This window comes from Salinispirillum marinum, assembly GCF_042650105.1.
Lineage (GTDB): Bacteria > Pseudomonadota > Gammaproteobacteria > Pseudomonadales > Natronospirillaceae > Salinispirillum > Salinispirillum marinum.
The window spans coordinates 115,344-224,760 of the sequence record NZ_JBHSAL010000005.1 but is presented as its reverse complement, the minus strand read 5'-3'; the positions used below and the strand labels follow the sequence as shown (position 1 = coordinate 224,760).

General features: G+C 53.6%; 109 protein-coding genes, 1 tRNA gene, 1 pseudogene and 1 riboswitch (1 of these 112 running past the window's edge). Of the genes and pseudogenes, 67 read left to right on the top strand and 44 right to left on the bottom strand.

What is annotated here, in order from left to right:
* The 3 genes and pseudogenes from ACFOSD_RS14515 to ACFOSD_RS14505 form a co-directional block, all read left to right on the top strand.
* The coding region (locus ACFOSD_RS14515; protein ID WP_380697820.1) for an IS3 family transposase at positions 1–581 on the top strand (581 nt) is incomplete at its 5' end.
* Between the two features lie 51 nt (positions 582–632).
* Positions 633–851: pseudogene (locus tag ACFOSD_RS14510) on the top strand (DUF6988 family protein); the annotation flags it as partial.
* Between the two features lie 161 nt (positions 852–1,012).
* A complete protein-coding gene (locus ACFOSD_RS14505) occupies positions 1,013–1,351 on the top strand; it encodes a type II toxin-antitoxin system HicB family antitoxin (protein ID WP_380697818.1) in 339 nt (112 codons plus the stop codon).
* A 27-nt stretch (positions 1,352–1,378) separates the two neighbouring features.
* On the opposite strand, the gene ACFOSD_RS14500 is transcribed toward ACFOSD_RS14505, so the two are convergent.
* The 4 genes from ACFOSD_RS14500 to ACFOSD_RS14485 form a co-directional block, all read right to left on the bottom strand.
* Complete coding sequence (locus ACFOSD_RS14500; RefSeq protein ID WP_380697816.1) at positions 1,379–1,696, bottom strand: CcdB family protein; 318 nt, start codon at positions 1,694–1,696, stop codon at positions 1,379–1,381.
* Positions 1,696–1,941: a type II toxin-antitoxin system CcdA family antitoxin gene (locus tag ACFOSD_RS14495; protein WP_380697814.1), complete on the bottom strand. Its 246-nt coding sequence runs from the start codon at positions 1,939–1,941 to the stop codon at positions 1,696–1,698. Before ACFOSD_RS14495 ends, ACFOSD_RS14500 begins: the two co-directional genes overlap by 1 nt.
* Before the next feature lie 171 nt (positions 1,942–2,112).
* A complete protein-coding gene (locus ACFOSD_RS14490) occupies positions 2,113–2,529 on the bottom strand; it encodes a type II toxin-antitoxin system VapC family toxin (protein ID WP_380697812.1) in 417 nt (138 codons plus the stop codon).
* Positions 2,516–2,749, bottom strand: coding sequence for a FitA-like ribbon-helix-helix domain-containing protein (locus ACFOSD_RS14485; RefSeq protein WP_380697810.1), 234 nt, complete (start codon positions 2,747–2,749; stop codon positions 2,516–2,518). The genes ACFOSD_RS14490 and ACFOSD_RS14485 overlap by 14 nt, the downstream gene beginning before the upstream one ends.
* 135 nt (positions 2,750–2,884) lie before the next feature.
* Here ACFOSD_RS14485 and ACFOSD_RS14480 point away from each other — a divergent pair, with 135 nt between their 5' ends.
* Positions 2,885–3,334, top strand: coding sequence for a GNAT family N-acetyltransferase (locus ACFOSD_RS14480; RefSeq protein ID WP_380697808.1), 450 nt, complete (start codon positions 2,885–2,887; stop codon positions 3,332–3,334).
* 153 nt (positions 3,335–3,487) lie between these two features.
* Here ACFOSD_RS14480 and ACFOSD_RS14475 read toward each other — a convergent pair whose 3' ends face one another.
* Entirely contained in the window at positions 3,488–3,742 is a 255-nt protein-coding gene (locus ACFOSD_RS14475) for a Txe/YoeB family addiction module toxin (RefSeq protein ID WP_380697806.1), read from the bottom strand.
* Positions 3,739–3,990 carry a type II toxin-antitoxin system Phd/YefM family antitoxin gene (locus ACFOSD_RS14470; RefSeq protein WP_380697804.1) on the bottom strand — a complete coding sequence of 84 codons (252 nt, stop codon included), beginning with the start codon at positions 3,988–3,990 and terminating at the stop codon, positions 3,739–3,741. Before ACFOSD_RS14470 ends, ACFOSD_RS14475 begins: the two co-directional genes overlap by 4 nt.
* 112 nt (positions 3,991–4,102) lie before the next feature.
* Between ACFOSD_RS14470 and ACFOSD_RS14465 the strand changes: the two genes are divergently transcribed.
* Complete coding sequence (locus tag ACFOSD_RS14465) at positions 4,103–4,480, top strand: DUF2200 domain-containing protein (RefSeq protein WP_380697802.1); 378 nt, start codon at positions 4,103–4,105, stop codon at positions 4,478–4,480.
* 36 nt (positions 4,481–4,516) lie between these two features.
* Here the strand turns inward: ACFOSD_RS14465 and ACFOSD_RS14460 are convergent, their stop codons facing one another.
* Together ACFOSD_RS14460 and ACFOSD_RS14455 are read right to left on the bottom strand one after the other, a co-directional pair.
* Positions 4,517–4,843: a helix-turn-helix transcriptional regulator gene (locus ACFOSD_RS14460; protein WP_380697800.1), complete on the bottom strand. Its 327-nt coding sequence runs from the start codon at positions 4,841–4,843 to the stop codon at positions 4,517–4,519.
* Positions 4,830–5,168, bottom strand: coding sequence for a type II toxin-antitoxin system RelE/ParE family toxin (locus ACFOSD_RS14455; protein ID WP_380697798.1), 339 nt, complete (start codon positions 5,166–5,168; stop codon positions 4,830–4,832). The genes ACFOSD_RS14460 and ACFOSD_RS14455 overlap by 14 nt, the downstream gene beginning before the upstream one ends.
* A 160-nt stretch (positions 5,169–5,328) precedes the next feature.
* On the opposite strand from ACFOSD_RS14455, the gene yddG reads away from it, so the two are divergent.
* Together yddG and fbp are read left to right on the top strand one after the other, a co-directional pair.
* Complete coding sequence (gene yddG, locus ACFOSD_RS14450; protein WP_380697796.1) at positions 5,329–6,216, top strand: aromatic amino acid exporter YddG; 888 nt, start codon at positions 5,329–5,331, stop codon at positions 6,214–6,216.
* Positions 6,217–6,378: 162 nt separating this feature from the next.
* Positions 6,379–7,404 (top strand): class 1 fructose-bisphosphatase, encoded by a 1,026-nt coding sequence (fbp, locus tag ACFOSD_RS14445; RefSeq protein ID WP_380697794.1) that lies wholly within the window; start codon positions 6,379–6,381, stop codon positions 7,402–7,404.
* A 7-nt stretch (positions 7,405–7,411) separates the two neighbouring features.
* On the opposite strand, the gene ACFOSD_RS14440 is transcribed toward fbp, so the two are convergent.
* The 3 genes from ACFOSD_RS14440 to ACFOSD_RS14430 form a co-directional block, all read right to left on the bottom strand.
* Complete coding sequence (locus tag ACFOSD_RS14440) at positions 7,412–9,637, bottom strand: putative bifunctional diguanylate cyclase/phosphodiesterase (protein WP_380697792.1); 2,226 nt, start codon at positions 9,635–9,637, stop codon at positions 7,412–7,414.
* Positions 9,634–11,355: a sensor histidine kinase gene (locus tag ACFOSD_RS14435; RefSeq protein WP_380697790.1), complete on the bottom strand. Its 1,722-nt coding sequence runs from the start codon at positions 11,353–11,355 to the stop codon at positions 9,634–9,636. Before ACFOSD_RS14435 ends, ACFOSD_RS14440 begins: the two co-directional genes overlap by 4 nt.
* Before the next feature lie 149 nt (positions 11,356–11,504).
* Positions 11,505–13,328, bottom strand: coding sequence for a bifunctional metallophosphatase/5'-nucleotidase (locus ACFOSD_RS14430; protein ID WP_380697788.1), 1,824 nt, complete (start codon positions 13,326–13,328; stop codon positions 11,505–11,507).
* Positions 13,329–13,501: 173 nt separating this feature from the next.
* Here ACFOSD_RS14430 and ACFOSD_RS14425 point away from each other — a divergent pair, with 173 nt between their 5' ends.
* Both ACFOSD_RS14425 and ACFOSD_RS14420 read left to right on the top strand, forming a co-directional pair.
* Positions 13,502–13,918 carry a CBS domain-containing protein gene (locus ACFOSD_RS14425; protein ID WP_380697786.1) on the top strand — a complete coding sequence of 139 codons (417 nt, stop codon included), beginning with the start codon at positions 13,502–13,504 and terminating at the stop codon, positions 13,916–13,918.
* A 161-nt stretch (positions 13,919–14,079) separates the two neighbouring features.
* Positions 14,080–16,527 (top strand): acyl-CoA dehydrogenase, encoded by a 2,448-nt coding sequence (locus ACFOSD_RS14420; protein WP_380697785.1) that lies wholly within the window; start codon positions 14,080–14,082, stop codon positions 16,525–16,527.
* Here ACFOSD_RS14420 and ACFOSD_RS14415 read toward each other — a convergent pair.
* Positions 16,524–17,453 (bottom strand): FAD:protein FMN transferase, encoded by a 930-nt coding sequence (locus ACFOSD_RS14415; protein WP_380697783.1) that lies wholly within the window; start codon positions 17,451–17,453, stop codon positions 16,524–16,526. The two genes, ACFOSD_RS14420 and ACFOSD_RS14415, sit on opposite strands and share 4 nt — an antisense overlap.
* Before the next feature lie 176 nt (positions 17,454–17,629).
* On the opposite strand from ACFOSD_RS14415, the gene ACFOSD_RS14410 reads away from it, so the two are divergent.
* Both ACFOSD_RS14410 and ACFOSD_RS14405 read left to right on the top strand, forming a co-directional pair.
* A complete protein-coding gene (locus ACFOSD_RS14410; protein WP_380697781.1) occupies positions 17,630–19,393 on the top strand; it encodes a hypothetical protein in 1,764 nt (587 codons plus the stop codon).
* Positions 19,393–20,985 carry a DUF1501 domain-containing protein gene (locus ACFOSD_RS14405; protein WP_380697779.1) on the top strand — a complete coding sequence of 531 codons (1,593 nt, stop codon included), beginning with the start codon at positions 19,393–19,395 and terminating at the stop codon, positions 20,983–20,985. The genes ACFOSD_RS14410 and ACFOSD_RS14405 overlap by 1 nt, the downstream gene beginning before the upstream one ends.
* 211 nt (positions 20,986–21,196) lie before the next feature.
* Here ACFOSD_RS14405 and ACFOSD_RS14400 read toward each other — a convergent pair whose 3' ends face one another.
* The 5 genes from ACFOSD_RS14400 to ACFOSD_RS14380 all read right to left on the bottom strand — a co-directional run bounded on the left by ACFOSD_RS14400 (position 21,197) and on the right by ACFOSD_RS14380 (position 26,685).
* Positions 21,197–22,408 (bottom strand): DUF3570 domain-containing protein, encoded by a 1,212-nt coding sequence (locus ACFOSD_RS14400; RefSeq protein WP_380697777.1) that lies wholly within the window; start codon positions 22,406–22,408, stop codon positions 21,197–21,199.
* On the bottom strand, positions 22,395–22,610 hold the full coding sequence (locus ACFOSD_RS14395) for a DUF4266 domain-containing protein (protein WP_380697775.1): 216 nt from the start codon (positions 22,608–22,610) through the stop codon (positions 22,395–22,397). Before ACFOSD_RS14395 ends, ACFOSD_RS14400 begins: the two co-directional genes overlap by 14 nt.
* On the bottom strand, positions 22,610–23,116 hold the full coding sequence (locus ACFOSD_RS14390) for a TlpA family protein disulfide reductase (protein ID WP_380707488.1): 507 nt from the start codon (positions 23,114–23,116) through the stop codon (positions 22,610–22,612). Before ACFOSD_RS14390 ends, ACFOSD_RS14395 begins: the two co-directional genes overlap by 1 nt.
* 96 nt (positions 23,117–23,212) lie before the next feature.
* Entirely contained in the window at positions 23,213–24,679 is a 1,467-nt protein-coding gene (locus ACFOSD_RS14385) for a DUF1501 domain-containing protein (protein ID WP_380697771.1), read from the bottom strand.
* Positions 24,679–26,685 (bottom strand): DUF1800 family protein, encoded by a 2,007-nt coding sequence (locus ACFOSD_RS14380; protein WP_380697769.1) that lies wholly within the window; start codon positions 26,683–26,685, stop codon positions 24,679–24,681. Before ACFOSD_RS14380 ends, ACFOSD_RS14385 begins: the two co-directional genes overlap by 1 nt.
* A 267-nt stretch (positions 26,686–26,952) precedes the next feature.
* Positions 26,953–27,088, top strand: a riboswitch (cobalamin riboswitch).
* Between the two features lie 136 nt (positions 27,089–27,224).
* Between ACFOSD_RS14380 and ACFOSD_RS14375 the strand changes: the two genes are divergently transcribed.
* A complete protein-coding gene (locus tag ACFOSD_RS14375; RefSeq protein WP_380697767.1) occupies positions 27,225–29,123 on the top strand; it encodes a TonB-dependent receptor domain-containing protein in 1,899 nt (632 codons plus the stop codon).
* Positions 29,124–29,185: 62 nt separating this feature from the next.
* Here ACFOSD_RS14375 and ACFOSD_RS14370 read toward each other — a convergent pair whose 3' ends face one another.
* Positions 29,186–29,641, bottom strand: coding sequence for a hypothetical protein (locus tag ACFOSD_RS14370; protein ID WP_380697765.1), 456 nt, complete (start codon positions 29,639–29,641; stop codon positions 29,186–29,188).
* 209 nt (positions 29,642–29,850) lie between these two features.
* On the opposite strand from ACFOSD_RS14370, the gene queA reads away from it, so the two are divergent.
* The 5 genes from queA (at position 29,851) to secF (ending at position 35,355) form a co-directional block, all read left to right on the top strand.
* Entirely contained in the window at positions 29,851–30,891 is a 1,041-nt protein-coding gene (gene queA / locus ACFOSD_RS14365) for a tRNA preQ1(34) S-adenosylmethionine ribosyltransferase-isomerase QueA (RefSeq protein ID WP_380697763.1), read from the top strand.
* 14 nt (positions 30,892–30,905) lie between these two features.
* Positions 30,906–32,021, top strand: coding sequence for a tRNA guanosine(34) transglycosylase Tgt (gene tgt / locus ACFOSD_RS14360; RefSeq protein ID WP_449329105.1), 1,116 nt, complete (start codon positions 30,906–30,908; stop codon positions 32,019–32,021).
* An 84-nt stretch (positions 32,022–32,105) separates the two neighbouring features.
* The gene (gene yajC / locus ACFOSD_RS14355) at positions 32,106–32,462 is read left to right on the top strand and encodes a preprotein translocase subunit YajC (RefSeq protein WP_449329102.1); all 357 of its coding nucleotides are present in this window, start codon (positions 32,106–32,108) and stop codon (positions 32,460–32,462) included.
* Between the two features lie 59 nt (positions 32,463–32,521).
* Positions 32,522–34,408, top strand: coding sequence for a protein translocase subunit SecD (secD, locus tag ACFOSD_RS14350; protein WP_380697759.1), 1,887 nt, complete (start codon positions 32,522–32,524; stop codon positions 34,406–34,408).
* A complete protein-coding gene (gene secF, locus ACFOSD_RS14345) occupies positions 34,396–35,355 on the top strand; it encodes a protein translocase subunit SecF (RefSeq protein WP_380697757.1) in 960 nt (319 codons plus the stop codon). The genes secD and secF overlap by 13 nt, the downstream gene beginning before the upstream one ends.
* A gap of 158 nt (positions 35,356–35,513) precedes the next feature.
* On the opposite strand, the gene ACFOSD_RS14340 is transcribed toward secF, so the two are convergent.
* Both ACFOSD_RS14340 and ACFOSD_RS14335 read right to left on the bottom strand, forming a co-directional pair.
* Complete coding sequence (locus ACFOSD_RS14340) at positions 35,514–36,611, bottom strand: patatin-like phospholipase family protein (protein ID WP_380697755.1); 1,098 nt, start codon at positions 36,609–36,611, stop codon at positions 35,514–35,516.
* A 33-nt stretch (positions 36,612–36,644) separates the two neighbouring features.
* On the bottom strand, positions 36,645–37,418 hold the full coding sequence (locus ACFOSD_RS14335; protein WP_380697753.1) for an inositol monophosphatase family protein: 774 nt from the start codon (positions 37,416–37,418) through the stop codon (positions 36,645–36,647).
* A gap of 90 nt (positions 37,419–37,508) precedes the next feature.
* On the opposite strand from ACFOSD_RS14335, the gene trmJ reads away from it, so the two are divergent.
* From trmJ to trhO, 4 genes are all read left to right on the top strand, one after another.
* Entirely contained in the window at positions 37,509–38,255 is a 747-nt protein-coding gene (gene trmJ / locus ACFOSD_RS14330) for a tRNA (cytosine(32)/uridine(32)-2'-O)-methyltransferase TrmJ (RefSeq protein ID WP_380697751.1), read from the top strand.
* Positions 38,248–39,042, top strand: a complete 795-nt coding sequence (cysE, locus tag ACFOSD_RS14325; protein WP_380697749.1) for a serine O-acetyltransferase — start codon at positions 38,248–38,250, stop codon at positions 39,040–39,042. Before trmJ ends, cysE begins: the two co-directional genes overlap by 8 nt.
* A 113-nt stretch (positions 39,043–39,155) precedes the next feature.
* Positions 39,156–39,368 (top strand): response regulator transcription factor, encoded by a 213-nt coding sequence (locus ACFOSD_RS14320; protein WP_380697747.1) that lies wholly within the window; start codon positions 39,156–39,158, stop codon positions 39,366–39,368.
* A 179-nt stretch (positions 39,369–39,547) separates the two neighbouring features.
* Positions 39,548–40,555, top strand: coding sequence for an oxygen-dependent tRNA uridine(34) hydroxylase TrhO (trhO, locus tag ACFOSD_RS14315; protein WP_380697745.1), 1,008 nt, complete (start codon positions 39,548–39,550; stop codon positions 40,553–40,555).
* 48 nt (positions 40,556–40,603) lie between these two features.
* Here trhO and yhbY read toward each other — a convergent pair whose 3' ends face one another.
* Positions 40,604–40,918 (bottom strand): ribosome assembly RNA-binding protein YhbY, encoded by a 315-nt coding sequence (yhbY, locus tag ACFOSD_RS14310; RefSeq protein WP_380697743.1) that lies wholly within the window; start codon positions 40,916–40,918, stop codon positions 40,604–40,606.
* Positions 40,919–41,233: 315 nt separating this feature from the next.
* Here yhbY and ftsH point away from each other — a divergent pair, with 315 nt between their 5' ends.
* From ftsH to pnp, 13 genes are all read left to right on the top strand, one after another.
* On the top strand, positions 41,234–43,219 hold the full coding sequence (gene ftsH, locus ACFOSD_RS14305; RefSeq protein ID WP_380697741.1) for an ATP-dependent zinc metalloprotease FtsH: 1,986 nt from the start codon (positions 41,234–41,236) through the stop codon (positions 43,217–43,219).
* A gap of 86 nt (positions 43,220–43,305) precedes the next feature.
* The gene (folP, locus tag ACFOSD_RS14300; protein ID WP_380697739.1) at positions 43,306–44,130 is read left to right on the top strand and encodes a dihydropteroate synthase; all 825 of its coding nucleotides are present in this window, start codon (positions 43,306–43,308) and stop codon (positions 44,128–44,130) included.
* Between the two features lie 30 nt (positions 44,131–44,160).
* Positions 44,161–45,504: a phosphoglucosamine mutase gene (gene glmM, locus ACFOSD_RS14295; protein ID WP_380697737.1), complete on the top strand. Its 1,344-nt coding sequence runs from the start codon at positions 44,161–44,163 to the stop codon at positions 45,502–45,504.
* A 64-nt stretch (positions 45,505–45,568) separates the two neighbouring features.
* A complete protein-coding gene (gene tpiA, locus ACFOSD_RS14290) occupies positions 45,569–46,318 on the top strand; it encodes a triose-phosphate isomerase (protein ID WP_380697735.1) in 750 nt (249 codons plus the stop codon).
* Between the two features lie 11 nt (positions 46,319–46,329).
* A complete protein-coding gene (gene secG, locus ACFOSD_RS14285; protein ID WP_380697733.1) occupies positions 46,330–46,668 on the top strand; it encodes a preprotein translocase subunit SecG in 339 nt (112 codons plus the stop codon).
* Between the two features lie 20 nt (positions 46,669–46,688).
* Positions 46,689–46,774 (top strand) — tRNA-Leu (locus tag ACFOSD_RS14280).
* Between the two features lie 307 nt (positions 46,775–47,081).
* Positions 47,082–47,540: a ribosome maturation factor RimP gene (gene rimP, locus ACFOSD_RS14275; RefSeq protein ID WP_380697731.1), complete on the top strand. Its 459-nt coding sequence runs from the start codon at positions 47,082–47,084 to the stop codon at positions 47,538–47,540.
* A 27-nt stretch (positions 47,541–47,567) separates the two neighbouring features.
* A complete protein-coding gene (nusA, locus tag ACFOSD_RS14270) occupies positions 47,568–49,061 on the top strand; it encodes a transcription termination factor NusA (protein ID WP_380697729.1) in 1,494 nt (497 codons plus the stop codon).
* 23 nt (positions 49,062–49,084) lie between these two features.
* Positions 49,085–51,643 carry a translation initiation factor IF-2 gene (gene infB / locus ACFOSD_RS14265; RefSeq protein WP_380697727.1) on the top strand — a complete coding sequence of 853 codons (2,559 nt, stop codon included), beginning with the start codon at positions 49,085–49,087 and terminating at the stop codon, positions 51,641–51,643.
* 1 nt (position 51,644) lies between these two features.
* Positions 51,645–52,058: a 30S ribosome-binding factor RbfA gene (gene rbfA / locus ACFOSD_RS14260; RefSeq protein ID WP_380697725.1), complete on the top strand. Its 414-nt coding sequence runs from the start codon at positions 51,645–51,647 to the stop codon at positions 52,056–52,058.
* Entirely contained in the window at positions 52,039–52,944 is a 906-nt protein-coding gene (gene truB / locus ACFOSD_RS14255; RefSeq protein ID WP_380697723.1) for a tRNA pseudouridine(55) synthase TruB, read from the top strand. The genes rbfA and truB overlap by 20 nt, the downstream gene beginning before the upstream one ends.
* A gap of 76 nt (positions 52,945–53,020) precedes the next feature.
* A complete protein-coding gene (gene rpsO, locus ACFOSD_RS14250; RefSeq protein ID WP_380697721.1) occupies positions 53,021–53,290 on the top strand; it encodes a 30S ribosomal protein S15 in 270 nt (89 codons plus the stop codon).
* A gap of 182 nt (positions 53,291–53,472) precedes the next feature.
* The gene (gene pnp / locus ACFOSD_RS14245) at positions 53,473–55,602 is read left to right on the top strand and encodes a polyribonucleotide nucleotidyltransferase (RefSeq protein ID WP_380697719.1); all 2,130 of its coding nucleotides are present in this window, start codon (positions 53,473–53,475) and stop codon (positions 55,600–55,602) included.
* Positions 55,603–55,757: 155 nt separating this feature from the next.
* Here pnp and ACFOSD_RS14240 read toward each other — a convergent pair whose 3' ends face one another.
* Positions 55,758–56,447, bottom strand: a complete 690-nt coding sequence (locus ACFOSD_RS14240; protein ID WP_380697717.1) for a hypothetical protein — start codon at positions 56,445–56,447, stop codon at positions 55,758–55,760.
* Between the two features lie 14 nt (positions 56,448–56,461).
* Complete coding sequence (locus tag ACFOSD_RS14235) at positions 56,462–57,193, bottom strand: HupE/UreJ family protein (protein ID WP_449329101.1); 732 nt, start codon at positions 57,191–57,193, stop codon at positions 56,462–56,464.
* 160 nt (positions 57,194–57,353) lie between these two features.
* Here ACFOSD_RS14235 and ACFOSD_RS14230 point away from each other — a divergent pair, with 160 nt between their 5' ends.
* The gene (locus ACFOSD_RS14230) at positions 57,354–57,476 is read left to right on the top strand and encodes a hypothetical protein (RefSeq protein WP_380697715.1); all 123 of its coding nucleotides are present in this window, start codon (positions 57,354–57,356) and stop codon (positions 57,474–57,476) included.
* Positions 57,477–57,700: 224 nt separating this feature from the next.
* Positions 57,701–59,014 carry an MFS transporter gene (locus tag ACFOSD_RS14225; protein ID WP_380697713.1) on the top strand — a complete coding sequence of 438 codons (1,314 nt, stop codon included), beginning with the start codon at positions 57,701–57,703 and terminating at the stop codon, positions 59,012–59,014.
* A gap of 20 nt (positions 59,015–59,034) precedes the next feature.
* Here the strand turns inward: ACFOSD_RS14225 and mgrA are convergent, their stop codons facing one another.
* The 3 genes from mgrA to ACFOSD_RS14210 all read right to left on the bottom strand — a co-directional run bounded on the left by mgrA (position 59,035) and on the right by ACFOSD_RS14210 (position 61,742).
* Entirely contained in the window at positions 59,035–60,057 is a 1,023-nt protein-coding gene (gene mgrA, locus ACFOSD_RS14220; RefSeq protein ID WP_380697711.1) for an L-glyceraldehyde 3-phosphate reductase, read from the bottom strand.
* A 103-nt stretch (positions 60,058–60,160) separates the two neighbouring features.
* Entirely contained in the window at positions 60,161–60,823 is a 663-nt protein-coding gene (locus tag ACFOSD_RS14215) for a replication protein P (protein ID WP_380697709.1), read from the bottom strand.
* Between the two features lie 28 nt (positions 60,824–60,851).
* Positions 60,852–61,742 carry a DnaT-like ssDNA-binding domain-containing protein gene (locus tag ACFOSD_RS14210; RefSeq protein ID WP_380697707.1) on the bottom strand — a complete coding sequence of 297 codons (891 nt, stop codon included), beginning with the start codon at positions 61,740–61,742 and terminating at the stop codon, positions 60,852–60,854.
* A gap of 139 nt (positions 61,743–61,881) precedes the next feature.
* On the opposite strand from ACFOSD_RS14210, the gene ACFOSD_RS14205 reads away from it, so the two are divergent.
* The 4 genes from ACFOSD_RS14205 to ACFOSD_RS14190 are packed head-to-tail and all read left to right on the top strand — an operon-like array spanning position 61,882 to position 65,055.
* Complete coding sequence (locus tag ACFOSD_RS14205) at positions 61,882–62,772, top strand: ABC transporter ATP-binding protein (RefSeq protein ID WP_380697705.1); 891 nt, start codon at positions 61,882–61,884, stop codon at positions 62,770–62,772.
* On the top strand, positions 62,772–63,785 hold the full coding sequence (locus ACFOSD_RS14200) for an ABC transporter permease (RefSeq protein WP_380697703.1): 1,014 nt from the start codon (positions 62,772–62,774) through the stop codon (positions 63,783–63,785). Before ACFOSD_RS14205 ends, ACFOSD_RS14200 begins: the two co-directional genes overlap by 1 nt.
* A 24-nt stretch (positions 63,786–63,809) precedes the next feature.
* Positions 63,810–64,727: a transcriptional regulator GcvA gene (gene gcvA / locus ACFOSD_RS14195; protein WP_380697701.1), complete on the top strand. Its 918-nt coding sequence runs from the start codon at positions 63,810–63,812 to the stop codon at positions 64,725–64,727.
* Positions 64,728–64,782: 55 nt separating this feature from the next.
* Positions 64,783–65,055: a TMEM165/GDT1 family protein gene (locus ACFOSD_RS14190; protein WP_380697699.1), complete on the top strand. Its 273-nt coding sequence runs from the start codon at positions 64,783–64,785 to the stop codon at positions 65,053–65,055.
* Between the two features lie 24 nt (positions 65,056–65,079).
* Here ACFOSD_RS14190 and vapC read toward each other — a convergent pair whose 3' ends face one another.
* The 4 genes from vapC to ACFOSD_RS14170 form a co-directional block, all read right to left on the bottom strand.
* Positions 65,080–65,478 carry a type II toxin-antitoxin system tRNA(fMet)-specific endonuclease VapC gene (gene vapC / locus ACFOSD_RS14185; RefSeq protein ID WP_380697697.1) on the bottom strand — a complete coding sequence of 133 codons (399 nt, stop codon included), beginning with the start codon at positions 65,476–65,478 and terminating at the stop codon, positions 65,080–65,082.
* A complete protein-coding gene (vapB, locus tag ACFOSD_RS14180; RefSeq protein ID WP_380707486.1) occupies positions 65,478–65,711 on the bottom strand; it encodes a type II toxin-antitoxin system VapB family antitoxin in 234 nt (77 codons plus the stop codon). Before vapB ends, vapC begins: the two co-directional genes overlap by 1 nt.
* A 65-nt stretch (positions 65,712–65,776) precedes the next feature.
* A complete protein-coding gene (locus ACFOSD_RS14175; RefSeq protein WP_380697693.1) occupies positions 65,777–66,643 on the bottom strand; it encodes a nitrate- and nitrite sensing domain-containing protein in 867 nt (288 codons plus the stop codon).
* Positions 66,640–67,779: a methyl-accepting chemotaxis protein gene (locus tag ACFOSD_RS14170; protein WP_380697691.1), complete on the bottom strand. Its 1,140-nt coding sequence runs from the start codon at positions 67,777–67,779 to the stop codon at positions 66,640–66,642. Before ACFOSD_RS14170 ends, ACFOSD_RS14175 begins: the two co-directional genes overlap by 4 nt.
* Before the next feature lie 210 nt (positions 67,780–67,989).
* Here ACFOSD_RS14170 and ACFOSD_RS14165 point away from each other — a divergent pair, with 210 nt between their 5' ends.
* The 3 genes from ACFOSD_RS14165 to ACFOSD_RS14155 are packed head-to-tail and all read left to right on the top strand — an operon-like array spanning position 67,990 to position 70,338.
* Positions 67,990–69,153 carry an Acg family FMN-binding oxidoreductase gene (locus ACFOSD_RS14165; RefSeq protein ID WP_380697689.1) on the top strand — a complete coding sequence of 388 codons (1,164 nt, stop codon included), beginning with the start codon at positions 67,990–67,992 and terminating at the stop codon, positions 69,151–69,153.
* Positions 69,131–69,607: a MarR family winged helix-turn-helix transcriptional regulator gene (locus ACFOSD_RS14160; RefSeq protein ID WP_380697687.1), complete on the top strand. Its 477-nt coding sequence runs from the start codon at positions 69,131–69,133 to the stop codon at positions 69,605–69,607. The genes ACFOSD_RS14165 and ACFOSD_RS14160 overlap by 23 nt, the downstream gene beginning before the upstream one ends.
* Before the next feature lie 14 nt (positions 69,608–69,621).
* The gene (locus ACFOSD_RS14155; RefSeq protein WP_380697685.1) at positions 69,622–70,338 is read left to right on the top strand and encodes an HAD family hydrolase; all 717 of its coding nucleotides are present in this window, start codon (positions 69,622–69,624) and stop codon (positions 70,336–70,338) included.
* Here the strand turns inward: ACFOSD_RS14155 and ACFOSD_RS14150 are convergent.
* From ACFOSD_RS14150 to queG, 3 genes are read right to left on the bottom strand one after another with little or no spacing between them, the layout of a single operon-like run.
* Positions 70,335–71,543, bottom strand: coding sequence for a cation:proton antiporter domain-containing protein (locus ACFOSD_RS14150; protein ID WP_380697683.1), 1,209 nt, complete (start codon positions 71,541–71,543; stop codon positions 70,335–70,337). The two genes, ACFOSD_RS14155 and ACFOSD_RS14150, sit on opposite strands and share 4 nt — an antisense overlap.
* On the bottom strand, positions 71,540–72,064 hold the full coding sequence (locus tag ACFOSD_RS14145) for a hypothetical protein (protein WP_380697680.1): 525 nt from the start codon (positions 72,062–72,064) through the stop codon (positions 71,540–71,542). The genes ACFOSD_RS14150 and ACFOSD_RS14145 overlap by 4 nt, the downstream gene beginning before the upstream one ends.
* Positions 72,051–73,133 carry a tRNA epoxyqueuosine(34) reductase QueG gene (gene queG / locus ACFOSD_RS14140; protein ID WP_380697678.1) on the bottom strand — a complete coding sequence of 361 codons (1,083 nt, stop codon included), beginning with the start codon at positions 73,131–73,133 and terminating at the stop codon, positions 72,051–72,053. The genes ACFOSD_RS14145 and queG overlap by 14 nt, the downstream gene beginning before the upstream one ends.
* Positions 73,134–73,224: 91 nt before the next feature.
* Here queG and tsaE point away from each other — a divergent pair, with 91 nt between their 5' ends.
* From tsaE to ACFOSD_RS14050, 18 genes are all read left to right on the top strand, one after another.
* Complete coding sequence (gene tsaE / locus ACFOSD_RS14135; protein ID WP_380697675.1) at positions 73,225–73,734, top strand: tRNA (adenosine(37)-N6)-threonylcarbamoyltransferase complex ATPase subunit type 1 TsaE; 510 nt, start codon at positions 73,225–73,227, stop codon at positions 73,732–73,734.
* The gene (locus ACFOSD_RS14130; protein ID WP_380697672.1) at positions 73,731–75,071 is read left to right on the top strand and encodes an N-acetylmuramoyl-L-alanine amidase; all 1,341 of its coding nucleotides are present in this window, start codon (positions 73,731–73,733) and stop codon (positions 75,069–75,071) included. Before tsaE ends, ACFOSD_RS14130 begins: the two co-directional genes overlap by 4 nt.
* On the top strand, positions 75,064–76,956 hold the full coding sequence (gene mutL, locus ACFOSD_RS14125) for a DNA mismatch repair endonuclease MutL (RefSeq protein ID WP_380697669.1): 1,893 nt from the start codon (positions 75,064–75,066) through the stop codon (positions 76,954–76,956). The genes ACFOSD_RS14130 and mutL overlap by 8 nt, the downstream gene beginning before the upstream one ends.
* Before the next feature lie 374 nt (positions 76,957–77,330).
* Positions 77,331–78,293, top strand: coding sequence for a tRNA (adenosine(37)-N6)-dimethylallyltransferase MiaA (miaA, locus tag ACFOSD_RS14120; protein WP_380697666.1), 963 nt, complete (start codon positions 77,331–77,333; stop codon positions 78,291–78,293).
* Between the two features lie 157 nt (positions 78,294–78,450).
* Complete coding sequence (gene hfq / locus ACFOSD_RS14115; protein WP_380697663.1) at positions 78,451–78,696, top strand: RNA chaperone Hfq; 246 nt, start codon at positions 78,451–78,453, stop codon at positions 78,694–78,696.
* Between the two features lie 14 nt (positions 78,697–78,710).
* Entirely contained in the window at positions 78,711–80,021 is a 1,311-nt protein-coding gene (gene hflX / locus ACFOSD_RS14110) for a ribosome rescue GTPase HflX (protein ID WP_380697660.1), read from the top strand.
* 21 nt (positions 80,022–80,042) lie between these two features.
* Positions 80,043–81,203, top strand: coding sequence for an FtsH protease activity modulator HflK (hflK, locus tag ACFOSD_RS14105; protein WP_380697657.1), 1,161 nt, complete (start codon positions 80,043–80,045; stop codon positions 81,201–81,203).
* A 13-nt stretch (positions 81,204–81,216) separates the two neighbouring features.
* On the top strand, positions 81,217–82,092 hold the full coding sequence (gene hflC / locus ACFOSD_RS14100; protein ID WP_380697654.1) for a protease modulator HflC: 876 nt from the start codon (positions 81,217–81,219) through the stop codon (positions 82,090–82,092).
* A gap of 88 nt (positions 82,093–82,180) precedes the next feature.
* The gene (locus ACFOSD_RS14095) at positions 82,181–83,359 is read left to right on the top strand and encodes an ATP phosphoribosyltransferase regulatory subunit (protein ID WP_380697651.1); all 1,179 of its coding nucleotides are present in this window, start codon (positions 82,181–82,183) and stop codon (positions 83,357–83,359) included.
* 56 nt (positions 83,360–83,415) lie between these two features.
* Entirely contained in the window at positions 83,416–84,711 is a 1,296-nt protein-coding gene (locus tag ACFOSD_RS14090; RefSeq protein WP_380697649.1) for an adenylosuccinate synthase, read from the top strand.
* 123 nt (positions 84,712–84,834) lie between these two features.
* The gene (gene rnr / locus ACFOSD_RS14085) at positions 84,835–87,189 is read left to right on the top strand and encodes a ribonuclease R (protein WP_380697646.1); all 2,355 of its coding nucleotides are present in this window, start codon (positions 84,835–84,837) and stop codon (positions 87,187–87,189) included.
* Positions 87,190–87,290: 101 nt separating this feature from the next.
* Positions 87,291–88,034, top strand: coding sequence for a 23S rRNA (guanosine(2251)-2'-O)-methyltransferase RlmB (rlmB, locus tag ACFOSD_RS14080; RefSeq protein WP_380697643.1), 744 nt, complete (start codon positions 87,291–87,293; stop codon positions 88,032–88,034).
* Positions 88,035–88,160: 126 nt separating this feature from the next.
* Positions 88,161–88,604, top strand: coding sequence for a 30S ribosomal protein S6 (gene rpsF / locus ACFOSD_RS14075; RefSeq protein ID WP_380697640.1), 444 nt, complete (start codon positions 88,161–88,163; stop codon positions 88,602–88,604).
* Between the two features lie 26 nt (positions 88,605–88,630).
* Positions 88,631–88,858, top strand: coding sequence for a 30S ribosomal protein S18 (gene rpsR, locus ACFOSD_RS14070; protein ID WP_304994955.1), 228 nt, complete (start codon positions 88,631–88,633; stop codon positions 88,856–88,858).
* Positions 88,859–88,930: 72 nt separating this feature from the next.
* Positions 88,931–89,380 carry a 50S ribosomal protein L9 gene (gene rplI / locus ACFOSD_RS14065; RefSeq protein ID WP_380697636.1) on the top strand — a complete coding sequence of 150 codons (450 nt, stop codon included), beginning with the start codon at positions 88,931–88,933 and terminating at the stop codon, positions 89,378–89,380.
* Between the two features lie 400 nt (positions 89,381–89,780).
* Positions 89,781–91,139: a replicative DNA helicase gene (gene dnaB / locus ACFOSD_RS14060; RefSeq protein ID WP_380697634.1), complete on the top strand. Its 1,359-nt coding sequence runs from the start codon at positions 89,781–89,783 to the stop codon at positions 91,137–91,139.
* Between the two features lie 64 nt (positions 91,140–91,203).
* Entirely contained in the window at positions 91,204–92,364 is a 1,161-nt protein-coding gene (locus ACFOSD_RS14055) for a sensor histidine kinase (protein ID WP_380697631.1), read from the top strand.
* Positions 92,357–92,968, top strand: coding sequence for a response regulator transcription factor (locus ACFOSD_RS14050; protein WP_380697627.1), 612 nt, complete (start codon positions 92,357–92,359; stop codon positions 92,966–92,968). The genes ACFOSD_RS14055 and ACFOSD_RS14050 overlap by 8 nt, the downstream gene beginning before the upstream one ends.
* Positions 92,969–92,975: 7 nt before the next feature.
* Here the strand turns inward: ACFOSD_RS14050 and ACFOSD_RS14045 are convergent, their stop codons facing one another.
* The 3 genes from ACFOSD_RS14045 to mtnA form a co-directional block, all read right to left on the bottom strand.
* A complete protein-coding gene (locus ACFOSD_RS14045) occupies positions 92,976–94,418 on the bottom strand; it encodes a methyl-accepting chemotaxis protein (RefSeq protein ID WP_380697624.1) in 1,443 nt (480 codons plus the stop codon).
* A gap of 148 nt (positions 94,419–94,566) precedes the next feature.
* Positions 94,567–95,364 carry an undecaprenyl-diphosphate phosphatase gene (locus ACFOSD_RS14040; RefSeq protein ID WP_380697621.1) on the bottom strand — a complete coding sequence of 266 codons (798 nt, stop codon included), beginning with the start codon at positions 95,362–95,364 and terminating at the stop codon, positions 94,567–94,569.
* Positions 95,365–95,466: 102 nt separating this feature from the next.
* The gene (gene mtnA, locus ACFOSD_RS14035) at positions 95,467–96,483 is read right to left on the bottom strand and encodes an S-methyl-5-thioribose-1-phosphate isomerase (RefSeq protein WP_380697618.1); all 1,017 of its coding nucleotides are present in this window, start codon (positions 96,481–96,483) and stop codon (positions 95,467–95,469) included.
* 79 nt (positions 96,484–96,562) lie between these two features.
* Here mtnA and mtnB point away from each other — a divergent pair, with 79 nt between their 5' ends.
* The 5 genes from mtnB (at position 96,563) to ACFOSD_RS14010 (ending at position 100,129) form a co-directional block, all read left to right on the top strand.
* Entirely contained in the window at positions 96,563–97,153 is a 591-nt protein-coding gene (gene mtnB / locus ACFOSD_RS14030; RefSeq protein ID WP_380697615.1) for a methylthioribulose 1-phosphate dehydratase, read from the top strand.
* Entirely contained in the window at positions 97,150–97,827 is a 678-nt protein-coding gene (gene mtnC, locus ACFOSD_RS14025; protein WP_380697612.1) for an acireductone synthase, read from the top strand. Before mtnB ends, mtnC begins: the two co-directional genes overlap by 4 nt.
* A 17-nt stretch (positions 97,828–97,844) precedes the next feature.
* The gene (locus ACFOSD_RS14020; protein ID WP_380697610.1) at positions 97,845–98,411 is read left to right on the top strand and encodes a 1,2-dihydroxy-3-keto-5-methylthiopentene dioxygenase; all 567 of its coding nucleotides are present in this window, start codon (positions 97,845–97,847) and stop codon (positions 98,409–98,411) included.
* Positions 98,412–98,421: 10 nt separating this feature from the next.
* Positions 98,422–99,351, top strand: a complete 930-nt coding sequence (rluF, locus tag ACFOSD_RS14015; protein WP_380697607.1) for a 23S rRNA pseudouridine(2604) synthase RluF — start codon at positions 98,422–98,424, stop codon at positions 99,349–99,351.
* An 85-nt stretch (positions 99,352–99,436) separates the two neighbouring features.
* Positions 99,437–100,129 (top strand): aspartate/glutamate racemase family protein, encoded by a 693-nt coding sequence (locus tag ACFOSD_RS14010; RefSeq protein ID WP_380697604.1) that lies wholly within the window; start codon positions 99,437–99,439, stop codon positions 100,127–100,129.
* A 63-nt stretch (positions 100,130–100,192) separates the two neighbouring features.
* Here the strand turns inward: ACFOSD_RS14010 and ACFOSD_RS14005 are convergent, their stop codons facing one another.
* Positions 100,193–101,053, bottom strand: coding sequence for a PA4780 family RIO1-like protein kinase (locus ACFOSD_RS14005; protein ID WP_380697601.1), 861 nt, complete (start codon positions 101,051–101,053; stop codon positions 100,193–100,195).
* 60 nt (positions 101,054–101,113) lie between these two features.
* Between ACFOSD_RS14005 and ACFOSD_RS14000 the strand changes: the two genes are divergently transcribed.
* The gene (locus tag ACFOSD_RS14000) at positions 101,114–101,665 is read left to right on the top strand and encodes a sugar O-acetyltransferase (RefSeq protein WP_380697599.1); all 552 of its coding nucleotides are present in this window, start codon (positions 101,114–101,116) and stop codon (positions 101,663–101,665) included.
* On the opposite strand, the gene ACFOSD_RS13995 is transcribed toward ACFOSD_RS14000, so the two are convergent.
* The 7 genes from ACFOSD_RS13995 to ACFOSD_RS13965 all read right to left on the bottom strand — a co-directional run.
* Complete coding sequence (locus ACFOSD_RS13995; RefSeq protein WP_380697596.1) at positions 101,662–103,482, bottom strand: AMP-dependent synthetase/ligase; 1,821 nt, start codon at positions 103,480–103,482, stop codon at positions 101,662–101,664. The genes ACFOSD_RS14000 and ACFOSD_RS13995 overlap by 4 nt on opposite strands.
* A 28-nt stretch (positions 103,483–103,510) precedes the next feature.
* Complete coding sequence (locus tag ACFOSD_RS13990) at positions 103,511–104,302, bottom strand: ABC transporter ATP-binding protein (protein ID WP_380697594.1); 792 nt, start codon at positions 104,300–104,302, stop codon at positions 103,511–103,513.
* A gap of 6 nt (positions 104,303–104,308) precedes the next feature.
* Positions 104,309–105,505: an ABC transporter substrate-binding protein gene (locus ACFOSD_RS13985; RefSeq protein ID WP_380697590.1), complete on the bottom strand. Its 1,197-nt coding sequence runs from the start codon at positions 105,503–105,505 to the stop codon at positions 104,309–104,311.
* A gap of 28 nt (positions 105,506–105,533) precedes the next feature.
* Positions 105,534–106,586, bottom strand: a complete 1,053-nt coding sequence (locus ACFOSD_RS13980; protein WP_380697587.1) for a branched-chain amino acid ABC transporter permease — start codon at positions 106,584–106,586, stop codon at positions 105,534–105,536.
* On the bottom strand, positions 106,583–107,587 hold the full coding sequence (locus ACFOSD_RS13975) for a branched-chain amino acid ABC transporter permease (RefSeq protein WP_380697584.1): 1,005 nt from the start codon (positions 107,585–107,587) through the stop codon (positions 106,583–106,585). Before ACFOSD_RS13975 ends, ACFOSD_RS13980 begins: the two co-directional genes overlap by 4 nt.
* A gap of 1 nt (position 107,588) precedes the next feature.
* A complete protein-coding gene (locus ACFOSD_RS13970) occupies positions 107,589–108,380 on the bottom strand; it encodes an ABC transporter ATP-binding protein (RefSeq protein ID WP_380697582.1) in 792 nt (263 codons plus the stop codon).
* Positions 108,381–108,547: 167 nt separating this feature from the next.
* Positions 108,548–109,417 carry the 3' portion of a M14 family metallopeptidase gene (locus ACFOSD_RS13965; RefSeq protein WP_380697579.1) on the bottom strand. Its footprint extends 258 nt past the window's final position, so 870 of the gene's 1,128 nt are visible here — the last part of the coding sequence; its start codon lies off the right edge, out of view — the gene reads right to left on this strand; it ends in the stop codon at positions 108,548–108,550.

Below are 109,417 nucleotides of genomic sequence, written 5' to 3'. Positions count from 1 at the left end.
GTATCACCACCATCCCAGACGAACTGGCCGAAAAGCCTCTCGACTTGGTGAATCGACAGTTTGTCGCCGAGCAGCCCAATCAACTCTGGGTGGCCGACATTACCTATGTGGCGACATGGTCAGGCTTTGTGTATGTGGCCTTTGTGGTCGACGTGTTCTCGCGTTACATCGTGGGTTGGCGTGTCCTTAAAAGCTTGCAGACCGACATTGTGCTGGACGCCTTGGAGCAAGCCCTTTGGGCGCGTGGCAAACCTAAAGGGGTAACCCATCACAGCGACCGAGGGAGCCAATACCTGTCGATACGCTATACCGAACGACTGGCTGAGGCGGGCTTTAAAGCGTCAGTAGGCAGTGTTGGCGACTCTTACGACAACGCTCTGGCCGAAACGATCAACGGCCTGTACAAAGCGGAGGTAATCCACAAAAATGGCCCTTGGAAGGGACTGGATGAAGTTGAACAGGCGACGTTAACGTGGGTTGACTGGTTCAACCATCGGCGGCTTCTGTCCTCCATCGGCGACATACCGCCCGCGGAGTATGAGATGCTGTATCATCAACGAGCTGAGTCAGCGGCAGCATGACTCAAATAAAACGCCCTCCGATAAAGTCGGGGTGATTCAAAAGCTCAAACTTGGAAGTCGCTAAATAGCCTTACTCACAGTGGTTATGAGCAGCTTCATCGACGGTTCAATGGGAATATACAGGAGCCGAACTACTCGGAGTTAGATCAGATTGCTATGCTTAACCATGCTAAAGCACACGCCTTTATCAGTGTACATATGATTTCTGTCGTGAGCGGCAACTCAGAGCTACAAAAGGCAATAGACGCAAAGGCCGAGCAAGACCTTTGAATGCTTTAACAATAATCCCTAGGTAGGCAACAATTCAAAAGTCACGACGAAAACGCATAATTCAGTAACTGCGCGTGCTGTCGGCGTTACAAACTATAGACTGCTGAACAGCGTCCAGATTGCCCGTTGACACAAGTATCAATAATGATACTGTTTCTTGCATGGCAAAAAATATTGATCGTTATACATACAGAGTAACTTGGTCTGAAGCAGATCAGGAGCACGTTGGCTTGTGCGTTGAATTCCCTAGCCTCAGTTTGTTGGCAGAAAATCCCGAGCTTGCGCTGAAAGGTATTCGTCAGTTGGTTCATGATTGCGTTGCGGATATGCAGCAAAGTGATGAGCCGGTTCCAGAGCCGTTATCTTCCAAACAATTCAGCGGAAAATTTATGGTGCGCGTGCCACCAGAAACACATCGTCAATTAACCATTGAGGCAGCCGAGTCGGGTGTTAGTTTGAACCGATTGATTTCCAGCAAACTACATCAGCCCCGCACCTAAGCAGTCGCTCTGCCACTTTAAAGTCGCTTATATACCAGCAAGCACGAAATCGATGGCGGCAATAATCTCGGAACGATAGGCGGATAGGTCATAATGTTGGCCGCGCAGTTGGCTGCGCTCAATCCCGGCAATGTCTTGGGTGATTGCGATAAGCGTTTCGCCATTGAGTGTGAAAGACGGGTTTAGTCTCGTTAGGCGCATCGGTGCCGCGATGTGTGCCGGAGAGAGTGGTATGACGACTGTCGTTTTCAGCTCGCTCAGCAAGTCGCTTTGAATATCCAGCAGGTAGGGGTATTGCCGTTGCGACGCGGGATTAGCGTTCTGATAAGCAAAAAATTGTGCCATTAGAACTTCCTTACGCTGTCGCTGAATGTGCCGCTGGTTTCAACATGTTCATTGTAGGCTTTAATGGCGTCGGCGTTCTCACGCAGCCACTGTGCCCGTTGCCCGTTTCGTACCTGTTCAGCTAATGCGTGCTCCAGCGTTGCAGATAGGTTGATGTTAAGCCCTCGAGCCTTTTCAAGTAAGTCGCTGTTTATGCTGACATTCGTCGGCTTTTTAGGGGCTTGGGTGTTGTAGATAGGGTTCATGGTCACACCTTCATACGGGCAATGCGTATATGGTATGCGCATGTAGCGTGATGGGCAAGGTGTATGCTCAACGGCGTTGTCGCCCTTTCAGGGCTTGGAGAATGTCAGGTACGTACCCAAGAATAGCGCATGACATGCCGTAGCCATCGCGCCCTTAGTTACTGACTATGTTCAGGTGAATGGGTTAAGCAGTTTTACTCCGGTGGGAGCGAAATCTTTAACATTCCGTGTAACAACGGTGAGTTCGTACAGCAGTGCGGTAGCGGCAATTTGCTTGTCTAGAGCGTTTTCGTGCTTAGGTACTCTAAGCTTCCCCCATACTTGTGCTTCTTCACGATCAAACGGCAGGATACTTTGTTCGTATTCTGTAAGCAGGGTGGTTAACCAGGTTTCAAGTTGCTGTGCTTGAATGTCATCGCCACGATGCCGCATTAACTCAATGCCCCGGCGCAGTTCACCCACGGTGATGACGCTTAAATAGAGATCGCTGGCATCACGCGTTACCTGTTCGAAAAAAGAGCGGACACCCGCGTTCATTTTAGACTTTTTGCGCAGTTCGCTGACCACGTTGGTGTCAAGCAAATACATCGCTTACCTCACCATCTTGCTTGCGCTCGAAGTCAGAATCTTCACCCACAGAAGGTATGGCTTGTAGGGTGTCAAGCAGGCTTTTTTTCTTGGGGCGCAGAAGTGCTTTTTCTAATATCTTGCGGTGCTCGGCTTCAGCGCTGATGCCATGCAGGCCTGCTCTTGCTTTGAGCGCTTTCACCACCTCGTCGTCAATATTGCGCACGATTAAATTTGCCATTGCAGTTACCCTGAGTCGTTGAAAGTAAAATGATAGCATTGCAATCGTTTTGAAGTCGATGCGCTATACCCTCCTCATTTTTCCATGGGCTATAAAATGATATAAGTGGCTTACATATAGAGGTGTTTTTCCGGTATGAAAATTCGGGCGTTTCAAGACGGTGACATGGAAGCAATAACGGAAATCTACGCGCTGTCGAAGCTGGATGAGCTGCGCTACGAAAGCGGGACGTTTGAGTTGTTGACCTTAGCGCAGGACGAGCCACGCTTGCAGGCGCTGATGGCGTCCAAGATATTTGTGTATGACGATGGCGGTGTTCTAGGCTATGGGGCGGTGTTTGAACATGAAATTCGAGCGTTGTTTGTGCATCCGCAGGCGCGTGGTAAAGGGGTAGGGAAGAGCCTGCTGGAACACTTGATTTCTCATGCTGGAACGCCTGCTGTGCTTTATGTTGCCAAGAGTAACGCGCCAGCCAAAGCGATGTATCAGAAGTATGGCTTTGCGGTCACCAAGGAGTTTGAGACGCTCTACAATGGTAAGCCCGTTTTGGCGAATGAGATGGTGCGGGAAAGTGGCTGTGTATAGAGTGGTCGTTCTGGCTATAGCTTCTCTAAGCGGATACGAGTACGCCTTGCCTCGTCTCGGAAGGCACTCGTGGCGGGTGGCCATGATAGCGTCCTCTAAGTGGTTTGCGGATTGCTTCAGTGGTTATGGCATGGCTAGAGGGCGAGCGTTAATTCAGTAGTGATACCGAAGTTGTGCGATATACAAGGCGTCATCCGTGACTTTGTAAACCATGCGGTGTTCTTCATTGATTCGGCGCGACCAGTAACCGGCAAGGTTATGTTTAAGGGGCTCTGGTTTACCAACACCGGCAAGCGGTTCTCGTTGAGTTTCCTTGATCAGCTTGTTGATTCGGCTAAGGATCTTTTTGTCGGTTTTCTGCCAGTACACATAGTCTTCCCATGCGTGTTCGGAGAAGATGAGTTTCATTCAAGCAGTTCCTTTTCTTCACCGCCGCCTTGTTCCAGCTCGGCAACGGATTCCAGTAAACGACGGGCGTTCGTCGGTGCGCGCAGGAGATAGGCTGTTTCTTGCAGCGCTTCGTAGTCTTCCAGTGAGATCATGACTACGGACGGTGACTTGCTTCGCGTGATAATTACAGGAGAATGGTCTTCACAGACCTGCTCCATGGTTTTTGCTAGGTTAGTTCGCGCGGCTGTATAACTGATGGCATCCATATGACTGCTCCTGTACAGGATGTTGTTCATGTGCAGAATACCGTACAGGTGGTGAATTAACAATCGGGATTAAGTCGTAAATCATTGTAGTGCTTTCAAACCGGAGAAACTGATGACTGACCACAAAATATTCCATATGCCCTTTGCCAAGGTATACCCGATGTACGTGCAAAAGGCGGAGCGCAAAAATCGCACGCAAGCGGAAGTCGATGAGGTCATTTGTTGGCTGACGGGTTACAGCCAGGAAGGTTTGCAAGAGCAGGTTGCGGCGGGGAACGATTTCACGACGTTTTTTGCCCAAGCGCCAAACATGAACCCGAACGTTGCGTTGATCAAGGGCGTGGTGTGTGGGGTGCGGGTGGAGGACATTGAGCACCCGTTGATGCGTAACATCCGTTATATGGACAAGTTGATTGACGAGCTGGCAAAGGGCAAGGCGATGGAGAAGATACTGCGCCAGCGGGTGTTGGCCTTGGCGGGTAGCGACTAAATTATACCGGCACTACGGACAGTGACCAGATGAAGATTATCTGGTTGTTGCGCCGCCAGAAATAGCGGTTGCCAGGTCATTCGGTGTGGCACCGAGGGCAAGTAGTGATTTCATGATCAAGTCTAGAGAAACACTAGGTTCCCCAGCTTCCATTTTTGCCACACGAGATTGACTGGAATGCACAAGCTTGGCGACATCTGCTTGGCTCAGCTTCTTGATTAAGCGTCGTTCACGCAGAGCATGGCTTAGGGCAAGCTTCATTTCTATATATGCTGACTCTTCTGGGGTGAGACCTAAAAATTCATCGGTACTGCCTATGTGCCAGCCAGCAGCTTCCAACTTTGTGCGTTTACTGGACTGCATTGTCGTAGCTCCTAAGTCGGGACTTACACACATCAATAATCGATTTTGGTGTGGTCGTTGTTTTCTTTTGAAACACTTCCGCAATGATAATGGCATCAGTGTCGATGCGATAAATTATGCGCCAAATTTTATCCTTATCTGTGATGCGTAACTCATGGCATTGCGCCCCAATCGTTGGCATTGGCCTTGAATGTGGCATTGAAAGCTTTTCACCACGCTGTAGTAGTCGCAAACAATAGCCCGCCTCTAGGCGGGCAGAGTCTGAAAAGGGTGGTGATTTAATAATTCCATGCAGCCAAACGAGTGGCTTATCCTTAATGTTCATACGGCAAGGCTATGTCAAATAAGACATTACTTCAAGCCTTCTCCATCTGCTCCGCAGCCTGCTTTTCCGCCAACGCTTGGTATCGACCTTGGCGGAGCTTTATCGCTAGAATGCGCAACCGAAATTTTTCGTGCCTCCATAACTACTAGGTATCCCGTTTATGACTGTCATCAATAAGGCAACGTTGATTGGCTCAGTTTCGGTGCTCCTATGGGGCACGCTGGCGTTATTGACCAAGCTAACGGGCGGGGCGATTCCAGAGTTTCAACTGTTGGCGATGACGTTCGGCATTGCGTTCTTGTTGATGGCAGTACGTTGGTGGCGCGCGGGGCACATGGGTCTGCGTTTCGCGCGGCAACCGGTGCTGGCATGGTGTCTCGGTGTTGGTGGCCTGTTTGGTTATCATTTTGTTTATTTCAAAGCGATGACGCTGGCACCGGCGGTGGAAGTAAGCTTACTGGCGTACTTGTGGCCGTTGTTGATCGTTATCTTTTCGTCGTTATTGCCCGGCGAATCTCTGCGGGCGCAGTATTTGGTGGGTGCAGGGCTGGCACTGGTGGGCTGTTGGCTGCTGATCGGCGGTAACGTCGATGGGTTTTCGCGTGAGTTCCTGCCCGGCTACGTTGCGGCGCTGATGTGTGCGCTGATTTGGTCGTCGTATTCGGTGCTCAGTCGCCTTGTGCGTACCGTTCCAACGGATGCTGTGGGCTGGTTTTGCGGGGTTACGGCAGTACTGGCGCTGCTGTGCCATTTGATGCTGGAAGAAACAGTCTGGCCAGCCGGGTGGGCGCAGTGGGTCGGTGTGGTTGGCTTGGGTTTGGGGCCGGTCGGCTTGGCGTTTTTTACGTGGGACCATGGGGTAAAACACGGCAACATTCAGTTGTTGGGCACCTTGGCTTATGGCGCGCCGTTAATTTCTGTTCTGCTGTTGCTTCTGGCGGGCTATGGCTCGGCCACTTTGGCGGTGCTGAGTGCCAGCCTGTTCATCGTCGGTGGCTCGCTGATTGCGGGTCGAGCACGAAAGAAGCCTCTCCCTGTCAATCCTTAATCCACGTTAGCGGCGAATTTGGACCTGTGCGACAAAACCAATTCGGGTTATTGTATATCCGCAGTCGCATTTGGCGTGTTAGCCAGTGCCTAGCGGGCATAAATGACCAGAAAAACATAATTAGAGAGACCCTATCAACTTCACAAGGCAGGATTTATCGGCATGTCCAAACTCATTACGTTGGGTGAGTACGTCATTCATAAGCAGCAGGATTTTCCGCATGCTACGGGTGAACTCAGCCAGATTTTCGGGGCCATTCGGTTGGCATCGAAAATTGTGCATCGGGAAATTAATAAGGCGGGCCTGGTAGACATTATCGGGGCGTCCGGCTCGGACAACGTGCAAGGCGAACAACAGCAAAAGCTGGACGTTTACGCCAACGAAAAATTCAAAGCAGCCATGGAGGCACGCGGGCAAATTTGCGGGATGGCATCGGAAGAAGAGGACAGTTTTATCTCGTTCAATGAAGGGCATTCGAAGGGCAGCAAGTACGTGTTGCTGATCGACCCCTTGGATGGTTCTTCAAACATTGATGTCAACGTGTCGGTCGGCACCATCTTTTCGATTTATCGCCGTATTTCACCGCTTGATGGCCCTGTACAATTGGAAGACTTCTTGCAACCCGGCAACAAACAGGTTGCCGCGGGCTACGTGATTTTCGGTTCGTCCACCATGTTGGTCTATACCACCGGTAATGGCGTACACGGGTTTACCTTTGACCCGTCCATCGGGGTGTTCTATCTGTCGCACGAGAACATGCGCACACCGGAAGACGGGAAAATCTACTCCATCAACGAAGGCAACTACATCAAGTTCCCGCAAGGGGTGAAGCAATATTTGAAGTATTGTCAGGAGATGGACCCGGAAACCAACCGGCCCTACACCTCGCGCTACATCGGTTCGCTGGTGTCGGACTTTCACCGCAATATGATCAAGGGGGGCATTTATATGTACCCTTCCTACGCCAATGCACCGAACGGCAAGTTGCGGTTGCTGTACGAATGTAATCCTTTGGCGTGGATTGCCGAGCAGTCTGGCGGTAAGGCCACCGATGGCAGACGACGCATTCTCGACATAGAACCGACAGAACTGCACCAGCGCGTGCCGTATTATGTTGGGTCAAAAAATATGGTCGAGAAGGCGGAGGAATTTTTGCGTAAGTGCCCGGATTTGAACGGGGCGTCTTAACGGTACGTTAAGGCTTCGGACATTTGGCGAGAAAGGCCATCAGCTCGTCGGCAGGCAGGGGTTTGGCGTACAAAAACCCCTGCGCTTCGGCGCAATTCATGGCACGCATGAGCAGTTCCTGACGTTCGGTTTCAATGCCTTCGGCAATGGTGTGCAATTTCAACCGTTGCCCTAACCGGACGATGGTTTCGGCGATGATGGCACCACTGGGTCGGTCCAAGGCTTGCACAAAGCTACGGTCGACCTTGATGCGGTCGAGCGGCAATTGGCGCAAATAGTTCAACGAAGAAAAGCCGGTGCCAAAGTCATCCAAGGCGATCTGTACACCCAGCGTTTTGAGCTTGCGCAACACATTCACCACGGTGTCCGGTTCATCCATGATCACCGATTCGGTAATCTCCAGTTCAATTTGTTGTGGATTGACGCCGTGATATTTCAAGTGCCGTGCAACCTGTGCGGGAAACTCGGTTTGGCGAAACTGCGGCATAGAAACGTTCACTGCGATGCGCAGGTTGCGGTGTCCGGCATGCTCCAGCCGTTTTAACATCAAGCAGGCTTGATTGAGCACCCATTCCCCTAATTCAATGATGAGGCCGGAGTATTCCGCAACCGGAATGAATACATCCGGGCCAATCATGCTGCCATCGGCTTGCGGCCAACGTAACAGGGCTTCGAGCCCAATGACTTCGCGGTTGGCAAGGTCAATCTGCGGCTGATACCACACACACAGGGCTTCATCGGCGTAGGCTTTGCGCAACGCATGGGTCATTTCTATGCGTTGCTCGGTGGCTCTTTCCATGTTGGGGTCGTAATACACGAAGCGGTGGTCGCTCTGCTTTTTGGCCATGTTCAGGGCAATATTGGTGCGCTTGAGTATGGTTAAACCGTGTTGGCCCAAGGTGCTGAAACGCGCCAACCCCATGGTGATGCCGACCGGTAAGGCTTGTCCTAATACGGTGAATGCCAGCTCGAACAGCGCCAGTAAACGGTCGGGCTGCAAACGCTCGGCGGGCCCTACCAGCCCGAACACATCGGCATCTACCCGCGCCAGCACCACGTCACCCAAGGCACTCTGGAGCCGCTTGGCAACAGCCTGTAAGAGCACGTTTCCGGTTTCTTGGCCCAGGCCGTCGTTGATGTCGGAGAAATGGTCAAGGTCAATCAGGACGGCGACATACGCATCGGTGTTCTCTTGCCGCGCCTGTTCTTCCAGCAACCGAATAAATTCATTGCGGTTGGGGAGGCGGGTTAACGGGTCGATGTATGCGGCATGACGCAGTTGCTGGAACAGGGTGATGTTTTCATAACCGATGGTGATGTTGTGTAAAAACACTTCAATGAGTTGGCGGTCTTGTTCTGCTATTGCGCGTTGGGAGCGAATAAAGACGGCCGCCGCGTGCCGTCCACTGCCCACAAACAAGGTGGTGTCTTGCTCGGCAAATTGGTGCTGCTGCTCTGTTAGGCAGGTTTCTATCTGTTGCACGATGTACGGGTCGGGTAGGGCGCTGAGTTCGCATTGCAGGAATTCGGCGTACTGCCCGGCGGAGCCAATCACATGCACGCGCTCGCCTTCGTGACCGCTGTCGTCGATGCGGGCACAGAGTACCCCTTCGGCGCGCAGGCCCAATAGCGAGGCAATTTGCGTCACTACGCCGTCGGCAAACCCTTGCAGTGAGGTGATTTCCATCAAGCTGATGCCGGCATGAATGATTTTTTGCAGGCCATGTCGGTTTTGGTTGATGGTGCTGATTTGTTGATAAGAACGGATGGCGGCCACCACCGCGGTCACCAGATGTGCACGAGTGAGTTCGCTCTTGGTTTTGTAGTCGTTGATGTCGTAGTCCAGCACCACCCGTTCTTCCGGGGCATAGCCCGGCTGGCCGGTGCGTAAAATGATGCGGATGTCATGATTGTTCAGTTCTTGCCGAATTTGCTCGACCGCGTGTAGCCCGGCATTGTCATGTTCCATGACGACATCCAGCAACACCAGCGCGATGTCCGGGTGTTGACGCAAGATCTTCAAGGTTTCTTCGGCACTGTACGCACTGATGAAATTCAGCGGGCGCCCCAGTATTTCCAAACCGTTCAGAGCCAGCCGGGTCACCTGATGGATTTCCGGGTCGTCGTCGGCGATAAGCACTTGCCAAAAGGTATGGGCGCGCTCACTCGGTTCCAGCCGTTCCGGTTCGGCGGCGAATACGAGTTCGTCTGAGACAGGCTTTGGTGTTGTCATACGGCGGGTTCGGTTTCCACAACAACAGGTGCCTTTAAGGGTAGATGTATTTCAAAGCAGACGCCACTGCCAGACGCCGGAGACATTAGGGTAATCTGTCCACCGAGCAGTCCAACCACAATGTTGTGCACAATGTGCATACCTAACCCGCTGCCGCCTTTACCGAGACGCGTGGTGAAGAACGGGTCAAACACTTTGCCGTGAAACGGGGCCGGAATGCCGACACCGTCGTCACGATAGGTTATCTGAACCTGTTCTGCGTCGGGTGCGGTGGCAACGATATCAATGGTGCCACCGGAGCGGCCTTCAAAGCCGTGCTCCAGAGAATTGATGATCAAGTTGGTCAGCACCTGCCCCAACGGCCCGGGAAAACTGTCCATAATCAGGTTGTCTGGAATGTTCACTCGTACATGGTGACTGGACGTTTTCAGTTTGGGATGCAGTGTTGTTAATACTTCATCGACCATGGTGGATAAGCCGAATTCGCGCCGCCGTTCACTGGTTTGATCGACTGAGACTTTTTTGAAACTGGTGATGAGGTCGGCCGCGCGACGGATATTTTGTTCAATGATTTTGGCGGTATCGGTGTTGCCCACCAGAAACTGCTCCAGATCCGAGCGCTTAAGCGTGCTTTCAGCGAGTTGTTTTACGATGATTTCGCTACGGTCGTTTAACGTCGTTGCGGCCAGCAAGGCGTTGCCAACCGGGGTGTTCAATTCGTGCGCGATGCCAGCCACCAGGCTCCCTAGCGAGGCAAGCTTCTCCTGTTTCATCAGGGTATTTTGGGCGTCGTTCAGGCGCTCAAACAGTTCACGCAACGCGATGGTTTTTTCTTCTACTTTTTGTTGTACCCGATACTGTTGTTGCAGCAGGTTGTATAGCGTGATGGTGAGCAATACCGTGATGATCAGACCAGCGACCCCAACGGCATAGGACAGCCGTTGATCTGGCATCAGACCGCTGTCGGCGTCGAATTCCCATGCCAGCTCCCAGACGTATTCACCCATATCAATCTGCACGCTATGGCTGGCGTCCAGTTGGGTGGGTAGGGGCGCGGTGGTGGAGTGGTTAAAGTCTCCGGACGTGGGGTGTAGTACGCGCAATGTATTGTTGCTGGTTAAGAGGGCAGCGGTCACCTCTTGCATCAATGCGGTGAAGTCCACCACCATCAGGAGAATACCCGCTTGTCCGGCGTTTTGTGTGGTGACGGCCATGCTGCCATAACTGCGCTGCCGTTGTGCGAATAGTGGCCCGATAATGACTTGATTGGGTTGCGCGAGCGCCCTGTTCACCGTGTACAGCAGCGCTGCTTCGTTAATGCTTTGGCCCGACACGGGCAACAGATCAAGGTTGCTTGACGACTGTTGGGTGATCCATTCACCCGCGGCACTTTGGGTCACAAAGGCAATGTTAGGCGAATGCCGTGCTTGTGTGCTTTGTTGAAATAATTGCGTTGCTTCGGTGAGTTCGTTTTGGGTGACCTCTTCCGAACCCGTGTATAAGGTGAGTGCGGCCATGAGTGGTTCACGTTCCCGCCAGACTCGGTAACTCAACTCGGCGCTGACTTGTTCGGCTTCGGCTACGGATTGCTCATACCAGAGCTGCACGCTCGCCTGACGGAGTAAGGTTACGGCCGTACTGGTGATCGCCAACCCTAAAAGCAAAGTGATGCTCAGCGTTAAGGCGCGAGACAGTGGAGTGCGACTGAGGCGTGTCATTGCAGCAACAGCCTTGTGCAGATGGTTAGTCGAAACATAGTCCTTACCGAATTGACGAAACGGTCAAAGTATAGATCGAAGTTGGACTTTGTGCTTTTTTTGTTCAATAAAAAAGGGGCCGAGGCCCCTTAGAACATCCTAAATTTACCTTACTGGCGGAACGACTGCGTGCTGTATTCGCTATACGGCAAGCGGGTCACGGTGCCAACGCTGCGCACATAATCAACGAATGATTGTGCATAGTCGAGGTAGGTGTTGGTGACACGCCCATCGCGATAGATCTCACCGAACGTCAGGTAACCGTCTTGTCCCCGTGCAATGAAATCATTGGTTACGACGGTATAGGTGCGATTCATATTGATGGCAGACCACTGAGTGGCGTCTTTCAGCTTCACTTGCAACTGGCTGACACGCTGCCCTTTCGGCTGGGTGGCGTCTACATGGAAGCGCAGGCCAGAAGCGTAGGGGTATGCGCCGGTTGAACCGCCGGGTTGCAGAGCGAAATCCAGTGCATCTTCCAAGACCGCTTTAATTTCAGCGCCGGTCATTTCCAAGTTGACCAAGGTGTTGGCAAACGGCAGCAGTTGATACGCCAAGCCGACAGTGAGGTCGCCTGCTGGGACGTCAATGCGCACGCCACCGCCGTTTTGAATAGCAATGTCGGATTCCAGACTCATTTCTTTGAACGCCAAAGCGACTAAGTTAGAAATATCTGAACCGTATTGCGCGGTTTCACTCGGCGCACAGATGTTGCTGCGTGATTCGCCAGGAATACGGACCAAGCAGAGGTTGTCTGTACTGCGGCCGATCACATCCTGCTTCAGTACATCAACTTGCGCGGTATAGGTGCTCAAGATATCTGCAGCTTGTGCGTCGGGTGTAACTTGCATTAACACGGGGCTAGCTGATATTTCAGCCAAAATCTGGTTCAAAGTATCTTCACCAACAGGCACACGCTGACCTTCGCTGTTACGACGGAGGAAGGTATCGCCCAGTGGCAGATGTGGATTACCGCCACAGCTCGCCACATTGCCGTTGTCATCCCAGCTCACTTGCAGCTCACCCACAATCAGGGAGTATTCCCAAGCCTGAGCGATACACACGGTGTTGCCGGTAGCGTCACTTACCACGGTAGGGTATGGGCCCGCTGGGCTCAAGCCATACTGCGCGAAGTCATCACCCAATAAGGTGTGCGAATCACCACCGATGATGGCATCGACACCACGCAGTTGGCGTGCCATGGCAATGTCGTTTTCGTACTGGTAGTGCGTTACCAGGACGATTTTATCAATGCCCATGGCGGTCAGTTCATCGATATAGCGCTGCGCCGTTTCGACTTCGTCCAGGAACACGGTGGTGGCATCCGGCTTGGATGAGTTCTTGGTTTTGTTGGCGATATCAATGCCAATAAAGCCGACTTTGGCGCTGCCGAAGGACTTAATGACGTAAGGGTCGAAGGAGTCCCACTGGCTGTTGGGTGTGAGCGGCGAAACACCGACTTCAGGCACCACGTTGGCCGAGATTACGCTGGTGTTGCAGTCGCCTTCGTTCAAATAGCCTAAGAAGTTCGCCAGACCCGCATCGCCGTCGTCAAATTCGTGGTTACCCAGCGTGAAAACGTCAAAGCAGGCTTCGTTCATCATGGCGGCATCGGCTTCGCCTTTGAACAGGGTGTAATACAGGTCGCCGGTAATGGCGTCGCCCGCGTGCACTTTAACGCTGTGTTCCGCCTGCGCTTCGAGTGTTTTGATCAAACTGACGGCGCGCGGAAAACCACCAATTTCAACCCGCGTGCGCTCACCGTCTAACATTAAGTCGGTGCCGCTGTTTGGGAATAAGCGAGAGTGGTGGTCGTTCATGTGAATGATGGTAAGGTCGAGTGCGCCAGAGCCATCGGAGGGTGCCAACATGGCGCAACCGCTCAAGGTTAAGATGGCGGCAGCAGCGCCGGTTAAAAGCCACTGTTTTTGCATGGAAGTGTTCCTTTCATAGAAAGTTAATGGTTGCAGGTTTGACCTTGGCCTAAACCTACTCTTCTCATTGGTTCTTGTTCTGGGCAATATAGAACGCCAATGTGTCAGAGTGACGACATTGACGCAACAAAAATTGACTTCATGGTCAGTTGAGCCGTTTGAGGAGAGTTCACATGGCCGTAGCCGACATTATGACGCGTAAAGTGGTCTCCATAGGGATGGACGACACCCTGGAAGACGTGAAGCATATTTTCGACAACACGCAGTTTCATCACTTGCTGGTGATTCAGAGTGGTAACTTGGTGGGGGTGATTTCTGACCGCGACCTGTTTAAAGCCATTAGCCCGAACTTAGGCACGGCGGCGGAAACATGGAAAGACCTCGCTACCCTGAGTAAAAAAGTGCATCAGGTGATGACGCGAAAATTGGTGGTCATTCGGGAGAATGCGCCCATCTTTGATGCCGTTGAAATGATCAATCAGCATCGGGTGTCCTGTTTACCGGTGGTGGATGAACGGGGTAAGGTCGCCGGTATACTGTCATGGCGGGACATTTTGCGTGAACTGGAGCATGCCCGACGCATCAAGTAGTGCTTGTTTACGCGCAGCAAAAAGCGACCTGTCGTGTTCATCTATTGTTGCCAAAACCGAACAGGTGCTATTTTTTTAACGCATAAGCTGGTAACTCCCTCCGCAACCCGCTAAATTCAAACGTGCGTTTAAATTCGACAACGTTCACTGTTGAGGTTGCCATGAATCATCTGCTCGTTCTACTTGTTGCCATTGTGGTGTTGTTCGCGGTGATGCGCCGTGAGCTGGGTGCTGTGGCCGGTATCATTGCGTTTGCCGGTTTGGCGGTATTGGGGTTTTATTTGCGCAGCCCGTTATTGGCGCTGTTATTCATCATGGGCGGTGGTATTACTGCAGCGGCAGGCTTGCCGATGTTCCGGCGACAGTGGTTAACCCCGCAGATTTTTGCCATTTTCAAGAAAGTAGCCCCGAAAGTATCACCCACGGAGCAGGTAGCATTAGATGCCGGTACGGTGGGTTGGGACGGGCAATTGTTTTCGGGCCGACCAGACTGGCAACAATTGTTGAACCAGCGTTACAGCGGCCTGACCGAGGAAGAACAAGCCTTTTTAGATAACCAATGCAGCAAAGCCGTGAGCATGTGCAATGCATGGGAAATTGCCGTTGAGCGTGCCGACATGCCCAAAGAATTGTGGGACTTCCTGAAGCAAGAGAAGTTCTTCGGCATGATCATTCCGAAAGAATACGGCGGTTTGCATTTCTCGGCGAAAGCCCAGTCAGCGGTGTTACAGAAACTGGCCGCGAATGAAACCTTGATGTCGACCGTTGGGGTGCCGAATTCCTTAGGCCCCGGCGAATTGCTGGTGAAGTACGGCACCGATGAGCAAAAGAACTATTATCTACCGCGCTTGGCGGATGGTCGTGAAATTCCTTGTTTTGGCTTAACCGGCCCGCGCGCCGGCTCGGATGCCACCTCTATTCCTGATACCGGCATCGTGTGCAAAGGCACTTTTGACGGTAAGGAAACACTGGGTATTCGGCTGAATTTTGAAAAACGCTGGATAACCTTAGCGCCCATTGCCACGGTGGTGGGTTTGGCGTTCCGCATGTTCGATCCCGATGGCCTGCTGGGCGATAAGAAAGACATTGGTATCACTTGTGCGTTGATTCCGCGTGGTACAGACGGCATGGAAATCGGGCGGCGGCATCATCCTATTGGCAGTCCGTTCATGAACGGTCCGATCAAGGGTAAGGATGTTTTTATCCCGCTGGATTGGATCATCGGCGGTGTGGATATGGCCGGACAAGGCTGGCGTATGCTGGTGGAATGCTTGTCCGTTGGACGCTGCATTACCTTGCCGTCCGGTGCCAGTGGTTCGGCGCGCTATGCCGTGGGTTGGTCGGGCGGTTTCACGCGCGTACGCCGACAGTTCAATACCTCGGTGGCGAACATGGAAGGTGTACAAGAGCCGTTGGCGCGTATGTCAGCCATGGCCTACATCGCCCGTGCAACGGTATCGCATACCGCGAACATGATTGATAACGGTGAGAAGCCGGCGGTGCCGTCGGCCATTCTTAAAAGCCAACTGACCGAGTTTCAGCGCCAAATCATGATGGATGCCATGGACGTTCATGGCGGCCGTGCGGTGACCTTGGGGCCGCGCAACTATTTGGGTGTGGGCTTTTCGGCGACGCCAGTGGCCATCACGGTGGAAGGCGCGAACATCATGACGCGCTGCTTGATGATCTTCGGGCAGGGCGCGATTCGTTGCCATCCGTGGGTGTTGGCGGAACTGGAAGCGAAGAACAACGACGATATCAAAGCCTTCGATAAAGCCTTCTTTGGCCATGCCGGGCTGATCATGGGTAACGCGGCGCGCGCCTTTAGCGCGGCCTTGGGTGTTCCTACTGGCAACAACCCGTTCGATGCGGCGGCTGCACCCTATGCGAAAGCCGTGAATCGTTTCAGTGCGGTATTGGGCTTGCTGTCCGATGCGGCCATGACCACCTTAGGCGCGACCTTGAAACAACGTGAAATGTTGTCCGGTCGCTTGGGCGATATTTTGTCGAACCTGTACTTGCTGTCGATGGTATTGAAACATTGGCATGAAGGGAAAAAAGTACCGGGTGAAGAAGCGTTAATGCGCTACAGCGCCGAGTTTCTGCTGCATCGTATAGAGAATGCGGTGTCGGGTGTGCTGGACAACCTGCCGCAGCGTTTGGTGGCCATGAAATTGCGTGCCTTGGTGATGCCGTTGGGTCGCCGTTGGCCAATGCCATCCGACCGTTTGGTCGCTGCCATTGCGCAGGATGTGTCCAGCGACAGCCCATTGCGCAGCTATCTGATTGAAGATACCTGGGACACGCAAGAAGACGGCGCGGTGGAAAATCCATTGGCGCGCTACAACGCCTTGCTGCACGACTACGACAAAGCGGAAGGCATTTATCGTACCGTGAGTAAAGCCTACGCCAAAGGTGAATTGCCGATGACGGCGTTGCATCCTGAAGAGCGTATTGCGGCGGCGGCAGAAGCTGGATTGATCTCAACCGACGACGCCACCTTTATGACAGCGTTTGAAGCCGAAGTGCTGGATATGTTAACGGTGGATGATTTTGCCTTTGACGAGCCCGCGCGCCACAAAGACAAAATCGTGCAGCATAACGCTTAAGATTCTTCTCGAAACACCCAATGCGGAACGCCTTGCGCGTTGAGGAAAGCTTCCGCATGCGGGCCATGCAACATGGCCAAGGTCGAAAAGATACCCGCCTCCGTGCAGGTGTCAGCGGCCACAGTAACCGAGCGGGGTGCGCCTACCACAGGCCACCCCGTTTTTGGGTTTAGAATATGCCCGTAACGTTGCCCTTGATGTTCCCACGCCCGCCGGGTGTCGCCGCTGGTGGCCAATGCACCGGCTTGCAGTGTCAGTGCACCTATAGCTTGGTGCACAGACAGCGGATGTTCAATACCCAATACCCATGGCTCACCGTTGGTTCGAGGCCGGTTGCAGCGTAAGTCACCGCCCATGTTGACCACCAGTGGAACGTCCAACGCCTGATCTAACAGCGCACACAAGCGGTCGACCGCGTATTCTTTTCCTATTCCCCCGAAATCGATCTGCATACCCGTCAGCAACGTTAACATAGGCGCATCCCATTGAACCTTGTCCCAGCCGACATGCTGCAAAACCGACTGCACGGCGGCATCTGCGGGTGGTTTGAATGCACCCTGAGCCGTTGCGTCGCTGCCAAAACGCCAAAGTGCACGCAGTGTGCCTGACGTGATATCAAACAAGCCCTGGCTCAAGGCATAACATTGGTCGGCAAAGTTCAATAATTGCGCGGTTTCCGGATCGACCGTCACGGATTTTCCGGCGTTTTGATTGATCTGGGACAGGACGCTGTCGGGACGAAAACGACTGAACTTCCGTTCGATGCGCCAGGCTTCCTCGGCGGCAGCTTCGAGTGCTGACTGAAGGGTGTCAGTCTGCTGCGCGCCAGCGTCTACAAGTATCTCGCACGGGCTGGCCATGGCGGTGAAGGTAGTGCGCCAGAGCTGTCGCTCTTTGTCATGTGTCACCGTTAATGCAGACGTCATAGCGCTTTATGCTTATTTAGGGTTTGCTGAAGGCCAATAAAGAAAAGGGGCCATAGCGCGAACTGAGTCACAGTTTGACGTTCGCGTGCTATCGCTCTCATGGTGCGCTGCCTACAATTCTCAATCATCTATTCTTGGCGCAGTTTGCCGCAGTCTCAACTCTGAGGCCATAGCTCATGTTCAATAAAATCATCGTTCAGACCGTGCGTCGTCTTTTTATTGCCGTCTGGGTGCCGGGTGCGTTCCTGCTGGCCGGTTGTAATCCAGGTACGCCGGATCAAGAGGCGGTGCGCTCGTTTGTCACCACGGGCAACGCGACCGCACTTAGTGCATCCGAGTTCAATGCGTTAACGCCCGAGCAGCAATATGCCGTAGCCAATAAGTTGTATGCCACCTTTTATCGCGGTATTCCCGTCGACGAGTTCTTTGATATTCAAGCCGAAGGCAGTATGACGAATCTGGTGCGTCGGCAGCCCAATTTCCTAGCGGATACGCGTCAGGCATTGAATCGAAATCTAAGCCCAGATGCGCGTTTGTCATTAAAGCAGGAAATTGGCCTCTTTTCGGATGACACGCCAATTTATGGGGATGACGATTTGTTCCAGTTTACAACAAACCGGAATGCCAACACCACGACCTTACCCCGGCAAATCCCCCTCGCGCAAATTGTTGAGTTTCCCATCTCGCGTGATCTCTACATTGAATGGATGACCTATTTCCTCGCCAACACCATTATGTTTTCACCGGCGCTGGAGATGGAGAGTACCGACGCTAAAGATGCGACTTTTGTGTATAACTTTTTGCGTAACAACATCCGCAACGGCGTAACCGTGCAGAATACGGTACGGGCTTTTTTAGGCACCCAGTCGCGCTGGCGAGTTTCACGCTCGGCGGAAAACCACGCACTGGAAGCCTATGAGTTATATCTTGGATTGTTTGATACGGAAGAAGATTCGCGGAAAGGGGGCATTGCCTGTCGGGACTGGAAGCTCACATCGGAATCTGAGCAGTACCAAATGATGCGCTCCGGCGAGCCCAATACAGAGTATCAACGCATTCTTGATAACTATTATGTGCGAGACTGTGCCGACCTCTACAACGTCATCGTTTCACACCCCTTGTTCATTCCTCGCGTGACCGAAGTCATTAGCAATTATTTCTTTGCTGAAATGGATGCTGCAACACGGCAGAACTTTGTGCGTGATGTGGTGGCGGCCAATCCGCAAACGTTCGAAGACATTTTTACAGCCATCCTGTTCTCGCGGGAATACTTGTTGAACAGCGAACGTCCCATGTGGTTTGAGGAAAACTTTTTCGGCACCTTGCATCGTTTGCGTTGGTCCGTTGACCGAAATCAAGGAAACCTGGGAGGACGAGTGCTTCGGGAGTTAACGGAATATTCTTGGTCCCCCTTGTATATGCGCAATATGGGCAATGCCACCATGGAATACAAAATTGGCCGTACGCCAAATGTGCCGATGGATGCCATGAGCTTTTCTTCGCAAACCAAAGCCATGCGGGAGCAGGTGTTGGTGAACAATCAGAATGGCTGGCGTGGCGGTGATTACAGCAACAATACCAAAGGTTTTAGAGGCTTGTTGTACGATACCGCCGCCCGAGAAAATACACCTGGAGAATTGAGTACTGTTCGGCGTCCAGAGGTCGTGCAAATGACGGCGGCGGAGTTTGTCGACTACTTGTTTATGTCTAGTCTGCGTCGCAGAGCCACTGACGATGAACAATCTGCCTTGATCGATCTCATGCGAAATGAAGATGATGGCGATGGTTTAAATTTGTTTTATACAAATGATCTTGGGGTTCTGACGTTGCGCCCGAATAACAATTGGGTCATCAACGACGCGACCCAAGTTGTCTTTGACTATGTTTCCCGATTGCCGGAATTCTACTATCACCGCAGCGTCAGTGCAGGAGGTGTTTGATGAACCGTCGTAGTTTTTTACGTAATCTCGCACTGGCACCGGTTTTACCCAGTGCGTTGAGCTTATCCATGCTCAGTCAACGTGCAGCCGCCGCCGGGTTGAATTATGAAGCGATCAATTTTACTGCACCGGCGGTGATGCCGCAGATCATCAATATTTTCTTATATGGTGGGGCGTCGGAGCTGGCCGGGAACATCACCAATATTGCCGACATCAATACGAATTCTGAAAACAGCTACACCGCAGCCTTTGGTAGCGGAATGCTGGAAAACCGTGACAGCGATACCGATGTCAATAACGGGAATAATCCACAGATCACACCCTACGGTTTTTGGGCCAGAGCTGGCGGTACTTTCATGGAAGATATGATCGCCTCCGGTGATATGAGCGTTTACCGTACCCTGCACCGTCGCAAAAACGGTACGCGCTCACATCGCGAAGCCATCTTTATTAACCAAAAAGGTGCGTTAGATGTCGAGAATGCACCGGGTTTGGGTACACGGTTGGCGTTAATGCTGTACACGAATCGCAATACTTTGGCGTCCAGTAATTGCACCTTGGCGGATGGGCGGCGGATAGGCGATACATCAGAATTTGAACAGGGCTTGCTCAGCTTGCCGTTGCCTTTTGTCTCCTTTGAAGGCCAAACCACAGCATTCGCCCAAGACCCTAGCCTGCAAACACCCTTTGCCCTGCGCGACTTGTCACTCAACACGAATTTCGATAATCCTTATTCACGTAGTAAAAGCTTTAATGATTCCGCTATTGATACGATGGTGAATGATCGCATTGATCAATTGGTGGCGAATTTGTCCGGACAAACGGCGTATGCACAACGCTTCCAAAAAGCCGTGTCGGGCTTTGAAGCACGCGCTACCATGGCCAATTTGGTCGGTGATCTCAGTGATGCGCGGGATGCCGAGTTGCCGCTTGTCGCTGATGTTGGTGATCCCGATCGCAATGCAGATACCGGGCGCTTGGTGTACCCCAATACCAACTTTGCCAGCCAAGTGCGAGCCGCCGTCACCTTGGCGATTCATAACCCGTCCACCCTATATGTTTCTGTCGGTACGCCCGGCTTGGGTGGCTGGGATGACCACAACAACGCGATTGACCGCTATCGTAATCGGATGCGCGATATGATGCATGCGTTGCGGGTAGCAGCCAAACACATACGTCTCATGAACAACAGCACCATTGTATCGGGCAATACCCGCCGCACCGATAATATTATCATTAACGTCTGGGGCGACTTTGGTCGTTTGGTCAATCTGAACAACTCCATGGGCTGGGATCACGCGAACAACCAAAACCTGTACACCATTGGCGGCGCGGGTATTCGTCCTGGGGGCAGTGCCGCTTTGGGTAAAGTGGTAGGAACCACAGAGCGTACCGGACGCACCAAGACCAACAACCAATACACCCAGCCCACCAGTGACAGTTATGAATGCGAACCCATGAGCGTTGCAGCGTCGATGTACCAGTATTTTGGGGCACAGAACCCGCAGGTTATGACGGCAGATTCCGTCTATAATCCGTCCGGCGATGTGCCGATGGATGAGACGGTGGCCGGTATCTCCCCACTTTTCTAGTGGGGAAGAACCTCTTTTTCTCAAGCTGGCGAGGTCTCAATAAAAGGCTCAGAGGCGAAAATCTGGCTAGGCAAAAATAATTGAGGAAGCGGAGTTTACTGTCTGTAAATATTCGCTACGCTCACCCTTCGGGCCGACCATGGTCGTTCTGGCAAGCCAGTGAGCATTTTGAGTCCATTTTTAACAACGCCAGATTGAGAAAAAAGGGTTTCTAACGGTTTTCGAGGCCAACGCTGATGATAATCGCCTGATTCCGCTCATGCGTCGCATCTTGAAACTCTTGATGATAGTAGGAAATACGGGGCAGCAGATTGCCCCAATCGGCGATGGGCACGTTTAAACGCACGCCCGCACTGTAGCTCTGCATTTGCCCCAGCCGGCTGTCGGCACTGGCAAAATCGGGCATGTCGGCCCCAGGTTCAAGGGCATGCAGGTAGAAGTCAGCGGCGGTTTGTGCATGTACACGAGCAAAGGGTTCAAAATAACGCCCGCCACTGCCGCCTAAAAGAATGCGATAGCTGCCGTCCACGGTCAGCGAGTTGACGCCCCAGTCATCCATGTACCATCGAGCACTACCACCGAGGATATTCCCACCCGACTGCCGTTGCCGTAGGCTGCTGTACACCGCCGTCCGCCGTCGTTCATCTGGGCGACCCTCATAATAGCGCTCCTGCTCAACACCCTCGTTGGCTTGGCTAAACACCTTATACGGGTCCGTGTGGTAGCCCAGCGAATGGGTGTAGGTGAGGTTAAGTTGTGCCACCGTGGTGCGATTCACCACCTGAGTAATGCCAACCAAACTGCTGAAGGTGTTCCTTCGTCCGGCGTCATAGAAGATCGCGTCATCCACATTGGAGAGCGGCTCTGGGGTGAAACCATCGCGCTTGGCGTTGGTGTCGGCCTCAAAACCGCCACCCAAGGATACGGTGGTTTGACGGTTGTTGAGGTCTAAGCTGGCTTTTAGGCTACCGCCAAGTGCCGTAAAATCACTTTCGACCGAGGCATACCCGCCATAGGCCACGCGAAAGTTTCGGGTGTAGGTTTGTTCCCAATTGGTGTCTACCGACAGGCGGGTATCACTAAATTGTGCGTAGGCTGTGCCTTGTCCGGAGACATCGAACCCACCGCCGGAGGTGCCGGTGCTGGTTACAACGCTGGAGCCGTCAATTGCGCCGGTCGGTGTTGCTCCGCTCATGGTGTCCAGCGCGACGCCCACCTGAATGATGGCATCATCATTGATTTGCCCACGGATGTTGGCAATGTAGGATTGCACGGTAACGCGATCACGCTCGCGGTAGTCCAAATAGGTGATGTTGGTTTTCCAGTCATTGGCGAAGGTTTGTGCGGTGGCTGCATCACCCAGCAATGACGTGGTGGCCAAAGCCAGCATGGCTTTTATGCTGGCGTGGTCAGTTGCAGCCACAACCGCCTCCGCCCACACCGGAACCACCGGTCGCGGCTTCTTTACTGAAATGAATGTGGTTATCGACGTAGGTTTCAACGGGGTGTCCGTCTATTTCCATGCCGGGTTGTGCCAGCGCGCCGCGCTCCCATACGGGCACCGTTGTACAGCCGGTAGCGACGATAAGCGCGCCGCTTAATAACCAAAGAATGTGCCGACTCATCAGAGTTTTCCTGCTGCGGTTAAGGCTTCTACGATGCGGGCTTCTGTGCCTTCGCGATCGCCCAGACGGAAGCCAATTTTGGTGTAAATGATTTGACCACGATGATCCACCAAATAGGCTGTTGGCATGCCCTCAACCCCAAAGACGGGCGGTAGGGCCGCTGCATGGTCATAAACAATTTGGAAATCGGCCGGTATACGGTCCAAGAATTTTTGCGCATCCGCGAGGGTTTCATCAACGTTCACGGCCAGAATGCGAAAACCCCGATCTTTGTAGCGCGCATGCAATTCGTTCATGAACGGAAATGACTGGCGGCACGGGCCACACCATGAAGCCCAGAAGTCGATGTACAGGACGTCGCCGCGTAACTCGCTGAGCGCCACCCGCTGTCCGCTTTCCTGGTCGATAAAACTGAAATTGGGTACCGGTTGCGCTTGCACCTGGCCGGTAATGCTCAAGAGTACAACGGCTATTAACCCTGCGATGGTGTGTTGGATTCTGCGCATGGTACTTCTTCGCATGGTACTTCCTCGCTTAACGTAATGGCTTGCATGATACCCGACTCGTCGCGTCAAGAAAGTGATGCAGTGCACAAATATGAGTTACAAAAAGAGTTGATCCAGCCCAAGGTCGGATTCCAGTGCCAACCCATCCAGTGACCGGTTCACCACATTGAGCCCCGAATTGCTTTGGGTGGCCCAATCGGCGATGGCCTTGTGCAGATGCTCTATGGTGGTTCGACCGATGATTTCAGGGCTGGGTTCGGTGGCCATACGTTCAATTTCATCGCTCGGGAACATCTCGCCATAAACCCCGGTGCGGACGCCTTGACCAATCACCAGCATGGTATTGCCTCGACCATGGTCGGTGCCGAAATCAAAATTGCTTTTGATTTGCCGCCCGAATTCGCCATTGATGACCAATAACGTGTTCTGCTTGGCGGTGCTGTCTAGTTGATCAAACAGGGTATGCAGGCCTTTGTTGTGGCCAAACAGGTCGATGAAGTTCTTTTCAATCATGGCTTTTTGGCCGTCGTGACTGTCCCAGCCGCCCATGTCAATGGACGCTACGCGCAAGTCCAGCGCCGTGCTGCCGTAATTCAACATGTCATGCAAGGTGCGCATTTGGCGGGCAAAGTCGCCGTTATTGAGCCATGTGTCCGCAGGGGTTTCCAATACGGCTTGACCATTCAGTGCATCGGCCAGGTCTTCACCTACCCGGCGTAATGTCCGTTCATGGTCGATGACGCGTTCTATGCGATGATTCACCGTTGCGCGCTGGCCGAGGCCCTGATAATAACTGCTCATGGCGCGCGACATGTGGGCATTCCAATGGAATTCGTGCTTGCTCTCGCCAGCAGGTATCCAGGTCAGTTCATCTTCACCAATCGCAATGCTGCGGTGATCAAACAAACCTGCTGTCCGGGCATCTAGAATGGTCAACGGGTTGTCGGTGGGAGAGCGTTCATTCGAGCCGGTACTTTCCGGCATGTAGCATAGGTTGCGCGGCGTTCGCGTGAGTGAAATCACCCGACCATTCAACGCATCGGCCAAGCGTCCACCCCAACCGGAACGGCCATATTCATCGGCTAGGGCATCATGCCGACCGTAATCCATCGCTAGCAGCGAATGCACATGGTCACGTGAAGCGGAGCCGACAACGTTGCAGATGACTGCCACGCCAACGCCGGTATTGCTGGAGAGTTGATCGATCAGCCACCCGGCTTCACTGAATACGCGAAATAATTGGCCGTCTACCTCAACGTCGCTATAGCGTGCGCGTAAAGTGCTGTAATTGCCGTTCGGGTCTGCATCACCACGGGCAATATGCGCGCGGTGATTGTGTTGCCAAAACGCGGTTTCGTACGCTGTGTTGTCGGGATGGGGAACAAACAGGTGCCGAAAATCGGGGCCACCGTCCAGTGTGAGTTGAACCACGCTGCGTTGTGCCAATGGGGTAGCGAACGCCCTAGAGGAAAGCAGTGCGCTGGTAGCCCCCAAACTGCCCAGTGCCAGCCGACTACCCAATGCCGAGGAGAAGCTGGTTTTTAAAAAATCGCGGCGGTTCATCAGCGACCCTCCTGATAGAACATATAGGGAGTGGACACGATGAAATTAATGGCATTGCCGACGCGCTGTGCCATGTCCACCAGTTGGTCTTGCTCCGTTGCATTGGGTGACGTGCTGCTGGGCAACAATGGAATGCGGTGCTCTGCCAAGGTTACATAGGCGTCGTGCAAGTAGCCACCGGAGTCCAGGTCGTTGTCGGTGATCACCGTCTCCCATGCGATGCCGGTGTCGCTTTTGCCCGGTAAGTTGGGGTATTCGCGGCGCAGATACCAATGCAGATCACGGTGCTGGTTGCTGGCCAGTAGGGCATACACGTGAGCACGTTCCAACGTGCCGAAATGTTTTAAACCATCACCAATGAAGCGTTGCCACAGCCATTCGCCCAGTTGCTCGGTGGTGTAACCTGCGTTGCTGGCGGGTTCGGGCAGGACTGGCCGCCAGTCTTTGTACCATACGCGGCTACCGTTCACTTCGTATTCGGCACGCGCCCAGCGCCAACTGTTTTCCACCACGAAATTGAAAATGCGCATGAAATAGTCGCTGTTTTTGTAGGCATCCAATCCCGTTTGTCCACCAAAGACATTGTGGTGCGGTTCAAAGACTTGGAAGCCGTGATTCCAAAATTCCCAGTCCAAGTCATACAGGCGGTAGCCATTGGGCGCCGTCCAGATATCGTCGTTGGTGAGTACAATGCTGTTGGCGACGCTGAGGGTGCGGTCGAACACATTAAAGTATTTGATTCGCTCGGGTGAGTGGAAGTCGGTGCTGATGGCGTAGCCACGCAAAAAGGTGATGAGATCATGCTTATCTTGATTAACCAGTGACGCCCAATAAGTACGAATACGATCTTGGGCATCATCCTTGTTGAGAATTTCGTCGTCGGCTAGCCATTGCACAATCATGATGGGCAGATTGCGCAGACTCTGCGGATGTTGGATAGCGAGAGGGCCCAGCTGATGGAGTTTTTCGCTGGCTGTCTGGCCGGAGATGGTGTGTCCAAGAATTTCCAAATCCGCAGTGTGGTGGCTATCTTGGTTGAAAGATAGTGTCCTGCTGGCAGGTTCATTCCAAGCACCGTTTGTGCGCATGCCGGTTAATAGCCGAGCCATATTTTTGATGCTGGTCGTCTCATGGTATTCAGACGTGAAGTTATCCGGCGTTTGTGGATTCGGGCCGCTGGTTAAGATACCGAAATACAGTTGGAAGTATTCGCGCGCAAAGTTTTCGTTACCCCAAAAGTGCCAGACGCCTTGGCCGTCTTGCCAGGCACCATTCCATTGGTGATTGTACTGTACCGCTACGGCGGCACTGCTGGCTGCGATCGTGATCAGTTCATCGAAGGTTTTTCCGGCGGCTACGGCATTCATTAAATCGTCGTAGTACTGTACCGTTTGCCAGTTGTTCACGTTGGCATTGCGGCTGACCGCCATATGGTAGTTCGTTAAATAAAGACCCAGTTTTTGGCGTACGGGATTTAAGCCACGTGCTTGGGTGGCTTGGATCCAGAGGCGAGTCGGCGAGCCCCAAGCATCATTGCCTTCCAGTCGATAACGCGTTTGCACATTGCGCAATGGGTTGGCTGGGTGATTTCCACCCCAATAATCGCTCATTCCCTGCAGGGTTCCGGTAGGTCCAATGTGGCGGTGGTCTTCAATAGGCGATAGCAGAGGATGATGTTCGCCAGCGTACAAGATTTCGGCAATAGCGGCTTTTGGGGACATGTTGGCCCATGTGCGGATTTGGGCGTCGCTGGTGTGCCCGCCACCAAAAGCGAACACCTGCAGTACACGTTTGACGGCATGTTCATCCCACAGCGTATCCGATATGGCTTCGAGGCCAGTCAAGGCAGGCTGGGTGGCGGCAAGCTCTGCCCCATTGAGACTCTGGGAGGCCGGTGCTAAATCCGGATAACTTGTGTCCGTCACTTTAGTGGGCTTTTCCGGCATACAGCCCATCGCCAGCGCGCAGCAGCCTGAGGCCAAAAGTTGATACCAACGCCAAGTCATGTCCTTACCCTTAGAAACAATATGGATTCATTATAGAAGCAATGCAGGGCTAAGAATGTTACGTTTTTAGAATGAAAACATAAAAAAAGATGATATTTTGACGTAATTTTTCGAAAGCTACGCCATATCTTTGTCGCGTCAAGGATTTTGGCCAGAATTCCCGCTGTTCATGTCCTAGTCCTGCCGCTATACTCCCCGCCTATGTCAATGCCTGATTGTTAGGGCGAGTTGCAATCGACGTTTTACAACGACATTGGAACAGCCCAAGGGAAACCAGTGAAAGTCTGGTGCTGCCCCCGCAACGGTAATTGAGGATACAGATATAGTACAGGCCACTGCATGTTAATGTGGGAAGGTTATATCTGGTGAGTGTTGATGCACTCTGCCTCTCAGCCCGGAGACCGAACATTTCAGGTATTTGCCACGAAGCGGTGGGCTATCGTTGGTGAGTGAAATTCTATGCGGAACCTGTTCTGTGTTCTGCCTGCTTTCTCTCGTGCCTGCCTTTAACTCGTATTCTTGAGTTCAAGGAATCTTTCATGCGTTATTTAGTTCTCTCTTCAGGGCTGCTGTGCTCAGCTGTTCTTGCGCAAGATGTTTCAACTTTAAACCCGCTGGTGGTCACCGCCACACGCTTTCCTGTTGTTTGGGAAAGCGCGCCAACCGGTGTAACGGTGCTCGACGGTGAGCGTTTGCGCCAGCAAGGTTATACCTCTGTTGAATCGGCTTTGGCGGGTAGCGGCGCGTTGTACAGCGCCAGTACCGGTGGTGAAGTACAATTCGGTATGCGTGGCGTGGCTCCTGGCAGTAGTAATCTGTTGGTGATGGTGGATGGCCAAAAAATCAATCAAAACGATACATCCGCCATACATTTGTCGGGGTTGTCCTTGCAGAATGTTGAACGAATAGAGGTTATACGTTCCAGCGGCGGTGTGATTTACGGTGATCAAGCGGTCGCGGGTGCCATCAATATCATTACGACATCACCGGATACCATCCGTTTATCGACCTGGCTGCGGGAAGACGGGCAATTGAGTGGCTCTGTACAAGTGCCATTGCAGATTGCTTCTGACGTAGATGTGTCGGTGGGCGCAGAGTACGATCAATACACCGGTTTTCGAGACAACAGTGGACGTGAGAACTTGATGGCTTTCTCCGAGCTAGCATGGAAATCCGATGCGGCAACGCTGCGTTGGCGCAGCGAGTATACGGACAGTACGGTTCGCTATGCGGGTGCGTTGTCATTAGCGCAGGTAGATGATGACCCGTCGCAAGCGACGACGCCGGATGAATGGCAACAGAATAGAACCTGGTCGCACCGTTTGAATACGACGTGGTCGAGCAGTGCGGCACTATCAACCGAACTCGATGTTTTTTATCGTGATAATCAGTATGAGGCCTTCATTTTCTCCTCTGACAGCGAATTCTCCCGGCAAACTCTGGGTGCTAATCCGCGTGTCCGTTGGCAGCCCAGTGCTTTTTCATTCGTAAATGCCACGTTCGGCGCGGATCTGATTCGAGCAGATCTGGAATACAGCTTTAATGATAGAACCATGGAACAGTGGCAATATGCGGGTTACATAGATACTAGCGTAGCGGTAACACCTTCGATCACCATTTCAGGTGGGGCGCGTTATGCGCTTACGGATGAAGAGCTGACGGACTCCGCGATGTACCCGACTGGTGAGTCCTTATCGCAAGAAGCGGTGGCGTTGGCGCTGGGTGCAGAGTGGCAGCGTGGTGAGTTTCTGGCGAGTGTGGATTGGGCGCAAAATTTTCGCTTCGCAAAAGTGGATGAGCAGGCCTATACCGATGTCAGTGTTCTTGGCCTCAAGCCACAAACGGGGCAGTCCATAGAAGCCGCTTTGGCGTGGCGCACTGCCTACCGTGACCTTGAAATTCAGGTCTTTCATTTAACGTTAGAAGACGAAATATTCTTTGACTCAACGGCCAATGGTCCGGGCAGTTTCTCAGGAGCGAATGTCAACGGAGCGGCGTCGACGCGTATCGGTGCGCATGCGCACTGGCAAGAAGAATGGACGCATGCTTTGTGGACAAGGTTGAGTGCGGATTACGTTAGAGCGACATTTTCTGAGGGCGCTAACGACGGCAAAACGATTCCGGGAGTGCCAGAGTGGTTTGCTGCCGCGCAGTTCGGTGTTCGCCCCATCAGTGGATTGTCGTTGGTAACCGATGTTCGCTATCGTGGTGAGCAATTTCTCTCGGGCGACAACGCCAATGCCAGTGCGCCGCTGGACGGCTATGCGTTGGTGGATGCCAGTGTGAATTATCAATTGCCTGTGGCTGCCGACCTTAGTGTGATGGCCAGAGTGAACAACGTACTGGATCAAGCCTACTTTTTGTCAGCCGCCAGTTGGGGCGCCTACTTTCCGGGTGACGGACGGAATGGTTTGATACGGTTAGATTATCGGTTTTAGTCGCTGAACAGCTCGACCAAGCCTCAGATAAGGTGTGCTTGGTCGAGCTAGGGTTTGTGGCCTTAGAACCGCATCCCAACACCCAAATAAGAACTACTGCCCGGGTGCTGACCGCCTTCAACGAACAACACAGTGCGGTTGACGTTAAAGCGATAGCCGATCTCGCCGGATACACCAAAGTCGGAGCCGGGCAAAATTTGCGCGCCCAAGCCGAGGCCGCCATAGAGGTAGTTCGAGCTGTTTAAAAAGAAGGCTAGGTTGAGGCCGATGTCCGCTGCCATGGTGAAGTTGCTGTCGCTAACGCCACCGCCTAATTCACCATCCAAGAGCAAGCCTAAACCACTGCGGCGCAGGCCATCGGCTTGAATCGGGGCGGTATAGCTGAAAATACCACCGATTCCGCCACCATAAGAACCAACCATCACGCCGGTAGAGGCTTGATTGGTGCGAATATTGACCTGCGCGTGGGCTGCCGCGGTGAGGCTCAGAGCGAGCATGGCGATTAATAATTTCTTCATCGAGTGATTCCTGTATTGCTTGGTTGTTCGCAAGTGCGTAATGAGTAGACCCTATGGCGCGTCATGGCGCAATGGGGAATTGCTCGTTGGTGCGACAATTGTGGCACATCGCACTTGATACGTGAACAGCATGACAAGCGGATGAAAGATGCATTGCGTGCGCGCAATGGGTAAACTAGGCGGCCCCTAAAACAGCCGGTAGCCTAGGCATGCGCGTTGCGGATTTTGATTTTGATTTGCCCAATGAACTCATAGCACGTTTTCCCACCCCAGAACGGACTGGCAGCCGATTGTTGCAGCTCGACGGTACGACCGGTGCCATGAAGCACGGACAATTCCGTGAGGTATTGGATATCCTCCAACCGGGTGATTTGTTGGTGCTGAACAATACCCGTGTGATTCCTGCTCGTCTGTTTGGTCAGAAGGTCAGCGGCGGTAAGGTTGAGATACTCATTGAGCGCATGATAGACGACCGATCGGCGTTGGCGCATGTTCGTTCCAGTCGTTCGCCCAAACCTGGCTCGGCATTGTTGTTGGAGCAGGGCGGAGAAGTACAGGTAACAGGGCGGCGTGAAGCCTTGTTTGAGCTGTGCTTGGCGCCGGGATTAAATTGGCTGTCTGTCTTGCACCAACAAGGCCATATCCCTTTGCCGCCATACATTGACCGGGAAGATCAACAGTCCGACCGGGAACGCTACCAGACGGTTTATGCGCAAGTGGAAGGTGCCGTTGCAGCACCCACAGCGGGTTTGCATTTTGATGAGCCGTTATTGCAAGCATTGCGTGACAAGGGCATTGAACAAACCTTTGTGACCTTGCATGTCGGGGCGGGGACTTTCCAACCGGTTAAGGTAGATAAGGTCGAAGACCATGTGATGCACGCCGAATATATTGAGGTCGGGGCAGACACGGTGGCGGCGGTGCGGGCGTGTAAAGCGCGTGGAGGTCGTGTGGTGGCGGTGGGCACCACCTGTGTGCGCAGCTTGGAAAGTGCAGCGCAATCGGGCGAAATACAACCGTTTCAAGGCGATTCCAGTATCTTTATCTACCCTGGTTATCAATATCAGGTGGTGGATGCCTTGATCACCAATTTCCATTTGCCGCAATCGACGCTATTGATGTTGGTCAGCGCCTTGGCCGGTAAAGAACACATCATGGCAGCCTATGCCGCTGCCATTGCCGAACGTTACCGATTTTTCAGTTACGGGGATGCCATGTTCATCACCCGCACGCAGGAGATTACGCCGTGAGCCGCGAATGCTTTATGAATTTCACTCTGCACAAAACCGACGGCAAAGCACGACGCGGCACCTTGGATTTTCCGCGTGGTCAAGTTGAAACCCCATGTTTTATGCCGGTTGGCACCTATGGCACGGTCAAGGGGATGCTGCCGCGTGATATCGTGGAAACCGGCGCCCAGATCATTCTTGGTAATACGTTCCATTTGATGCTGCGGCCGGGAACGGCCGTCATTCAGGAACATGGCGATCTACACGACTTTAACGGCTGGCAAGGACCTATTCTGACCGATAGCGGTGGCTTTCAGGTGTTCAGTTTGGGTGAGATGCGCAAAATCAGCGAAAAAGGTGTGGTGTTTAAGTCACCCGTGGACGGTGCTCGGGTAGAATTGACGCCGGAAAAGGCCATGCAAGTGCAGCGTGAACTGGGCTCCGACATTGTGATGATTTTTGATGAGTGCACGCCCTATCCGGCGACGCAGGATGAAGCACGCAAGTCGATGGAGTTGTCACTGCGCTGGGCCCAACGCAGCAAAGATGCGCATGGCGATAACCCCGCCGCCTTATTTGGCATTATTCAGGGCGGTATGTACACCGAGTTACGCCAACGGTCGCTGGCCGGGCTGACCGGGATTGGCTTTGATGGGTATGCCATTGGTGGCTTGTCAGTGGGTGAACCGAAAGATGAAATGATGCATGTGTTGGATGGCATTACGCATGAGATGCCCGCTGATAAGCCAAGATACTTGATGGGTGTGGGTACACCGGAAGACTTGGTCGAGTCAGTGCTGCGCGGCGTGGATATGTTTGACTGCGTTATGCCCACGCGCAACGCTCGCAACGGCCATTTATTCACCACTGAAGGTGTGGTGAAAATTCGCAACGCCGTGCATCGGCACGACACCGGGCCGTTGGACCCGGAGTGCGACTGCTACACCTGTAAGAATTTTTCGCGCAGTTATCTGCATCATTTGGATAAATGCAAAGAAATGCTTGGCGCGCAGTTGAATACGATTCACAACCTGCGCTACTACCAACGCTTGATGGCGGGTTTGCGTCAGGCAATTGAATCGGGTACTTTGTCGGCCTTTGTCTCTGAGTTCTACGCTAAACGGGGCCAGATACCGCCTACTTTGGGGTAATTGCCCTAGGTAGGGTTTAATTTCCGCGATTTGCCCAAATACAGGTGAATTGCAGGGCAAGACTTAATCATTAGGAGTATATGCATGAAAACGTTATTGACAGTGGTAGCGATGTTGGCCTTAGCAGTACCGGGCACCGCCATGGCCGCAGCGGCAGGTTCACCCAGCCCAATCCCTTCTTTTATTATGCTGGGTCTGTTTGTACTGATTTTTTACTTTTTGCTGTGGCGTCCGCAAGCGAAGAAGCAAAAAGAGCATAAAGCGTTGATGGAAAGCCTGAGCAAAGGCGACGAAATTGTTACCGTGGGCGGCTTGGCCGGTAAGATCACCAAAGTCAGCGACGACTTTGTGGTGGCTGAAGTAGCCGAAGGCGTTGAATTGAAATTCCAACGCAGTGCGGTCGCTGCGACCTTGGTTAAAGGCACCTTAAAGCAACTTTAAGCCCCCGCCTCATACGTGGCCCGGATATCCCGGGCCTTGTTTTTTCATAGGATCGTCCGATGCTCAACCGATACCCACTCTGGAAATATTGCCTCGTCGCCGTCGTGGTGGCGTTGGGGATACTCTACAGTTTGCCTAATCTGTACCGCGCCGATTATGCCGTACAAATCACCGCGTCATCCGCCAATGCCGCCGTTACTACGAGTGTAGAAGAGCGTGCATTGAGAACCCTTGAGGATGCGCAAATTCCCGTGCGCCTAGCCGAGCGCAACGACAGCACGGGTTTATTGATCCGTTTAGCCAATGCCGAAGATCAATTAGTGGCTCGGTCCTTAGTTCAGCAAGCGTTGGGCGATGACTACATTGCCGCCCTCAACCGTGCGGATACAACGCCGGGCTGGCTTAAAGCCATGGGCGCCCGCCCCCTCAGTTTGGGGCTTGACTTGAGCGGCGGCGTACACTTCCTAATGGAAGTCGATATGCCAACCTATATCGCCGACCGCTTGGACGATTATGAAGCCGCGTTGCGTCGCCAGTTCCGTGACGAAAACATCCGTTATGCCGCCGTCAATGTTGACGGTGATAGGGCTGTGGTGGCCAGCTTCCGTACCACCGAAGATCGCACCGCCGGAGAAAATTACATTCGGCAGAATTTTCCCGAATTCGAGCGCAGTACCAGCACCAGTGGTGCGTTGTTCCAGCTGCGTATGACCCTGTCGGATGCGCGGATTATTGAATTCGAAGACTATGCCATTGAGCAAAACCTCACCACGCTGAGCAGCCGTGTCAATGAGTTGGGTGTTGCCGAGCCTTTGGTGCAGCGCCAAGGGCGTGATCGCATTGTCGTAGAGTTGCCGGGCGTGCAAGACACGGCGACCGCAAAACGGGTACTGGGCACGGCGGCAGAGCTGGAGTTCCGTCTTGAAGCTCGGCCCGGTGCTTCGCCATTAGAAGTGCAGCGCTTCCCGACGCGTGACAACGCCGGTGGTGCACCCTTTGCGGATTTGAGCACCGATGTGATTGTAACGGGTACCAACGTGACCAACGCGCGTGCCGACTACGACGAAAACGGATTGCCGCAAGTATCGGTGAGCTTAAACAGCTCCGGTGGTACGAATATGATGCGGGTGACGCGTAACAACGTGGGCCAGCGCATGGGTGCCCTGTTCATCGAATACAAAACTGTGACCAGTTACCGCACCGTTAACGGAGAGCGGATAGCTGAGTATGAAAATGTCGAAGAGCGTAGCGTAATCAGCTTGGCCACCATTCAAAGTGCTTTTGGGCCATCGTTCCGTATTACCGGCATGCGGTCCCCTGCTGAGGCTGCCGAGCTCGCGCTGTTGCTGCGCGCCGGGGCATTGGCCGCACCTATGTACTTCGTTGAAGAACGTACCATTGGGCCGAGCTTGGGCGCCGACAACATACGCTTGGGTGTCACATCCGTTATTATCGGTTTGCTGGGCGTCGTGGTGTTCATGGTGCTGTGGTATCGCACCTTTGGTTTATTGGCGAATCTCGCGCTCAGCGTCAACGTGGTCTTGATTGTGGCCATTATGTCGTTATTGGGTGCAACTCTGACCTTGCCCGGTATTGCCGGTATTGTACTGACCATCGGTATGGCGGTGGATGCCAACGTACTGATTTTCTCGCGGATACGTGAAGAGCTGAACAATGGTGAGTCGCCGCAGTCGGCCATCTCGGCAGGCTTTGATCGTGCCTTTACCACCATTTTTGATGCGAACCTGACCACGTTGATTGTTGCCGTTATTTTATTTGCGGTCGGTACCGGCGCGGTTAAAGGATTTGCCGTCACCCTGTCGGTAGGCATTCTAACGTCTATGTTCACCGCTATTGTGGTAACACGCAGTTTGGTCAATTTGTTCTACGGTGGCCGTACATTGAAATCGGTACCTATTTGGGAGGTCTGGTCATGGCAGAAGTAGCCGAGAAAAATAATGCCATGAAAGTCATTCCTTTCATGTCCAAGCGCATGTTGGCCTTGGCGTTTTCCGGGCTGTTGATGCTGGCTTCCGTCGGTTCCTTGGTTGTCCAAGGGCTGAATTTTGGTCTGGACTTTACCGGTGGTACCTTGGTGGAGTTGGGCTACAGTGAACCGGCAGATTTGAACCAGGTCCGTGAGGTGCTGGCCCGCGAAGGTTTTGAAGAAGCTCGTGTGCAATATTTTGGCACTGAACGCGAAGTGATGATTCGGTTGCGTGTGGACGATAACCCGCAGTTGGGTGATCAAATTCTGGCCTTGATGCAGGCTGAAACCAGCAGCGATGTGTCCTTGCGCCGCAGTGAGTTTGTCGGACCCGCGGTTGGTGAAGAGCTTCGTGACAAAGGTGGCTTGGGGATGATTCTTGCCCTGGCTGTGGTGATGGTCTATGTCGCGTTACGCTTTCAATATAAGTTCGCGGTGGGCGCGGTGGTGGCGTTGATTCACGACGTGATCATTGTGGTCGGTGTGTTTTCGTTCTTTCAGTTGAATTTTGACCTGACGGTACTGGCTGCGGTTCTGGCGGTGGTCGGTTATTCATTGAACGACAGTATCGTGGTGGCGGATCGGATTCGGGAGAATTTCCGCAGTGTCCGGCGCGATGATACGCTGTACATTGTGGACCTGTCCTTGACTCAAACCCTTGGGCGAACCATGGTGACATCGGGTACGACGGCTTTGGTACTGGTTGCCTTACTGGTCTTTGGCGGTGAGCTGATTCGCATGTTCAGCTTGGCGTTGTTGATTGGTATTGTGGTGGGTACGTATTCATCGGTGTATATCTCAGCCGCCGTGCTGGCGCAGATGAATTTGTCGAAAGCCGATATGATGCGACCCGAAAAGAAAGAGGTCGAGACGGAAGAGGATGTGCCGGATTGGCTAAAAGAGTAAAAGGGTTTTAAAGACCCTCTTTCTCAATCTGGGGCGTTGTTAAAAAAGTTCTCAAACTGCTCGATTACTGAAGTAAACTGCGCGTTCTCGAACTTTTTTGCCGCGCCAGCTTTTCGCCTAAGGGGCTTTAAAATCCCTTTTGGCTGGCCCCTTTTTATTTAGCTGGCTTTCTTTTGTATCGATGTGCCAAGGCGTGCATAGTGCTCCGGCTTAAAGGGCATGACAATGGAGCCGGTTGCCCCACGGGCCACCCAGTCATGGAATTCTTCGGCCAAGCGTTCACCGGATGAAACCGCTTTACGCCAATAGGCCATTCGATCTTGATCCGTCATCCGTTGAAAATCCCTTCGATCCGGTAGCTTACCGTGTGGCAATTTCTCAATGAACTCAGGCGATGGCGTAATCAACACAACATCTTGATAGTGCTGTTCATTCACTTTGCGCCAATGCAACGACTTATCGAACCAGCCCGGTTTTAACATCGGGGCAAAGTGGGGATAGAGCACCACACCATCGGGCGTGTTGAAGGGCAGGTCGAAATGGTAGTCCACCATGCCGCCATCGCGGTACACGCCGGCCGAACAACCGGGAATATTTTCCACACCGGCTAAAGCCAACGGGATGGCACCCGATGCCATCAGCGCCGGTAGCACATTACTGTGCGTTAACTTGCTGACGGTGGTGTGGAAGTCACTGAAATGATCAACGGGCAGCGTGCCGGGTTCACTTTGTACAATGTGTCGGTCGAAGTGCCAGCGCAGGGTCTTGCGGGAGGCCAAATTGCCGGTGGCTACCCAGGCGAACGCCAGCGCTTGACGTAAGCGACGTTCGTCAGCGGTGGCGCCTTTGCAGCGCGCCGTGATGATGTTCAGCGGCCGATTGGCTTGCATGCTGTACTCATCACCCAACACCTCAAGCAGCATGGCTTCACACTGGGCGGATACGTGTTGTGGTGATGCGCCCTTGGCAAAGCGCTGCTGCAGATACGCCTCTTCCAGTCGTTTTAGCGCCCCCACCGGGTCGGCGGCCGCATGACATGCCATGCGCCAAGCACCAATGGAAGATCCAACCAATTGAATGTTGCGCGTATTCTGCGGTAGGAAGCTGCGCGCCAACTCACGGTCTAAATGGCTTAAAACAAACCATTTAGGGCCGCCAGAGGCCCCTAAAACGGCGCGTACATCAGTCGCTCGCAAGCCACGCTCGCGAATACGCTGATAGGCGCGTTGACCAGCAACAATTTGCAGTGCATGCATCCGTTCGGCTCCTGTGATGAATGCCTGTTGGGCTTACGCCTGTTGGGCGTTCTCGCGCAGGGCTTGAACGGTGGCTTTAAATAGCCGGGGGTTCGCGCTGACTAAGTGGCCATGGTTACCGGTCAAGGGTGCGCCGGATAAGTTTCCGGTTACTGCGCCCGCTTCGGTCGCCAGCAATTGTGCCGTCGCCATCTCCAACGCCGAGAGTCCATTAAGCACCACCACGTCGAGCTTGCCCGCTGCCATATCCGCGATATCCAACAAAGCACAGCCGCTGATGCGTGTTTCCGCACAGGCAGCAGACAATTGCACGAAGGTTTCCGGTTGCCGCATGTCGCCACCAAAAAAAGCGCGCGCCAAGCGGTCGACTTGTTGGGTACGCACTCGACGGCCATTGACTTGCAAGCCACGGCCACGCGATACCATGATTTCCAAATTCAAAAACGGGAACACTAAACACGCGTGTTCCATACGTTTTTTGTGCCATTGCGTAATCAATACGCCGCAGCCTGGTAGACCTCGGGTGTAATTGGTTTGGCCAAGCAGAACGTCCACATCCCAATGAATATCAGGCTCAGCGTCACGAACCTCAAAGGTTCCCGTTTGCTGGCAGGTCACGGTATGGGTGGGGTGGGCGTTGTGCAATACCGTAAAAGCGCGCTTGGCAGCCCCTACGTGCAGGCCTTGCAGCGTGGCATCGACGCTGCCCGCTTCTTCGGTTAGAGTAGCCCAGTGTTCACGTGTGTAAACCAGTTTTTCAGAAGCAGCATGGGCTGCTCTTAATGCAATATTAAGAGTAGGATGCATGGTAGCTGTTCAGCCCCTGTATAATTGAGAATGTTAAAAAGCACAGAACCGCGAATTCTAACAGAAAACCAACGCTAAGGGAGAGTAACTTTGCTCAGTTCGTCTCATTGGTCACGCGTACGAATGGTGATGGTGGAAACCTCACTGTCCGCCAATTTAGGCGCGGCGGCTCGGGCCATGAAAACGATGGGGCTAACACGGTTGGTGGCGGTAAATCCGCAGCAGGACCCGTTGACAGAAGAAGCGTTAGCACGCGCCTCCGGGGCGGATGACGTGTTGCAACAAATGCACGTGGTTAACACCTTGGACGATGCCTTAGCGGGTTGCTCGTTGGTGGTCGGTACCAGCGCCCGTGATCGCGCTTTGCCGTGGCCCATGTTGACCCCGCGCGAGCTGCCGCAAACCTTGGCCAGTGTGGATGCCGACGACGATGTCGCAATTCTCTTCGGTCGAGAGCGCAGCGGCCTCACGAATGAGGAGTTGGCGCGCTGTCACTATCATGTGCACATTCCCGCCAATCCGGATTACAGCTCACTCAATATTGCGGCGGCGGTGCAGGTGATTGCGTACGAATTGCGCATGGCGACCATGGCTGTCGAGGCGTTAGAGGTAGAGGCGCGGCCGAGGGCTAAAGCGGAGGATCTCGAAGGTTTTTTTCTGCACCTGCAAGCAATGTTGGTTGATATTGACTTTGCCGACCCCAATAACCTACGTCAGCTCATGTTGAAGTTGCGCCGCTTTTATATGCGCGGTCAGCCAGAGCCCACCGAATTGAATATTTTGCGGGGCATTGTCAGTCAAACGCAAAAAACCCTGAAACGAGGCGACCATGTTTAAGACCGTGCGGGAAGACATTGCCAGTGTATTCGACCGCGATCCAGCAGCGCGCAATACCTTTGAAGTTCTGACCACCTATCCGGGCCTGCATGCGGTGATGTTCCATCGTTTGGCGCACAAACTATGGCAACTGAAATTCAAGTGGCTGGCGCGGTTTCTCTCGACCTTTGCCCGTTGGGTCACTGGCATTGAGATTCATCCGGGTGCAACCATCGGGCGGCGATTCTTCATTGATCATGGTATGGGTATTGTAATTGGTGAGACGGCAGAGATCGGTGACGATGTGACCATTTATCAGGGGGTCACCTTGGGTGGCACGTCTTGGCAGAAAGGCAAGCGTCACCCGACGCTGGAAGATGGCGTGGTGGTGGGTGCAGGCGCAAAAGTACTGGGGCCTTTTACGGTCGGAGCCAATGCACGTATCGGGTCGAATTCCGTGGTGACCAAAGCTGTACCTGCCGGAGCCACCGTGGTGGGTGTGCCCGGTCGGGTAATCAAGGGTCCGAGCCATGCAATTGACCCAGAGCACAAACGACAAGCCATCGCCGAAAAAATAGGCTTTGATGCGTACGGGGTTTCCGATATGCCCGACCCTATTGCGCAGGCCATAAGAGCCTTATTAGACCACATGCACGCCGTGGACGAGCGCATGAATGGTATGTGCGGCACGTTGCAGCGTTTGGATAAAAGCTTTAAAAATCAAGAGATACCAGAGTTGGATGATCACGACTTTGAAGTGGTCGCGGAAGCTCAGAAAGCCTGTCCGGATAATTCCCCTAAGTTGTAGTCATACGTCGCATTTCATACTAACATGACGACGTTGAGCTTGGCGTACCGAAGGATCAGTGATGAGTGGTGCGCCATCACAACCTGTTAAATTGGACACAAGGAAGCAAAACAATGCAACTCTCACCTCGACAAGAGCAGGTCCTTATTGCTCTGCAAGGCGGTTACGCCAACGACGACATCGCACAGATGTTGGACATTTCCTCCCATACCGTGAAGTACCACTGTCGCCAACTGTACAGGCGTTATGGCGTCAGTAATCGGTTTGAGCTTATGGCTAAACTGGTCCAGCGGACATCCGCTCTCCGGTTGAAAACTCTGCAATAGCAACATCGAGTTATACGATCTGTGACTTTCAAGACATCACGAGGCGACCCGTGACACTATATGGTCGTCTTCGGGCGACCTTTTTTATGTGCCTTGGGTCAGTTACTATACCGCCCCCGCTTTTACCGACAGTTTGTAGCTCCGGACTTACGCTCCGGTTCGCTAGAGGAATGTATGATATGGCCGAGCAAGATAAGCCGCAGATCGTGGTCTGCGCATTGTATAAATTTGTAACACTAATCGAACACACACAGTATCGTCAGCCGTTGCTGGATTTTATGGAGGCGAACGGTATTCGTGGAACCCTGTTGCTGGCCACGGAAGGCATCAATGGCACCGTAGCCGGTTCGCGTGCAGCCATTGACGCACTGCAAGGTTGGTTTGCCGAGCGCCCGGCGTTTCAGGGGATTGATTACAAAGAATCACTGTCCGACAACCAGCCGTTCTACCGCACCAAAGTTAAATTGAAGAAAGAGATCGTAACTCTGGGCGTTGAGGGTATTGATCCCCAGCGTGTGGTCGGAACCTACGTGCAGCCGAAAGAATGGAACGCGTTGATTTCGGATCCTGAAGTCTTGCTCATTGACACCCGGAATGATTACGAGGTCGGTATCGGTACATTTAAAGGGGCGATCAATCCTAAAACCGAAAGCTTCCGTGAGTTCCCTGACTACGTAAAAACCCATCTGGACCCTCTGAAACACAAGAAAGTCGCCATGTTTTGTACCGGCGGTATTCGCTGTGAGAAGAGTACGGCGTATTTAAAAGAGCAGGGATTTGACGAGGTGTACCATTTACAGGGCGGCATTCTAAAGTATTTGGAAGAGGTGCCGGAGCGGGAGTCGCTTTGGCAAGGCGAGTGTTTTGTGTTTGATAATCGGGTGACCGTGAACCACGCGCTGTTACCCGGTGACTACCAATTATGCGCTGGATGCCGCGCGCCCTTATCGGCCGATGACCGCGCTAGTCCGCATTTTGTGCGTGGGGTAGAATGTCCGCATTGCTATGACAAGCATACTCCGGAGCAGCGGCGGCGTTACGAAGAACGAGAGAAACAGTTGCAGTTGGCGAAGGCGCGAGGCGAGGCTCACTTAGGCGCCGATGCGGTGCGCGCGGCGGCAGAACGTAAGGCGGCAAAGGCTGCCAGAGCGGCAGCTCGGCAAGTTGACGGTTCTGCGTTAAGTTAGGTGTTAGCCCCGCGGCAGCGGGGCTTTTGTTCAGCCTGATTAGGTGCGTTAAACCAATTTATGCCGGGCAATGTTTGACAGTTTCGGGTTGGCTTGTTTATTGGCCTTATAGAGCAAAGTTATTTTACCGATGCGGGTGACTTCTTCACACTGTGTCTGCGCGATCAAGTAATCGACGATGGCTTGTCGATCATCGCGCTCGCCAGCGGCCAATTTTACCTTGATGAGTTCGTGATCGTGCAAAGCGCGGCGCAATTCCTCCAGGACGGTTTCCGTAATGCCGTTTGAACCGATGGTGACAATGGGTTTGAGCGCATGGCCGATGCCGCGAAAGCGCTTTTTTTGGTCGTTCGATAAAGCCATGGAAGTGTATGCCTATGGTGAATTGCAGTGGTAAATGAAATAATCGCCCAGTTTACCGGCAATCGCTGCCAATTCCGAGCGCCAATGGTCTTATTGTGGTTGTTAAAGCGTATACAGTGGATGCCAATGTCAAACTAGCGCAAATGCTTGGCCGAGATACGGCTGCTGGCGCTAAGCTGTGGGCTTGTAAAAAGGCAAAAGGGCCCCACATACCACATTGTTGTGTGTAATGTTGCAAATCAGCGAACACCTTTCGATCGTGGATTCATTTGAGCGGGTGTCTAGAGCACCCATCAGGAGTACGAGTTAAACACTATGGCTAAGAATTTAATTTTGTGGGTCGTCATCGCAGTGGTTTTACTGTCGGTGTTCAATAGCTTTCCTTCTGGGCAGACGAGCCAAGAAATCACGTACTCTCAGTTTATGTCACAAGTGGATAACGGGCGTATTGATCGGGTAACTATTTCAGGCACCAAAATTGAAGGGGTGCGCAGCGACGGCTCAACCTTCCAAGCGACCAGCCCCTACTTGATTGTGCAGCAGGATTTCATCGAGCGGCTGATGGATGCTGGCGTTGATGTCGAGGCCCGGCAGGCAGAGCAGCAAAGTATTTGGTCACAACTCTTGGTGGCCAGCTTCCCGATTCTCCTGATCATTCTGGTGTTCTTCTTTTTCATGCGTCAAATGCAAGGCGGCGCGGGCGGCAAGGGTGGCCCGATGAGCTTTGGTAAATCCAAAGCGCGGTTGCTCAGTGAAGACCAAATAAAGACCACCTTTGCCGATGTGGCCGGTGTAGAAGAAGCGAAGGACGATGTGGCCGAGTTGGTCGAGTTCTTGCGTGATCCCGGCAAATACCAGCGCTTGGGCGGTACTATTCCGCGTGGTGTGTTGTTGGTTGGCCCTCCGGGTACCGGTAAAACACTGTTGGCAAAAGCCATTGCCGGTGAAGCCAAGGTGCCATTCTTTTCTATCTCCGGTTCGGACTTCGTTGAAATGTTCGTCGGTGTCGGTGCGTCGCGGGTACGCGACATGTTTGAGCAGGCGAAGAAACAAGCGCCCTGTATCGTGTTTATTGACGAGATCGACGCCGTGGGTCGCAGCCGTGGTGTCGGCATCGGTGGCGGTAATGACGAGCGTGAGCAAACGTTGAACCAGTTGCTGGTAGAGATGGACGGTTTTGAAGCGAATGACGGCATCATCATTATTGCGGCGACTAACCGTCCGGATGTATTGGACCCCGCCTTGATGCGTCCAGGCCGTTTTGACCGTCAGGTGGTGGTCGGCTTGCCGGACATCCGTGGTCGTGAACAGATTCTGAAAGTGCACATGCGCAAAGTGCCTTTGGGCGACGCGGTTAACCCGAAAATCATTGCCCGTGGCACGCCCGGTTTTTCCGGCGCTGACTTAGCCAACTTGGTCAATGAAGCGGCACTGTTCGCGGCGCGCAGCAACAAGCGTTTGGTGACCATGGAAGAATTTGATCGGGCAAAAGACAAAATCATGATGGGTGCCGAGCGCAAGTCCATGGTGATGTCGGAAAAAGAGAAGATCAACACCGCCTATCACGAATCCGGGCACGCCATTGTGGGTCGCTTGGTGCCCAACCATGACCCGGTGTACAAAGTCAGTATTATTCCGCGTGGTCGTGCGCTGGGTGTGACCATGTTCTTGCCGGAAGAAGATCGTTACAGCCTGAGTCGTGAAGGTTTGGAAAGCCAAATCTGTTCGTTGTATGGCGGGCGATTGGCAGAAGAGTTGATCAATGGCATGGACCAAGTGACGACCGGCGCTTCTAATGATATCGAGCGAGCCACCAAGTTGGCGCGTAACATGGTGACCAAGTGGGGTTTAAGTGACCGCATGGGGCCGCTGATGTATGAAGAAGAACGGCAGGACTACCTGGGTAGCAGCCAGTCTTCAGGTGCTTTTTCAGGTGAAACCGCCAAGGCCATTGATGAAGAAATCAAAGACATCTGTACGCGCTGCTATGAGCGGGCGAAGAAGATATTGGTGGACAACCGTGAAAAACTGGAAATGATGAAAGACGCCTTGATGGAGTATGAAACCATCGATGCCGGTCAGATTGATGACATCATGGAAGGCAAGAAGCCGCGTAAGCCCGCAGACTGGGATACTTCAGCCGTAGCGCAAGCACGCGCCGAGCGCGAGGCGCGGGCAAAGAAGGAGGCGGAAGAAGAGGCTGAGGCTGAACATGAAAGAGAGGTTAAGAGTGCGGCTTCACAGGACGATGCGCCTGATGAGTCGCATGAGGCACCTGATTCAGGGCGGCCGAATTCCTAGCCGCTATCGTTCTCATCAGTTATCTATATAAGCGGCTTTCGGGCCGCTTTTGTGTTTTTCCGGTCAGTTTTATTTGAGAGTGAATTATGGCATTGCGTCACGGGTCCCGTCGTCTTGATTTCCAGCAAACGCGAGTGATGGGGGTATTAAACACCACGCCGGACTCATTCAGCGATGGTGGTCGTTATACTCAACCAGAACGCTTGGCAAAGCGCATCACCGAGATGTTGGTGGCTGGGGTGGATGTCATTGATGTGGGAGGTGAGTCCACGCGACCAGGCGCGCAACCCGTTTCGGTTGACGAAGAATTATCCCGAGTTATACCGGCGATAGAGGCCATACGCCAACAGTCGGATGTTTGGATATCGGTCGACACGAGTACACCGGACGTCATGGCGGCGGCCGTGGCGGCGGGGGCCGACTGGATCAATGATGTCCGGGCCTTGAGTAGGGAAGGTGCCCTTTCTATGGCAGCATCATTGGATGTCCCCGTTTGCCTCATGCACATGCAAGGCCAGCCGGGCACCATGCAGCAGAACCCGGAGTATGATGATGTCGTGGCGCAGGTATCGGGTTATTTAGCCAAGCGTGTAGACATCGCATTGCGTGCTGGTGTTAAGCGTGAGCACATTGTGTTGGATCCCGGGTTTGGCTTTGGTAAATCATTCGCTCATAATGTGGCGCTCTTTCGTGCCTTGCCTCAATTGTTGGCCTTAGGTTTTCCTTTGCTGGTCGGGGTTTCACGCAAGACCATGTTGGGCGATATTACCGGCAAGCCGATAGCGCAGCGTGGCACCGCCAGTGTGGCGGCGGCGTTATTGGCTGCGCAGCACGGTGTGCAGATGGTACGGGTGCATGATGTGGATGAAACAGTGGACGCTTTAAACGTTTGGCGTGCATTAAAAAATTAATGGTTCAGTAGGCGAATAAGGGAACTCAAGATGAACAAGCGGCGCTATTTTGGCACAGACGGCATTCGTGGCGAGGTGGGTACGCCCCCTATTACGGCCGAATTTATGCTCAAGTTGGGTTGGGCAGCCGGCAAGGTGTTTGCGCAGCAGGGCAAAAGCAAAATCATCATCGGTAAGGATACGCGGATTTCGGGCTACATGTTTGAGTCAGCCTTGGAGTCTGGGCTGTCGGCCGCCGGTGTCGACGTGCTGCTGTTGGGGCCTATGCCGACGCCCGCCATTGCGTATTTAACACAAACGTTCAAGTGCGATGCCGGTATCGTGATTTCCGCCTCACACAATCCACATCAGGACAATGGCATCAAGTTTTTCGGCGCGGACGGGCGGAAGCTGTCAGACGAGGTCGAAAATGCCATTGAGGCGGAATTAGAAAAGCCGATGACCACGGCGCCCTCGGCCGAATTGGGTAAAGCCAGACGAATTTCAGATGCGGTGGGGCGCTATGTGGAATTCTGCAAAAGTACCGCTAGCCGACTCGATTTGAAAGGCCAGAAAATAGTGTTGGATTGCGCCAACGGGGCGACCTACGATATCGCGCCCAAGGTATTCAGTGAGTTGGGTGCCGAGGTTATTGCCATCGGTTGCAAGCCCGATGGCTTCAATATCAACCATAAGTGTGGCTCTACCAGTCCCCAAGCTTTGCAGTCTGAAGTGTTGGATCAGGGAGCAAAACTCGGGATTGCGTTTGACGGCGACGGTGATCGGGTGTTGATGGTCGATCATGCCGGACAGATCTTGGACGGCGATGAGCTGCTGTTCATTATTGCCTCTCACTTGCAGTCCCGGGGCAAGCTAAACGGCGGTGTGGTGAGTACCCTCATGGCGAACATGGGCTTAGAGGTGGCGCTGCGCAAGAAAGGAATTGAATTAGTACGTGCCAATGTGGGCGACCGGTACGTTATGGAACAAATGGTGGAGCGCGACTGGTTGCTGGGCGGCGAAAGCTCTGGTCACCTGATATGTGCGCATAAAACCAGCACGGGCGACGGTATTGTTGCGGCGTTGCAGGTTTTGGTGGCGTTGCAAGATATGGAGCTGAACCTGCAAGAAGCGCGCATGGGGATGCGCAAATTTCCGCAAGAAATGATCAATGTGCGGGTAAAAGATAAGGCTAAGGCGTTGAGCGATACGGCTGTTCTCGCAGCAGTTAAAGCAACGGAAAGTCAGCTAGGCGAGACGGGACGGGTCTTGTTGCGACCTTCGGGAACCGAACCCGTGGTGCGGGTGATGATTGAAGGTGAAGATGCCGCACAAGTGCGCAAGCTGTGCCAAGCCCTGGCGGATCAAGTGGCTGAAATCATGCAGCTTCCCTAGGGCGTACTTGTGTCGCTAGGGCAAAATGGTTAACATACGCGCCGCATTAAAAAAGGGTATTCGCATGCGTCAGGCAATCGTAGCAGCAAACTGGAAGATGAACGGCAGTAAGGCTCAGGTGGCTGAACTGTTGAGTGGTTTCAAATCCGGCATTCAAAACAAAGCAGCGCAGGTCGTCGTATTTTCGCCCGCCGTGTTTTTGGCGGATGTGCAAGCACAACTGCAAGGCTCAACGATTGCTTGGGGTGGACAGAATGCGCACACGGCAGACAGTGGTGCGTATACCGGTGAGACCTCGCTGGGCATGTTAAAAGAATTCGGTTGCACCTATGTGTTAGTTGGCCATTCCGAGCGACGTACGTTATTCGGTGAAGACGACGCCCTAGTCGCCGCCAAGGTGAAGGCTGCGTTGGACGCCGGAGTGACGCCGATGTTGTGCATCGGTGAGACGTTGGAACAGCGTGAAGCAGGTGTTACCGGTGACGTGTGCCGACGCCAACTGCAGGCTGTATTGGATGTGGTTGGGGTGGACGGTTTTCGTCAACTTGTGGTGGCTTATGAGCCTGTTTGGGCGATCGGTACCGGTAAAACGGCATCGCCGCAACAAGCGCAGGACGTGCACGCAGAATTGCGTGAATTTCTGGCCAAGGCAGATGCCAATATGGCCGAAAAGATTCAGATTTTGTATGGCGGCAGTGTGAAGGCCGCCAGTGCGGCGGAATTATTTGCAATGCCCGATATCGACGGTGGGTTGGTAGGCGGTGCATCGCTTTTGGTGGAAGAATTTGTTGGCATCTGCAACGCAGCAGCCTAATAGGTGAATTGATGGAAACGTTTCTGACGATTGTACACGTAGTATTGGCCGTTGGTGTTGTTGGCTTCGTGCTGATCCAACGGGGTAAAGGTGCTGACGCAGGTGCTTCTTTTGGCGGCGGCGCATCACAGGGTGTGTTTGGCAGCCAAGGCAGTGCGACCTTTTTGTCGCGCACGACCGCTGTTTTGGCTACCTTGTTTTTTGGTACCAGTCTGGCCTTGGCCGTGGTCGCAAAAAATCGGGCAGATGCCGATCGTTTATTTACGATCGATGACAGCCTGTTCATCGAAGAAGCGCCAGCAGCGCCTGAAGAAGGTGCTGGTACATTGGATTTTCCTGACGTAGAATAAGCGCCCGCGATTTCCGTAGTGCCGACGTGGTGGAATTGGTAGACACGCCATCTTGAGGGGGTGGTGGGCGTAGCCCGTGCTAGTTCGAGTCTAGTCGTCGGCACCAATTATTGTGTGACTTGCCTGTTAAGTCGTTAAATAAGTCAGGCTGTCTTTGCGGCGAGTGCGAGCCTGAACGCTCAGGCTTGTGACGCTGCCACGCCAAGTAAGCTGTCTGAGCTGGTAGTGTCAGAGAGCGCTCAGAAAACCCCTTTATGGGGTTTTTTATTACCCATCTGGCTGATGGCGCTGAGTCGACTGGGTAGTGGCGTGCATTGTTAGGATGGGCCAAGGGCCCATTTTTTATTTCACCGGCACACACCGTGCGGGTTCGGGTGATCATCCTAGGGTGGCACTGATATTGTGAAGAGAATATGGCAAAAGTAGACGAAATTATCACATTGAGCCAGCCGGTGGTTGAAGGCCTCGGCTTTGAGCTCTGGGGCGTAGAATACTCCGCGCAGGGTAAGCACAGCACCTTGCGTATTTATATTGAGCACGAGAACGGCATTAAGGTCGAAGATTGTTCATCGGTAAGCCATCAGTTAGCGGCGGTCTACGATGTCGAAGATCCCATCACCAACGCCTACACACTGGAGGTTTCTTCTCCGGGTATGGACCGGCCATTGTTCACCTTGGCGCAATATCAGCGCTTCGAAGGTCACATGGTAAAAATACGTTTGAAGTTTCCTTTTGAAGGTAAGCGTAAGTACGAAGGCATTATTGCTGGGGTAGAAGACGAGCACATCGTGTTACAGCACGGCGAGTTTGAATATCTTTTACCTTTTGAACAGATAGACAAGGCGAACATCGTGCCTGTTTTTGAAGATTAACCGACGGATAAAGGTCGAGGCTGACACATGAGCAAAGAAATTTTGATGGTCGTAGACGCAGTGGCAAACGAAAAAGGCGTGGATAAAAACGTCATTTTTGAGGCCATTGAACTCGCTCTGGCTACTGCAGCCAAAAAGCGCTTTGACGACGATGGAGAAGCAGACATCCGGGTAGCGATTGATCGTAAGACAGGTGAGTATGAGACGTTTCGCCGTTGGACGGTCGTTTCTAACGAAGGTGTCCCTACGTTGGGCTCGGAGATTAACCTGCAAGAGAGTGCAGAGATTGATGTTGCTCTGAAAGAAGGCGACGTTTTTGAAGAGCAGATCGAAAACGAAGAATTCGGGCGTATCGCGGCTCAAGCAGCCAAGCAGATTATCGTGCAGAAGGTCCGTGAAGCCGAGCGCATGAAGATTGTTGAACAATATCAATCGCGTGTGGGTGAAATTATTCACGGGAATGTCAAAAAAGTTACCCGAGACAATATTATTGTTGACCTCGGTAACAACGCCGAAGCCATTTTGCCCCGTGAACACCTGATCGCGCGTGAAGCCTTTCGCATTGGCGACCGTGTTCGAGCCGTATTGGATGGTGTACGCGAAGATGCGCGCGGCCCACAGTTGGTATTGAGCCGTAACAGTGCCCAAATGTTGATCGAGCTGTTCCGCATTGAAGTGCCGGAAGTGCATGAAGAAGTTATTCAGATCATGGCTTGTGCCCGTGACCCCGGTTCACGCGCTAAAATTGCTGTGAACACGAATGATAAGCGCATTGATCCTGTCGGGGCCTGTGTTGGTATGCGCGGCTCGCGTGTCCAAGCGGTATCCGGAGAGCTGGGCAACGAACGTGTTGATATCGTGTTGTGGGATGATAACCCGGCGCAGTTGGTCATTAACGCCTTGGCGCCCGCAGAAGTGGCGTCGATCGTGATGGACGAAGAAACCAACACCATGGATGTGGCGGTTACCGAAGATAATCTCGCCATCGCCATCGGCCGCAATGGACAGAATGTACGCTTGGCCAGCCAGCTAACCGGTTGGGCCATCAATGTTATGACGGAAGAAGAAGCCAACAGTAAGCATGAGCAAGAACTGGGTTCCTTGCTGGCGTTGTTTACCGAAGGTTTAGGGGTCGACGAGGAATTAGCGACTGTATTAATTGAAGAAGGATTTACCTCTATTGAGGAAGTAGCGTACGTCCCATTGGATGAAATGCTGAACATCGACGGCTTTGACGAAGATATGGTCAACGAGCTGCGTGGTCGGGCAAAAGACGTATTGTTAACCCGTGAATTGGCATCGGAAGAAAAATTGGAGTCCGCTACCCCCTCAGATGAATTATTAGCGATGGACGGCATGACCCGCCCACTGGCCCTCAAACTGGCGGCCAAGGGCATTGTGACGGTTGACGATTTAGCCGAGCAGGCGATCGATGACCTCATTGATATTGACGAGTTGGATGAAGAAAAAGCAGGGTCCATGATTATGGCAGCCCGTGCATCCTGGTTCGACGAAGAGTAAGCGGCTAGGGGAGAGAAAGAATTATGGCAGAAGTAACCGTCAGTCAACTGGCAGAAAGTATTGGTACGCAGGTAGATCGCCTGTTGAAACAGATGACCGAAGCAGGGCTCAAACATAAAACTGAGTCTGATGCGGTGTCTGACGCTGAGAAACAAATGTTGTTGGCTTTTTTAAAGAAAAGCCATGGTGAGCAAACGGATGGCCCACAAAAAATTACCTTGAAGCGTAAGGTAACCACCCAGCTGAAAGCCTCTGGTGGTGGTAAAGGTAAAACCGTAAACATTGAAGTGCGTAAGAAGCGCACGTATGTGAAGCGTGACGAGGTGTCTGACGCACCAACGGAAGACAGTACCGACAAGCGTACGGAAGAACAGCTGCGTCGCGAAGCCGAACAACGGGCCTTGGAAGAAGCACAAGCGCGTGCAGCGGAAGAGAAACGTTTAGCGGAAGAAGCTGCCGCGCAGAAGAAGGTAGCTGAAGAATCAGCGCCAGCGGTTGCGGAAAAGTCTAAGTCAGAGGCCAAGCCGAAGGCTGAGCCGGAAGTTGACCAGGCCATTCCTGACCCCGATGCCGAAAAGAAAAAAGATCGGCATAAAGTCAAGAAAACGCCGGTATTGGATGACGACAGCGATGACGCCAAAGCTAAGGCCAAAAAGGTAAAAGGTGCACCGGCACCACAGAAGCAAGAGCGGCATAAAGGTAACCGCCACCAACAAATCATGGGCCTATTGGACGATGATGGTGAAGGCGGTGCGCGCCGTGCAGGTAAGCGCAAGCGCGATAAGAGCAAGCGCGAACACCAATTTGAAAAACCCACAGCACCTATGGTCCGCGAAGTGCGGATTGGCGAAACGATTGGGGTTCAGGATCTGGCCTCACAAATGTCGGTTAAAGCCGCTGAAGTGGTCAAAATGCTGTTCAAGATGGGCGTTATGGCGACCATCAACCAAGTTTTAGATCAAGACACGGCCATTTTGGTGGTTGAAGAAATGGGTCATAAGTTCGTGACTGTTTCCGACAACCAGATGGAAGAGAGTCTTGATGCGTCAATCAGCTATGATGGCGAAATGGTAGCGCGCGCTCCCGTGGTCACCGTCATGGGTCACGTTGACCATGGTAAAACCTCGTTGCTGGATTACATCCGTCGCACCAAGGTGGCCTCCGGTGAGTCCGGTGGCATTACGCAGCATATCGGGGCCTACCATGTTGAAACGCCGAAAGGTATGGTGAGCTTCCTTGACACGCCTGGACACGAAGCCTTTACCTCCATGCGGGCGCGTGGTGCGCAGTGCACGGACGTCGTTATTCTTGTTGTTGCAGCGGACGACGGCGTGATGCCACAAACCGCCGAAGCCATTCAACATGCCAAGGCCGGTAACGTGCCGATTGTCGTTGCCATCAACAAGATGGACAAAGAAGGCATTGATATCGACCGTGTGATCTCCGAACTGGCGGCCAAAGATGTCGTGCCTGAAGAGTGGGGCGGTGACACGCAATTTGTACGTGTTTCTGCGCACACCGGTATGGGCATAGATGACTTGCTGGATGCCGTTTTGTTACAAGCTGAATTGTTGGAGTTGAAAGCGTACGACAATGGCCCGGCCAAAGGCGTGGTTATCGAATCCAAGTTGGATAAAGGTCGTGGCGCAGTGACCACCTTGCTGGTGCAAAGTGGTCGCCTGAAACAAGGCGATATCGTACTGGCGGGTGATGCATCCGGTCGTGTTCGTGCCTTGTTGGACGAAGCCGGTAACCAAATTACCTCGGCAGGCCCGTCTATCCCGGTTGAGATTCTGGGCTTGGATGGCACGCCAGACGCCGGTGAAGAATTTGTGGTGGTTGAATCGGATAAGAAAGCCCGTGAAGTCGCCGAACACCGCCGTGAGCGTCTGCGTGAAAGCGAGTTGGCCAAACAACAAGCAGCCAAACTGGACAATCTGTTCACCAACATGGGCAAAGGCGAAGTCTCTACCCTTAATGTGGTGTTGAAAACGGACGTTCGTGGCTCTTTGGAAGCGCTGCAAAACTCACTGCTCAAGTTGGGCAATGAAGAAGTACGCGTGAACATCATCGCGGGTGGTGTCGGTGGTATTACCGAATCCGACGCCAATTTGGCTGCTACCTCAGGAGCGGTTATTTTCGGTTTCAACGTCCGTGCGACGGGTCAAGCCAAAGACATCATTGAAAAATACAATCTGGATCTGCGTTATTACAACGTAATCTACGATTTGATCGACGATGTACGGGCCGCCTTGAACGGTATGTTGTCGCCTGAATTGCGGGAAGATATCGTTGGTTTGGCCGAGGTGCGCGATGTGTTTAATTCGCCGAAGTTTGGTCAAATTGCCGGCTGTATGGTCATCGATGGCACGGTCTACCGGAACAAGAAAATCCGTGTATTGCGTGATGATGTCGTGATTTATGAAGGTGAGCTGGAATCCCTACGGCGCTTTAAAGACGACGTACAGGAAGTTCGCCAAGGCATGGAATGTGGTATCGGCGTACGTAATTACCGTGATGTGAAGGCCGGTGACCAGATCGAAGTGTTCGACGTGAAAGAAATTGCGCGGAGTATCGACTGATATGCCGCGTGATTTTAGCCGGACCGATCGGATTGCCGACCAGATTCAGAAGGATCTGGCGGCCCTTATCCAGCGCGAGTTGAAAGACCCGCGCTTGGGTATGGTGACCATCAATGCCGTGAAAGTGTCTAAAGACCTGAGCTACAGTGAAGTCTACTTCACCGCGCTGAGCTCGTTGGACGGGGATGAAACGGAACAACAGAAAGCGGCCGAAGAAGTGCTCACCAACGCGGCCGGGTTCTTACGCATGGAACTGTCGCGTGGTATTCGCTTGCGGGTTATGCCGCAATTGCGCTTTCACTATGACCACAGCGTTGAACGTGGCCAGACGTTGTCGCGGTTGATCGATTCAGCCCGTCAGCGTGATCGCAGCTTGGGTGAACAAGCGGAAGACGATGGCACGGAAACCGAATAACGTTCATGGCGTCTTGTTGCTCGACAAAGACGCTGGCATGACATCGAACCAAGCCCTGCAGCGCGTTAAACGGCTGCTGGGGGCAAACAAAGGTGGCCATACGGGGGCATTAGACCCGTTGGCGACCGGCGTTCTGCCGTTGTGCTTTGGTGATGCAACCAAGTATTCACAGTACCTGTTGGATGCCAACAAAACCTACCAAACGCGCGCTCAATTAGGGGCTCAAACCGATACCGCCGATGCCGATGGTGCGGTGATTGCGCAAGCGCGCATTCCAACCTTGGTTGCCGATGACGTGCAGGCTTTGCTACGTCGCCAGTTTATCGGTGAAATGCAGCAAACCCCGCCAGCGTATTCCGCGTTAAAGCACGAAGGCAAAAAACTTTACGAATTGGCCCGCGAAGGCAAGCCTATCCCGGACAAGCGTCGAACGGTGCGTATTTTCAACAGTCAATTGGATGCTATGGGTGACGATTGGCTGGATATAACGCTGACCTGCAGCAAAGGGACTTACGTCCGTTCGTTCGTAGAAGACGTGGCGGCCGCACTGGGAACGCTGGCGCATGTCGCCCGCTTACGTCGGTTGGAACACGGTAGTTTCGCCATCGCGCAGGCAGTGACTTTGACCGACCTCGAAGCCATGACCGAGGAACAACGCCTCGCGGCCTTGCTGCCGGTGGATGCCTGCATTACCACCCTGCCGATCTATACCTTGGATGACACCCAGTTTGCGGCGGTCAAACATGGTATCAGTGTGTCGGTTGCACCGACCAACGCTGCCGGTGAGGTGCGTATCTACCGTAACGAAAAGTTTATTGGCTTGGGTGAAATAACCCCAGCGCACATGCTGAAATGTCGTCGCCTTGTGCAGACAGATTTGCTATAGTGCGCGCCGGAAGGCGTACTGTAAACATGCACGGTGCTGCCCGATTACTTAACCGCATGTTCTTAGGAGCTTTACAATGGCATTAACTGCTGAAGCAAAAGCGGCGTTGGTAAAAGAATACCAAACAGCCGAAGGTGATACCGGTTCTCCAGAAGTGCAAGTTGCCCTGTTGACGCACAACATCAACGGTCTGCAAAGTCACTTCAAAAGCAACCATAAAGATCACCACAGCCGTCGTGGTCTGATTCGCATGGTAAACCAGCGTCGTAAGTTGCTGGACTACCTGAAGAAGAAAGATCTTAACCGTTACGCAACTCTGATCAAGCGTCTGGGTCTGCGTCGTTAAGATAAAATGGGCCCCGCTGGGGCCCGTTTTGTTTGTGGCGTGCCACAAAGAGCACGTTAATTTTTGTACTGAGGCAGCTCAAGCGTGAGTGCTTCTAACAATTGGCCTTACCCGCGACCCGTGTCGTAGGGCAAGGGGCTAATTCTTAGAAGCGCTCGGTTGCCCGAAACTGAGGAAACACTATGTTAAAAGCGATTACAGAAACCTTTACGTTCGGTAATGACACCGTCACCCTGGAGACAGGCAAGATTGCCCGTCAAGCCGCCGGTGCGGTGGTCTGTACCATTGGTAAAACGTCTGTATTGGCAGCGGTAACCGCGGCCAAGTCACCGTCACCGGGCCAGGATTTCTTCCCTCTGTCGGTGCATTACATCGAGAAATACTACGCGGCCGGTAAAATCCCCGGTGGTTATTTGAAGCGTGAAGGTCGTCCTTCGGAAAAAGAAACCCTGACGTCACGTTTGATTGACCGTCCTATTCGTCCGTTATTCCCGAAAGGCTTCATGAACGAAGTGCAGGTTGTTGTGACCGTGATGTCGGCCGACAACGATGTTGATCCCGATATCTGTGGTTTGATCGCCACTTCTGCGGCATTGGCCGTCAGTGGTGTACCCTTTGCTGGCCCTATCGGCGCGGCGCGTGTTGGTTTCACGGCTGAGCAAGGTTACCTGTTGAACCCGTCCTACAGCACCTTAGAAAATTCTGCGTTGAACATGGTGGTTGCCGGTACCGCAGATGCGGTTTTGATGGTGGAATCCGAAGCCGCTGAGTTGACCGAAGACCAAATGCTGGGTGCTGTGTTGTTTGCTCACGAAGAAATGCAGGTCGCCATCAGTGCCATCAAGGCATTCGCTGCGAAAGCTAATGTGCAGCATTGGGACTGGGCACCTGCCGCTGATAACGTGGCCTTGATTGATCAAGTAACCTCTGCATATTGGGACAAAATCGGCGAAGCCTATCGCATCACCGACAAAATGGAACGCTACAACGCACTGAATACGTTGCGCAGTGCCGCCGTTGAACAATTTGCCACCGACGCGGAAGACGCGCCGTCAAGCAAAGAAGTTGAAGGCGTATTCGCCAAGCTGGAAAAGAAACTGGTTCGTCAGCGTGTGGTGAGCGGTGAGCCGCGCATCGATGGTCGTGATAACAAGACCGTGCGTGGCATTGAAGTTGAAGTTGACGTCCTGGCCGGTGCGCACGGCAGTGCCTTGTTCACCCGTGGTGAGACGCAGGCGATTGTGGTCGCAACACTGGGCAGCATGCGTGATGCGCAGATGTTCGACATGCTGCACAAAAAGCATACCGACCACTTCATGCTGCACTACAACTTCCCTCCGTATTCAGTGGGCGAGTGTGGCCGTATGGGCAGCACCGGTCGTCGTGAAATCGGTCACGGTCGCCTAGCGCGTCGTGGTGTTGAAGCGGTATTGCCTTCGGTGGAAGATTTCCCGTACGCCATTCGCGTGGTGTCTGAAATCACCGAATCAAACGGTTCGTCTTCCATGGCGTCTGTGTGTGGTACCTCATTGGCCTTGATGGATGCGGGTGTGCCCTTGAAGGCTCCGGTTGCGGGTATTGCGATGGGCTTGGTGAAAGAAGAGTCCGGCTTTGCCGTATTGACGGATATCCTGGGTGACGAAGATCACTTGGGTGACATGGACTTCAAAGTAGCGGGTACGGCTAAAGGTATTACCGCGCTGCAGATGGACATCAAGATCCAGGGCATCAACGAAGAAATTATGGAACAAGCACTGGAGCAGGCTTTGGCCGCTCGTTTGCACATTCTGGGTGAGATGAACAAAGTCATCACCGTTTCTCGTGAAGAACTGCCAGACAACGCACCTTCGATGGTATCGCTGAAAATCGATCCTGAGAAAATCCGTGATGTGATCGGTAAAGGCGGCGCGACCATCCGTGGCATTTGTGACGAAACCGGCGCGGATATCGACATTCAAGACGACGGTAGTGTTCGGATTTACGCACCAACGAAAGAAGCCGTAAATCAGGCTCGTAAGCGCGTTGAAACCATCGCGGTTGATCCTGAAGACGGCGCTATCTATGTCGGTGAAGTGGTTCGTATCGCTGACTTCGGTGCGTTTGTTCGCTTCTTGGGTGAGCGCGACGGCTTGGTACACATCTCGCAAATCGTACCGCGTCGTTTGGAAAGCGTTTCGGAAGAACTGGCCGTTGGTCAGCAAGTCGTGGTTAAAGTGCTGGAAGTGGACCAGCGTGGCCGCGTGAAGTTGAGCATCAAAGAAGTGTCTGAAGAAGAAAAAGCTGCCGCTTTGGCTGCGGTTGCTGACGCTTAATCTAGGCGCATTCACTGTTCGATAAAAAAGCCGGTGGCAGCAATGTCACCGGCTTTTTATGTCTAGGGACGGCCTGGATGCCGGAGGTAGAGTAGTGCAGGAGCGATTACCGAGGAGCACTTGCTGGCAATGTCCCCTATAGAAGCACTACCGCGCTAGATCATCTTTTTCAGTTCACCGTAGGCACCGCCGGTATACAGAATCAAGGTTATATCGTTGTCGTTACGGTTTCTAAAGAACCAACCATGATTGCCGGTGAAGGCAGCGGTTAGTTCACCTTCATCCGCATCAACACCACGGCCCCGCTCGTAAGTAATGGACTGTCCGTTACCGTCGCCATGGGTGTCGAAATTAATCGGGCCACCCTCCGCGACCCAAGAGAAACGCGCTACGGCCCCTTTTTCCATCGTAAGTTTATATTCTGTGCCCTGGCCTGGTGTTAAGACTACGCGCACTTCGTCTCGCCACACCGTATCTTGAACGGTGAGGGTTTCACTTGCCGGGGTGTCTGCGGTGTCCTCCGCGATTGCCGAGGCGGTAGGCGCTGACGCTACGATGTTTGAGCTGCTGTTCGTAACTACGGTCTCTTCTTGCGGCAGGGTTTGCGGCAACGCAGCTTGCGCAATTCGATCAGCTTCAGCTTCTTCGGCCAGTTGCAGCTTTATTTCGCCCATTTCTGTTAGGCGTAATGTGCGACCAATACCGGTGGGGTCGACGGCGTACTCAGCCGGAAGAACAACCGTAACGAGGAGCACTGCGGCAACAACGGCTGCAATGATGGTGGAACGAATAAGCTGTTTACTGCTCGGCAGCTCATGACGGGTGGGCATATCTTGGTTGTACATAGAATTCTCCTAAATTAGATGACGAAATAGCCAGTGAGTTGATAGCCGACCAACATAAAGCCGGCACTCATCATGGCAACGTTGGCTGTATAGGCATGGCGAAAAAAGCTGGGCGTTTTACGCCAAAATGACATGCCGATAAGAATCATCGCAAGCGCCAACAATTGACCAATTTCGACGCCAACATTGAAGGCGAGGAGGTTAGGCACCAGTCCGTCCGGCGAGATCTCGTACTCGATAATTTTCGTCGAGAGACCAAAACCATGGAAAAGGCCAAAGATTAACGTGGCGGCTTTGGTGTTCGGTTGAAAGCCAAGCCAGCGCTGGAAGGCGCCTAGATTATCCAGCGCTTTGTAGACCACTGAAAATCCTATGATGGCGTCAATCAAGTAGCTATTAATGCCGATGTTAAAATAGACACCCAGCAGCATGGTGGTGGAATGTCCTATGGCAAATAAACTCACGTAGATGGCGATGTGCTGCATGCGGTAGAGAAAGAATATAACCCCGAGCAAAAACAGTAGGTGATCATAGCCCGTCACCATGTGTTTTGCGCCAAGATAGATAAAGGGTATCAGGTTTACGCCGGTAATTTCCTGTATGTATCCCTTGTCCCCTTCGGCCACGGCATGGGCAAAAACGTCAGCACTGAGCCCAAAAAGACCTGTAATGAGGGCGAGTGCAAGAAAAAAATATTTAAGAGATGAGCTTAACGCCCATCCCTGTCGGCCAAGCATGGTTGACATGATGAAACTCCAATTTTAAGAAATAAGATCGGTTATCTTTTCAAGACCGGAGTCGTGGCGGGCGTTTCCATAAATAAAGGGGGCTATCGGGCACGTTTTCAACCAGTGCCAAAGGTTTTTTAACTTGGGTCGTAAGGTTTAACACGAGACTGGTGATCAGTTGACCCGCCGGTTCATGCGTATGATTGTGATGATCATGTTGATGGGTGCTATCAACGGTACGCTCAACAGTCAAGATTTCATGGCTATGGCCATGATGATGCACCCTTGTGGTGACCTCTGATAACTCATCGGTAGCATGGGCGGAGAGTTGGCCTATTTCCGATAAGCACATCCCGACAATTGCCAGCAGCAAAAAAGCAATGGGGCGGCACCGCTTGCGGGTCATGAATAATCTCGTTAGGCCAATGAATAACAAACGAGGCTATTTTGGCACAAAATCGCCATTGGAAAAACACGGGTAATGCGAATACGATCACACGTTATTCATAAAGGTTTCCAACACTCATGTTGTCTGTATTGCGTGTAAGAGCATATCGCCATCTGTTCTTTGCTCAGGTTACGGCCTTACTGGGAACAGGCTTGGCAACCATGGCGTTGAGCTTATTGGCGTTCGACAAGGCGGGTATGTCAGCAGGGCAAGTATTGGGTACCGTGTTGGCGATCAAAATGCTGGCTTACGTGCTCATTGCGCCATTGGCGACAGCCGTGCTTGATGGCTTTTCGAGGCGGTTTTTACTGGTTTCATTGGACGTTATTCGCGTACTCGCTGCTGTTCTGTTGTTGTTCGTCGCTGAAACGTGGCAAATTTATGTTGTTATTGCCATTCTTCAGTCCGCTTCCGCAGCATTTACCCCGCTTTTCCAATCGACCGTGCCAGAACTGCTTCCGAATGAAGATGACTATACAAAGGCACTGTCCCTTTCCAGGTTGGCTTACGACATAGAAAACTTAGTCAGTCCAATCTTGGCGGCTACGCTGTTGTTGATTGTGAGTGGCCAGGCACTTTTTTTGGGAACGGCCTTGGGCTTCGCTGCCTCTGCACTGTTGGTCGTATCAGTCGCCTTGCCTAACAGCAGTAGGTCAACGGACAGGCAAAAGATTTCCAAGCGGCTGACAAAAGGTTTCACGATCTTTCGTTTTACGCCGAGATTGCAAAGCCTAGTCGCCCTAAACGTTTTGGTAAGTTTGGCCGGGGCAATGGTGATCGTGAACACCGTGGTGTGGGTTCAGGGCGTGATGAATCTCGGTGAGCAGTCGACGGCGTTAGCCTTTGCGGCTTTTGGCGGTGGTTCAATGCTGGCGGCGCTGCTGATACCCAAGGCGATACGCCGATGGAGCGACCGTTCGGTGATGTTGGTGGGTGGTGCTCTCCTGTCGGTTGGCCTAGTTGCGGCGCTAATGACTGACCAATTTCTATACCTTTTGGTGGTCTGGTTTTGGCTAGGCTTGGGCTATTCAACCGTGCAAACGCCGACAGGGCGATTGCTTACACGTTCGGCCGTCACCGATGACAGGCCAGCTTTATTTGCGGCTCAGTTTTCGTTGTCACACACAGGCTGGTTGGTGGCCTATCCTTTGGTCGGGTGGTTGGGTGCATGGGCGGGACTTCAAATGACTCTGATCGTGTTAATTGTTTTAGTCTTGTGTTGTTTGGGTTGTGCAATCTACCTGTGGCCAGTAAATGATTCGCCGTCCTTGGCGCATACCCACTTCAATTTATCTAAAGATCATCCACATATAGCCGACACCGCGCACCGACACAGCCATCACTTCGTGATTGATCATTTGCACCAAACATGGCCGAACAATACGGACTAAAACGAACCCATCGGGTGTTGTTATACCGCTTGCACAATGGCGTCAATGCGCGTTAATTCTTCCGCACTGAACGACAGATTCTGCAATGCAGATACACTGTCTTCAATTTGGCTGACCTTGCTGGCACCGATAATCGCGCTGGTCACGGCGTCATCACGTAATACCCACGCTAAGGCCATTTGCGCCAAACTCTGTCCACGCGCTTGTGCGATGTCGTTCAATTGCTGCGCCTTGTCAATTTTCTCCTGTTGGAGATCATTTTCCGACAGGTAGATTTGCTCGCTACGTGCAGCGCGTGAATCTGCTGGCACACCCTTTAAATACTTGTCGGTCAGCACACCTTGCTCCAGCGGCGAAAACACAATGGCGCCAATTTTTTCGCGACGCAATGTATCCAACAGCCCTTCTTGCTCAAGGCGGCGGTCAAAAATGTTATAGCGAGGTTGGTGAATGAGTAGCGGCGTACCCATTTCGCGCAATACGCGGGCGGCGTATTCGGTTTGCTCTGCGGAATAGGACGAGATACCGACGTACAGCGCTTTACCCGACCGCACTATGGTGTCCAATGCGCCCATGGTTTCTTCCATGGGCGTCGACGGGTCGGGACAATGGCTGTAGAAAATATCGAAATATTCCAGGCCGGTACGTTTGAGGCTTTGATCAATACTGGCAATCAGGTATTTGCGCGAACCACCAATGCCGTAGGGGCCGGGCCACATGTCGTAGCCCGCCTTGCTGGAAATGATGAGTTCGTCGCGGAAGGGCCGCAGGTCATCCTGCAGGATCTGTCCAAAGGTGGATTCTGCGGAGCCGTACGGCGGGCCGTAATTGTTCGCTAAATCAAAGTGGGTAATGCCTAAATCAAACGCCGTATGCACCATGGCACGCGAATTATGCAATGCATCGACGGCGCCGAAGTTTTGCCATAGACCTAACGATAACAGCGGCAATTGGAGCCCGCTGGCACCGCAGCGACGAAAGGCCATACGCTCATAGCGCTCGGCGGCCGGAACATACGTTGGGCGAGATGGTTGGGTGATCATAAACAGCTCTCATGCGTTGGTGTTCAGACGCACAGTATGCCATGCGTCTATACAGAGACTGAGGGGGAGCGAAAAGCGAGTTCGTACTCTGGTACGAGATGCCTTACTCTGGCAGTGCCTCCGTCGGCACTGCCAGCGCTTTTAGGCCATTGAGAGCCCGCGCTCTGAAGGTGGCCCGTATTTGGCTACCGAAGGGCAACTCAAGATAGTGGAACAAGTGCCCCACTTGCGTCGGGGTAACCTTGTGCTCGGTGCAAAAAGCGTCGAGATCAAACGATGGTCCGGTATCGGCCGGTGGCGGCAGTGCTGGAGGTTCCGGAATTTCCAGTGCTTCACCCTTGCATAAGCGTAACGTCAGGGCCTGATAATGCTGTTGGAAAATCGGCCACACCTGCTGCTCGGGCTCCGTGCGCAAGCGGAAAAAGCCGGTTTGCCGCGCCGCATGATAGACCGCAGGATGCGACCAATACTGTGTTAACGGGCTATTGCCGACAAAGCAGGCCTGTTGATACGCCTCGCGGGCATCCGGTAAATCGGCCGGTTTGGCGACTTCACTCAGCGTAGCCAGAAATTCGGCTATGGTTGGTGGCCAGGCATAGCGCACGCGAATGGCATCGATGGTCAGTTCAACGGCACGCAATGGAAAGTCGGCCAGCACCATCGCCCACTCACGCTTGGCGTATTTCATGGTGTCTTCATCACCATAGGCACTTTCGAATTTGTGGGTGTAGATATGATGCAAACGCGCAAACAACATATTGACCATGATTTTTACATCATGGTCGAAGGCACGGCTACCAGTCGAGGTCCCCGATGTCGCGGAGCTTTTGTCGAAGTTGCTGTTTGCGTTCACGAGGAGCTCGTTCACGGCTGTCGTCTTTTGGTTGCGCGTCGGAGGCGTGGGTTTGGTTGCCATGTTGTCGGTCATTTAAGTGATATTGCCAGCGTCGATTCACCCAGTCGAGGAACTTGCTGTCCCAACTGGTACTCATTTGTCCTGAATCCATGTAGTAAAGCACAAAGGCTTCCCGTTGTGCCATGGCAAATGCCCAATCTATGCCGCGTGATTTCACCATATCGGCACACTGATCACTGGGCTGCCACTGGCTCGTGACGCGTTGTCGTTTTCGCGGAGCGCTGCTGTTTTTGGGCGTACTTTGGTCGGACTCTGGTGTGTGATCCGTGTTTTTAGGCGCGGACGATTGGTCGTTTTGACTCAATTGAGCCCATAACGCATCACCACTTTGGTTGAGCAGGCGGGCCGGGTTTGCGCTGGCCGTTGGTTCCCCTGCAGCACTGTCCGCTGTCTGGACCGCTCGATTGGCCTGCGTTGGCTGAGTGACGGTCGGCGTTCTGGTGGTCTTTACGGTTGTTTTAGGCGGTCGTCCCGACGTGTCACCCGGTATTTCAACATGGATGTGGTCTTCATCTTCGGAGACCCAAATCAGCCCGGTATCGTGCAGCGTTTCCAAGGCCAGCTTAAATCGCGCCGGCGAAAAAAACGGCAGCCGGTTGAGCCATACCTCGGCGGGCGCGGCCAATGTTCCCGGCGCGTCAGAAAAACTGCGTAAAGACCACAATTCAGTGACGAATTGCAGCAAAATAGCCGCGTCCACACCCAGGGTTGTGGCCTGCTCGGTGACAAAACTGAACGTCGGCTTGGCGTCCATCATCGGGTTCGGCATAAAGGAAAAAATCATCCAAAAAAATTTGAGCGACGGCGTGGGGTATTAAGCCCTGCACCAACGGGATAAAATGCCATGCTTTGCAGCGTTGTGCCGCAACCTTACTGCAATTTTTTGTTGCCAATCACAATGGAGTGACATGCAGCCAGTTATCACAGTCCGCCATCTGGTAAAACGCTATGCGCAGATGACGGCCGTAGATCATATCAGTTTTCAGGTGGCCGAGGGCACCTGCTTTGGTTTGTTGGGTCCCAATGGGGCGGGGAAAACGACCACCATTGAGATGTTGGAAGGTATTTTACGCCCTACGTCTGGCGACATTCATTATTTTGGCCAACCTTTGAAAGCGCGTGCGATTTATCAGGATATTGGCATTCAGTTTCAACAAACCGCCTTACCCGATTATCTGACCGTGCGTGAAACCTTGCGCCTGTTCGCTTCGTTTTATGAGCGGTCGTTGGCGTTGGATGAGTTGGTTGCGTTGTGTCACTTGCATGATGTGGTCAACCGCGATGCGCGACGGCTTTCCGGCGGGCAGCGTCAACGGCTGCTGCTGGCGTTAGCCTTGGTGAATGATCCTCGGGTAGTGTTTCTGGATGAACCCACCACGGGGCTGGACCCGCAAGCACGCCGCCAGTTTTGGGACCTACTGCAACAGATTAAGGCGCGCGGTAAAACCATTGTGTTGACCACGCACTATATGGATGAAGCGGAAACTCTGTGTGACCACATCGCCATCATGGACCAAGGTCAGATCATTGCTGAAGGTGCACCGCAAGCGCTGTTGGCGGAGCATTTTTCCGGGGCCTTGGTCGGGTTGAATGACGTGGTGTTACCCGACGACATGCGTCAACGCTATGCCTCCTACCTCAGCCAAGGGCGGCTGTATATTCAAACCCAACAGGTTGAAGTGCTGCTGGCGGATTTACTGGCCGCCCGGGTGCCGTTATCGCAGTTGCAGGTGCAAACCCCAACGCTGGATGATCTGTTTATCAAGTTGACCGGTAATCCTTTGCAGGAGGCGAACTGATGCTGGCGCGTTTTTGGGCTGTGTTGCGGGCGCGCAATCTGGAATTCTTCCGTGACCGGGCAACGCTGTCGTGGAATATTCTGTTTCCCATTATGTTGATTGTAGGCTTCACGTTGATTTTTGGTGCAACCGCACGTCCGGTGTTCAAGGTGGGTCTGGTCAGTGAGCTTGACGCCTACGTCAGTAAGCCGCAGATCACTACCCTAGAAGAAGTCGCCGTGGTGAAATACGCCAGTTTGGACGCAGCGTTAGAACGGTTGCGCCGCCACCATGTGCATATGGTGTTAGATGTCGACCAGCGGCTGTATTGGATTAACGAAACCTCAAGCGAGGGCGCGGTGGTTGAGCGCTTACTGGCCTACATGGACCCGGAATATCGTCGCCGTTTAATTGGCGGGCTCGATATTCGTTATGTGGACTGGGCCTTGCCCGGAATTTTAGCGATGAACATCATGTTTGCCTGCCTGTTTGGCGTGGGTTATGTGATGGTGCGTTACCGCAAAAACGGGGTCTTAAAACGCCTACAGGCAACGCCGCTGGGGGCGTGGGAATTTCTCAGTGCACATATTGTATCGCGCTTATTAATGGTGATGGTGTTGAGCAGCGCGCTGCTATTGGGCAGCCAGTGGACGCTGAAGATTGTGATGCTCGGTCAGTATATTCACTTGCTGGTGGTAGGTATTTTAGGCGCGCTTTGTTTGACCGCGTTGGGTTTGTTGATGGCTGCCCGCAGTCGAAGCGAAGAATTAACGAGCGGCTTGATCAACTTCAGCACCTGGCCCATGATGTTTTTGTCGGGCGCATGGTTTTCCATCGAAGGCGCACCGAATTGGTTGCAGTGGTTAGCGCAGTGCTTACCCTTAACGCATTTGGTAGAAGCCGCCCGTCGCGTCATGTTAGACGGCGCAAGCCTGCTGGATATTCAATTCCATCTGGCGGTATTGGGTGGGATGACGTTACTGTTTCTTACCTTAGGTGTGTGGTTGTTCAATTGGGACAGCGACCATCGTTGATCATTTCACTTTGATAGGGCTTGCATGGCAGATTTACCACCCCTGACGTCGTTGCGTACCTTTTGGTACGTGGCCGAGCACGAGAGCTTTAAACGGGCTTCCGAGCATTTGTTTGTGACCCAAGCGGCGGTGAGCCACCAAATTCGTCAGTTAGAAGACTTCTTGGGCGTGAGTTTGTTTGAGCGTGGCAATCGTGAAGTGCGGTTAACCAAGGATGGACAGCGGTTGCTGCCCTATGTACAGCAAGGTTTTTCGGCACTGCGGGCAGGCGTTACCTTGGTGAAGGATGATGCCGACCCGAACGTCATTAACCTCTCGGTGATGCCAGCGTTTGCCTCGCGTTGGTTGGTGCCCCGCTTGGGGCAGTTTCGGCAACTGCACCCGGAAATTCGCCTTAATCTTAAACCGACCCAGCAGTTGGAAACCTTTTCTGACGGCGAAATGGATCTGGCGATTCGCTATGGTTCCGGTCAATACCCCGGTTTACGCAGCGAGTTTCTGCTCCGTGATAGTCTGCTGGTGGTCGCCACCCCCGACTTCATTGCCGAGCACACGCCGAGCCTCGATAACCTGACCCAATTGCCCTTATTGGAAGATACCAGTACGGACGAACAAGGTTGGGCGGAATGGTTCCGCCGCCACAACATAGAAACTGCTGTGGCCGAGCGCTGTTTGACCATTGCCGATGCGTCCATGCTGGTGGATGCCGCCATGGGGGGGCAGGGTGTGGCCTTGGTTCGGCGCAGTTTAGTGCAGCATTTTGTGGATCAGGGTGCGCTGAAAAAGCTGTTCGCCCTAGAGCTGGATTCACCCTACGGTTACTACCTGGTAGCACCAGAAGCACACTTTGTGCGCGCTAAGGTGAAGTGGTTTATGCAATGGATGAAAGAGGAGGTCCGGCAAAGTTTCGGGCCGGAAATGATGGCCTATCATGGAGCCTAGTCTTTTAGGTCGAGCGTGCTAAACTCTGGCGCCAAATTATTGCGAGCCTAGCGGTATGGATTGGAAAATTTTCTTCACCATTTTTGCCTCGGTATTTGTGGCTGAACTCGGCGACAAAACACAATTAGCGACTATGCTGTTCGCCACCGATAAAGCAGTCAGCAAGTACACCGTATTTCTCGCTGCCTCCGCCGCGTTAATTGTAGCCTCCGCCATTGGTGTATTGGCAGGTAGCTTGTTGTCTGGTTACATCAATGAGAAGTACCTGCACTACATTGCTGGTGTGGGGTTTATTGCGATAGGGGCTTTTACCCTATATAACGCATAACGTTGGTAAGGTTCCCAAGTGGTATTAAACCCAGTTTTCGAGTCGCAGTGCCTCGATGCGCTCGAATTCCCGCATATTGTTCGTTACGAGCGTTAGGCCTTCACTGCGCGCATGACCGGCAATGTGCAAATCATTAACGCCAATTGGCGTGCCTTTGCGCTCTAGCTCAGTGCGGATTTGGCCGTAGTGAGCGGCCGCTTTTTGACCATAGTCCAAAATATCCAACCGAGAAAAGAACTCTTCTACTTGCCGCAGATTGTGCTCAGGTTTGGCGCTTTTCTCGGCGCCGTGCAATAGCTCTGCTAAGGTGATCGAGCTGACACACATCTGACCGGCATGAAGATTAAACACCTCCAGAACTTCAATCGGGCGGCGCTTGATGACATAGATGACGATGTTGGTGTCGAGCATGTACTTCAACATCAAAACGCTTCCCGTTCCGACTGCTCTTGAGCGGCACGTTCCGTCATGAAGTCATCGGTTACGGACACGTCAGCGAGAAAGAAGGTGTCCCAAGTGTTTTCAATCGGCGACAAGATCCTGTCGTGCCCAACAACGCGAACGTTTACCTTCTTGACCTGATCAGGAAATCGGGTGTCGGCGGGTAATCTAACCGCTTGAGTTCTGTTGTTCACAAATACCGATCCAACTGACATGGTGCACCCCTTACAGAGCTATATACGTGATGTATATAGTAGCAGGTGTTGTGCAAATATAAAGCTTATTGCGCGGTTATGTTATGGGCCCGCTCCAACTGCCCTAAGGCGGCATCGACGACAGCGAATAGCTGGTCAATGGTTTTTGTGGCTTGAGCAAAAAAAGCCGGTGCGGCAATGGTCGGTGTGGTGCCTTGCAAGAGATCCCTGTCAATGCATGCCAGCAAACCATTTACGGCTTGGGCGCAGCCATTCACCCCGGACAACGTCGATTCCGGAAAACGGTGGGCATGGTCTTGTAGAAGCGTAAAAGTCCGTTGCGTCGACTGTTCAATTTTTTGATAGAGAAAACGTAAGCGAACACGCTGTTCCGCCGTGCTGTTGCCTTGGGCGGCGAGTCCTGTACCCAGGGCGCGTGCTTGCCCGGCCCATTCGGCTGCGGGAACCAGATCGCGCCACAACGCGGCAACATAGTGTAGGGCAGGATGTTCTTTGGTTAAGTCGGCACTCACCGCGATGTCTTCGAGCAAATACAGGCTGTTGCGAATCAACAGGCTGTGTTGGGTCAAGTTATTCTCGGGCGTGAGGTGCCCACTCTGGCGCAAGCGGCTCCAGTGATCGAGCAGTGCATCCCATGCTTCGCGTTGCGTGGTGCTTAACATCAGGCTTTGCTGCATGTGTTGATCTACAGTTTGGCGCGTTTGTGCTAGCTCCGCCCGTAGGCTGCTGTCGCCGCTTAATACCCCATTACTGAGCCCGCGGTGACGTTGCAAGGCGGCGATCAATTGGCGTAGAAGACGTAACTGATGCAGGGTAAGGGTAAGCTCCAAACGCCGTTGTTGTCGCTGGCGTACATGCAGCCCTAGCGCTAAAAGGCTCAAGGCGGCCACCATCGACCCGGAGAGCATGAAGACAATCGGAAGTGAATTCATGAGCGTGATCCTGTTAAGCGCGCCAGATGATGGGCAACAGCTCGTGCCTGATCCGCTGACTTCAAATTGTCTTGATTGCCCTGTCGAACGTGGTCGGCCAAGGTGGCGATTTCGACCACGGCCTGTCCTTGTTGTTCGGTACTGACCGCGACCTGAATGACCTGTTCCGTCATCGCTTGGACAGTGCTTTGCACCACATCCAACAATTCACGGGCCGCGTCAGCTTGTTCGGCACTGTATACCGCTAAGCGCGAAAGCGACGACACCTGTTCAGTTGCATGCCCGATGTGCGCCTGCACGGTATCGCTGTTGTTGCTGATGATCGTGGCGGACTCCTGGCTGTGCAGCGCCAAGCGACGAACTTCATCGGCAACCACCGCAAACCCCCGCCCGCTTTCGCCCGCTCTTGCTGCTTCAATGGCGGCATTGAGCGCCAGTAAATTGGTTTGTTCAGCAATGCCTCGAATGGTGCCCGACATGGTGTTGATGGTGCTCGATTGTTCACACAGAGCATTGATAAGTTGCTGGGTAGACTCTGACTGTTGCGCCATTTCGGTGACGTTTTGCACCAAAACGGTGAGTTGTTGTGCACCATCGAAGAGCTGCTGACGGGCGTCCAAGCTGGCTTGGCGAGAAACATCCGCAAGGTGCGCAACCTGTCCGATGTTCACATTTAACTCTTCAACGGCCGCCGCGGCCGTGGTAGCCGCATCGCTCTGCTGTTCAGCGTTTCTGGTGACTGCTATGGCACTGTTTTCCAGCTCTTGCGAGGCATGTGAAATTTCCTCCAAGCGTTGTTGCAACCGCTGTTGTTGACGCTCTAGCCCCATGAGCAGTGGCTGTAAATGGCCAATTACCGGTCGCAATACCACCCATTGTGCACTGTCGGGCGGTGTAAAGGTGCCTGCCTCCAGCGCAGTTGCACAGTAGTCGCGCAGGCGCACGACCTCGGTGCGGATCAGCCACAAGGTTCCCAATATGAGATAACACAGTAAGCCGAGTACCGGGGCCGCGGAAGCGTTAGACCGCAACGATACGGCGATCAGCAACCCCAGTAATAGGAGCAGGCTCAAGCACAGGCCACGCCAGTGCCATTCCCGTTGAATTAGGTAAACCGGGTACGTCAGCCACAACATAAAACATCCTCTGATCGGCCAAAAAAAAACGCCCATGCCACGCTCGCGGATACGAGTTTGGACATAGGCGCCATTGCCATTCGTCGCATCAGTGCGACGGTTATTATTTTTACAGCAAGAACAATACCATAAAATAGTGCAACATCGTACTTGTATAGTACGAAGTTGCACTATATAGTCACTGAGTGCTTTTATTTCAGGAGATACAGGATGCAAAACTCAAACGCTTCACGGTTATCACGACGCCACCTTATGACTCTGGTGGGCGGTGGCGCCATTGTTGCTGCCGGAGGTGGCTTAGGCCTATTCTCCGCGACTCGAACCCCACATGCAGCGCTTGCTCCTTGGGCACAAGCCGGAATGTACGAAGAGCCGCGCCGGTTTGCTCTCTCGCACGCCATCTTGGCGCCCAATCCGCACAACCTTCAACCTTGGCTGGTCGATTTACGGGAAGAAAATGTCGTCACCTTGTGGGTTGATCCGGCGCGTCGGCTACCCGTGACTGACCCATTCGATCGACAATTGACCATTGGTCTTGGGTGTTTTCTCGAGCAGATGACCATTGCGGCGTCGGCACGGGGCTATCGAGTCGAAACAACGCTGTTCCCGCAAGGCTCATCTGAAGATGTGTTGGGCGAGTTGCCCGTTGCGCGGGCTCGCTTTGTGTTTGATAACCGTTCGTTGGACCCGTTGTTTGCCCAGATTCCCCATCGCCGTTCTACCAAAGAGCCGTTTGATATGATGCGGGCGGTGGCTGCGGAAGCACTCCCAGGCCTCAATCCGTCCGTGCAAGGCATTGGTTTCGATGGTACCGTCAACGCGGCTCGTGTTGCTGAGTTACGGGCGTTGATCTGGGATGCGTGGATGATCGAATACACTACCCCAGCGGCCATTGGCGAAAGCGTGGATTTGATGCGTTTGGGCAAGGCAGAAATTAACGCCAATCCGGATGGTATTGATGTTGGCGGTATGCCACTCGATGGTCTGATTGCTTTAGGGTTGGTGACCCGCGAAGACCTCGCGACACCTGGCACAGTCAGCTATAACGCGGGCATTGATATGTACCAGCCGATGCTGGCCGCCACCCCGGCTTTCGTTTGGTTAACCAGTGCTGACAATTCCCGGAACAGCCAAATTGCGGCGGGCAGAGCTTGGCTGAGATTGAATTTGCAGACCACACAGCAAGGGTTGGCCTTGCATCCGGTCAGTCAGTGTTTGCAGGAATACCCGGAAATGGCAGAACTGTACGACACCGCACATCGGACCCTGGCGAACAACGGAGAAACCGTTCAGATGCTCGGCCGATTAGGGTATGCTGCACCCGTGCCGCAAACCCCGCGCTGGAGTCTGGATGCCAAGATCAAACACACATGATGACCCTTCGTCCGTCGATGGTCGAATGATGTTCGAGTTACTTAATGAGGTGGGCATCATCGCTCAGCTCAGCCGGGCGTTACTAGAGTCCCGGCTTGAAGATGGCTTGACCATTCATCACTTTACGGCGTTGAATCACTTAGTGCGCTTGGGCGATGGACGCACGCCAATAGACATGGCTCGCGTATTTCAGGTACCAAAAACCAGTATGTCGCATACCTTGGCGGGCTTGGAAAAACGCGCCCTGATCCGCTTGATACCTAATCCGGCGGACGGTCGCGGTAAATTGGTGATGCTGACCGATGCGGGCCGGGCATTGCGTGAGCGCGCTATCAACAGTATCTCGCCGGATATTGCGCAGCTTTTGCCACAGTTTGGGCTTGCAGAAGCGCAAAGTATTTTACCCAGTTTACGTAAGTTGCGCGCGCTATTGGATCGCGCACGTGACCTTTAAGGTTTTTTCCCGTTATGACGATGTCGCCGCTGCAACCTACCATCACCACCATTGCCTTTGATGCCGATGACACCCTTTGGCATAACGAATATTTATTTCGCATGGCCAGAACCGAGTTTCAGCAATTATTGACGCACTATCACAGCCCGTCGTGGGTGGATGAACATCTGAACAAAACAGAGATCAAGAATCTGGCGCATTATGGCTATGGTGTGAAGTCCTTTGCGTTGTCGATGATCGAAACAGCCGTTGAGTTAACGGAAGGACGTATTTCGGGGGCCGATGTGCAACGCATTTTGGACCTCACACAAACCATGTTGAGGGCAGATGTCACGGTTATTGAGGGTGTGCCGGATGTGTTGGAGGCCCTGTTTCCACACTATCGCTTATTGGTCATTACCAAGGGTGACTTGTTAGACCAACAGGCAAAGCTGGCGCGTTCCGGATTGTCATCCTATTTTGCGCAGGTAGAAGTGGTCAGTGAGAAAGACCCGGACACTTACGCCCAGATCTTGCTGCGCCATGGGGTGGAACCCACACACTTTGTGATGGTGGGCAACTCCATGAAGTCGGATATTTTGCCCGTATTGGCCATCGGGGCGCAGGCCATTCATGTGCCGCATGAGCTCATTTGGGAGCATGAAGTGGTGGCCGCACCGCCCAAAGGGACCTCCGGATTTTCCGCCGTAGAGCAGATAGGTGACGTATTGACGCTGCTTGGCAGCGCTTAATCCAGCGCTGCGCCGAGCCGGCGAATGAGCACCAAACCCAAGGGTGCCGTCACGAGAATGGCGAGCACCGCCAGCGAGAGAATGACGCTGCCACCCGCCAGCCCGGCGCTCAAAGGTATGGCCCCTAAAGCTGCCTGAACCGTGGCTTTAGGGACAAAGGCGGCAGCGCAAAAACTGCGTTCAAACCATGACAAGTGCGGATCAAAAGCGGTAGCGATGTAGACGCCCACCGTTCGTGCCAATAAACCCGCTGCTAGCACCGCTAAACCCAGTAAGCCCGTTTGCCAAGCGATGGTTAGGTCAACCTGCATGCCGATGTAAACAAACAACAAAATCTCGGCCGGTATCCAGAACTTAGCCAGCTTCAATGCCACTTCCTGCGCGATCGGCTCGGCGCGTTCCAATACCACAAAGCCAATGGTCATCACGGCCAGCAGTGAAGCCAACCCCATGGCATCACCCAAAGCCACCATGGCAAGGCAAGTCACAACAATTAACAGGGTTTTGTCGGTAGCACGAATATGGCGATACTGTTTTTTCAACCACAGGGCCAGCACCCAGCCGACCACCGCGCCCAGTAGAATTCCGCCCAAAACAGAGACCGGCACCCAAGCCAATCCCTGCAAAGAAGAAACTAAGCCTGAGGCTATTTCAGCCGAAGTATCGCTGCCGACTGCCAAGACCAGCAGCGTCGAAAACAGCGTAATGGCGACCACATCATCCACCGAGGCGCTGCTCATGATCAGTGTAGGAAGGTGATTCTTTTGCCCCCGCCCTTCGGCTTGCAAGGCCAACATGGTGGGCACAATCACCGCCGGGCTGACAGCGGCCAGCATCCAAGCGGCCAGAGCCGCGATGAACCAATCCAGACCGAAGACCCAATGCAACAAGGGCGTTAATACCATGGCTTCGAGGGTGCAAGGGATGATGGCTAATAATAAGGACGTTCGACCGACCCTGGCGAGTACCCGTCGCCGAATGGCGAGGCCCGCACGCAACAAAATAATGATCAGTGCGAGAGATTTAATAAAGGGTTCCAGATCCCACGCCAGATCGGGGATGGACGGTTTGGCGATGCCGCTCAAGAGCAAACCGAACACGAGCATGCCGAGAATGCCCGGCAAACGCCCATACTGTGCCAAACGTGCCATGCTCCAGCCACCGCCAATGACCATGGCAAAAAATAAACCGATTTCCATGTTCATGGGTGCTCCTGTAATGAGACAGGAAACAATTGCACCAAGCCCGATTTTCCGGCCATATCGCCCACCATCCATATTTGCTCAAACGGGTGATTGGCAGGCAGGCTGAGTTGATCCCGGCGGGCTTCAATATCCGCGCGTGACCACAGGGGATTGGCGTTGCGCAGCACCAACCACACGCGCTGACTGTGATAAGACTTTTCGGCTTTGTTGATGAGTATCGTATTCAGGGCTTTTAACAGACGTTCTTTAACCGGCACCTCCAGCAGCAGATGCAAGGCTTCGAGGGTGCGCTGGTTCACTTCGCGGTGCAAAATCAACATGGCTTCTGCTTCGCTGCCGTACAGGTGAGCAATTTCCAAGTCGAGCTTTTGGTCATTCAAATAACAAGAAACATCGGGCTTGCGTGGCTCATTGTGCCAAATATGCCGCATCGGTACGCCAAACTGTTTCTCATACAACCGCATAAAGAGCTTGGCGGCTTCATGTTCGAGTTCTATTTTTTCTTGTTCACTCGGAGTCATGCTGTGCTCTTGTGGTCAGTTGGGCAAGTGCCCAGTCAATGTGTTCGGCGACCATGAGTGATACCTCCGCGCGTCGCCTTTTCAAGGCGGCGATAATGTCCGGTCGTGCGCGGCCATTGCCTAAGGCAATGGCGGTATTGCGGAGCCAGTTTTCATAGCCGGTGCGGCGGATGGCCATGCCTTCGGTACGTTGCAAGAACGTCGCTTCATCCCATAAGAAAAGAGCCAGCACTTCGGTATCGTCGAGTTGATGGCGCGGCGTGAAATCGTCCTCTTTGGTCGGCAGGCTGAATTTGGTCCAGGGACAAAATATCTGGCAATCGTCGCAACCAAAGATACGGTTGCCCATGGGCGCGCGCAAGGGTTCTGGAATGGCGCCCTGATGTTCAATGGTGAGATAGCTGATGCACTTGCGTGCGTCCAATACCCAAGGACCAACAAAGGCTTGCGTCGGGCACACCTCCAGACAGCGGGTGCAACTGCCGCAGTGTTCAGTGGCTTGTGGTGGGTCGGGCGGTAAAGGCAAGTCGGTAAAGAGTTCACCGAGAAAAAACCAAGACCCGGCCTGCGCGTTGATGATGAGGGTGTGCTTGCCTTGCCAGCCCAAGCCAGCATTGCGGGCGATGGCGCGCTCCATTACCGGGGCACTGTCGACAAAGGCGCGATAGCCTAAATGACCTACTTCATCTTCCAGCCATTTTCCTAAAGCGGTCAGTCGTTTGCGCATCAGTTTGTGATAATCCCGCCCGAGTGCATAACGGGAAATGTAGGCTTTGGTGGGGTGATCGAGCAAGTCTCGAGTTTCGGCCTCAGGGCGATAATCCATACGCACACTGATCACCGAGCGGGTTCCGGGCACCAGTTGATCCGCATGAAAGCGCTTGTCGCCATGTTGGGCTAGATAGTTCATCTGGCCATGATATCCTTCCGCCAGCCAAGCTTCATGGCGTGCTTGTTCAGCACTTTGATCGATGCCTGTAATGCCCACATCGGCAAACCCTAACTCGGCCGCAGCCTCAACCAGACGGTCGCGGAGGGCGTGAAGGTCAAGGGCGGCAATAGGCTGCATAAGCGAGTCAGTGTCGATGTAGAGTGAATTAGGGGAGAATGATACACTGCACGCCAACCATCAGCGACCCAAACGAGAATCACGCGTCGGTATGTCAACAGTTTCAACATCCACACAATCCTTAATTGAAGGTCAACTTTGGTTGCCGGATGCAGATGCTACGGAGCGTTGTGGTGTACGTCTGTCGCCAGCGGTCCAACGTCACCCCGGTGCGATGATTTATTTGCACGGTGACTTGGGTATGGGTAAAACGGCCCTAACGCGCGGTATATTGCACGGCTTGGGGTGGCAGGGAACCGTAAAGAGTCCGACCTACACATTGGTCGAGGGCTATGAATGGGATAGCATGCGAGTGTTCCATTTCGATCTATACCGTTTGGCGGATCCGGAAGAGTTGGAGTTCATCGGCATTCGCGATTATGACACCGCCGATGCTGTCTGTTTGGTGGAGTGGCCCGACAAAGGGCGAGGGGTGTTGCGTAGCCCTGACGTCATCTTGCACTTGGTTGAGCAGGGTGCCGGACGGTTACTGCACTGGCATGCCTACACACCACTTGGGCAGCAGTGGATAGAGCCCCTGAAAGGTGAGCAGCAAGTATGAGCCAACGCGTCCTATTAATTTTGCTGAGTGTGAGTATTTGGGCGCTCTCTGGCGTCCTCAGTGCCACCAACATCGTTACCAATTTGCGCCTATGGCGGGCACCGGATCATACCCGGTTGGTGCTGGATTTAACAAAGCCTGCCGACCATCGTGTTTTTACCCTGACAAACCCCTCCCGTGTGGTCGTGGATCTTGAAGATGCCAACCTGTTTACCGCGTTGGATGCCCTGGAATTGACCGACAGTGGGGTCGGTTCGGTGCGGGCGGCACAGCGGGAAAATGGTGGTTTGCGGGTGGTGTTGGACCTTACTGAAGCTCTCAGTCCACGCAGTTTTGTGTTACCCCCAAACGAACAATACGGCCATCGCTTGGTCATTGACCTGCAGCGGGAGGACGATGCCTCTACTACGGTTCAAGCAGCGCGTGAAGTGCGCCAGGCGCAAACCGGTGGGCAGCGCGACATCATCATCGCCATCGATGCCGGGCACGGCGGCGAAGATCCCGGTGCCATCGGACGCAGTCGGACGTTTGAAAAAAATGTGGTATTGGCCATCGCGCGTGAACTAGAAGCCTTGGTCGAGGCCACGCCGGGGTATACGCCTTTTATGGTGCGTACGGGTGACTACTATATTTCCTTAGTCCGGCGGCGCCAGTTAGCCCGCGAGGCAAACGCCGATTTCTTTGTGTCTGTGCATGCGGATGCGTTTACCAGTCCGCAGCCATCGGGTGCCTCGGTTTATGCGCTGTCAGACCGGGGCGCAACCTCTACCATGGCCAGTTATCTCGCCGAAAGCGAGAATGCGGCGGATACGATTGGTGGCGTCGGTGGCGTGAATTTGGAATCCATGGATGCGGTGGTGCGGAGTGTGATTGTGGATCTTGCCATGACCCACTCCATGCAAGAAGGCTTGACTGTCGGCTCCAGTGTATTGGGGCAATTGCGCAGTATCACCCGCTTGCACAAACCACAAGTAGAGCAAGCAGGGTTTGCTGTTCTGCGTTCACCGGATGTGCCATCGATACTGGTCGAAACCGGATTTATGTCCAACGCGGCGGATGAGCGTAACCTCGGTTCGCAAGCCTATCGTCGGCGCTTGGCACAGGCTATTTTTAATGGCATCAAAGGCCACTTTGACGCCCATCCCCCTCCGAATACGTGGGTCTATGCCCAGCGGGCCAACAGCCAAACATTTTCGAGCTATACCGTGCGCAGTGGCGATACCTTGTCGGGTATCGCGGCCCGGCATCGGGTTAGTCTGTCGCGCTTGCGTGAAATCAATAATATGAACTCGGACATTATCCGTGTGGGTCAGGTGTTGCGGGTGCCCAGTGGATAACCTCAAACAGCCTTTTTTGCAACGCGCTATTCGAGTGCTTTCGCCGCGCTTAGCCAACCAGATAGCCGCCGGGGAAGTGGTTGAGCGGCCAGCGTCCGTGGTGAAAGAACTGCTGGAGAACAGTTTGGACGCCGGTGCGAAGCGCATTCAGGTAGATGTCGAACAGGGCGGCGTTAAGCGCTTACTGGTGCGTGATGATGGGCATGGTATCCGCCAGGACGAGCTGGCCTTGGCATTGAGCCGTCATGCCACCAGTAAAATCTACGATTTGGACGAACTGGAAGGCGTGGCATCGCTCGGTTTTCGTGGTGAGGCACTGGCGTCGGTGAGTTCAGTGTCGCGGCTGACATTAAGTTCACGCCATATCGATGCCGCCGATGGTTGGCAAGCACGCACCGATGGCCGTGACATGGTGCCGGTCGTTTCGCCCGCTGCTCACCCTGTCGGCACCAGCGTGGAAGTGTGCGACCTGTTCTTTAATACCCCTGCACGACGCAAATTCCTTAAAACCGAAAAAACCGAATTCGGCCATTTGGAAGAGACCTTCAAACGGGTAGCGCTCAGTCAATGGGAACGCTTCCTGAGCTTGAAGCATAACGGTAAGACGATTCACAGTTTAACCGCCTGCCACAGTCAGGCCGAGCAGGAAAAACGCATTGCGCAATTGTGCTCAGCGGATTTCATTCAGCAAAGTGTGTTTCTAGATGTCACGCACCTTGGCATGACCTTGCGCGGCTGGATGGGCTTGCCGACCTTCAACCGTCGGCAGGCGGACTTGCAGTATTTCTTTGTGAATGGCCGCCCGGTGCGTGACCGTGTGGTATCGCATGCGGTAAAGCAAGCCTATCGGGATGTACTGTTTCATGGTCGGCATCCGGCGTTCGTGCTTTATTTCGAGCTGGACCCGCAAGGGGTGGATGTGAACGTGCACCCCACCAAGCACGAAGTCCGTTTTCGTGATTCGCGTACCGTGCACGACTTTCTGTTTCGCTCGTTGCATCGCGCCTTGGCGGAAGTGACGCCTGAAGCGCAAAAAGTCGCTAACGTAGCACATGTCGTACCCCAGCAGGCTGCGCCCGAGCAAACCACCATGCGTCTGCGGGATGAGGCGGCACCTTTGTGGTCACCGAATGCGAACCCGGTATTGGCAGAGCCGTCGCCGGTGCGCACGAACTCGACCGTTTTGGACAATGCCGGGACGCGCAGTTGGATGTCTGCGCAAGCGACACGGCCGTCTGTGTCAGGTGTGCAGGAACACATCAGCGCGTACAAAGCGCTGCACCCCGAGGTAGAGAGCGATGTGCCGCCGTTGGGATTCGCACTGGCACAAGTGCATGGGGTGTACATTCTGGCGCAGAACACCGAGGGTATGGTGCTGGTGGATATGCATGCCGCGCACGAACGCATTACCTATGAACGCATGAAAGCCGCAATGGAAGGGCAATCAATGCCCGCCCAGCCGGTATTGGTGCCCGCTACACTAAACGTCAGCCAGCGTGAAGCGGATGTGGCGGAAGAATTCTCTGAGGTGTTCGTTAACTTTGGTTTTGATATTCGTCGTACCGGGCCGGAACAAGTTTCTGTGTTGCAGGTGCCGGTGTTTTTTGGTGCTCAACAGGTGGAGAATTTGGTGCGTGATGTGCTGGCTGAATTGGTGCAATACGAATCCAGTGATGCCATTCTCGCCGCACGTAATGAAATATTGTCGACCATGGCGTGCCATGGTTCGGTGCGGGCCAATCGCAAGCTAACGCTCCCGGAAATGAACAGTTTGTTACGCGATATGGAAGCCACCGAGCGCAGCGGGCAGTGCAATCACGGGCGTCCGACTTGGGTGCAGTTGTCGATGCACGAACTCGATAAGCTGTTTTTGCGTGGGCAGTGAGCATCGGAGCCATAAAAAAAGCAGGCAGGTGTGACATCGGGACGCCATAAACCCATCCATGGGGGCTCCGCTGCGCACGTCCTGTGCGCAGAGGCCCTCTGTCACACCTGCCTGCCTTTTTTATGGCCGATAACCCGCGATCTGGTCGCGACGATTCCCAATAATGATTGTTGAACTCTCATTGTCATTTTCGCGTTTGATGTTTCCGGCAATGTTGATGGGTTCAGGATATCATTGCTGGCACCTAGGGCCTTTCGAGAGGCGTATGCGCCCTGGATGGGCGCATCCGAGCCCCCATGGATGGGTTTACGGCGTCCGCTCGAAAGGCCCTAGGTGCCAGCAATGCTATCCGCTGACGAAGGATAGATGATGTAATGAAACCGATCATATGCCTTATGGGGCCCACGGCATCGGGGAAGACCGGATTGGCCGTGGAGCTGGCGAAGCAACTGGATGGCGAGGTGATTTCGGTGGATTCCGCCTTGGTCTATCGCGGTATGGACATCGGCACGGCAAAGCCGACGGCCAAAGAACAGCAGGGCATCCCGCATCATCTGTTGGATATTATTGACCCCAGCGAAAGCTATTCTGTCAGCGCTTTTCGTGATGACGCCATGGCGCTGATTAAAGACATCACGGCCCGTGGCAAACAGCCTATTTTAGCGGGCGGCACCATGCTGTATTTTCGCGGGTTGCTCTCCAATCTGGCGCCCTTGCCGCCCGCTCAGGCGGAGTTGCGCGCCGACTTGGAACGGCGGGGAGAGCAGAAAGGTTGGGCCAGCCTGCACGCCGAACTGACGCGCCTAGACCCTGACGCGGCCGCCGGTATTCACCCCAATAACCGACAACGCCTGGTCCGGGCGCTGGAAGTCTGTCTCAGTACAGGACAGCCCCTCAGTGCCTTATGGCAAGAAAAAGCACCCATGCTCCCGGCCGGTGAAGTCGCCCCCGACTTTCCTTGGCCAGTGGCGCAATTCGCGGTACAGCCGCTCGAACGCACGACCTTGCACCAGCGCATTGAACAACGCTTTGACGCCATGTTAGCGCAAGGATTTGAAGCAGAAGTGCGTGCGTTGTACGAACGCGGTGACCTACACGTCAATCACCCGTCAATACGCTGTGTTGGCTATCGACAAATGTGGGACTATATTAGTGGTAACCTGAGTTGGGATGAGATGAGAGCACAAGGTTTGGCAGCAACACGCCAACTGGCGAAACGACAGCTTACGTGGTTGCGGGGCTGGCGCAACCTGACGAGCTTTGATACTCTTTCGCCCAATCTGAGAGCGGAAGTCGTAGCAAGACTTAACGAGATAACACGACAAGATTACGTTTAGTGCCAGTGGATTTATCTAGGGGCGAGCCTTCTCTCGCGGTTAGAACACTGAATACAGGGTAGGTCGTCCAAAGAGGGCGAATGGCCGAGGGTGCCTCGCAGTCGATACGCTGAAGGGCATCACCCTGATAACTATTACAATAACTGAGGAGTATACGATGTCCAAAGGACAGAGCCTTCAGGATCCTTATCTGAATTTCCTGCGTAAAGAGCGCATCCCTGTATCCATTTTCCTGGTGAACGGGATCAAGCTGCAAGGCCAGATAGAGTCCTTCGACCAATTTGTCATTCTGTTGAAAAATACGGTATCGCAAATGGTGTACAAGCATGCAATTTCCACCGTAGTGCCATCGCGCCCGGTGAAGTTGCCTTATGACGGCGAAGATGACGAAGCGGAAGCCTAGTCTGGAGTTATTGATTGTTTTTTGAACGTGCCCAAGGTGGGGACCGCGCAGTTTTGGTCCACATCGACTTCCCTGAGGGTGACGACCGAGAGGATGCCGCTGAGTTTGTCGAATTGGTCAGCTCAGCAGGCGCCGATCCTGTAACACTCATCACTGGCAAACGCTCTGTTCGCCATCCCAAATTATTTGTTGGTTCCGGCAAGGCTGAAGAGATCAAAGCAGCCGTTAAGGCGCATGAAGCCGATGTTGTGCTGTTTAATCATGCCTTATCGCCCAGTCAAGAGCGCAATTTAGAGCGTCTCATCGAATGTCGAGTCCTCGACCGGACAGGGCTGATTCTGGATATCTTTGCCCAACGCGCCCGTACGCATGCCGGTAAATTGCAAGTTGAATTGGCGCAGTTGCAATATCAGTCCACGCGCTTGGTGCGGGGTTGGACCCACCTTGAGCGACAAAAGGGTGGTATTGGCCTCCGCGGCCCCGGTGAAACGCAGCTCGAAACCGACCGCCGACTCTTGCGTGAGCGCATTGGTAGCATCCAAAAGCGGCTCGAAAAGGTAGAGCGCACGCGCGATCAAGGCCGCAGGGCGCGCCAGCGCTCGGATACACCTACGGTTGCCATCGTGGGCTATACCAACGCCGGTAAAAGCACCTTGTTCAATGCCTTGACCGACGCTGACGTGTACGCCGCTGATCAGATGTTTGCGACCCTTGATCCGACGTTACGCAAGCTAAAAGTGGACGACATGGGCGAAGTTATTCTGGCCGATACGGTTGGTTTTATTCGCCATTTACCGCATAAATTGGTGGAGGCCTTCAAAGCCACCTTGCAGGAAACGGCCGAGGCCGATCTGTTATTGCATGTCATTGATTGTGCCGCCGAAGAACGCGATGCCAACATCGAGCAAGTAAACGAAGTGTTAAGCGAACTGGCAGTGGATGAAACCCCCACCGTGTTAGTGTTTAATAAGGTCGATTTATTGGGTAAACCGCCACAAATTGATTACGATGCAGAAGGTCGCCCGGCAGCGGTTTGGCTTTCGGCCTTGGATAAGTCGGGTTTTGAGTTGTTGCGCAAAGCGATTGCGGCGTGGTTGGGCGACGAGTTGTTCATTGGTGAAGTTGCCATACCACCTCGTTGGTCGGCTTTACGGGCTCAATTGTTTGCCGCGGACGCGGTACAAAAAGAAGATTATGACGAGTCTGGAAACACCGTACTACGTATACGCTTACAGAAGAAAGATTTTCAACGGATGTTGACGCGCTGTGGCATTGCACAAGATGCTTTCATTGCGCCGCCAACGAAAGAGTTTTTTGAACGTTAATGATGATAATCGGAGAGAACCATGGCGTGGAACGAACCGCCTGATAACCAGCGCAACGATCAGGATCCTTGGGGTCGTCGACAAAACGGCAAGCAAGATGGTCCGCCAGATCTCGATCAGTTGATTGGTGATTGGACGAAAAAGATCAACCAATGGCTCAGTGGCAATAAACGGGGCGGCAACCAAGGTGGTAATCAAGGTGGCTCGGGTGGTGGTCAGCCTGGCAGTGCCAAAGGGCTATGGCTGGCTGCAGTCGTCGTTCTTTTGGGTGCAGGCTTGTACAACGCCTTCTACACCCTGGATGAACAGGAGCGGGGCGTAGTGCTGCGCTTTGGTAATTTCTACAAAATGGAAATGCCAGGTCTGCGCTTCAAGCTGCCGTTGATCGACCAAGTAGAGAAGGTCAATGTCACCAATTTACGCTCTTACGCTTATCAAGGTTTGATGCTGACCGAAGACGACAACATCGTGGACGTGTCGATGACGGTGCAGTATCTGGCGTCGGATGCGCGCGCCTTTGCCTTAAACGTACGTTCGCCCGAACGTAGCTTGGAAGATGCTGCCAACGCTGCCTTGCGTCATGAGGTAGGTAGTTTGGCGATGGATCAAGTGTTAACTGCGGGTCGTACGGCGCTGGCGGATGGTGTGCGCCAACGTCTGCAAAGCTATATCGACGAATATGGCTCGGGTATTACCATCAGTGCGGTCAACATCCGCGAAGCGCAGGCGCCCAACCCGGTGCGTGATGCCTTTGATGATGTGATCCGGGCACGTGAAGACGAGCAACGGGTGATCAACCAGGCGCAAGCCTACGCCAACCAGGTGATTCCCGAAGCGCGTGGTGCGGCCCAGCGGCAATTAGAGGAAGCAGCGGCCTATCGGGCGCAGCTAGTCTCTACTGCCGAAGGTGATGCAGCGCGTTTCCTGAGTCTTTATAACGAATACGCGCAGGCGCCAGAAGTCACGCGTGAACGTTTGTATCTGGAGACCCTGTCGGCCATTTACGGTGACGCGAACAAAGTCTTGCTGGACGTGCGCGAAGGCAGCAACAACATGATGTATCTGCCGTTAGATCGTATTGCCGGTGGCAATGCCGGAGCGGCGGGACTGACGGATACGGATTTACGCCGTATTACCGATGAACTTGAACGACGGATTCGACAGAATCCGACCCGTAACTGAGGAGGTGTGACCAATGAATAATCGCAGTTCAGTCTTATTGGTTGTGCTTGCCTTGATCGTGTTCATCGGCAGTCAATCGCTATACATCATCACGGAAAGAGAGCGCGCTGTGCAGTTGCGCTTTGGTGAAGTGGTGAACAATGATGTGCGTCCGGGCCTGCATTTCAAACTGCCCTTTGTGGACACCGTACGTCGATTTGACGGGCGAGTTCTGACCAACGTATCGCGTCCTGAGCGCTTCTTAACCGTGAACCAAGAGCCGGTCAACGTGGATGCCTTCGTGAAATGGCGTATCGTCCAGCCGCGTGATTACTACGCTGCCACGGCCGGTGACGAGCTGGCCGCGTCAGAGCGGTTGTCTGCCCTGGCGAACGATGGTCTGCGCAGCGCCTTCGGTACGCGTACGCTGTATGAAGTGGTCTCCGGTGAACGTGACCAGTTAATGCTGGAGATCCGGGATCGGGTAGACCTTTTGGGTCGTGAGGCATTGGGTGTTGAGGTTGTTGATATCCGAATTAAAGGTATCGACCTGCCGCAAGAAGTGAGCAACAACGTTTACACCCGTATGGCGACAGATCGGGAAAAATTAGCGACGGAAATCAGAGCCCGTGGTAGCGAACAGGCGGAAGGTATTCGGGCTAACGCCGATCGTCAGCGTACGGAGATTGTAGCGAATGCCTTCCGGCAAGCTCAGATCACCCGCGGTGAAGGCGATGCGATCGCTGCCCAAGTGTATGCGCAGGCATTCTCCCAGGATGAGGAGTTCTACTCCTTCTGGCGGAGCTTGCAGGCTTATCGGGATTCCTTCGGAACGGGTGACCTTCTCGTGTTGGAACCGCAAAGCGAGTTCTTCCAATACTTGAACGATGGCTTAGGCGGTCGTCGCTAGAACGCTAGCGACTTCTCGGCAAAGCGTTTATACTTCCGCAAACCGGGCAGAGTCCCGGTTTTTTTATGTTCTGACGGTTGTGAGTGCTATGAACAACACTGATCGTTGGCTTCTGCCTGATGCTATTGAAGAAGTCCAGCCACCGATGGCGACGCATGTAGAAGCGCTACGTCGGCGCACCCTAGATCTCTTTCAAACGTGGGGCTATGAGCAGGTGATGCCGCCGCAAGCCGAGTTTCTTGAGAGCTTGCAGACCGGGCTGGGCAATGACTTAGATTTGCTGACTTTCAAAGTGACCGATCAATTGTCCGGCCGCTTATTGGGGATCAGTCCGGATCTTACCCAGCAAGTGGCGCGGATGGATGCGCACAGTATTGGACGCATGGGCGTAGCCCGTTATTGTTATTGCGCACCGGTATTGCATGCGCGCAAATCCTCTTTGCTATCATCGCGCAACCCGCTGCAAGTGGGTGCGGAAATCTATGGCAGTTCAGAATTGTCGGCGGATATAGAGGTTATCTGTTTAATGGTTGCCTTGGCGCAGTCGTTGGGTTTGGACTCGCTGACTTTAGATATTGGCCATGTCTCCATTTATCATGCCGTGATTGATGCCCTAGCGCTGAATGATACGCAGCGTGCAGAGCTGTACGGGCTGATGCGTCAGCGTGCCCTGCCGGAGTTAAAGGCTTGGGTGCATGCCAATGTCGCTGACCCCGAAGCGCAGGCGTTGTTGATGGATATGCCAACGTGGTCGGGTTCTGTTGAGTTGTTACATGATTTGACATCGCGTTTGGCGCAATATCAGGTTGAGTCTCAACTGACGGCCTTGCAGGATCTGTTGGCGGTATTGCAACAACGTCATCCTGAAGTGCGTTTGCACCTCGACTTAGCAGAACTGCGGGACTACAACTATCATACGGGTCTGGTGTTTTCGTTGTTTCATAAAGAACACGGGCATGCCATCGCCAAAGGTGGTCGTTATGACGATACCGGTGCGGCCTATGGGCGAAGCCGACCGGCGACGGGTTTCTCAGCGGATTTGAAAACCCTGGGCAGTTTGACCGACCCCGGCCTGCGCCAAGTACGGCGGAGAATTTACGCGCCGGTGGGCGCCGATGCCAGTTTGCAGCAGACCGTAGAGCAGCTCCGTGGTGAAGGTGCGGTGGTGGTGCAAGGGTTCAGTGGTGAGCCGGCTGAAGCAAAAGAATTGAATTGTTCACATCGGCTGGAGACCTTGTCAGGAACCTGGCAAGTCGTTGCGGTGTGACGTTGAGTATTCGTCTAATTTCTCTTATTTGATTACTGAAAAGGTTAGTGCAACTCATGGGTAAGAACGTCGTAGTTCTCGGAACGCAGTGGGGCGATGAAGGCAAGGGTAAAATTGTTGACCTGATGACCGACGAAGCCAAGGCCGTTGTCCGCTATCAGGGCGGCCATAACGCAGGCCATACCTTGGTGATTGACGGCGAAAAAACCGTCTTGCATTTGATCCCATCCGGCATCCTGCGGGAACACGTTACCTGCATCATCGGCAATGGCGTCGTCGTGGCACCGGATGCCTTGCTAAAAGAAATGGCCATGCTGGAAAGTAAGGGTGTGCCGGTTCGTGAGCGCCTTCGTGTGAGCTTGGCGTGTCCGCTGATTCTGCCCTATCACGTTGCTTTAGATCAGGCGCGGGAAGTACGCCGTGGTGCTAAAGCCATTGGTACAACAGGGCGCGGTATTGGCCCTGCCTATGAAGATAAGGTCGCGCGTCGTGCGGTGAAACTGGGCGATCTCTACCGTCCGGAGATCTTCCGCGAGAAATTAACCGAAGTGTTGGACTACCATAATTTCACGTTGACGCAATACTATGGTCAGCCTGCGTTATCGGTTGATCAGGTCTTCGACGATGCTATGGCATGGGCCGCCCAGATTAAAGATTTAGCCTGCGACACCGTCGACCTGATTCATCAATTCAGAACCAGCGGTGCCAACATCATGTTTGAAGGCGCGCAGGGATCATTGCTGGATATTGACCACGGTACCTATCCGTATGTCACCTCATCAAACACCACCGCAGGCGGTGTAGCCACTGGCTCGGGTGTTGGTCCTTTGTATTTAGACTACGTGTTGGGTATCACCAAAGCTTATACCACGCGCGTGGGCGGTGGTCCGTTCCCAACCGAATTGTTGAATGAAACCGGTGCTGGTTTGGCGCAGCGCGGACATGAATTTGGTTCTACGACAGGTCGGGCGCGTCGTTGCGGTTGGTTTGATGCCGTCGCAGTGCGTCATGCCATTCAGATCAATTCCATTTCGGGCATCTGCTTGACCAAGTTGGATGTGATGGACGGCATGGACGAAGTGAACGTTTGTGTCGGCTATAAAGACAAAGATGGCAACCCGATGACGGTGCCTGCCGAGTCGGAAGGATTTGAACAAGTCGTTCCGGTGTATGAAACCTTGCCGGGCTGGAAAGAAAGCACCGTTGGCGCAAAATCCGTCGATGCACTGCCCGCCAATGCACGGGCCTATATCGCCTATATTGAAAAAGTCGTGGGTGCGCCCATCGACATCATCTCAACCGGGCCTGACCGCAGCGAAACCATCGTTTTGCGGCATGCGTTCGCGGTGTAAACCCGATCGGAGATCGGTTGAGTCCTATTGAATGTCCGGCGCGTTGGCTAAGGCACTGCCTTGTGTGCCAATGCGCCGGACCAGAGTACAAACCTGTACTCTGTTTGTGTGAGGACATTTCCCATGGGAAAGAAAAAGAATAAAGATCCCTTTGCTGAGCGGGAAGCCCAGCGCTATGACAACCCCGTCCCCAGTCGTGAATTCCTGCTGGATTTACTGCAAACCCGTGGCACACCGGCCACGCATCCGGAATTGGTCGCTGAACTCGGTCTGACCACAGAAGATGAGGTCGAGGCATTACGCCGACGGCTCATTGCCATGGTGCGTGATGGTCAGGTGATTTGCTCGCGGCAAGGGGCTTATGGCCTTATTGATCGAATGAGCCTGATTCGTGGTCGGGTGCAAGGCCACCCCGATGGCCATGGTTTGTTGATTCCCGATCAGGGTGGCGAAGCCATCAGCCTGTCGCATCGCCAAATGCGCGGTTGTTTTGATGGTGACCGTGCCGTGGTGCGTACCACCAGTCGCGACCACCGGGGCCGGATGGAAGGCCATATTGTTGAGGTGATCGAACGCAATACCCATTTTGTGGTCGGTCGTTATCACAGCGAATCCGGCGTGGCTTATGTATTGCCGGAAAATCGCCGGTTATCGCATGATGTATTGATTCCACCGGGTAAAGCGGGTGGCGCCGAAACGGGTGACATCGTTTCTGCTCGCATAACCGATCAACCCGACGTGCGACGGCAACCACTGGGTGAAGTCACTGAGGTGCTGGGCCGCGCCATGGCGCCCGGCATGGAAATTGATATTGCTGTTCGCAGTCATGGCATTCCTTATGAATGGCCGGAAGACGTTATACGCCAGTTGGATTCACTCCCGGACGAAGTGCAAGCCAGTGATTTGAAAGGGCGTGTCGACTTACGCGATCGTCCGTTTGTGACCATTGACGGTGAAGATGCTCGTGACTTCGACGATGCTATCTGTGTCGCCAAACGCCCCGGCGGTTGGAAACTTTGGGTTGCTATTGCCGATGTCAGCCACTATGTCCGCGTGGGCAGTGCGCTCGACAAAGAAGCAGAGCTGCGCGCCACCTCGGTGTATTTCCCCGAGCGCGTTATCCCCATGCTGCCGGAGAAGTTATCGAACGGTCTGTGTTCGCTGAACCCGGCCGTGGATCGCTTGACGCTGGTGTGCGAAATGCTCATCAAAGAAGACGGTGAAATCGAAGGCTATCGTTTTTATGAAGCGGTGATTTGGAGCCAAGCTCGCCTGACCTACAGCTCGGTCTGGGATTGGATGCAAGGTGACGATGCCGCCGTTCATAACCGTATTCAAGGTGACGAAGCCAAGGTTATTCGATCATTAACACAAGCGGTGGAATTGTATGAAGCACTGCGGCGCGCTCGGGCGCGTCGGGGCGCGATGGATATAGAAACGGTCGAACCCCGCATTATTTTCGGGGCCGACAAGAAAATTGAGCGCATTGAGCCCTATGCGCGTAATGACGCCCATAAGATCATCGAAGAATGTATGTTGGCTGCCAATACCTGTACCGGTGAGTTTTTAGACCGCTCCGAGTTGCCTGCGCTTTATCGCGTACATGATGTTCCGTCGGCTGAGCGTTTGGAAAATTTGCGTGCGTATTTGGCAGAATTGGGCTTGGCGTTGCGCGGTGGCTTGGAGCCAGCACCGGCCGATTATCGTGAGTTGATGGAACAGATTCATGATCGGGCAGACCATGACATCATTCAAAGTATGATCTTGCGCAGCATGTGCCAAGCGGTCTATCAGCCGGAAAACTTGGGTCACTTTGGTTTGGCGTACGATGCCTATGCGCACTTTACCTCGCCCATTCGCCGTTACCCCGATTTGTTGGTGCACCGGGCCTTGCGTGGCCTGATCTACAGCGGGCGGCGCATCAGCCAGTTGAAGCGCACCAAAGATACGCCACAGGTTAAGCTGGAGAAAAGCTACCCCTATTCGGAAGAACGCATGATCGCGTTGGGTGAGCACTGTTCACACTGTGAACGTCGTGCCGATGACGCCACGCGTGATGTGATTTCCTGGCTTAAATGCGAGTTTATGCAGGAGCGCATCGGTGAAGTGTTGAACGGCAAAATAACCGCCGTTTTAGGCTTTGGTTTCTTCGTACAGTTGGATGACTTTTGGGTAGACGGTTTAGTACATGTGACAGCGCTGGCGCGTGACTACTACGTGTTTGATGCCGCCAAACAACGCTTGGTCGGCGAGCGAACTCGGGTGGTGCATGCCTTGGGTGATGCGGTGCAGGTAAGGGTAGCGCGCGTGTCCTTGGATGACCGGAAAATCGACTTTGAGATGGTCGACGGTGATAGCAACAGCAAGAAACGGCGTGCCGACGCCGAGCCGGTCAGAGCTGAACCGTCAAAGCGCAAGAAGAAAGCACAGAAGCCGGTCGCCAGCCGTAAGAAGAAACGTGCGCCACGACCGTTCTGATACTCACGTTTCGGAGTTCGAACGAATGGCGCGTTGATTACCGGCAGTCGACTGAGATCACCAGCATGTGATGTGTAACTATAGATCTAGGTAAAGCAATTATGTCAGCCATCGCCGGTATTCATGCCGTCAGTGCCGCGTTAGAACAACACCCTGAACGGGTGAAAGAAGTCTTGGTGAACGCGAGTCGGCAAGACAAGCGCACGCAGCGCATTATCGAGCAAGCCCGCGCGGTTGGCGTGCGTTTTGATTTGGTGCAGCCTGCTGCGTTCAATCAGCGGCTACAAAAGCTTGAACTGGGCGACATCAACCATCAAGGTGTCGTTGCCATTGTGCACGCCATAACGCCGAAAGATGAACATTTTCTGTGGCAATTGTTAGATGCAACCACCGACCCGCTGCTTTTGATATTGGACGGCGTGACCGATCCACACAATCTGGGCGCCTGCTTACGTACCGCCGACGCCGCGGGTGTCGCGGCGGTCATCGTGCCAAAGAACCGCTCTGCAGGCTTAACGCCAGTAGTGGTGAAAGTCGCCAGCGGCGCCGCCGAACAAGTGCCTCTGGTACTGGTGACCAATTTAGCGCGCACCATGGCCGAGCTGCGCGAACGTGGCGTCTGGTTAACAGGAACGGCAGGGGAAACGGAATCGTTGATTTATGACGCTAACCTCAAGGGTGCCACCGGCATCGTTATGGGTGCTGAAGGCGAAGGTATGCGGCGCTTAACCCGCGAGCATTGTGACCTGTTGGTTAAAATTCCCATGGTGGGTACGGTGAGCAGCTTGAATGTTTCCGTGGCAGCAGGGGTATGCCTTTACGAAGCTCTTCGTCAGCGGCAATAGCTTGCATCGCAAGCCCTTTTCCCCTATTATCCGCCGCCCCGGATACAAACTGATATTCATCGTGCGTTCTCCTTACCTTACGGCGGACCGGGACGTTGAAGGTTGTTGAACCCGAAAGGAGCATTTATGCGTCATTACGAAATCGTATTACTGGTCCATCCGGATCAGAGCGAGCAAGTACCTGCGATGGTTGAGCGTTATACCTCTTTAGTCGCGGAAAACGGTGGTCAAACCCACCGTCAAGAAGACTGGGGTCGCCGTCAATTGGCTTTCTCTATTCAGAAAGTACACAAAGCACACTATGTTTTACTGAACATTGAGTGCGACAACGCCACCATCGAAGATCTGAAGTCGACCTTCCGTTTCAACGACGCCATCATCCGTAGTCTGGTGATTCGTCGTGACGAAGCTGTCACTGAAGCATCACCTATGATGAAAGAAGTGGAAGCGAAAGAAGCGCGTAAGAGCTACGACTCGCCACGTCGTTATGACAATGACGACAACAGCAATGACGACAACGACGACGATGCTGACGAAGAAGTCAGTGCCGAAGCGCGTGAAGAAGTCTAATCAGATCGAATTCAGGAGAATAAACCATGGCTCGTTTTTTTCGTCGCCGTAAGTTTTGTCGCTTTACCGCCGAAGGCGTTAAAGAAATCGACTACAAAGATGTCGAAACATTGAAAGGCTATGTCAGTGAAACTGGCAAAATCGTTCCTAGCCGTATCACGGGTACTCGTGCTCGCTACCAGCGTCAGCTGGGCACTGCGATCAAGCGCGCTCGTTTTCTGGCTCTGTTGCCTTACTCTGATCGTCACGAGTAAGCCAGGCCAAGTGCCAACGTTTTAACGGTCAGTCATGGCGTGTTGCGACACGCCTAATAAGAGGAATTTAAGATGGATGTCATCTTGCTTGAAAAAGTCGGCAGAGTCGGCGGCCTAGGCGATAAAGTCAGCGTCAAGGCAGGTTACGGTCGTAACTACCTGATCCCACAGGGTAAGGCAGTTGCTGCAACCAAAGAAAACATTGAAACCTTTTCTGCACGTCGTGCTGAACTGGAAAAAGCGGCAAACGATAAGTTGGCTGCAGCGCAAGCGCGTGCGGCGCAATTGGCTGAATTGGAATTGACCATCGCTGTCCGTGCGGGCGACGAAGGCAAATTGTTCGGTTCAATCGGCACTCGTGATCTGGCTGATGTAATTTCTTCTTCTGGTGTTGAAGTCACTAAGAGCGAAGTACGTTTGCCGGAAGGTGCTTTGCGTACCACTGGCGAATTCGAAATCGATTTGCAGTTGCACCCTGAAGTGGTCGCCACGGTAACGGTTATCGTGGTTCCTGAAGAGTAAGCACTCTTCTTGGTTCTAATGAACGCTCGCTGGCTTACGCCATCGGGCGTTTTTTATTTCCGTTCTTTGGGCTTTAGGCGTATGCCAGCAACGCACGACGGCATGGATGCCGGAGGTATAGCAATGAAGGAGCGATTGCCGAGGAGCAGTTTCTGGTAATGTCCATGGGTCGGTGTATTCTGGCGCGGGTGTAGGGCGTATGCCTCCGGCGCTCCACGGCAGGCCGAAAGTCGCGCCTTGAGGCATACGCCCTGCACCCACGCCGCAGCCCGTCGTTGACCATAGGACGGAAAAGCGCAGCGTCATCCGCCAGTGAAAGTTGCGAATGCCTATCCATATTTCCCCTGAGTCAGTAAGATAGCCCATCACTCAATTCAAATCAGTGCAATAAACCTGCCCCATGACGGACGAATTTAATCTCAAAACACCCCCCCACTCACTTGAAGCAGAGCAAAGCTTATTGGGTGGTTTGATGCTGGACAACCAGCGTTGGGACTCCATTGTTGAGAAAGTCAGTGCGGCCGATTTTTACCGGCCTGAACACCGCGCCATCTTTACCGCCATGGTGGGCCAGATTGAAGCGCAACAACCCATCGATGTTATTACGCTCACCGAAGAGTTAGAGCGTGCCGGGGAGCTGGAAGACGCGGGTGGGGTGCTGTATCTCACCGAGCTGGTCGAAAACGCCTCAGGTATTGGCCATTTAGACGCTTATGCGGACATCGTGCGTGAGCGCGCGTTGTTGCGCAGACTGATCGATGTCGCGCAAACCATCGCAGCAGGAGCCTATGAGCCGGAAGGGCGCACGGCCGAAGAGTTGGTGGATGAGGCTGAACGGGCGGTGTTTCAAATTGCCGAAGACCGGCCTTCGGAATCCGGGCCTGTCATGGTCAAGGATATCCTGAAAACCACACTGAAGCGCATTGATGAGCTGTCCCACTCCGATAGCCCGATCACCGGCTTGAGCACCGGCTTTGAAAAACTCGATAACATGACCACCGGATTGCAGCCCGGCGACCTGATCATCGTGGCTGCGAGGCCCTCGATGGGCAAAACGACCTTCGCTATGAACTTAGTTGAGTCGGCCTTGATGTTCAGCGACAAGCCGGTGATTGTATTCTCCTTGGAGATGCCGGGCGAGCAGTTGATCCAACGGATGCTGTCGTCTTTAGGGCGTATTAATCAAACCAAGGTACGTACCGGTAAGCTCGAAGCGGATGATTGGGACAAGCTGACCAATGCGGTGAATAAACTGCATGACCGGCCTCTGTTCATTGACGATACGGCCGGTATTTCGCCATCTGAAATGCGCGCTCGGACACGCCGCTTGATTCGGGAGCATGGTGAGCCAGCATTGATCATGGTCGACTATTTGCAGTTAATGAAAATCAAGGGCTTTACCGAAGGCCGTACCAATGAGATTTCCGAGATTTCGCGGTCGTTAAAGGCCATTGCCAAAGAATTCAAATGCCCGGTGGTCGCATTGTCGCAGTTGAACCGCAGCCTAGAGCAGCGGCCGAATAAACGCCCGGTGAATTCCGACTTGCGGGAATCCGGCGCGATCGAGCAGGATGCCGACGTGATTGCCTTTATTTACCGCGATGTGGTGTATAACCCGGATACGTCGGAGCCGAATGTGGCAGAAATCATCATCGGAAAGCAACGAAACGGCCCCATCGGGACCTGTCATCTGGCGTTTATTGGTGAGCATACACGGTTTGAAAATCTGTCCTATGACTATCAAGGTCAAGACGAATAACTTCCGGTGCAGGCGGTGACAAAAATCACTGTTGCAAGAACCGAGGTAAGCGCACACTAACATTATGAATCATCGGTGCGATCGAAAATCCAGCTTAGCGCGTTTCCCTTGGTGGCATTACCGCGCTTGGTTGCCTGACAACCATCCTTTCTTTCTGGACTGGATGGTGCCTGCCATGTTGTTTGTTCATCTGTCCGTTTTCTGGCTCGGCTTGCTCTGGGTTGAAATCTCTACCGAACGTCTATTGCTTGGCCTGGCCGTTTCGGTTGTATCGCCGGTGTTGTTGTTTGCTGGTCTGTGGCAAGAGGGCGCACGGCGTTATGCCTTTGTCGTTGCCATGGCCTTGCTGTGTTATTACACCCTGCCTTATACCGAGGCCGGTTTCGTGTTCATGTTGTTCAGCCTCACCTTTTTGTCGCGCGCACAAAATAAGCTGCAAGCCTTTATGGTGCAACTGGTGGTTGTATCCTCGACCACGTATTACGGACATTGGCTCGGCATCAGCGGTCTACTGTTGACCATCGTATTCTTTTTGGCCATTTTTGGCGGCTTGATGGATGAGGTGTTCATACGGTACATCGACAAACATCAGGCCTTACTCAAATCACAAGGGGAAGCCGAAGAATTGGCCCGTACGGCGGAACGCGAGCGCATCGCACGCGATCTGCATGATTTGTTGGGCCATACCTTGTCGGGCATTCGCATCAAAGCCGAGCTAGCGGAGCGCCTCCTCAGCACGCAACCGGAACGCGCCCGGCAGGAAATCAACGACATTGAAAAGGCGGCGCGGGAAAGTCTGCAGCAAGTGCGGGCTGCGGTCAGTGGATATCACCTTGGCGGCTTGGCGATGGAAATCAATTCAGCGAAGAGTCTATTGTCGGCGGCAGGCATACGTTTAAAGGCGGATATGGACGTTAACGTACCCGAGCAGCTTGAATCCGTGCTGGGGCAAGTTATGCGTGAAGGCATTACCAATGTGGTGTGTCATTCGCAAGCCAAAGCCGTCACCGTTTCCCTCCTGCATGAAGACGGCCATTTGGTGTTTCAATTGCAGGATGATGGCATCGGCATTAACGGGCCCTCTGGTAATGGTATGACGGGTATCCGCACACGGGTGACCGAAGCGGGTGGCCGCGTGCGCTGGCAGCGCAATAATGGCACCTTATTGGAGGTGGTTTTTCCCCTACCGAGTGCAGCACCCAAAGGAGCGCTGGTTCATGGTTAAACCGACGCGCTTGTTACTGGTGGAAGATCAAACTCTGATTCTAGGCGCGCTTTCCGCATTGCTTGATTTGGAAGAAGACTTCACGGTCGTAGGGCAGATGCCAGATGGACAGGCGGCGTGGGCCTATATGCAACATGAGCCGGTGGATGTGGTGTTAACCGATATTGAAATGCCGGGCATGAGCGGTTTGGAATTGGCGCAAAAGATTCATCAAGCCTTTCCGCAGGTGGTGGTGGGGGTCATTACGACCTTTGCGCGCAGCGGGTATTTGCGACGTGCTTTGGATGCGGGTGTGCGCGGGTATTTGTTGAAAGACACACCGGCGCATCAGTTGGCGGACGCGGTGCGTACCATGCTGGCGGGTCAGCGGGTGATTGACCCGGAATTGGCGGCTGAGGCCCGTCAGGTGATGGATCCGTTAACGGACCGTGAGCGGCAGGTGTTGAAGTTGGCAGCCGAAGGCTTAACGACCGCAGCCATTGCGGAGCAGATTTTTCGTTCCGAAGGTACAGTACGCAATTATCTGAGCGAAGCGATCAATAAGTTGGGCGCCCGCAACCGGGTGGATGCGGCGCGGATTGCCCGAGATCAAGGGTTTTTGTAATTCTTGTTTAATGCAGAGTCGCCTGCATAGCCGAAGACAGCTTCGTCAATTCTTCGGCTTGCTGTTTCAATGCTTGTTGGCTGTCGCACAGGGCTTGCGCAGCATCGGTTTGTTGTTGGCTGATCTGCGACAGTTCAGAACTCGACCGGGCCATATCGGCCACTTCCTGATTCTGCGCCACAATCTGCGCACTCACCGCTTCAATAGAGTCGCTGATGCGTGTTACCGCATCCAATACCCGCGTCAATGTCGTCTGAGCGACGTTGACCACCTCTATGCCGTTGTCGATGTCGGCAATACTTTGGCTTAATAAGGTGCGAATTTCATTGGCGGACGTGTCGGATTTTTGCGACAGATTCCTTACCTCATCGGCCACCACCGCAAATCCTCGCCCCGCTTCCCCCGCCCGCGCTGCTTCGATGGCGGCGTTCAAGGCCAATAGATTGGTTTGTTGCGCAATGTCATTGATTAACCCGGTGGCGATCTCAATGCGATCATTGTTGCTTTTGATCTGATCCATACTGCTGACCACCGCCGCCATGGCATCCGCGCTCGCTGCGCTGTCCGCTGATGCGGTATTGGCTTCCTGGTTGATGGCTTGTACAAGTTCATTGCCTTCATTCAGCGAGGCAGAAACCTGTTGCAAACGTTCGTTAAAAAACGACGCCGCTTCGGCCAACTGCTGCGCTTGTTGTTGGATGCTTTGGCTGTGCGCCTGCACCGTCGTTTGTAGTTCGCCCAGATTCGAGCCGCCCTCAGACAGTGCATCCACGCTGGATTCCGCTTGCGCGATCACCGTCGCCAATTGTTGGGCATTGGCTTGTGCCGCATCGGCACTGGTTTTGGCATCCGCCAAAGCGGCAGTGGTGGTGGCCATCGCCTGTTGGCGAATACGTTGACTCAACACTTGCATCACCCACACCATGACCATCGGTAACAGAAAACCAGACCACGTTTCGACACGCAAAGCGCGCTCATCTAACGCCAGTGTCGGCAGTTCGGCCCCGGACGTGCTTTGCGCAATCATCACCACTAAGGCGACGAGAAACACCAGCGCCCATGCCAGCGCCGATCGCGCATCCGCCATGAAGTAGGTGCCCACCAACAAGGCGATCAGCCACAATATATGCGGCGATGCCATGCCGCCGGTTTGCCACACCATGTTGATGGCGTGTGCGGCAAATCCCAGTAAGGTAACATTAATGGCGATTACAGTAGCGACCCCGGCTTTCATTAGCCCAGCGGAGAGTAGCATCATGCCGAGTAAAAACAGCGAGCTGAGCACCAGTGGTGGAACGCCATAGCTGTTCCACTTCAAAAAACTGTATAACGAGATCAGAATGCCAAAGAAGCCGAACACCAGCACGATTTGCTCTTGCGGATGGTGACCATCGTCAAATCGAGCGTTTCGGGGTGTGCAAAGACGGACATAGAATGCGATAGGGTTCATGAGCGTAAGCCGATCTATTTATTATGTGGGCTCATTGTAGGTGGGGTTCTGGCTAAAGCGAGGTTTGGGCGGTCAGTGTGGAAGTCACTGACCGCATTGTAGGACAAATGCCAAGGATTACTGAACGAAATTCAGGAATGCCGAGTCATCAGAGAAAGACGGCCAACAGCACAATGCCCAAGGCGATACGATAGATCACAAAGGGCTGCATACCAATGCGACGTATAAAGACGAGAAAATAGTGAATACAGGCATAAGCGCTCACGCCAGAAATCAGGGTACCCCAAATGAGGGTTGCCCAGTCTACCGCTTCCTGCGACTGCACCAAGCCCCAAACCTCCAGCATACCGGCCAAGGCAATGACCGGGATGGACAGTAAGAATGAGAAACGCGCCGCGCCTTCGCGGCTCATGCCGACCAAGAGCGCTGCAGTCATGGTGATGCCCGAGCGTGATGTGCCAGGAATGAGCGCCAAGGCTTGCGCAAAAGCAATCCAGGCAACATCCTTCCACGACATCTGATACTCGGATCGTTCGCCACGGTGTTTCCAGTCCGCCCAGCCCAGTAACACGCCGAAGACAATTAGCGATAGGGCGAGCACGATGGGTGAGCGCAGATGCGTTTCAATCGCTTCCTGAAACAGCAGGCCGCAGGCTCCTACCGGTATCGTGCCCAGCAAGACTGCCCACGCCAATTTTGCGTCGGCATCCACCTCGCGGTGGGTCACTGAGCGTGTCCAAGCAAAGGCCATTTTCCAGAGATCACGCCAGAAATACATGATCACGGCACTCAGGCTGCCGACATGCAAGGCCACATCAAAGGCCAAACCTTGGTCTTCCCAGGGTGTAAACACGGGAACCAAGATCAAATGTGCCGAACTGGATACGGGCAAAAATTCGGAAATGCCTTGGACCAAGCCAAGTACCACAACCTGCAACCATTCCATGTGAACGATCCTATGCTTAAAAGTGGGGCTTAAATTCAGCGCGTTACCCTAGGCGATCCGCGCGGTTTTAGCAATCCTGCTGGTGGTGTTTCGCGTCCGGCTTCAGGGTCGAACGATGTGCTCACCGCGCGCTATGGCCGCCGCATCGAACACACCCGTATCTAAAACCCAAGCGCTGACTAAGGATGCTGGTGTCACATCAAACGCCGGATTCCACACCGGGGCATCGGCGGGAGCCCATTGCACCGCACCAAAGGCACCGGCAACACCGCGCACTTCGTTCGGGTCACGTTGCTCAATGGGAATGTCACTTCCGCGCGCGGTATTCGGATCAACGGTGGTGTAGGGTGCGACCACATAAAACGGAATACCGTGGTGGTGCGCCAACACCGCTAGCATGTAGGTGCCCACTTTGTTGGCGAAGTCGCCGTTGGCACAAATGCGGTCGGCGCCCACCATCACTTTATCGACCTTGCCCGCCGCCATTAAACTGGCCGCCATGCTGTCGCAGACAAGCTGGTGGCGAATGCCAAGATCGGCCATTTCCCACGCAGTCAGCCGACCACCTTGGAGCAGCGGGCGAGTTTCATCCACATAAACGGTGATATTCCTGCCGCGTTGCTGGGCCACGGCAAAGGCACCAATAGCCGTACCTACACCCGCCGTCGCCAGCGCGCCGGTATTGCAGTGAGTCAGTATGCGGTCGCCTTCAGCCAGTAAATCCGCGCCGCGCTCGGCCATGCGTTGACACAGCGCACGGTCTTCCATGAACAGCTCGGCCGCCCGCTCGATCATGCGGCTTGGACCAGCGGAGAAGCAGGCTTCCATAGCATCCAGGCAATACATCAAGTTTACCGCCGTGGGACGCGTAGCGCGTAAGCGATCACTCACGGCCTGCCATGTTTCCGGCGCATGATGTTGCGCATACTGTGCCAGCACCAGCGCTGCCGACAACCCAATGAGGGGCGCACCGCGAATGGCAAGTTTACGTACCGCATCTTGCCAGAGTTCGGGGGTGCTGCACGAGAACCACGCCTCTTGCTGCGGTAGCAAGGTTTGGTCCAAGTATACGATTCGTTCGCCCTGTACCCGAAGGCTGCGCGCATTTAATTCAAGCATGTTCAGTACCTTAGCGGTTCCCTTTGGTTAACGTGGAAAATCATATCATATACAATGGCGCAATTACGGAGCAGAACCCATGATGAACATGCAAAGCGAATTACTGGATGCCATTACTTGGGCTGCGAGCCGGGGTTGGGCACCCGCGACAGGGGGCAATTTTTCAGCTCGTACAGCGCAAGGGTATTTGATCACCGCCTCAGGCAAAGACAAAACGCGCCTGCAAGAAGAAGACTTATTGCTGTGCGACCCCTACGGCTTGGTGATCGATGGCATGGGTTTACCCAGCGCTGAAAGTGAACTGCATGCCGCGCTGTACCGCTTGGATGCGCGCATTGGTTGCGTTTTGCATACACACTCTGTCGCCAGTACGGTACTCTCGCGCCGTCATCCGAATGGTATTGAGTTCACCGGATTTGAAATGCAAAAAGCCTTGCAGGGCAATAAGACTCATGCCGCTACGGTGTTGCTGCCCGTCGTCCCCAACGCACAGGATATGACCGAACTGGCCGCCAGTGTTACGGCCGGTTGGCCGATGCCATGGGGTTTTTTGGTCGCTGGGCATGGGCTGTATGCGTTAGGCGATGACATCGCAAGCTGTCGGCGTCATCTTGAGGCCATAGAGTTTCTACTGGCCTGTGTGTTGGAAGAAGAACGGTGGCAGGCATGATCATCAACGCCATCGTCACCGACATTGAAGGCACCACCACCGACATTGCCTTTGTGAAGGATGTGTTGTTCCCCTATGCCTTCGAACAATTACCTGACTACGTGCGTCAGCATGTGACCGATCCGGATGTAGCCGCGCAGTTGGACGCCACACGTCAGGAAATGGGCCAGCCGCAGGCGGATTTAGAGGTGGTGATTACCCAGCTCCTCTACTGGATAGACATCGACGAAAAAGTGACACCATTAAAAACCTTGCAAGGCATGCTATGGTCGCACGGTTACAAAAATGGTGATTTTACAGCGCACCTGTACGCTGATGTAGCACCAGCGTTGCACCATTGGGCCGCCGAGGGTAAGGCCTTGTATGTCTATTCTTCGGGCTCGGTACAAGCCCAAAAGTTGCTCTTTGCACATACCCCGGTGGGCGATTTGACGCCCCTGTTCCGTGGCTATTTCGACACGCGCATGGGTCATAAGCGGGATGCCGACGCCTACCGGAACATTGCCCAGGTTATTGCGTTGCCCGCCGAACAGATTCTTTTCTTATCGGATGTCGCGGAAGAACTGGATGCGGCACGCAGTGCCGGTTGGCGTACCCTGCAACTCGTAAGGCCGGGAACCGAACCTTGTGCGGGTCATCTGACCGTACAGGCCTTTAATGAAATTGCCTTTTAAGTGAGGAGCTGTTTGCTATGTCACGACTGACCGTTTATGCCGACCAAGACCCCAGTAGCACCGTGCTCGACACCACCGATGCCGCCCAAATTGCGGCCACACTGGCCAAGGTCGGGGTACGTTTCGAGCGTTGGGACGCGCCCCATGATCTGCCGAAAGGGGCCAGCAATGACGAGATTCTAGCCCTGTATAAAAAGGACATAGATCGACTCATAGCGCAAGACGGTTATCAGACAGTCGATGTTGTACACATGGTGCCGGACCACCCCGAGAAGGCAGCATTTCGGCAAAAATTTCTCGATGAACACCGGCACAGCGAAGATGAAGTGCGTTTCTTTGTGCAAGGGCAGGGCTTGTTTTGTCTGCACTTACAGGATCAAGTGTTTCAGGTGCTGTGCACCCGCAATGATTTGATCAGCGTACCCGCGAACACCCCGCACTGGTTCGATATGGGCACGCAGCCGGAATTTACCGCCATTCGCCTGTTCAATAACCCGGAAGGCTGGGTAGCGCATTTTACGGGTTCAGACATCGGGCAGCGCTTTCCTTATTTGGACGCCATACAGCCAAAGGCCAACCAGTGAGCCGATTCGGGTGTTGAAGACTTCGATACGCATCAACAAGTACATCAGTGAAAGTGGTTTGTGTTCGCGCCGCGACGCTGACCGCTTTGTCGAGCAGGGCAATGTGTTTATTGATGGAAAACGGGCAACCACGGGTGATCAAGTATTTCCCGGCAACGTGGTGAAGGTTAATGGTCAGCGTATTGAGCCTTATGAAGCGGAAGACCTCATTATCATTGCGCTGAACAAACCGGTCGGCATAGTGAGCACCACCGAAGCCGCCGAGAAAGACAATATTGTGGATTTCGTGCAACACAGTGCGCGTATTTTCCCCATTGGGCGCTTGGACAAGGACTCACAAGGGTTGATTTTTCTCACCAATAACGGCGATTTGGTGAATAAAATCCTACGCGCCAATAACCAACATGAAAAAGAATATGAAGTAACGGTGAACAAACCCGTTACCGATGAGTTTATTACAGGTATGGCAAATGGCGTGCCTATCTTGGGGGAAGTCACCAAGAAATGTAAGGTGCGCAAATCCGGGGTGCACAGCTTTAATATCATCCTAGTACAGGGCTTGAACCGTCAAATTCGCCGCATGTGCGAGCACTTCGGTTACAGCGTGGAGCGCTTGGAGCGCACGCGCATCATGAATGTATCGGTCAAGGGCATTGAAGTAGGGGATTGGCGTGATCTGACCCCAAAGGAAGTCACTACCTTGCTGGAGTTAACCGCGCAGTCCTCAACGGCCCCAAACAAGCCCAATGCAGGTCGGGCAAAACCGAAGTCTACCAAGTCCATCAACGGTGCGACCGACTTTCGTCAAGGTGCATCGTCTGGAAATAAGAAGGGTTCGTCATCGGGGCGTGCTCGCACTCCTTCCAGACCGAGAGGTCGGGGGCGGCCAAATGCCGGCAAAACTCGGCGAGGTAGCGGCAAACCCGCCCGTGCACGTTGAGGCTGCGAAATTCATACTTGCTGATGCTGCTAGCCTACTGCATGCTACTTTCTGGCATATCCTATGAATGAAACGGGGCAAGGGCATGAAAACCTTAGGTTTACTGGGCGGGATGAGTTGGGAGTCGACCCAGCATTATTACCGGGCACTTAATGAAGGCGTGAAGCAAACGTTGGGTGGGCTGCATTCGGCGAAATTGGTCCTATACAGTGTTGATTTTGCCGAGATAGAACGATTACAGCATCAAGGTAATTGGGCGGAAACGGCCGTCATTTTGGCGGCTGCGGCGCAGTCGGTGGAGCGCGCCGGTGCCGAAGGTTTACTGATCTGTACCAACACCATGCACAAGGTCGCGGATGATATTCAAGCCGCAATCACGATTCCGTTATTGCATATTGCGGATGCCACGGGTGAAGCCTTGCAGCGTGATGGCATAAAACAAGTCGGCCTGTTGGGTACCGCCTTTACCATGGAGCAGGCATTTTACAAAGACCGTTTAGAGAAGCGCTTCGGTTTAACCGTGCGCGTACCCAACCCCAACGACCGCGCCGACGTGCATCGTATTATTTATGACGAGTTATGCCGGGGTAAAGTGCTGCCTGAATCCCGCACCCGTTACCTGACCGTTATGGACGAACTGTATGAAGATGGTGCCCAAGCCATTATTCTGGGGTGCACCGAGATTGCCATGCTGGTCGGTTCTGACGATACCGATATCCCGCTGTACGACACCACAGCCTTGCACGCCAACGCTGCGGTAACATGGGCTTTGTCTTGAGGCGTTTGTGTGCTTAGGATTGAACGGCTGTCGGGCGATGATTGATCGGCTACGGACGAGCAATCAATCCTCATCCGACTCCGCTTCTTTTAAGCGTTCGCGGCGTTCTTGTTCTTCTGCCAGGATGGCTTTAATTTCACTCAGAACACCATCCACATCCGTTTCGTGCTCATCGTCCGGGTGTTCGCCGGTCAGCGCATAATCGGGATGCAATTCACCGGCTTCGTACAGCGACCACATTTCCTGGGCATATCGAGTATCGAGGAGTTCTGGCGCGAACTGACCGTAGTAGGCCGTCATGTTGTTGATGTCACGCTGTAACATCGACTCGGCATGGTTGTTGGCGGCCGCGTCAACGGCTTGTGGCAAGTCGATGATTACTGGGCCGTAAGCATCGAGCAGGACGTTGAATTCGGACAGGTCGCCATGAACCAAACCGGCACACAGCATCCGCATGACATAGTGCATCATCAAGGCGTGGTCTTCTAACGCTTGCTCCGGCGTGAGGATGACTTCCCCCAGGCGCGGGGCCACATTACCTTCGTCGTCGGTGACCAGCTCCATCAACAGTACACCATCGACGCAACCGTAGGGTTCCGGCACACGGACCCCGGCAGCGGCCAGTTTATACAGCGCGTCGACTTCGGCATTTTGCCAACTGGCTTCTTGCTGTTGGCGACCAAACTTGGAGCCTTTTTCCATCGCCCGGGCGCGCCGACTGCTGCGGTCTTTACGGCCTTCGCGGTAAGTAACGGCTTTTTTAAAGCTGCGTTGCTGAGCGTCCTTATAGACTTTCGCGCACCGAACATCGTCACCGCAGCGCACTACAAATACGGCCGCTTCTTTGCCACTCATTAAGGGGTACAGCACTTCATCGATTACGCCATCGCTGACGAGGGGTTGCAGTCGAGCTGGGATTTTCATGCGGTCCTTGAAGTGCAGAGTAGTTAGCGGAGAGAATACCGTAAATAGAGGATTTAAACGATGACTGAACAAGAGAAGATGCTCGCGGGTGAACTGTATAACCCGGCCGACCCCGAATTATCGAAAGCGCGCCACCGCGCCCGCGACCTTTGCCGACAGTTCAATAACACACAGTCGTTTGAGCGATTGGAGCGCAAGCGCTTGTTGCAAGACCTGCTCGGCGCAGGCGGGCGCACCGCTAATATTGAACCGCCGTTTCAGTGCGACTACGGAACCCATATCCATTTAGGGAAAGATGTCTTCTTTAACTTCAATTGCGTGGTATTGGATACCGCCGCGGTGACCATCGGTGCGCGCACCATGATGGGTCCAGCGGTACAGATTTATACCCCTATGCACCCCATGAACGCTGCAGAGCGCAGCACCATGATGGAATTTTCGCGCCCGGTAACCATTGGAGACGACGTGTGGATTGGTGGTGGCGCCATCATTTGCCCTGGCGTCACCATCGGCGACCGAGCGGTGATTGGGGCGGGGAGTGTGGTCACGCGGGATATTCCCGCCGATGTGTTTGCGGCGGGCAATCCTTGTTGCGTGGTGCGCGCGCTTTAGCCGTTCATGGCCGCAATTTCTGCCGCAAAACGGGTTGCCACCATCTTTCGTTTAACCTTCATAGTGGCGGTGACCTCACCGTCATCGTGATCCAGCTCTTTGTTTAACAGCGTGAATTTTTTGATTTGCTCCACAGGCGCCAAACGTTGATTGGCGCGGTCAACTTCGCTTTGGATCAGAGCCTTAACAGCTGCGTTTTCGGCCAACGAACGAAAGGTGGTAAAGGCAATGTCCTGTCGTTCAGCCCAGTGCGCTACGGTGTCGTGGTTTATTTGAATAAGTGCGGTGACGTACTTTTGTTGGTCCGCAAGCACGATGCATTCTTTTATGTAGGCGCTCGCCTTCACTTCGTTTTCAATCATACTGGGCGACAGGTTTTTACCCCCGGCAGTGATCATAATGTCTTTTTTGCGATCAATGATGGTGGCAGAGCCATCGGCGTGTTGCTCGGCAATATCTCCGGTATGCAACCAGCCGCCTGCGAGCGTTTCTGCGGTGGCGTCAGCGTTGCGGTAATAGCCTTTGAAGACGATGTCGCCTTGAATCAGCAACTCCCCATCATCGGCAATGGAAAGTGAAACGCCGGGCAAAGGCAAACCAACGCGCCCGGTACAGTTCAAGTCCAGCGGCTGCATGGTGGCGGCTCCGGTGGTTTCGGTCATGCCCCAAATTTCCGCAAAGGGCAGCCCCATGCCGCGGAAAAAGGCCAGCAAATCGGGTGAAATAGGGGCGGCTGCCGTGAACGCGATGTGGCAGCGAGCAAGGCCCAAATAGCTCAATATGTGGTGATAAATCAGGGCATACCAAAACCGGTGTTGCAGTCGGTCCTGCCATGACCACTGCGCGCGCGGTCGTTGACCACGGCGTTGAGCGCCCCGCAGCGCCTGCTGAATTAACCAGCCCTGCAATTTACCGCTGCGCCCGGCGAGGACCAGAACCTCCGATTGCATTTTCTCCCAGATGCGTGGCACGCCAAAAAACAAATCAGGGGAAATTTCTTGCAGGTCGGTACGAATGGTACGCAGACTTTCGCCAAAGTTGACCACCATGCGCTGCGCCATGGCATTGAGAGTAGAGAATGCCTGTTCGGCAATGTGGCACAGCGGCAAATAAGACAGCACATTCTGGCCCGGCTGTGCGCTGATCGCGGTACTCAGCACCACCATCTCTGCCCACAGGTTACGGTAGGAAATCATGGCTGCCTTCGGTTGCCCGGTAGAGCCGGAGGTGAACACAATTAAGGCGGTGTCATCGGGTGTTTGTTGTGCCAAACGTTGTTGTACGGCGTCTTCGCCTTGGTCGCTTAAGGCGTGCTGACCCCGTTGAATGATGTCATCCAAACTCATCCAGAGTTCAGCGTCATAGTTGGCGAGGCCTTTAGGGTCGATCACCACGATGGTTTTCAACAGAGGTAGTCGATCACGAATGGTCAAAATTTTATCGACCTGTTCTTGGTCTTCACAAAATACCAGCGTGCAGTCGGCGCTGTGCAGCAAATGCTCTACTTCATTGGCTGGGCTGGTGGGGTATAGTCCGCACGCGACGGCGCCTGCACTGTTGATCCCCAATTGAGAGACAATCCATTCTTGCCGGTTCTCGGCGAGGATACCGACATGCTCACCCTGTTGGACACCCAGTTCAATCAAACCGGCTGCTATGGCGTAGGTTTTGGCGCGGTATTCATGCCAGGTCGTTTCTTGCCAAATGCCCAGCCGTTTCTGTCGCATGGCGATGTCGTTGGGAAACTGCTCCGCATGTTGCTGCAACAGTTGGGTAATGCTGATGTAGCCCGATGACTGCAACGAAGGCGTGGCCATGGTGTAAGAACTCCTGCGAATTTGCCGCCTAATTTAACCAGCGTTTACGCCGTTTGTAGTGTTTGATCGTCCGGTAGGACTGGGTTTCATTATGGCCGCCCATGCCGAGATAGAAGGTTTTGATGTCGTCATTTTCCCGCAAGTCGGCGACGGCGCCCTCCAGCACCACACGACCATGTTCTAAAATGTACGCGCGGTCGGCTATGTTGAACGCGGCATTGGCGTTTTGTTCCACCAATAAAATACTGACCCCTTGCTCCCGATTGATGCGTTGAATGATGTCAAATATCTCGGCCACCACTTGCGGCGCCAATCCCAAAGAAGGCTCATCGAGGAGCATTAAGCTGGGCTGGCCGATCAGCGCCCGACCGATCGCCAGCATTTGTTGTTCGCCTCCCGACAACAAGCCTGCGGTTTGTTTCGCTCGCTCCCGCAGGCGGGGGAAGAAATTGTAGACCATGTTATAGTCCGCTTTTGTCTCTCGCCCGCTTAAGGCATAGCTGGCGGCGATCAGATTATCCTCCACCGTCATTTCGGCAAAAATCCGTCGTCCTTCGCGCACATGGAGTAAACCGGCGCGGGCCAATTCATGTGGTTGCACCCGGTTAATGATACGTTCATTAAAGCGCACACGGCCTTCGTCAATCAGGCCTTTTTCCAACGGCAGCAAGCCGGAAATAGCCTTCAACAAAGTCGACTTTCCTGCCCCATTAGCACCCAGCAGGGCGATGATATCACCCTGATCGACCTGTAAGGTTAACCCCCGCAACACCTGAATGGCGTTATGGTAGGTTACCTCCAGGTTTTCTACACGCAGCATGGCCGGTTACACCTGTATCCAGTCGGAGACGGGATTGAACAATTTACTGCTGGCATCGTAACGATACACCCGGCCTTGACCGATTTTGTTATTGACCACACTGGCCGGGTTGCCGAAGAAACCGCCGCTGTCCCAGTCTTGAATACCATTTAACGCCGCCATGAGGTTGTCGGGGGTGACTTGCTGGTCGGCGTTGATCACCCGTTCCATACTTTCCTTCCAAAGTTCCAAACTCAACCGCGCTTCCAGTTCCCAGGTCGATACATAACCGGGGAACGCCGGGTTGCGGCTGCGTTTGAAATCCGCCATAGCGCGGTAAAACGGTGCATCCGCTTGATCATAGAAATAGCGATAGGGCATAACGCCTTGATAGCCGTCCAGAAACGGACCTGCTTGCTCGGTTACCCGGTCGGCAATAATCTTTTCCATCCCCCAGAACGTGCCCATGAACTGGGTGGTTAAGCCGAAGGCGCGAGCACCACCAATCAGTTGCGGCCAGACGCCGGTCACATAGCCCTGCAAAATGGCGTATTCAGGGTTCACCTGCGCCAAGCGGGTAACGTGGCTTTCTATATCGGCGCCTTCCGCGCGGGTGACTTCTTCAAGCACCACCTGAATGCCCAATTCTTCGGCCACTTGGCGGCCATGCGCGAGTGGGTCGCGGCCAAATTCGGTGTCGGAATAAACGAAGGCCACGGTTTTGCCGCCTTTGGCCGCAATATCTTTGAGTAAGATCTCAAACTGATCTTCGTACGTGGGACCCGCCATGAACTGAAAAGGCCGGTGGGCTCGATTCGCTAAAGAGGATGCGAAAGACGTAGAACCCATCATCACGGCACTGGCGCCTTGTAAGGTAGGACCAACCAACTCCATAAACCCGGTGGAGTCGCCAAAATAGAAATGCAATTCACCGGCGGCTTGGGCACGCTGAAAATTTGCCAGTGCGTTACGAGGGACATAACCGGAGTCTTCTATTTCCACCCGAATCGGGCGGCCGCCAATGCCGCCATTGTCATTGACGATGGCTTCAAACTCAGCGAAAGATGGCGCGACCAATTGGCCTGCGGTGGCGAACGGCCCCGTCATGGGCAAGGAAGCCGCGACGCGCCATTCCCGGGTTTGAGCGCTGAGAATGCTAGGCACCATGGTGGCACCGGCAAGCATCGCACTGGATTTGATCAGTGAGCGTCGTGTTATGGTCATGCTGTAGTCCTCGTGCTTATCGTTGTCATTATTTGGCGAAAGGCCAGCGCCCTACCACACGCCAGAAGCGATCCCATACGGACACCAGCCCCATGGGTTCAAAAATCAGAAATCCGATGATCATTAGGCCAAAAACAATGTCGCGCAGTGGGCTAAAATAGCGTTGCGCATTGGCATCACCCTGGGTGATCAATGTAGCCAGTACTTTTAACAGTTCCGGCACGAGAATGATCAACATCGTGCCAAAAATAGGGCCTAAGGTCCGTCCCATTCCACCGGCCACGAGGCACACCACGAGTGTTATGGACATGCTCAAGCCAAAGTCTTCCGGCAGAATAGCGGGAAAAAAATACGCCCATAAGCACCCGGCTGCGCCACAATAGGCTGCGGAAATCGCAAAACTTTTCAGTTTGTAGCTAAACAGGGAGATGCCCATGATTTCCGCCGAATAGTCTTTGTCGCGGATAGCAATTAAGGCGCGGCCAAAACGGGTGCGAAACAGGTTTTGCGCAAACAGCACGAAGATCACCATGACCGGGATGATGAAAAAGTACTTGTCGCGTTGGGTCGCTAATTCGATGCCGAACAACATGGGATTGGGGGTTTCAATCCCGGATACGCCGCCGGTCCAGGGTGCCATCCATTCACGCTTGATCAAAAACAACACAATGAAATTGGCCGACAGTGTGGCGACGGCTAAATACAGTCCTTTAACCCGCAAAGAAGGTAGGCCGAACAGGACACCAAAAAACGCCGCAACGGTGGTGGCAATGGCTAGAGTGATCAAGGGCATGGCGTTCGGCCAAACCCCGTGCACCGCCACGGCGGTATAAGCACCAATGGCGAAAAAAGCGCCATGCCCAAGGGACATAAGGCCGGTGTAGCCGACCAGGACATTCAGTCCAACCACGGCAATAATAAAGATAGCGATTTGCGACGCCAGCAATAGAACATAGTTGTTGGCGAAAAAGGGCAGGACGAACAGAGCCAACAAGCAGAGCACTAAGCTCAGTTTTTTAGGCCAGGTCGACCAGATACCCTCGTCGGCCGCGTAGCGTGTTTTAAAGTGACCGGTGATCATATCCGTTCAATCTCCTTCTGCCCGAGAAAACCGTGCGGTCGCACCAGAATAACCAGCAACACGGCCACATAAGGCACAATTTCAGCGTAGTCACCACCCAGCTGCCATTGCGTCATGGCTTCCAATATGCCTATTAAGAAAGCGGCGATGAGTACACCGGCGAACGAATCCAAACCACCCATCAATACCACGGCCAATACCGACAACCCGAACAGGCCGATGGCGGGCGAAAGCCCGGTGCGTGAAGCCAAAATGGCACCGGCAACGGCCCCGGTCATTGACGCAATTAACCAGGCCGCCGAGAACACTTTGGGTACGTTTATGCCCATGGCATAGGCAGTGCTTTGGTCTTCCGCCGTTGCCCGAATGGCCACGCCGTAACGGCTGTAGCGCAGAACCAGCATTAAAACGGCAAACAACAACAGGGCAATCAACAGGTTAAACAGCGACGCACTGAAAAAGAACAAACGCTCGCCGAACAGCTCAAAACGGATGGGGAAATTCGGCCCGAGCGCAGGCACTTGCTCGGCTTCTGCCGTCCAAATGAGTCCGGCTGAGCCATCCAACACCCAAATTAACCCGACGGTGGCCAGAATCATCGCAAAGGTAGACTGGCCTAACAACGGCCGCATTACCCAGCGCTCAATCGCTAACGCGAGCACTGCATTGGCGGCCATAGCGCCGACCAACCCTAGAACGATACGCGGCAGATTACTGATCCAGGTGGCGATCGCAGCTTGGGGTGAAAACATCATAGCCTCACCGCGATAGTCCAGTAACCACTGCGGTTCCCAACTGCGCACCCAAGCGGGCATAAAGGCGGCTTCCGGCAAAATCACTGCAAAGGTGAAATAGAAGTAGGCGCCGAACATGATTAAATGCCCATGAGCAAAATTCACGACCTTGGTGGCCTTAAAGATGGCCACGATGCCGACCGCAATCAACGCTAAAATACCGCCGGAGACCAAGCCATTGATGAGATATTGAATGAACTGCCCCATGTCACCCGCCCTGAGAATGATCGTGTAATGCTGCGGCTTCAGTGCCTAAATAAGCGGCAATCACTTCGGGATGCTGCTGCACTTCTTGAGGTGTTCCCAAGGCTATTTGGCGCCCAAAATTGAGTACGACCACCTGATTTGAGAGGTCCATGACCATGCCCATGTCATGTTCAACCAGCAATATGGTGGTCCCCCAGCGCTCTTGAATATCGAGAATGAACCGGGCCATGTCTTCGGTTTCTTCCCGGTTCATGCCCGCGACGGGTTCATCCAGCATCAATATCTGTGGCCGCATGGCCAGTGCCCGGCCCAATTCGACGCGTTTTTGTAACCCATAGGGCAAGGCCGCCACAGGCGCGTTGCGGATATGGTCCAGTTCGAGGAAATCGATGACATCGCGCTCTAGCACAGCGCGTAGCTCGGCTTCTTCACGTTGCGCCCGGCCATAAAACCAGCCCGACGACCAAAAGCCAGACGACAGGTGAATGTGTCCACCGAGTTTGATGTTATCAAGCACCGACATGCCGCGGAATAAAGCGAGATTTTGGAAGGTACGAGCCAGGCCCCATTGAGCGCGCTTATCAGGGCGCAAGCCGGTAATATCCTGGTCGCCGATAAGAATTTGGCCGCGTTGCGGACGATAAAAACCAGAAATAATGTTGAACAGGCTGGTTTTGCCCGCGCCATTGGGCCCAATGATGGCGGTAATTTCACCGGCACGAGCGATGAACGACACATCGTTCAAGGCTTGAATTCCACCGAAGGCCAAGCTGGCCGCCCTCACCGTCAGCATATTTACTGTCCTTATTTTGCTATCACCCAACGTACGTCGAACGGTTTTATTGTTTTTATACAGGCTTGACCAGCTAAGCTAATGCAAAGCGGCGGGGCTGTCTATCAGCAGAATAGGACAATGTGAACCAAATAACAAAAGGGGCCTTAAAGCCCCCGGATCATTCGCTAGATATCTTTCACTACGGCTAATACAGCGGTAAGCACATCGCGACCAAACTGACTGGAGCGTACGTCTGACCAGCCAAATACCGGATCAGGCAGGTTGTCGTTGTCTTTGAACGGCATCTCAACGGTGTAGGCCAAACAGTTAAATTGATCACCGACCCAGGTTGTACCCAGTGTCATGTTGGCTTTACCCGGCGCATCTATGGGGTAACCATGGGTGGTTTGAAAGTCTGGCGAGGCTTGCAGCCACGCGGCTTTGAAGTGCTCCTGCAGGCCACGAATACGCTCATTAAACGACGGAACACCTTCACTGCCAGCGACAAAATTGTACGGAATGTTCTCATCCCCATGGATATCCAGAAACATATCCACACCCACGTCCAGCATTTTTTGCCGGACCAAAAACACTTCCGGGCTACGTGCCATTGTGGGGTTTTGCCATTCGCGGTTCAGGTTTGCGCCGGCGGCATTGGTGCGCAAATGGCCGCGCACGCTGCCATCGGGGTTCATGTTCGGCACAATATAGAACACGGCGTGTTGCAGGAGCGTTTTGGCGACCGCATCGTCTTCGTCCAGCAAGCGTTCAAGCAGGCCTTCAACAAACCATTCCGCCATGCTTTCGCCAGGATGCTGGCGGGCGGTAATCCAGATGTTCTTTTTGTTGGGTTCAGGTTCGCCAACCACCAACAGGGACATGTCGCGACCGTCCAAGGTTGCGCCCAAATCCACCAGTTCAACGAGATCAGACATCTGGGCTTCGTGCAGTAAATCTTGATGCCGTTCGTAGCTGTAGGGTGCGAAATAGGCAAAGTACATGGAGCGGAATTCCGGTTGATGGCGAATCTCCAGCACCTTGCCGTCAAAATGCGT

Bases quoted from the DNA above. Each gene is read 5' to 3' on its own strand.
- ACFOSD_RS14505 (WP_380697818.1), top strand. From the start codon at position 1,013: ATGGCAAAAAATATTGATCGTTATACATACAGAGTAACTTGGTCTGAA.
- ACFOSD_RS14500 (WP_380697816.1), bottom strand. From the start codon at position 1,696: ATGGCACAATTTTTTGCTTATCAGAACGCTAATCCCGCGTCGCAACGG.
- ACFOSD_RS14495 (WP_380697814.1), bottom strand. From the start codon at position 1,941: ATGAACCCTATCTACAACACCCAAGCCCCTAAAAAGCCGACGAATGTC.
- ACFOSD_RS14490 (WP_380697812.1), bottom strand. From the start codon at position 2,529: ATGTATTTGCTTGACACCAACGTGGTCAGCGAACTGCGCAAAAAGTCT.
- ACFOSD_RS14485 (WP_380697810.1), bottom strand. From the start codon at position 2,749: ATGGCAAATTTAATCGTGCGCAATATTGACGACGAGGTGGTGAAAGCG.
- ACFOSD_RS14480 (WP_380697808.1), top strand. From the start codon at position 2,885: ATGAAAATTCGGGCGTTTCAAGACGGTGACATGGAAGCAATAACGGAA.
- ACFOSD_RS14475 (WP_380697806.1), bottom strand. From the start codon at position 3,742: ATGAAACTCATCTTCTCCGAACACGCATGGGAAGACTATGTGTACTGG.
- ACFOSD_RS14470 (WP_380697804.1), bottom strand. From the start codon at position 3,990: ATGGATGCCATCAGTTATACAGCCGCGCGAACTAACCTAGCAAAAACC.
- ACFOSD_RS14465 (WP_380697802.1), top strand. From the start codon at position 4,103: ATGACTGACCACAAAATATTCCATATGCCCTTTGCCAAGGTATACCCG.
- ACFOSD_RS14460 (WP_380697800.1), bottom strand. From the start codon at position 4,843: ATGCAGTCCAGTAAACGCACAAAGTTGGAAGCTGCTGGCTGGCACATA.
- ACFOSD_RS14455 (WP_380697798.1), bottom strand. From the start codon at position 5,168: ATGAACATTAAGGATAAGCCACTCGTTTGGCTGCATGGAATTATTAAA.
- yddG (WP_380697796.1), top strand. From the start codon at position 5,329: ATGACTGTCATCAATAAGGCAACGTTGATTGGCTCAGTTTCGGTGCTC.
- fbp (WP_380697794.1), top strand. From the start codon at position 6,379: ATGTCCAAACTCATTACGTTGGGTGAGTACGTCATTCATAAGCAGCAG.
- ACFOSD_RS14440 (WP_380697792.1), bottom strand. From the start codon at position 9,637: ATGACAACACCAAAGCCTGTCTCAGACGAACTCGTATTCGCCGCCGAA.
- ACFOSD_RS14435 (WP_380697790.1), bottom strand. From the start codon at position 11,355: ATGACACGCCTCAGTCGCACTCCACTGTCTCGCGCCTTAACGCTGAGC.
- ACFOSD_RS14430 (WP_380697788.1), bottom strand. From the start codon at position 13,328: ATGCAAAAACAGTGGCTTTTAACCGGCGCTGCTGCCGCCATCTTAACC.
- ACFOSD_RS14425 (WP_380697786.1), top strand. From the start codon at position 13,502: ATGGCCGTAGCCGACATTATGACGCGTAAAGTGGTCTCCATAGGGATG.
- ACFOSD_RS14420 (WP_380697785.1), top strand. From the start codon at position 14,080: ATGAATCATCTGCTCGTTCTACTTGTTGCCATTGTGGTGTTGTTCGCG.
- ACFOSD_RS14415 (WP_380697783.1), bottom strand. From the start codon at position 17,453: ATGACGTCTGCATTAACGGTGACACATGACAAAGAGCGACAGCTCTGG.
- ACFOSD_RS14410 (WP_380697781.1), top strand. From the start codon at position 17,630: ATGTTCAATAAAATCATCGTTCAGACCGTGCGTCGTCTTTTTATTGCC.
- ACFOSD_RS14405 (WP_380697779.1), top strand. From the start codon at position 19,393: ATGAACCGTCGTAGTTTTTTACGTAATCTCGCACTGGCACCGGTTTTA.
- ACFOSD_RS14395 (WP_380697775.1), bottom strand. From the start codon at position 22,610: ATGAGTCGGCACATTCTTTGGTTATTAAGCGGCGCGCTTATCGTCGCT.
- ACFOSD_RS14390 (WP_380707488.1), bottom strand. From the start codon at position 23,116: ATGCGCAGAATCCAACACACCATCGCAGGGTTAATAGCCGTTGTACTC.
- ACFOSD_RS14385 (WP_380697771.1), bottom strand. From the start codon at position 24,679: ATGAACCGCCGCGATTTTTTAAAAACCAGCTTCTCCTCGGCATTGGGT.
- ACFOSD_RS14380 (WP_380697769.1), bottom strand. From the start codon at position 26,685: ATGACTTGGCGTTGGTATCAACTTTTGGCCTCAGGCTGCTGCGCGCTG.
- ACFOSD_RS14375 (WP_380697767.1), top strand. From the start codon at position 27,225: ATGCGTTATTTAGTTCTCTCTTCAGGGCTGCTGTGCTCAGCTGTTCTT.
- ACFOSD_RS14370 (WP_380697765.1), bottom strand. From the start codon at position 29,641: ATGAAGAAATTATTAATCGCCATGCTCGCTCTGAGCCTCACCGCGGCA.
- queA (WP_380697763.1), top strand. From the start codon at position 29,851: ATGCGCGTTGCGGATTTTGATTTTGATTTGCCCAATGAACTCATAGCA.
- tgt (WP_449329105.1), top strand. From the start codon at position 30,906: ATGAATTTCACTCTGCACAAAACCGACGGCAAAGCACGACGCGGCACC.
- yajC (WP_449329102.1), top strand. From the start codon at position 32,106: ATGAAAACGTTATTGACAGTGGTAGCGATGTTGGCCTTAGCAGTACCG.
- secD (WP_380697759.1), top strand. From the start codon at position 32,522: ATGCTCAACCGATACCCACTCTGGAAATATTGCCTCGTCGCCGTCGTG.
- secF (WP_380697757.1), top strand. From the start codon at position 34,396: ATGGCAGAAGTAGCCGAGAAAAATAATGCCATGAAAGTCATTCCTTTC.
- ACFOSD_RS14340 (WP_380697755.1), bottom strand. From the start codon at position 36,611: ATGCATGCACTGCAAATTGTTGCTGGTCAACGCGCCTATCAGCGTATT.
- ACFOSD_RS14335 (WP_380697753.1), bottom strand. From the start codon at position 37,418: ATGCATCCTACTCTTAATATTGCATTAAGAGCAGCCCATGCTGCTTCT.
- cysE (WP_380697749.1), top strand. From the start codon at position 38,248: ATGTTTAAGACCGTGCGGGAAGACATTGCCAGTGTATTCGACCGCGAT.
- ACFOSD_RS14320 (WP_380697747.1), top strand. From the start codon at position 39,156: ATGCAACTCTCACCTCGACAAGAGCAGGTCCTTATTGCTCTGCAAGGC.
- trhO (WP_380697745.1), top strand. From the start codon at position 39,548: ATGGCCGAGCAAGATAAGCCGCAGATCGTGGTCTGCGCATTGTATAAA.
- yhbY (WP_380697743.1), bottom strand. From the start codon at position 40,918: ATGGCTTTATCGAACGACCAAAAAAAGCGCTTTCGCGGCATCGGCCAT.
- ftsH (WP_380697741.1), top strand. From the start codon at position 41,234: ATGGCTAAGAATTTAATTTTGTGGGTCGTCATCGCAGTGGTTTTACTG.
- folP (WP_380697739.1), top strand. From the start codon at position 43,306: ATGGCATTGCGTCACGGGTCCCGTCGTCTTGATTTCCAGCAAACGCGA.
- glmM (WP_380697737.1), top strand. From the start codon at position 44,161: ATGAACAAGCGGCGCTATTTTGGCACAGACGGCATTCGTGGCGAGGTG.
- tpiA (WP_380697735.1), top strand. From the start codon at position 45,569: ATGCGTCAGGCAATCGTAGCAGCAAACTGGAAGATGAACGGCAGTAAG.
- secG (WP_380697733.1), top strand. From the start codon at position 46,330: ATGGAAACGTTTCTGACGATTGTACACGTAGTATTGGCCGTTGGTGTT.
- rimP (WP_380697731.1), top strand. From the start codon at position 47,082: ATGGCAAAAGTAGACGAAATTATCACATTGAGCCAGCCGGTGGTTGAA.
- nusA (WP_380697729.1), top strand. From the start codon at position 47,568: ATGAGCAAAGAAATTTTGATGGTCGTAGACGCAGTGGCAAACGAAAAA.
- infB (WP_380697727.1), top strand. From the start codon at position 49,085: ATGGCAGAAGTAACCGTCAGTCAACTGGCAGAAAGTATTGGTACGCAG.
- rbfA (WP_380697725.1), top strand. From the start codon at position 51,645: ATGCCGCGTGATTTTAGCCGGACCGATCGGATTGCCGACCAGATTCAG.
- truB (WP_380697723.1), top strand. From the start codon at position 52,039: ATGGCACGGAAACCGAATAACGTTCATGGCGTCTTGTTGCTCGACAAA.
- rpsO (WP_380697721.1), top strand. From the start codon at position 53,021: ATGGCATTAACTGCTGAAGCAAAAGCGGCGTTGGTAAAAGAATACCAA.
- pnp (WP_380697719.1), top strand. From the start codon at position 53,473: ATGTTAAAAGCGATTACAGAAACCTTTACGTTCGGTAATGACACCGTC.
- ACFOSD_RS14240 (WP_380697717.1), bottom strand. From the start codon at position 56,447: ATGTACAACCAAGATATGCCCACCCGTCATGAGCTGCCGAGCAGTAAA.
- ACFOSD_RS14235 (WP_449329101.1), bottom strand. From the start codon at position 57,193: ATGTCAACCATGCTTGGCCGACAGGGATGGGCGTTAAGCTCATCTCTT.
- ACFOSD_RS14225 (WP_380697713.1), top strand. From the start codon at position 57,701: ATGTTGTCTGTATTGCGTGTAAGAGCATATCGCCATCTGTTCTTTGCT.
- mgrA (WP_380697711.1), bottom strand. From the start codon at position 60,057: ATGATCACCCAACCATCTCGCCCAACGTATGTTCCGGCCGCCGAGCGC.
- ACFOSD_RS14215 (WP_380697709.1), bottom strand. From the start codon at position 60,823: ATGGTCAATATGTTGTTTGCGCGTTTGCATCATATCTACACCCACAAA.
- ACFOSD_RS14210 (WP_380697707.1), bottom strand. From the start codon at position 61,742: ATGCCGAACCCGATGATGGACGCCAAGCCGACGTTCAGTTTTGTCACC.
- ACFOSD_RS14205 (WP_380697705.1), top strand. From the start codon at position 61,882: ATGCAGCCAGTTATCACAGTCCGCCATCTGGTAAAACGCTATGCGCAG.
- ACFOSD_RS14200 (WP_380697703.1), top strand. From the start codon at position 62,772: ATGCTGGCGCGTTTTTGGGCTGTGTTGCGGGCGCGCAATCTGGAATTC.
- gcvA (WP_380697701.1), top strand. From the start codon at position 63,810: ATGGCAGATTTACCACCCCTGACGTCGTTGCGTACCTTTTGGTACGTG.
- ACFOSD_RS14190 (WP_380697699.1), top strand. From the start codon at position 64,783: ATGGATTGGAAAATTTTCTTCACCATTTTTGCCTCGGTATTTGTGGCT.
- vapC (WP_380697697.1), bottom strand. From the start codon at position 65,478: ATGTTGAAGTACATGCTCGACACCAACATCGTCATCTATGTCATCAAG.
- vapB (WP_380707486.1), bottom strand. From the start codon at position 65,711: ATGTCAGTTGGATCGGTATTTGTGAACAACAGAACTCAAGCGGTTAGA.
- ACFOSD_RS14175 (WP_380697693.1), bottom strand. From the start codon at position 66,643: ATGAATTCACTTCCGATTGTCTTCATGCTCTCCGGGTCGATGGTGGCC.
- ACFOSD_RS14170 (WP_380697691.1), bottom strand. From the start codon at position 67,779: ATGTTGTGGCTGACGTACCCGGTTTACCTAATTCAACGGGAATGGCAC.
- ACFOSD_RS14165 (WP_380697689.1), top strand. From the start codon at position 67,990: ATGCAAAACTCAAACGCTTCACGGTTATCACGACGCCACCTTATGACT.
- ACFOSD_RS14160 (WP_380697687.1), top strand. From the start codon at position 69,131: ATGCCAAGATCAAACACACATGATGACCCTTCGTCCGTCGATGGTCGA.
- ACFOSD_RS14155 (WP_380697685.1), top strand. From the start codon at position 69,622: ATGACGATGTCGCCGCTGCAACCTACCATCACCACCATTGCCTTTGAT.
- ACFOSD_RS14150 (WP_380697683.1), bottom strand. From the start codon at position 71,543: ATGAACATGGAAATCGGTTTATTTTTTGCCATGGTCATTGGCGGTGGC.
- ACFOSD_RS14145 (WP_380697680.1), bottom strand. From the start codon at position 72,064: ATGACTCCGAGTGAACAAGAAAAAATAGAACTCGAACATGAAGCCGCC.
- queG (WP_380697678.1), bottom strand. From the start codon at position 73,133: ATGCAGCCTATTGCCGCCCTTGACCTTCACGCCCTCCGCGACCGTCTG.
- tsaE (WP_380697675.1), top strand. From the start codon at position 73,225: ATGTCAACAGTTTCAACATCCACACAATCCTTAATTGAAGGTCAACTT.
- ACFOSD_RS14130 (WP_380697672.1), top strand. From the start codon at position 73,731: ATGAGCCAACGCGTCCTATTAATTTTGCTGAGTGTGAGTATTTGGGCG.
- miaA (WP_380697666.1), top strand. From the start codon at position 77,331: ATGAAACCGATCATATGCCTTATGGGGCCCACGGCATCGGGGAAGACC.
- hfq (WP_380697663.1), top strand. From the start codon at position 78,451: ATGTCCAAAGGACAGAGCCTTCAGGATCCTTATCTGAATTTCCTGCGT.
- hflK (WP_380697657.1), top strand. From the start codon at position 80,043: ATGGCGTGGAACGAACCGCCTGATAACCAGCGCAACGATCAGGATCCT.
- hflC (WP_380697654.1), top strand. From the start codon at position 81,217: ATGAATAATCGCAGTTCAGTCTTATTGGTTGTGCTTGCCTTGATCGTG.
- ACFOSD_RS14095 (WP_380697651.1), top strand. From the start codon at position 82,181: ATGAACAACACTGATCGTTGGCTTCTGCCTGATGCTATTGAAGAAGTC.
- ACFOSD_RS14090 (WP_380697649.1), top strand. From the start codon at position 83,416: ATGGGTAAGAACGTCGTAGTTCTCGGAACGCAGTGGGGCGATGAAGGC.
- rnr (WP_380697646.1), top strand. From the start codon at position 84,835: ATGGGAAAGAAAAAGAATAAAGATCCCTTTGCTGAGCGGGAAGCCCAG.
- rlmB (WP_380697643.1), top strand. From the start codon at position 87,291: ATGTCAGCCATCGCCGGTATTCATGCCGTCAGTGCCGCGTTAGAACAA.
- rpsF (WP_380697640.1), top strand. From the start codon at position 88,161: ATGCGTCATTACGAAATCGTATTACTGGTCCATCCGGATCAGAGCGAG.
- rpsR (WP_304994955.1), top strand. From the start codon at position 88,631: ATGGCTCGTTTTTTTCGTCGCCGTAAGTTTTGTCGCTTTACCGCCGAA.
- rplI (WP_380697636.1), top strand. From the start codon at position 88,931: ATGGATGTCATCTTGCTTGAAAAAGTCGGCAGAGTCGGCGGCCTAGGC.
- dnaB (WP_380697634.1), top strand. From the start codon at position 89,781: ATGACGGACGAATTTAATCTCAAAACACCCCCCCACTCACTTGAAGCA.
- ACFOSD_RS14055 (WP_380697631.1), top strand. From the start codon at position 91,204: ATGAATCATCGGTGCGATCGAAAATCCAGCTTAGCGCGTTTCCCTTGG.
- ACFOSD_RS14050 (WP_380697627.1), top strand. From the start codon at position 92,357: ATGGTTAAACCGACGCGCTTGTTACTGGTGGAAGATCAAACTCTGATT.
- ACFOSD_RS14045 (WP_380697624.1), bottom strand. From the start codon at position 94,418: ATGAACCCTATCGCATTCTATGTCCGTCTTTGCACACCCCGAAACGCT.
- ACFOSD_RS14040 (WP_380697621.1), bottom strand. From the start codon at position 95,364: ATGGAATGGTTGCAGGTTGTGGTACTTGGCTTGGTCCAAGGCATTTCC.
- mtnA (WP_380697618.1), bottom strand. From the start codon at position 96,483: ATGCTTGAATTAAATGCGCGCAGCCTTCGGGTACAGGGCGAACGAATC.
- mtnB (WP_380697615.1), top strand. From the start codon at position 96,563: ATGATGAACATGCAAAGCGAATTACTGGATGCCATTACTTGGGCTGCG.
- mtnC (WP_380697612.1), top strand. From the start codon at position 97,150: ATGATCATCAACGCCATCGTCACCGACATTGAAGGCACCACCACCGAC.
- ACFOSD_RS14020 (WP_380697610.1), top strand. From the start codon at position 97,845: ATGTCACGACTGACCGTTTATGCCGACCAAGACCCCAGTAGCACCGTG.
- ACFOSD_RS14010 (WP_380697604.1), top strand. From the start codon at position 99,437: ATGAAAACCTTAGGTTTACTGGGCGGGATGAGTTGGGAGTCGACCCAG.
- ACFOSD_RS14005 (WP_380697601.1), bottom strand. From the start codon at position 101,053: ATGAAAATCCCAGCTCGACTGCAACCCCTCGTCAGCGATGGCGTAATC.
- ACFOSD_RS14000 (WP_380697599.1), top strand. From the start codon at position 101,114: ATGACTGAACAAGAGAAGATGCTCGCGGGTGAACTGTATAACCCGGCC.
- ACFOSD_RS13995 (WP_380697596.1), bottom strand. From the start codon at position 103,482: ATGGCCACGCCTTCGTTGCAGTCATCGGGCTACATCAGCATTACCCAA.
- ACFOSD_RS13990 (WP_380697594.1), bottom strand. From the start codon at position 104,302: ATGCTGCGTGTAGAAAACCTGGAGGTAACCTACCATAACGCCATTCAG.
- ACFOSD_RS13985 (WP_380697590.1), bottom strand. From the start codon at position 105,505: ATGACCATAACACGACGCTCACTGATCAAATCCAGTGCGATGCTTGCC.
- ACFOSD_RS13980 (WP_380697587.1), bottom strand. From the start codon at position 106,586: ATGATCACCGGTCACTTTAAAACACGCTACGCGGCCGACGAGGGTATC.
- ACFOSD_RS13975 (WP_380697584.1), bottom strand. From the start codon at position 107,587: ATGGGGCAGTTCATTCAATATCTCATCAATGGCTTGGTCTCCGGCGGT.
- ACFOSD_RS13970 (WP_380697582.1), bottom strand. From the start codon at position 108,380: ATGCTGACGGTGAGGGCGGCCAGCTTGGCCTTCGGTGGAATTCAAGCC.